The organism is Pseudomonas sp. GW821-FHT09C09, assembly GCF_059418105.1.
Genome location: NZ_JBWKPF010000005.1, coordinates 533,483 through 647,404, shown reverse-complemented (window position 1 = coordinate 647,404; position 113,922 = coordinate 533,483). Strand labels below are relative to the sequence as shown.

General features: G+C 60.7%; 104 protein-coding genes, 2 tRNA genes, 1 other RNA gene, 1 pseudogene and 1 riboswitch (1 of these 109 running past the window's edge). Of the genes and pseudogenes, 57 read left to right on the top strand and 51 right to left on the bottom strand.

Annotated features, from left to right (window positions below):
• Positions 1-2: 2 nt before the first annotated feature.
• Complete coding sequence (gene ggt / locus AC07NR_RS19555) at positions 3-1,835, bottom strand: gamma-glutamyltransferase (RefSeq protein WP_495079195.1); 1,833 nt, start codon at positions 1,833-1,835, stop codon at positions 3-5.
• Between the two features lie 155 nt (positions 1,836-1,990).
• Between ggt and AC07NR_RS19550 the strand changes: the two genes are divergently transcribed.
• On the top strand, positions 1,991-3,097 hold the full coding sequence (locus tag AC07NR_RS19550; RefSeq protein ID WP_495079194.1) for a DUF2817 domain-containing protein: 1,107 nt from the start codon (positions 1,991-1,993) through the stop codon (positions 3,095-3,097).
• 77 nt (positions 3,098-3,174) lie between these two features.
• On the opposite strand, the gene AC07NR_RS19545 is transcribed toward AC07NR_RS19550, so the two are convergent.
• The 8 genes from AC07NR_RS19545 to AC07NR_RS19510 form a co-directional block, all read right to left on the bottom strand.
• Positions 3,175-3,426, bottom strand: a complete 252-nt coding sequence (locus AC07NR_RS19545) for a bacteriocin immunity protein (RefSeq protein WP_248739390.1) — start codon at positions 3,424-3,426, stop codon at positions 3,175-3,177.
• A complete protein-coding gene (locus AC07NR_RS19540) occupies positions 3,423-4,679 on the bottom strand; it encodes an S-type pyocin domain-containing protein (RefSeq protein ID WP_495079193.1) in 1,257 nt (418 codons plus the stop codon). Before AC07NR_RS19540 ends, AC07NR_RS19545 begins: the two co-directional genes overlap by 4 nt.
• Positions 4,680-4,903: 224 nt before the next feature.
• Positions 4,904-4,980, bottom strand: a tRNA-Met gene (locus AC07NR_RS19535).
• Between the two features lie 86 nt (positions 4,981-5,066).
• The gene (locus tag AC07NR_RS19530; protein WP_495079192.1) at positions 5,067-6,521 is read right to left on the bottom strand and encodes an amidase; all 1,455 of its coding nucleotides are present in this window, start codon (positions 6,519-6,521) and stop codon (positions 5,067-5,069) included.
• 61 nt (positions 6,522-6,582) lie between these two features.
• Positions 6,583-7,629: an ABC transporter substrate-binding protein gene (locus AC07NR_RS19525; protein WP_495079191.1), complete on the bottom strand. Its 1,047-nt coding sequence runs from the start codon at positions 7,627-7,629 to the stop codon at positions 6,583-6,585.
• Between the two features lie 27 nt (positions 7,630-7,656).
• Positions 7,657-8,463: an ABC transporter permease gene (locus tag AC07NR_RS19520; protein WP_085709283.1), complete on the bottom strand. Its 807-nt coding sequence runs from the start codon at positions 8,461-8,463 to the stop codon at positions 7,657-7,659.
• Positions 8,463-9,383 (bottom strand): ABC transporter permease, encoded by a 921-nt coding sequence (locus AC07NR_RS19515; protein ID WP_495079190.1) that lies wholly within the window; start codon positions 9,381-9,383, stop codon positions 8,463-8,465. The genes AC07NR_RS19520 and AC07NR_RS19515 overlap by 1 nt, the downstream gene beginning before the upstream one ends.
• 15 nt (positions 9,384-9,398) lie before the next feature.
• Positions 9,399-10,517: an ABC transporter ATP-binding protein gene (locus tag AC07NR_RS19510; RefSeq protein ID WP_495079189.1), complete on the bottom strand. Its 1,119-nt coding sequence runs from the start codon at positions 10,515-10,517 to the stop codon at positions 9,399-9,401.
• A gap of 226 nt (positions 10,518-10,743) precedes the next feature.
• On the opposite strand from AC07NR_RS19510, the gene AC07NR_RS19505 reads away from it, so the two are divergent.
• On the top strand, positions 10,744-11,646 hold the full coding sequence (locus AC07NR_RS19505; RefSeq protein ID WP_119426473.1) for a LysR substrate-binding domain-containing protein: 903 nt from the start codon (positions 10,744-10,746) through the stop codon (positions 11,644-11,646).
• On the opposite strand, the gene AC07NR_RS19500 is transcribed toward AC07NR_RS19505, so the two are convergent.
• Positions 11,639-13,696: a methyl-accepting chemotaxis protein gene (locus tag AC07NR_RS19500; protein WP_248739383.1), complete on the bottom strand. Its 2,058-nt coding sequence runs from the start codon at positions 13,694-13,696 to the stop codon at positions 11,639-11,641. The genes AC07NR_RS19505 and AC07NR_RS19500 overlap by 8 nt on opposite strands.
• A 333-nt stretch (positions 13,697-14,029) precedes the next feature.
• Between AC07NR_RS19500 and AC07NR_RS19495 the strand changes: the two genes are divergently transcribed.
• Positions 14,030-15,247: an MFS transporter gene (locus tag AC07NR_RS19495; RefSeq protein ID WP_248739382.1), complete on the top strand. Its 1,218-nt coding sequence runs from the start codon at positions 14,030-14,032 to the stop codon at positions 15,245-15,247.
• A gap of 62 nt (positions 15,248-15,309) precedes the next feature.
• On the opposite strand, the gene ychF is transcribed toward AC07NR_RS19495, so the two are convergent.
• The 8 genes from ychF to AC07NR_RS19455 all read right to left on the bottom strand — a co-directional run bounded on the left by ychF (position 15,310) and on the right by AC07NR_RS19455 (position 22,226).
• Positions 15,310-16,410, bottom strand: a complete 1,101-nt coding sequence (ychF, locus tag AC07NR_RS19490; protein ID WP_085709288.1) for a redox-regulated ATPase YchF — start codon at positions 16,408-16,410, stop codon at positions 15,310-15,312.
• A gap of 22 nt (positions 16,411-16,432) precedes the next feature.
• Positions 16,433-17,017, bottom strand: coding sequence for an aminoacyl-tRNA hydrolase (pth, locus tag AC07NR_RS19485; RefSeq protein WP_007951726.1), 585 nt, complete (start codon positions 17,015-17,017; stop codon positions 16,433-16,435).
• A gap of 170 nt (positions 17,018-17,187) precedes the next feature.
• On the bottom strand, positions 17,188-17,787 hold the full coding sequence (locus AC07NR_RS19480) for a 50S ribosomal protein L25/general stress protein Ctc (protein ID WP_085709289.1): 600 nt from the start codon (positions 17,785-17,787) through the stop codon (positions 17,188-17,190).
• A 140-nt stretch (positions 17,788-17,927) separates the two neighbouring features.
• Positions 17,928-18,869, bottom strand: a complete 942-nt coding sequence (locus tag AC07NR_RS19475) for a ribose-phosphate pyrophosphokinase (RefSeq protein ID WP_003171603.1) — start codon at positions 18,867-18,869, stop codon at positions 17,928-17,930.
• Positions 18,870-18,914: 45 nt separating this feature from the next.
• Positions 18,915-18,989 (bottom strand) — tRNA-Gln (locus tag AC07NR_RS19470).
• Between the two features lie 37 nt (positions 18,990-19,026).
• The gene (gene ispE, locus AC07NR_RS19465; protein ID WP_114885505.1) at positions 19,027-19,878 is read right to left on the bottom strand and encodes a 4-(cytidine 5'-diphospho)-2-C-methyl-D-erythritol kinase; all 852 of its coding nucleotides are present in this window, start codon (positions 19,876-19,878) and stop codon (positions 19,027-19,029) included.
• 2 nt (positions 19,879-19,880) lie between these two features.
• On the bottom strand, positions 19,881-20,498 hold the full coding sequence (lolB, locus tag AC07NR_RS19460) for a lipoprotein insertase outer membrane protein LolB (RefSeq protein WP_096822732.1): 618 nt from the start codon (positions 20,496-20,498) through the stop codon (positions 19,881-19,883).
• A 3-nt stretch (positions 20,499-20,501) separates the two neighbouring features.
• Positions 20,502-22,226: a tetratricopeptide repeat protein gene (locus AC07NR_RS19455; protein WP_248739380.1), complete on the bottom strand. Its 1,725-nt coding sequence runs from the start codon at positions 22,224-22,226 to the stop codon at positions 20,502-20,504.
• Positions 22,227-22,408: 182 nt separating this feature from the next.
• On the opposite strand from AC07NR_RS19455, the gene hemA reads away from it, so the two are divergent.
• The 6 genes from hemA to AC07NR_RS19425 all read left to right on the top strand — a co-directional run bounded on the left by hemA (position 22,409) and on the right by AC07NR_RS19425 (position 27,767).
• On the top strand, positions 22,409-23,695 hold the full coding sequence (hemA, locus tag AC07NR_RS19450) for a glutamyl-tRNA reductase (protein ID WP_085700892.1): 1,287 nt from the start codon (positions 22,409-22,411) through the stop codon (positions 23,693-23,695).
• On the top strand, positions 23,692-24,774 hold the full coding sequence (gene prfA / locus AC07NR_RS19445; RefSeq protein WP_114885501.1) for a peptide chain release factor 1: 1,083 nt from the start codon (positions 23,692-23,694) through the stop codon (positions 24,772-24,774). The genes hemA and prfA overlap by 4 nt, the downstream gene beginning before the upstream one ends.
• Positions 24,775-25,605 carry a peptide chain release factor N(5)-glutamine methyltransferase gene (prmC, locus tag AC07NR_RS19440; protein ID WP_495079188.1) on the top strand — a complete coding sequence of 277 codons (831 nt, stop codon included), beginning with the start codon at positions 24,775-24,777 and terminating at the stop codon, positions 25,603-25,605.
• Entirely contained in the window at positions 25,599-26,354 is a 756-nt protein-coding gene (locus AC07NR_RS19435; RefSeq protein ID WP_114885500.1) for a molybdopterin-synthase adenylyltransferase MoeB, read from the top strand. Before prmC ends, AC07NR_RS19435 begins: the two co-directional genes overlap by 7 nt.
• A complete protein-coding gene (gene murI, locus AC07NR_RS19430; RefSeq protein WP_495079215.1) occupies positions 26,347-27,138 on the top strand; it encodes a glutamate racemase in 792 nt (263 codons plus the stop codon). Before AC07NR_RS19435 ends, murI begins: the two co-directional genes overlap by 8 nt.
• A gap of 110 nt (positions 27,139-27,248) precedes the next feature.
• A complete protein-coding gene (locus AC07NR_RS19425; protein WP_134828084.1) occupies positions 27,249-27,767 on the top strand; it encodes an acyloxyacyl hydrolase in 519 nt (172 codons plus the stop codon).
• Between the two features lie 41 nt (positions 27,768-27,808).
• On the opposite strand, the gene AC07NR_RS19420 is transcribed toward AC07NR_RS19425, so the two are convergent.
• From AC07NR_RS19420 to AC07NR_RS19365, 12 genes are all read right to left on the bottom strand, one after another.
• Positions 27,809-28,117, bottom strand: a complete 309-nt coding sequence (locus AC07NR_RS19420; RefSeq protein WP_134828083.1) for a YkgJ family cysteine cluster protein — start codon at positions 28,115-28,117, stop codon at positions 27,809-27,811.
• A 52-nt stretch (positions 28,118-28,169) separates the two neighbouring features.
• Positions 28,170-28,661, bottom strand: a complete 492-nt coding sequence (locus AC07NR_RS19415) for a DUF2878 domain-containing protein (protein ID WP_495079187.1) — start codon at positions 28,659-28,661, stop codon at positions 28,170-28,172.
• Positions 28,654-29,928: a class I SAM-dependent methyltransferase gene (locus tag AC07NR_RS19410; protein ID WP_495079186.1), complete on the bottom strand. Its 1,275-nt coding sequence runs from the start codon at positions 29,926-29,928 to the stop codon at positions 28,654-28,656. Before AC07NR_RS19410 ends, AC07NR_RS19415 begins: the two co-directional genes overlap by 8 nt.
• On the bottom strand, positions 29,915-30,730 hold the full coding sequence (locus AC07NR_RS19405; protein WP_495079185.1) for a DUF1365 domain-containing protein: 816 nt from the start codon (positions 30,728-30,730) through the stop codon (positions 29,915-29,917). Before AC07NR_RS19405 ends, AC07NR_RS19410 begins: the two co-directional genes overlap by 14 nt.
• Positions 30,727-31,974: an NAD(P)/FAD-dependent oxidoreductase gene (locus AC07NR_RS19400; protein WP_495079184.1), complete on the bottom strand. Its 1,248-nt coding sequence runs from the start codon at positions 31,972-31,974 to the stop codon at positions 30,727-30,729. Before AC07NR_RS19400 ends, AC07NR_RS19405 begins: the two co-directional genes overlap by 4 nt.
• Positions 31,971-32,753, bottom strand: a complete 783-nt coding sequence (locus tag AC07NR_RS19395) for an SDR family NAD(P)-dependent oxidoreductase (RefSeq protein WP_495079183.1) — start codon at positions 32,751-32,753, stop codon at positions 31,971-31,973. Before AC07NR_RS19395 ends, AC07NR_RS19400 begins: the two co-directional genes overlap by 4 nt.
• Positions 32,750-33,172: a nuclear transport factor 2 family protein gene (locus AC07NR_RS19390; RefSeq protein ID WP_248739371.1), complete on the bottom strand. Its 423-nt coding sequence runs from the start codon at positions 33,170-33,172 to the stop codon at positions 32,750-32,752. The genes AC07NR_RS19395 and AC07NR_RS19390 overlap by 4 nt, the downstream gene beginning before the upstream one ends.
• Positions 33,165-34,610, bottom strand: coding sequence for a deoxyribodipyrimidine photo-lyase (gene phrB / locus AC07NR_RS19385; protein WP_495079182.1), 1,446 nt, complete (start codon positions 34,608-34,610; stop codon positions 33,165-33,167). The genes AC07NR_RS19390 and phrB overlap by 8 nt, the downstream gene beginning before the upstream one ends.
• A gap of 20 nt (positions 34,611-34,630) precedes the next feature.
• Positions 34,631-35,572 carry a MerR family transcriptional regulator gene (locus AC07NR_RS19380; protein WP_305833610.1) on the bottom strand — a complete coding sequence of 314 codons (942 nt, stop codon included), beginning with the start codon at positions 35,570-35,572 and terminating at the stop codon, positions 34,631-34,633.
• Positions 35,572-36,525, bottom strand: coding sequence for a YbgA family protein (locus tag AC07NR_RS19375; RefSeq protein WP_495079181.1), 954 nt, complete (start codon positions 36,523-36,525; stop codon positions 35,572-35,574). Before AC07NR_RS19375 ends, AC07NR_RS19380 begins: the two co-directional genes overlap by 1 nt.
• 111 nt (positions 36,526-36,636) lie before the next feature.
• Positions 36,637-36,852 carry a TIGR02450 family Trp-rich protein gene (locus tag AC07NR_RS19370; RefSeq protein WP_495079180.1) on the bottom strand — a complete coding sequence of 72 codons (216 nt, stop codon included), beginning with the start codon at positions 36,850-36,852 and terminating at the stop codon, positions 36,637-36,639.
• Positions 36,849-37,835, bottom strand: a complete 987-nt coding sequence (locus AC07NR_RS19365) for an NAD(P)/FAD-dependent oxidoreductase (protein WP_248739366.1) — start codon at positions 37,833-37,835, stop codon at positions 36,849-36,851. The genes AC07NR_RS19370 and AC07NR_RS19365 overlap by 4 nt, the downstream gene beginning before the upstream one ends.
• Before the next feature lie 197 nt (positions 37,836-38,032).
• Here AC07NR_RS19365 and AC07NR_RS19360 point away from each other — a divergent pair, with 197 nt between their 5' ends.
• The gene (locus AC07NR_RS19360; protein ID WP_305833608.1) at positions 38,033-38,935 is read left to right on the top strand and encodes a TIGR01777 family oxidoreductase; all 903 of its coding nucleotides are present in this window, start codon (positions 38,033-38,035) and stop codon (positions 38,933-38,935) included.
• Positions 38,936-38,948: 13 nt separating this feature from the next.
• Positions 38,949-39,971 carry a ferrochelatase gene (gene hemH / locus AC07NR_RS19355; protein WP_495079179.1) on the top strand — a complete coding sequence of 341 codons (1,023 nt, stop codon included), beginning with the start codon at positions 38,949-38,951 and terminating at the stop codon, positions 39,969-39,971.
• Between the two features lie 97 nt (positions 39,972-40,068).
• On the opposite strand, the gene AC07NR_RS19350 is transcribed toward hemH, so the two are convergent.
• Both AC07NR_RS19350 and upp read right to left on the bottom strand, forming a co-directional pair.
• A complete protein-coding gene (locus AC07NR_RS19350) occupies positions 40,069-41,343 on the bottom strand; it encodes a uracil-xanthine permease family protein (RefSeq protein ID WP_495079178.1) in 1,275 nt (424 codons plus the stop codon).
• A 2-nt stretch (positions 41,344-41,345) separates the two neighbouring features.
• The gene (upp, locus tag AC07NR_RS19345) at positions 41,346-41,984 is read right to left on the bottom strand and encodes a uracil phosphoribosyltransferase (RefSeq protein WP_007951682.1); all 639 of its coding nucleotides are present in this window, start codon (positions 41,982-41,984) and stop codon (positions 41,346-41,348) included.
• A 165-nt stretch (positions 41,985-42,149) separates the two neighbouring features.
• Between upp and AC07NR_RS19340 the strand changes: the two genes are divergently transcribed.
• From AC07NR_RS19340 to AC07NR_RS19330, 3 genes are all read left to right on the top strand, one after another.
• Positions 42,150-42,707 (top strand): hypoxanthine-guanine phosphoribosyltransferase, encoded by a 558-nt coding sequence (locus tag AC07NR_RS19340; protein WP_085709312.1) that lies wholly within the window; start codon positions 42,150-42,152, stop codon positions 42,705-42,707.
• Between the two features lie 86 nt (positions 42,708-42,793).
• Complete coding sequence (locus AC07NR_RS19335) at positions 42,794-43,273, top strand: hypothetical protein (protein ID WP_495079177.1); 480 nt, start codon at positions 42,794-42,796, stop codon at positions 43,271-43,273.
• Between the two features lie 63 nt (positions 43,274-43,336).
• The gene (locus tag AC07NR_RS19330; RefSeq protein ID WP_007951679.1) at positions 43,337-43,624 is read left to right on the top strand and encodes a PA4642 family protein; all 288 of its coding nucleotides are present in this window, start codon (positions 43,337-43,339) and stop codon (positions 43,622-43,624) included.
• A gap of 74 nt (positions 43,625-43,698) precedes the next feature.
• Here AC07NR_RS19330 and mqo read toward each other — a convergent pair whose 3' ends face one another.
• Together mqo and AC07NR_RS19320 are read right to left on the bottom strand one after the other, a co-directional pair.
• Positions 43,699-45,207: a malate dehydrogenase (quinone) gene (gene mqo, locus AC07NR_RS19325; protein WP_495079176.1), complete on the bottom strand. Its 1,509-nt coding sequence runs from the start codon at positions 45,205-45,207 to the stop codon at positions 43,699-43,701.
• 700 nt (positions 45,208-45,907) lie between these two features.
• Entirely contained in the window at positions 45,908-46,141 is a 234-nt protein-coding gene (locus tag AC07NR_RS19320; protein ID WP_039766297.1) for a hypothetical protein, read from the bottom strand.
• Positions 46,142-46,332: 191 nt separating this feature from the next.
• On the opposite strand from AC07NR_RS19320, the gene AC07NR_RS19315 reads away from it, so the two are divergent.
• Positions 46,333-46,917 carry a YajG family lipoprotein gene (locus tag AC07NR_RS19315; RefSeq protein WP_114885471.1) on the top strand — a complete coding sequence of 195 codons (585 nt, stop codon included), beginning with the start codon at positions 46,333-46,335 and terminating at the stop codon, positions 46,915-46,917.
• Positions 46,918-46,976: 59 nt separating this feature from the next.
• Here AC07NR_RS19315 and AC07NR_RS19310 read toward each other — a convergent pair whose 3' ends face one another.
• A complete protein-coding gene (locus tag AC07NR_RS19310) occupies positions 46,977-47,183 on the bottom strand; it encodes a hypothetical protein (RefSeq protein WP_039766399.1) in 207 nt (68 codons plus the stop codon).
• 193 nt (positions 47,184-47,376) lie between these two features.
• On the opposite strand from AC07NR_RS19310, the gene AC07NR_RS19305 reads away from it, so the two are divergent.
• Positions 47,377-47,649: a hypothetical protein gene (locus AC07NR_RS19305; protein ID WP_114885469.1), complete on the top strand. Its 273-nt coding sequence runs from the start codon at positions 47,377-47,379 to the stop codon at positions 47,647-47,649.
• A gap of 49 nt (positions 47,650-47,698) precedes the next feature.
• Here the strand turns inward: AC07NR_RS19305 and AC07NR_RS19300 are convergent, their stop codons facing one another.
• On the bottom strand, positions 47,699-48,862 hold the full coding sequence (locus AC07NR_RS19300; RefSeq protein WP_178083434.1) for a 1-acyl-sn-glycerol-3-phosphate acyltransferase: 1,164 nt from the start codon (positions 48,860-48,862) through the stop codon (positions 47,699-47,701).
• Positions 48,863-49,004: 142 nt separating this feature from the next.
• Here AC07NR_RS19300 and AC07NR_RS19295 point away from each other — a divergent pair, with 142 nt between their 5' ends.
• Genes AC07NR_RS19295 through AC07NR_RS19285 form a run of 3 tightly spaced genes read left to right on the top strand, consistent with a single transcriptional unit; the run spans position 49,005 to position 50,117 of the window.
• The gene (locus AC07NR_RS19295; RefSeq protein WP_085709318.1) at positions 49,005-49,187 is read left to right on the top strand and encodes a CPXCG motif-containing cysteine-rich protein; all 183 of its coding nucleotides are present in this window, start codon (positions 49,005-49,007) and stop codon (positions 49,185-49,187) included.
• A 9-nt stretch (positions 49,188-49,196) separates the two neighbouring features.
• Entirely contained in the window at positions 49,197-49,457 is a 261-nt protein-coding gene (locus AC07NR_RS19290; RefSeq protein WP_085709319.1) for a putative signal transducing protein, read from the top strand.
• 36 nt (positions 49,458-49,493) lie between these two features.
• Positions 49,494-50,117, top strand: coding sequence for an SOS response-associated peptidase (locus AC07NR_RS19285; RefSeq protein ID WP_495079175.1), 624 nt, complete (start codon positions 49,494-49,496; stop codon positions 50,115-50,117).
• 4 nt (positions 50,118-50,121) lie between these two features.
• On the opposite strand, the gene AC07NR_RS19280 is transcribed toward AC07NR_RS19285, so the two are convergent.
• On the bottom strand, positions 50,122-50,865 hold the full coding sequence (locus AC07NR_RS19280; protein WP_371320924.1) for a methyl-accepting chemotaxis protein: 744 nt from the start codon (positions 50,863-50,865) through the stop codon (positions 50,122-50,124).
• 111 nt (positions 50,866-50,976) lie between these two features.
• A pseudogene (locus AC07NR_RS19275) lies at positions 50,977-51,174 on the bottom strand (HAMP domain-containing protein); the annotation flags it as partial.
• 1,352 nt (positions 51,175-52,526) lie between these two features.
• On the opposite strand from AC07NR_RS19275, the gene AC07NR_RS19270 reads away from it, so the two are divergent.
• The gene (locus AC07NR_RS19270; RefSeq protein ID WP_096822780.1) at positions 52,527-53,345 is read left to right on the top strand and encodes a M48 family metallopeptidase; all 819 of its coding nucleotides are present in this window, start codon (positions 52,527-52,529) and stop codon (positions 53,343-53,345) included.
• A 44-nt stretch (positions 53,346-53,389) separates the two neighbouring features.
• Here the strand turns inward: AC07NR_RS19270 and AC07NR_RS19265 are convergent, their stop codons facing one another.
• The 3 genes from AC07NR_RS19265 to AC07NR_RS19255 form a co-directional block, all read right to left on the bottom strand.
• Positions 53,390-53,974, bottom strand: coding sequence for a TMEM165/GDT1 family protein (locus AC07NR_RS19265; RefSeq protein WP_085709323.1), 585 nt, complete (start codon positions 53,972-53,974; stop codon positions 53,390-53,392).
• A gap of 87 nt (positions 53,975-54,061) precedes the next feature.
• Positions 54,062-54,186, bottom strand: a riboswitch (yybP-ykoY riboswitch).
• A gap of 39 nt (positions 54,187-54,225) precedes the next feature.
• Positions 54,226-55,224 carry a methyltransferase gene (locus tag AC07NR_RS19260; RefSeq protein WP_085709324.1) on the bottom strand — a complete coding sequence of 333 codons (999 nt, stop codon included), beginning with the start codon at positions 55,222-55,224 and terminating at the stop codon, positions 54,226-54,228.
• A 33-nt stretch (positions 55,225-55,257) separates the two neighbouring features.
• Positions 55,258-56,223 (bottom strand): 2-hydroxyacid dehydrogenase, encoded by a 966-nt coding sequence (locus AC07NR_RS19255; RefSeq protein ID WP_495079174.1) that lies wholly within the window; start codon positions 56,221-56,223, stop codon positions 55,258-55,260.
• 91 nt (positions 56,224-56,314) lie between these two features.
• On the opposite strand from AC07NR_RS19255, the gene AC07NR_RS19250 reads away from it, so the two are divergent.
• Positions 56,315-56,944 (top strand): LysE family translocator, encoded by a 630-nt coding sequence (locus tag AC07NR_RS19250; RefSeq protein WP_495079173.1) that lies wholly within the window; start codon positions 56,315-56,317, stop codon positions 56,942-56,944.
• Here AC07NR_RS19250 and AC07NR_RS19245 read toward each other — a convergent pair.
• On the bottom strand, positions 56,928-57,701 hold the full coding sequence (locus AC07NR_RS19245; protein WP_114885451.1) for an AraC family transcriptional regulator: 774 nt from the start codon (positions 57,699-57,701) through the stop codon (positions 56,928-56,930). The two genes, AC07NR_RS19250 and AC07NR_RS19245, sit on opposite strands and share 17 nt — an antisense overlap.
• Before the next feature lie 96 nt (positions 57,702-57,797).
• On the opposite strand from AC07NR_RS19245, the gene AC07NR_RS19240 reads away from it, so the two are divergent.
• From AC07NR_RS19240 to AC07NR_RS19220, 5 genes are all read left to right on the top strand, one after another.
• Complete coding sequence (locus tag AC07NR_RS19240) at positions 57,798-58,982, top strand: MFS transporter (RefSeq protein WP_495079172.1); 1,185 nt, start codon at positions 57,798-57,800, stop codon at positions 58,980-58,982.
• 147 nt (positions 58,983-59,129) lie between these two features.
• On the top strand, positions 59,130-60,812 hold the full coding sequence (locus tag AC07NR_RS19235; RefSeq protein ID WP_305833601.1) for a fatty acid--CoA ligase: 1,683 nt from the start codon (positions 59,130-59,132) through the stop codon (positions 60,810-60,812).
• 319 nt (positions 60,813-61,131) lie between these two features.
• Complete coding sequence (locus tag AC07NR_RS19230; RefSeq protein WP_119426442.1) at positions 61,132-63,021, top strand: DUF1302 domain-containing protein; 1,890 nt, start codon at positions 61,132-61,134, stop codon at positions 63,019-63,021.
• Positions 63,022-63,049: 28 nt separating this feature from the next.
• Entirely contained in the window at positions 63,050-64,414 is a 1,365-nt protein-coding gene (locus tag AC07NR_RS19225) for a DUF1329 domain-containing protein (RefSeq protein WP_085709331.1), read from the top strand.
• A 169-nt stretch (positions 64,415-64,583) separates the two neighbouring features.
• The gene (locus AC07NR_RS19220; RefSeq protein ID WP_248739355.1) at positions 64,584-67,319 is read left to right on the top strand and encodes a winged helix-turn-helix domain-containing protein; all 2,736 of its coding nucleotides are present in this window, start codon (positions 64,584-64,586) and stop codon (positions 67,317-67,319) included.
• 105 nt (positions 67,320-67,424) lie between these two features.
• Here the strand turns inward: AC07NR_RS19220 and AC07NR_RS19215 are convergent, their stop codons facing one another.
• Positions 67,425-75,890, bottom strand: a complete 8,466-nt coding sequence (locus tag AC07NR_RS19215; protein WP_495079171.1) for a M10 family metallopeptidase C-terminal domain-containing protein — start codon at positions 75,888-75,890, stop codon at positions 67,425-67,427.
• 338 nt (positions 75,891-76,228) lie between these two features.
• Here AC07NR_RS19215 and AC07NR_RS19210 point away from each other — a divergent pair, with 338 nt between their 5' ends.
• Positions 76,229-76,873, top strand: a complete 645-nt coding sequence (locus tag AC07NR_RS19210) for an MBL fold metallo-hydrolase (RefSeq protein WP_495079170.1) — start codon at positions 76,229-76,231, stop codon at positions 76,871-76,873.
• Between the two features lie 117 nt (positions 76,874-76,990).
• Entirely contained in the window at positions 76,991-77,728 is a 738-nt protein-coding gene (locus tag AC07NR_RS19205) for a YiaD family glycine zipper/OmpA-like lipoprotein (RefSeq protein ID WP_085709335.1), read from the top strand.
• A gap of 67 nt (positions 77,729-77,795) precedes the next feature.
• Here the strand turns inward: AC07NR_RS19205 and AC07NR_RS19200 are convergent, their stop codons facing one another.
• Entirely contained in the window at positions 77,796-78,230 is a 435-nt protein-coding gene (locus AC07NR_RS19200) for a Z-ring associated ZapG family protein (RefSeq protein ID WP_085709336.1), read from the bottom strand.
• Positions 78,231-78,374: 144 nt separating this feature from the next.
• Here AC07NR_RS19200 and AC07NR_RS19195 point away from each other — a divergent pair, with 144 nt between their 5' ends.
• The 3 genes from AC07NR_RS19195 (at position 78,375) to zapE (ending at position 81,569) form a co-directional block, all read left to right on the top strand.
• Positions 78,375-79,004: an alpha/beta hydrolase gene (locus tag AC07NR_RS19195; protein ID WP_495079214.1), complete on the top strand. Its 630-nt coding sequence runs from the start codon at positions 78,375-78,377 to the stop codon at positions 79,002-79,004.
• A gap of 24 nt (positions 79,005-79,028) precedes the next feature.
• Positions 79,029-80,384, top strand: a complete 1,356-nt coding sequence (locus AC07NR_RS19190) for a tryptophan--tRNA ligase (protein WP_495079169.1) — start codon at positions 79,029-79,031, stop codon at positions 80,382-80,384.
• Positions 80,385-80,474: 90 nt separating this feature from the next.
• Complete coding sequence (gene zapE, locus AC07NR_RS19185) at positions 80,475-81,569, top strand: cell division protein ZapE (protein WP_045121816.1); 1,095 nt, start codon at positions 80,475-80,477, stop codon at positions 81,567-81,569.
• A gap of 62 nt (positions 81,570-81,631) precedes the next feature.
• Here the strand turns inward: zapE and AC07NR_RS19180 are convergent, their stop codons facing one another.
• A complete protein-coding gene (locus AC07NR_RS19180) occupies positions 81,632-82,528 on the bottom strand; it encodes a GlxA family transcriptional regulator (protein ID WP_170931599.1) in 897 nt (298 codons plus the stop codon).
• A 245-nt stretch (positions 82,529-82,773) separates the two neighbouring features.
• Here AC07NR_RS19180 and AC07NR_RS19175 point away from each other — a divergent pair, with 245 nt between their 5' ends.
• Positions 82,774-83,910: an acyl-CoA dehydrogenase family protein gene (locus AC07NR_RS19175; RefSeq protein WP_423204272.1), complete on the top strand. Its 1,137-nt coding sequence runs from the start codon at positions 82,774-82,776 to the stop codon at positions 83,908-83,910.
• A 49-nt stretch (positions 83,911-83,959) separates the two neighbouring features.
• On the opposite strand, the gene AC07NR_RS19170 is transcribed toward AC07NR_RS19175, so the two are convergent.
• Positions 83,960-85,000, bottom strand: coding sequence for an NADP(H)-dependent aldo-keto reductase (locus AC07NR_RS19170; protein ID WP_423204271.1), 1,041 nt, complete (start codon positions 84,998-85,000; stop codon positions 83,960-83,962).
• A gap of 244 nt (positions 85,001-85,244) precedes the next feature.
• On the opposite strand from AC07NR_RS19170, the gene rplM reads away from it, so the two are divergent.
• The 7 genes from rplM (at position 85,245) to AC07NR_RS19135 (ending at position 90,132) form a co-directional block, all read left to right on the top strand.
• Positions 85,245-85,673 carry a 50S ribosomal protein L13 gene (gene rplM, locus AC07NR_RS19165; protein WP_007928449.1) on the top strand — a complete coding sequence of 143 codons (429 nt, stop codon included), beginning with the start codon at positions 85,245-85,247 and terminating at the stop codon, positions 85,671-85,673.
• A gap of 14 nt (positions 85,674-85,687) precedes the next feature.
• Positions 85,688-86,080, top strand: a complete 393-nt coding sequence (rpsI, locus tag AC07NR_RS19160) for a 30S ribosomal protein S9 (protein ID WP_007961615.1) — start codon at positions 85,688-85,690, stop codon at positions 86,078-86,080.
• A gap of 269 nt (positions 86,081-86,349) precedes the next feature.
• Positions 86,350-86,943, top strand: a complete 594-nt coding sequence (gene petA, locus AC07NR_RS19155; protein WP_003228055.1) for a ubiquinol-cytochrome c reductase iron-sulfur subunit — start codon at positions 86,350-86,352, stop codon at positions 86,941-86,943.
• The gene (locus AC07NR_RS19150; protein ID WP_085709341.1) at positions 86,943-88,154 is read left to right on the top strand and encodes a cytochrome b; all 1,212 of its coding nucleotides are present in this window, start codon (positions 86,943-86,945) and stop codon (positions 88,152-88,154) included. Before petA ends, AC07NR_RS19150 begins: the two co-directional genes overlap by 1 nt.
• A complete protein-coding gene (locus AC07NR_RS19145; protein ID WP_064383969.1) occupies positions 88,154-88,936 on the top strand; it encodes a cytochrome c1 in 783 nt (260 codons plus the stop codon). The genes AC07NR_RS19150 and AC07NR_RS19145 overlap by 1 nt, the downstream gene beginning before the upstream one ends.
• Before the next feature lie 148 nt (positions 88,937-89,084).
• On the top strand, positions 89,085-89,702 hold the full coding sequence (locus AC07NR_RS19140) for a glutathione S-transferase N-terminal domain-containing protein (protein ID WP_085709342.1): 618 nt from the start codon (positions 89,085-89,087) through the stop codon (positions 89,700-89,702).
• A 16-nt stretch (positions 89,703-89,718) separates the two neighbouring features.
• Positions 89,719-90,132, top strand: coding sequence for a ClpXP protease specificity-enhancing factor (locus AC07NR_RS19135; protein WP_065261496.1), 414 nt, complete (start codon positions 89,719-89,721; stop codon positions 90,130-90,132).
• A gap of 98 nt (positions 90,133-90,230) precedes the next feature.
• Here AC07NR_RS19135 and AC07NR_RS19130 read toward each other — a convergent pair whose 3' ends face one another.
• From AC07NR_RS19130 to AC07NR_RS19115, 4 genes are all read right to left on the bottom strand, one after another.
• The gene (locus AC07NR_RS19130; protein WP_134828052.1) at positions 90,231-90,809 is read right to left on the bottom strand and encodes a BON domain-containing protein; all 579 of its coding nucleotides are present in this window, start codon (positions 90,807-90,809) and stop codon (positions 90,231-90,233) included.
• Positions 90,806-91,399, bottom strand: a complete 594-nt coding sequence (locus AC07NR_RS19125) for a phosphoheptose isomerase (protein WP_007928463.1) — start codon at positions 91,397-91,399, stop codon at positions 90,806-90,808. The genes AC07NR_RS19130 and AC07NR_RS19125 overlap by 4 nt, the downstream gene beginning before the upstream one ends.
• A 102-nt stretch (positions 91,400-91,501) precedes the next feature.
• Complete coding sequence (locus AC07NR_RS19120) at positions 91,502-91,864, bottom strand: YraN family protein (RefSeq protein WP_007956783.1); 363 nt, start codon at positions 91,862-91,864, stop codon at positions 91,502-91,504.
• On the bottom strand, positions 91,864-93,675 hold the full coding sequence (locus AC07NR_RS19115; protein ID WP_248739350.1) for a penicillin-binding protein activator: 1,812 nt from the start codon (positions 93,673-93,675) through the stop codon (positions 91,864-91,866). The genes AC07NR_RS19120 and AC07NR_RS19115 overlap by 1 nt, the downstream gene beginning before the upstream one ends.
• A gap of 177 nt (positions 93,676-93,852) precedes the next feature.
• Here AC07NR_RS19115 and rsmI point away from each other — a divergent pair, with 177 nt between their 5' ends.
• From rsmI to lpxC, 18 genes are all read left to right on the top strand, one after another.
• On the top strand, positions 93,853-94,758 hold the full coding sequence (rsmI, locus tag AC07NR_RS19110) for a 16S rRNA (cytidine(1402)-2'-O)-methyltransferase (protein ID WP_248739349.1): 906 nt from the start codon (positions 93,853-93,855) through the stop codon (positions 94,756-94,758).
• A gap of 73 nt (positions 94,759-94,831) precedes the next feature.
• An RNA gene (gene rnpB / locus AC07NR_RS19105) (RNase P RNA component class A) lies at positions 94,832-95,185 on the top strand.
• Positions 95,186-95,588: 403 nt separating this feature from the next.
• Positions 95,589-96,044, top strand: coding sequence for a division/cell wall cluster transcriptional repressor MraZ (mraZ, locus tag AC07NR_RS19100; protein ID WP_003205355.1), 456 nt, complete (start codon positions 95,589-95,591; stop codon positions 96,042-96,044).
• A complete protein-coding gene (gene rsmH, locus AC07NR_RS19095) occupies positions 96,041-96,988 on the top strand; it encodes a 16S rRNA (cytosine(1402)-N(4))-methyltransferase RsmH (protein WP_371320918.1) in 948 nt (315 codons plus the stop codon). Before mraZ ends, rsmH begins: the two co-directional genes overlap by 4 nt.
• Positions 96,985-97,278 (top strand): cell division protein FtsL, encoded by a 294-nt coding sequence (ftsL, locus tag AC07NR_RS19090; protein ID WP_007956777.1) that lies wholly within the window; start codon positions 96,985-96,987, stop codon positions 97,276-97,278. Before rsmH ends, ftsL begins: the two co-directional genes overlap by 4 nt.
• On the top strand, positions 97,278-99,017 hold the full coding sequence (locus AC07NR_RS19085) for a peptidoglycan D,D-transpeptidase FtsI family protein (protein ID WP_170931600.1): 1,740 nt from the start codon (positions 97,278-97,280) through the stop codon (positions 99,015-99,017). Before ftsL ends, AC07NR_RS19085 begins: the two co-directional genes overlap by 1 nt.
• Positions 99,017-100,480 (top strand): UDP-N-acetylmuramoyl-L-alanyl-D-glutamate--2,6-diaminopimelate ligase, encoded by a 1,464-nt coding sequence (locus AC07NR_RS19080; protein ID WP_305833593.1) that lies wholly within the window; start codon positions 99,017-99,019, stop codon positions 100,478-100,480. Before AC07NR_RS19085 ends, AC07NR_RS19080 begins: the two co-directional genes overlap by 1 nt.
• Positions 100,473-101,840, top strand: coding sequence for a UDP-N-acetylmuramoyl-tripeptide--D-alanyl-D-alanine ligase (locus AC07NR_RS19075; protein ID WP_495079168.1), 1,368 nt, complete (start codon positions 100,473-100,475; stop codon positions 101,838-101,840). Before AC07NR_RS19080 ends, AC07NR_RS19075 begins: the two co-directional genes overlap by 8 nt.
• A complete protein-coding gene (gene mraY / locus AC07NR_RS19070; RefSeq protein WP_015096766.1) occupies positions 101,840-102,922 on the top strand; it encodes a phospho-N-acetylmuramoyl-pentapeptide-transferase in 1,083 nt (360 codons plus the stop codon). The genes AC07NR_RS19075 and mraY overlap by 1 nt, the downstream gene beginning before the upstream one ends.
• Positions 102,923-102,927: 5 nt before the next feature.
• Positions 102,928-104,274 carry a UDP-N-acetylmuramoyl-L-alanine--D-glutamate ligase gene (gene murD / locus AC07NR_RS19065; protein WP_114885424.1) on the top strand — a complete coding sequence of 449 codons (1,347 nt, stop codon included), beginning with the start codon at positions 102,928-102,930 and terminating at the stop codon, positions 104,272-104,274.
• Positions 104,271-105,488 carry a putative lipid II flippase FtsW gene (gene ftsW / locus AC07NR_RS19060; RefSeq protein WP_085709351.1) on the top strand — a complete coding sequence of 406 codons (1,218 nt, stop codon included), beginning with the start codon at positions 104,271-104,273 and terminating at the stop codon, positions 105,486-105,488. The genes murD and ftsW overlap by 4 nt, the downstream gene beginning before the upstream one ends.
• Positions 105,478-106,548 carry an undecaprenyldiphospho-muramoylpentapeptide beta-N-acetylglucosaminyltransferase gene (gene murG / locus AC07NR_RS19055; protein WP_085709352.1) on the top strand — a complete coding sequence of 357 codons (1,071 nt, stop codon included), beginning with the start codon at positions 105,478-105,480 and terminating at the stop codon, positions 106,546-106,548. The genes ftsW and murG overlap by 11 nt, the downstream gene beginning before the upstream one ends.
• The gene (gene murC / locus AC07NR_RS19050; protein WP_085709353.1) at positions 106,541-108,001 is read left to right on the top strand and encodes a UDP-N-acetylmuramate--L-alanine ligase; all 1,461 of its coding nucleotides are present in this window, start codon (positions 106,541-106,543) and stop codon (positions 107,999-108,001) included. The genes murG and murC overlap by 8 nt, the downstream gene beginning before the upstream one ends.
• The gene (locus AC07NR_RS19045) at positions 107,998-108,972 is read left to right on the top strand and encodes a D-alanine--D-alanine ligase (protein WP_248739345.1); all 975 of its coding nucleotides are present in this window, start codon (positions 107,998-108,000) and stop codon (positions 108,970-108,972) included. The genes murC and AC07NR_RS19045 overlap by 4 nt, the downstream gene beginning before the upstream one ends.
• 4 nt (positions 108,973-108,976) lie before the next feature.
• On the top strand, positions 108,977-109,843 hold the full coding sequence (locus AC07NR_RS19040; protein WP_248742697.1) for a cell division protein FtsQ/DivIB: 867 nt from the start codon (positions 108,977-108,979) through the stop codon (positions 109,841-109,843).
• 15 nt (positions 109,844-109,858) lie between these two features.
• Complete coding sequence (gene ftsA / locus AC07NR_RS19035; protein WP_065261511.1) at positions 109,859-111,118, top strand: cell division protein FtsA; 1,260 nt, start codon at positions 109,859-109,861, stop codon at positions 111,116-111,118.
• Between the two features lie 67 nt (positions 111,119-111,185).
• Positions 111,186-112,382 carry a cell division protein FtsZ gene (ftsZ, locus tag AC07NR_RS19030; protein WP_085709356.1) on the top strand — a complete coding sequence of 399 codons (1,197 nt, stop codon included), beginning with the start codon at positions 111,186-111,188 and terminating at the stop codon, positions 112,380-112,382.
• A gap of 112 nt (positions 112,383-112,494) precedes the next feature.
• Positions 112,495-113,406 carry a UDP-3-O-acyl-N-acetylglucosamine deacetylase gene (gene lpxC, locus AC07NR_RS19025; protein WP_065261513.1) on the top strand — a complete coding sequence of 304 codons (912 nt, stop codon included), beginning with the start codon at positions 112,495-112,497 and terminating at the stop codon, positions 113,404-113,406.
• Between the two features lie 61 nt (positions 113,407-113,467).
• On the opposite strand, the gene AC07NR_RS19020 is transcribed toward lpxC, so the two are convergent.
• Positions 113,468-113,922: the 3' portion of a sensor domain-containing diguanylate cyclase gene (locus tag AC07NR_RS19020; protein WP_495079167.1), read on the bottom strand. It continues 1,054 nt past the right edge of the window; the window shows 455 of its 1,509 coding nt (coding positions 1,055-1,509); its start codon lies beyond the right edge, outside the window — the gene reads right to left on this strand; its stop codon occupies positions 113,468-113,470.

Sequence of the window (113,922 nt, the reverse complement as noted above, 5' to 3'; positions counted from 1 at the left end):
TTTCAGTCCCCCAACGCTACCCCTTCACGCCGAGGATCCGCCCCACCGGCCAGCGTTGATTTCCCCTGCGTATCCTTGATCCGCACGATGGTCTGGGTGCCGCTGGTCATGTCGATTTCGCTCACAGCGTGGCCCTTGTCCTTGAGTGCCTGGATCAGAGCCGGGGTGAACTGACCCTGTTCCAGCTCCGTCGGCCCGTTGCGGCTGCCAAAGTTGGGCAGGCTGATGGCGCTTTGCGGGTCGAGGTTCCAGTCGAGCAGGCCGACAGTGGTTTTGGCCACGTATTCGATGATCTGCGAGCCGCCCGGAGAGCCGACGGTGGCGACGAACTCACCGCTGTTGCGATCGAAGATCAGGGTCGGTGCCATCGATGAGCGCGGGCGTTTGCCGGGCTCGACGCGGTTGGCGACTTTCTGTCCGTTTTCTTCGGGGATGAACGAGAAATCGGTCATCTGGTTGTTGAGCAAGAAGCCCTGAACCATCAGGTGCGAGCCGAATGCCGCTTCGATGGTGGTGGTCATCGACACCGCGCCACCGAAGTCATCCACCGCCACTACTTGCGAAGTGGAGATGCGCAGCGGTGAGCGATCCGGTGCGTAGGCAACCTGCACCCCCGGTGGTGTGCCCGGTTTGGCGCTGCCCATGCTGCGATCGCCGATCAGGCTGGCGCGGCTGGCCAGATAACCCGGGTCGACCAGGCCCTTGACCGGTACCGGCACGAAGTCGGTATCGGCCACGTATTGCGCGCGGTCGGCGTAGGCCAGGCGTTCGGCCTCGGCGATCAGGTGCACGGCTTGTGGCGCCGGTTCGAGGCCGGCCGGTTTATCGGTCTTCACGGGTTTGAGCGGTGTCAGGGACAGGCGTGGGTCGCGGGTTTCCAGCGCCTGCAAGGTGCCGAGAATCTGCGCCACTGCAACCCCGCCCGATGACGGCGGCGGCATCCCGCAAACCTGCCAGCGCTTGTAGTCGGTGCACAGTGGTGCGCGTTCCCTGGCCTGATAGTGCTGAAGGTCGTTCAACGACAGGCTGCCGGGGTTGGCGTGACCCTGGACCTTGGCCACGATCTCTTCGGCGATCGGGCCTTTGTAGAGTGCATCTGCACCTTCGGTGGCGATGCGCTTGAGCACGGCGGCCAACGCCGGGTTTTGCAGGCGCGTGCCGATGGCTTTGACGCTGCCGTCGCTGTTGAGGAAATACCTGGCCATGTCTGGTGAGCGGCGCACTACAGGGTCAGATTCCAGCAGCGAATGCAGGCGAGGTGAGATCGCAAAGCCCTGTTCCGCCAGTTTGATTGCCGGTTCGAACAACGTCGCCCACGGCAAGCGACCATGCTGTTTGTGCGCCAGTTCCAGCGCCCGCATCACGCCCGGTGTGCCGACGGAGCGTCCACCGATCTGCGCCTGCGGGAACGGCATCGGTTTTCCATCAGCCTGGAGGAACAGCTTTTCGGTGGCACCCGCCGGCGCGGTTTCGCGGCCGTCATAGGTACGCACCTGCTTGCCATCCCACAGCACGATCATCGCGCCGCCGCCGATCCCGGAGGATTGCGGTTCGACCAGGGTCAGCACGGCTTGCATCGCAATGGCTGCATCGATGGCCGACCCACCTTTGCGCAACATCTCGCGACCGGCCTCGGCAGCCAGCGGATTCGCAGCAGCGGCCATATGTTTATCGGCGTGACTGGCTTGCAAGCCTGTGCGGTAACCGGAGGCGGCTTCCGGCGCCAGCGGCAGGTTCGAGGAGGGTGGTGCATTGCAGGCGGCGAGGGTGATGGCGCTGACGATCAACGTCAGGGCCGGCAGGCGAAAGCGTTTCAGGGGCTGGGCTGGAAACACGCGGGGCTCTCCGTCCTTGGGATAAAAGTCTGATGGACTGTATCGGCCGACCGTGCAGGACGCAAACCGTCGGTATGTTTGTCCTTCATGCCTTGGCGAATTTTCTGTAGGGTCATGGGCAAACGTGAAGCCAGAACAATCAACAAGAGGCCACCATGCACAGCGAGTTTCCGACCCACTCCAGCTACCGCCATCAGCGCGACCAGTTTCTTGCCGCCGCCACGACGGCCGGAGCGACGCTTACCTCCTACGCCCATCCGCGTTGCGGGCCGTTTGGCGAGCCGTTGAGCACCGATGTGGCGGTGCTGGGGGATCCGCAAGCCAAACGGCGTCTGGTGGCGCTCAGCGGCACCCACGGGGTGGAGGGCTATTACGGTTCGGAATGTCAGATCGACTGGCTGACGCATTTCACGGCGGGTTCGCTGCCGAAGGACGTCGCGGTGGTGATGGTTCACCTGATCAACCCGTGGGGCACGGCGTGGTTGCGGCGGGTCAACGAAGACAACATTGACCTCAACCGCAATCATCTGGATTTCAACCAGCCCCTGCCGGACAACCAGGCCTACGCCACGCTGCACGAAATCTACGCCTGCGCCGATTTGAAAGGCCCCGAGCGCCAGCGCGCCGATGCCTTGCTCGACGCCCAAATCGCCGAGCACGGCTGGCCGGCGGTGATGTCGATTGTCGAGGGCGGTCAGCACAGCCATCCCGACGGACTGTTTTTCGGAGGCTTTGCCCCGAGCTGGTCGAATCGCACGCTGCATCAGATCATCGAGAACCATCTGGCAGGTGCCGAAACCGTGATGTGTTTCGACCTGCACACCGGCGCCGGCGAGTACGGTCATCCGATGCTGCTGACGATCACTCAGGCACCGTATCCGGCGCTGGCCCGGGCGCAATCGATCTATGGCCCGTGGCTCTACACCTTGCACACGGGTGCCGAGACCTTGAGCGAAACCGGTGTCGCGGCAACGGCTACCGGTTACACCTCGCAGGCATTGCTCAATGCGCTGCCGAAAGTGCAGTTGATGCCGTTCGTGATCGAGTGCGGGACTTACCCGGGGCCGGACGTACATCGTTATCTGCGCGACGATCACTGGCTGCATCTGCACGGTGATCCGCTGGATGTGACGGGGCGGGCGATCAAGTTGAATCTGCTGGAGCAGTTCTATCCGGCGGATCCGGACTGGCGGGCGATGGTCGGTTTACGCACGCGGCAGATCTGGGCGAAGGGACTGGCGGCGTTAGTGGGCGAAGCATAAACACACGGCTTGCCTTTCGGTAAGCCGTTTTGACTGCTTGGTGATGCGCAGCGATTTTGACTATGGATACCGGAGGGTCACTGCTTGAATCCTGGCAGTCCGTTGGCAGCGCGCCACTTTTTCACCGTTTCTGTGATGCCTTCAGCGGTGCATTGCGCGCCATCCTCTGGCCAGTAGATCAAGTCAGATCCTGCCGGGTGCTCACTGAGACGTTCAAACTCAAAAAGTAGAGGATCAAGTATTTCATCAGGACTTGTATTGGCCGCCAGCACGGAGTTCAGAAACTCAAGGAACTGGGCTTCCGTGTAGTCAGAAATGGTTTTTTTCATGGCTGTCCACTTCGGTGGTTTTCAATATGATTTTTTGGAGTGTTCACTCGTAAGTTGTCTATGTCGTATACCGCACCGTCATTGGCAATATGCTCCACGTGATGTAACTCATAAGATGTTCTATCTCCGGCCCTGTCTTGCCTGCGAACCTTTGGCGACAAACCATCGCGCATTCGCTCAATGTTGCCTTGTACGAATTGTCCCGCCAGATCGGGATCATTGGCTACTTCCTCCCAAAACGCCTCCCTGAATTTGTCAAAGCTGGAAAACTCTTGCCCTCTAAGGCGATCCGCAATCCGCGTCGGAATCGGCGCTCCAATCCCTTCCCCCGCTCCCGCCAGCCATACACCGGCAACATCCTCCCCAACCCCCGTCACCATCCCCGGCATCAACCTGGCCGGTTTCGAAAACACCACATACAACGACTTCAGCCCGGTCTCTGCCGGAAACACCAGAATGCAGTCTTCGGCGGTGATGTCTTCGCCGGGCAGGATTTCTATCTGGCTGTCGGTGTTCGCGGCGATCGGGTGGACGAGGATCGTGCTCAGTGGTTCGCCGTGCTCCGGAAAAACCAGCGGCGGCATCGCTCCCAGCGGCCCGCGTTGCGGCGTCCACAGAATGGTGATGCCGTTGAGTTTGGCCTCCATGGCGGTCTTGTCGCTGTTCCACCGGACTTTTACGGTACGCACCGAGTCGTCGCCCGAGGCTCCGGTGTGGATGCCGTAAACCTGCATGACGCCTTCGGCATCGCGCCGGAACTGGAAGCGCACTCGAGTGGTTGCGCGAGACAAGGTGCGTAGCTGATCGTCGGTGTAGAGCGTGCCGTCGCCCATTCGGGTCGGTAGCATCCCGAGGATGAACACACTGGCCGGGCCGCCGGCGCCTCGTATTGCCCAGTTGAGGCGTTGCTGCAGGATGCCACCGCCAGCCATGCGCCCCAGGGCCAGATCGGCGCCGATGGCCTTGGCTGCGGCGGTACTGGCAGCGGGAAAACGCATGGCGCCCGCGACCATGACCTTGCCGAAACTTGAGACGGGTTCGGGGACTGTGCCGGCCTCCGTTCGGCACCAGTTATCCGGTGTGCAGGATTTGGCAAATACCAGATCGTCGCGGGGCTTTGGGGTGGGCCATTCGTCTGTCCGGATATAAACGGGTTCTGGTGGCGGGGGTGGAATCCATCCGCTCCATATAGCGTTCTCGCTCGGGCGTTTTCGACGCCACTCATCGTCGAAAAGGAATTTGTTCAGGTCCATGACCACTCCCTGTCTGTCCTGGAATCGAGACTGGGGAGCGTGTCGGTCAATCGGGATGGCGATCAAATCGACTGGCGCAGATGCAGGTGCCTGGACGAACGAAAAATCCTCTTCGTACGCCTTTCGCACCCGGTTCCTACAGATTCATACCGGTCCAGTGGGGAGGGCACTTTTCTCGAGGCATAAAAAAACGGCCTACCTTTCGGTAAGCCGTTTTTAGTACTTGGTGGCTACACAGGGACTTGAACCCCGGACCCCAGCATTATGAATGCTATGCTCTAACCAACTGAGCTATGTAGCCAAGTGGCGCGCATTATTCCCCTGAAATGGAAAAGCGTCAAGCGTAAATTTCAAAATTTTTTCTACGCTTTCAACCGTTTATCAAAATCAGGCATTCAACAGTGGCGAAGGGCAGCGCTGGAACCAGCGACTGGCCTGCTCATACGCGTGCGCCAGTTGCAGAACGGCGAAGTCTGCCTGATGCCGGCCGATGATCTGCAGCCCCATCGGCAACCCCCGGGCATTGAAGCCGGCCTGGACGTTCGCCACCGGGCAACCGGATAACGTGCCGGGAATCACCACCTCCATCCAGCGATGATAAGTGTCCATGTTCACGCCCTCGATCGCGGTCGGCCACGGCTGCGACTTGTCGAACGGAAAGACCTGCGCGCTGGGCAGCAGCAGATAGTCGTACTGCTCAAACAAGCGTGAGATCGCCCGATACCAGTCGCTGCGCACCACCGAGGCGGCGAACACTTCGCTGGCCGAGAGCTTCAGACCGTTTTCCACTTCCCAGCAGGCTTCCGGTTTCAGCAGCGCTCGTTTCTGCGGATCGGCGTAAGCCGCGCCCAGGGAGCCGGCGACCATCCAGTGGCGCAAGGTGCGCCAGCTGCTCCACAGCTTTTCCGGGGCAAATTCCGGACGCACCGGCTCGATATGGCAACCCAGGCTTTCAAAGTCGGCAAAAGTCTTTTCGCACAACGCGAGGATGCCGTTCTCCATGGGCAGGTACCCGTTGAAGTCGCCGAGCCAGCCGATCCGGGTGCCGGTGAAGTCGCGCTCCAGCGGTGCGGTAAAGACCTCTCCGGATTCACGGATCGATAGCGGTGCCCGGGCATCGCCGCCGGCCTGCACCGACAGCAGCATCGCGGCATCGCGCACACTGCGCGCCATGGGCCCTTCATAGCCGAGTTGATCGAAGAACAGATCGGCACTGTCGTCGAACGGTACGCGTCCCTGAGACGGGCGGAAGCCGAAGATGTTGTTGAACGCTGCCGGGTTGCGCAGCGAGCCCATCATGTCGCTGCCATCGGCCACCGGCACCAGATGCATCGCCAGCGCCGCCGCCGCGCCGCCACTGCTGCCGCCCGCGGTTTTGCTCGGGTCAAAGGCGCAGCCGGTGGCCCCGAACAACGGATTGTAGCTCTGCGACCCGAGGCCGAACTCCGGGGTGTTGGTTTTGCCGATGATGATCGCGCCGGCAGCCTTGATCCGCTCGACCATGATGCCGTCACGCTCGGGAATGAAATTCTTGAATAGCGGTGAGCCCAACGTGGTGCGGATGCCGCAGGTCAGCGACAGATCCTTGATGGCGTGGGGCAGGCCGTGCATCCAGCCCCGGTATTGGCCCCGGCTCAGTTCGGCGTCCCGTGTGTCGGCCTGGGCCAGCAGATCTTCCGGCGCCTGCAGACTGATCAGTGCGTTGACTGACGGGTTGAACCGTTCGATGTGGACAAGATAGGTCTGCATCACTTCGCGGCAGGAAATCTGGCGCAGGCGGATGCGTTCGGCGAGCTCGATGGCCGGCAACTGGACCAGTTCGCTGATGTTATTGGAGTTCATGACGACGGCGCCCTTCAGACGGCTGGAAAAACGCCCCGGCCTCGTGCCGGGGCGGTAGAAATCAACGCATCAGGTTGGTCCACAGACGATCGGCCAGACGGATCGCGCCTTCACCGCAGGTCTTGCTGAACACCACGTGGGTGCCCTCGGGAATATGCAGTTCCGGTGCATCCTTGAGGTTCGCATCGAGGAACGGTTCGACGCCTTTGATCGGGCTCTGATGCTTGAGGAAGTTCTGGGTCATCGCCGAGTTTTCCGGCTGGCTGAGAAACGCGATGAACGCCTTGGCATTTGCCGGGTTTTTGCTGCCGGCGGGGATGACCATGTTGTCGACCCAGGCCAGCACCCCTTCTTTCGGGTACAGGTATTTCAGGCTCGGTTTCATCTCGCGGGCGCGCATGGACGAACCGCCCCAGAACATCGACATGTCGATTTCGCCCGAGGCGAGGTTCTCGCGGATCGAGCCGGCCTTGGAGCTGTAGGTTTTGACGAATGGCTTCTGCGCCTTGAGCAGCGTGAGGATTTGCTGCATCTGTTTCGGGTCCTCGCTGCACAGCGGAATGTTCAGGTACAGGCTGGCCATGTCGACCATGTCGCTGACCGAATCGAACATGTTGATCCGCCCCTGCAACTCGGCCGGCGGCTCATAAAGCACCTTGTAACTGTCGGCCGGGCCTTTGTAGCGGCCACTGTCGAGCACCACGCTGGTGGTGCCCCAGATGAACGGCACCGAATAGGCGCCTTCCGGGTCCCAGCTCGGTTTTTTCAGGTTGTCGACCACACTGGCGTAGTACGGCTCCTTGACCGGATCGAAGCGCTCCAGCAGGTTTTCCTTGATCAGGATCGGAATGAACTGGTGCGAGGGAATCGCCACGTCGTAACCGGCGCCGCCCTGTTTCAGTTTGGCCAGCAGCGTCTCGTTGGAGTCGTAGGAGTCGACGGTGACTTCGATGCCGGTCTGCTTCTGGAATTTGGCGAGAATTTCCGGTGAAAAGTAACCGCTCCAGCTCACCACGTTGAGTTTTTCGGCGGCCTGAACACTCCCGGCCATGACCAGCGGCACAGTCAGAAGCAACGAAGTACCGACGCTTTTTTTCCACTTGCTCATGCTATTTCCCCACGGTTCTTGGAAGGTTCAGGCGTTCTTTTTGCCCAGCAGGTAAGAGAGGCTGACAAACAGCACCGAGACGCCCAGGATCAGGGTCGACACGGCGTTGACGTCGGGTGTCACGCCCATGCGCAACAGGCCGAAGATGAAGATCGGCAGGGTCGTGGTGCCGGCCTGGGAAACCATCATCGAGATCACGAAGTTATCCAGCGAGACGATGAAGGCCAGCATCAGCCCGGAGAAGATCCCCGGCATCAGCAACGGCAGGGTGACCTTGCGGAAGGTCCGCCATGGCCCGGCATACAGGTCGGCCGAGGCTTGTTCCAGCGACAGGTCCATGTCGTTCAGCCGGGCCCGGATCGGCAGGTAGGCAAACGGAATGCAGAACACCGTATGGGCGATGATCAGATTGCCGTAGCCGAGCGACAGGCCGATGGTGGAGAACAGGGCGAGCGTGGCGACGCCGACGACGATTTCCGGCAGCACCAGCGGCAGCATGATCGCGCCCATCGACAGTTGCAGGCCCTTGAACTTCGCACCCCGCGAGGTGCCGAGGGCCGCGAGGGTGGCAATTGCCGTGGCGACCATGCTGGCGCACACCGCAATCAGCAGACTGTTGCCGGCCGCCTGGCGCAGCGCCTGATTGGCGAACGCGGCGCGATACCAGTCGAGGCTGAACCCGGTCCATACCGTGGCCGACTGGTTGGCGTTGAACGAGAACACCACCAGCACCACGATCGGCGCGTAGAGGTAAAGGTAGAACAGGAAACTGAAACCGCCGAATCCGGGGAAATCCTGGACGCCCAGTCCCTTGCGTTTGAACAGACCGATCATCACGCACCTCCTTTGGCGATGCGCTGACGTTCGGCGCGCAAGGCATAGACCGTCAGCACCAGCATCACCGCTGCCATCAGCACCAGCGACAACGCCGCGCCGAACGGCCAGTTACGGGCGTCGCTGAACTGACGGAAGATCAGGTTGCCGAGCATCATCCGCGTGCCGCCGCCGAGCAGTTCCGGGGCGATCATTGCGCCCAGGCACGGCACGAAGGTGAGAATGGCGCCGGCGAGAATTCCCGGTCTGGCGATCGGCAGCACCACTTTGCGCAAGGTGCGCAGGCGTCCGGCATACAGGTCCTGAGCGGCCTCGAGCAGACGGATATCCATCTTTTCCAGCGTGGCGTAGATCGGCAGAACTACGAAGGGCGCATAGGTATAAACCAGCCCCAGCAGCACGGCGCCATCGGTGTACAGCAACTGCAGCGGCTCATGGATGACGCCCAGGCCGATCAGACTGTTGTTGATCACCCCGGTGTTACGCAGCAGCAGAATCCACGCATAAGTGCGGATCAGCAGGTTGGCCCAGAACGGCACGGTGATCAGGAAGATCAACAGACCGCGCCGATGCGCCGGCTGCATGGCCAGCCACACCGCCACCGGAAAACCGATCAGCAGCGTGATGACGGTGGTCAGGCCGGCAATCCCGACCGAGCGCAGGGCGATGATCAGGTAGGAGTCGGCGAAGGCCAGGCTGTCGTCCATTTGCCGTTCGAACAGCAGGGAGGTGTAGGCGTCGCTGCTGAACACCTTGTTGACCCCGCCGTAGGGGTTGGCCTCCATCAGCGAATAACCGATGACGATCAGGATCGGCACCACCAGAAACAGGGCGATGGCGATCAGCGCCGGGCTGACACCGAGAAAGCTCTGGAACGCCCGTCGGCGTTCAAGCGTGTTGGTTATCGGTAAGGCGTGCATGGCAACTCCTCGGACTCAATCGTGCAGGACGCTGGCGCTTCCCCGGTCGAACAGCAGACCGGCCTGACTGCCCACGGCAAAACGCAGGCTCTGATCGACGCAGTTGGGTGTGCGCACGGTGAGGCGCGAACCGTCGCCGAGGCTGACCTGGTATTGCAGGTCGGTGCCCAGATAAATCTGCGCTTCGACCCGACACGGCAACGCCGCCTCAGTGTTGGCAGGCACCAGGTGCAGGCGCTCGGGGCGCACCGACAGCGTCACGCTGGTACCCGGTTGCACGTCGTTGCACGGTTGCGCCGGCAGCGGATGTCCGGCCGGCCCGGCGAACCACGCCATGTCGTCCTCGACGCGAGTGACGCTGGCCTGAATGAAGTTGGTTTCGCCGATGAAGTCGGCCACGAAGCGATTGCGCGGTCGTTCGTAGATATCCTCCGGGCGGCCGACTTGCTGCACTTCGCCTTCGGACAGCACGGCGATGCGGTCGGACATGGTCAGCGCTTCTTCCTGGTCGTGGGTGACGAAGATGAAGGTGATGCCGGTCCTGGCCTGGATGGTTTTCAGCTCTTCGCGCATGGCCTGGCGCAGCTTGAGATCAAGTGCCGACAGCGGCTCGTCGAGTAACAGGACTTTAGGATGCGGTGCCAGAGCGCGGGCGAGGGCGACGCGCTGCTGCTGGCCACCGGAGAGTTGCGCCGGTTTGCGATGGGCGAAGCGCTCCATCTGCACCAGGGCAAGCATCTCGCGGACGCGCTCGGCGATCTGTGCCTTGTTCAGGACCTTGCCCATCGGGTGCGATTCAAGGCCGAAGGCCAGGTTTTCGGCGATGGTCATGTGCGGGAACAGGGCGTAGTGCTGGAACACCGTGTTGACCGGGCGCTGAAACGGCGGGCGCTCGGCGATGTTTTCGCCGTAGAGCAGGATCTCGCCCTGGGTCGGAAATTCGAACCCGGCAATCATCCGCAGCAGCGTGGTCTTGCCGCAGCCGGAGGGCCCGAGAAGGGTGAAGAATTCGTTGTCGCGGATATCCAGATCGATATTTTTCAACGCCACCGGACCGGTGGACGGATCGCCGTAGACCTTGCGCACCGAGCGGATCGACACCGCCAGCGTTTGCAGCGAATGCAGGGCATTCATGCGTTACCTCCGATTCCCCCATCGCCTGCGATTGCGCTGTTGGTCAGCGAATCTGTCGGGCCATGGATATTATTTTTCTGGGCAGGATCGAGATTGCGTACGGGGTGAAACCAGCTGTTTTGTTGTTCTGCTGTGGCTCGATTATCGGCGAGGGGTTGCGCGGGGCGAAACTTCAATTTAAACATGGCAGGTGTTAGTTAATTTAATACCGACAGGTGCCAGGAACATGCCCGACCAGCGTTTGCCGCCACTCAATGCAGTGCGTGCGTTCGATGCCGCTGCCCGCCTGGGCAGCTATGTCGAGGCGTCGAAAGCCTTGCACGTGACTCAGCCGGCGATTGGCCGGCATGTGAAGCTGCTGGAGGACTGGCTGGGCATTCAGCTGTTCGAACGCACGTCACGCGGCGTCAATCTGACGCCGGCCGGTGAGAAGTACCACCGCAAGATCGCGACCGCCCTGCAGTTGATCATCGAGGCGGGCAAGGAGGCACGCCCCAAAGAGGCCGAGCGCTGGCTGCGGATCATGGTGGTGCCGGGTTTTGCCAAGCGCTGGCTGATGCCGCGCATCGAGGCCATGCGTCACCTGCGCCCGGGGTTGAAGTTTGCCATCGAACCGAACTCGACCTTCACCGAAGTGGATGGCAAAAGCGCCGATCTCGGCATCGTCTATGGCCTCGACGGGCAGTACGCGGACTCCCGTGAAGCGTTGATCTGCCCCCGTGTGTTTCCGATCTGCACCCCGCAATACCTGGCAAGCATCGAGCCGCTCGGCGGCCCGGCCGATCTGGTCCGGCACGAGTTGATCCACGTCGATGACGGCGAGTGGTGGAACCTGTGGTTCGCCGCCCATGACCTCGATATTCACCTCAATTCCGACATGCTCTACGTCAACAACGATCACGCGTTATCGGTGGCCGAGAGCGGGCAGGGCATCGCGTTGGCCAATGAGGTGCTGGTCCGCGAAGAGCTCAGGTCCGGCAAACTGGTGCGCGCGGTGGATGCTCAGGTGAAGCTGGAAAGCTATCGGGTGCTGACGCCGTCCGCCGAGCTGTCGGCGGATGCGGCGTGGTTCATTCAATGGCTCAAGTCCGAACTGGAAAAGGACTTCCCCGAAGCGTTGATCAACTGAGCCGGAAGCGCGCGGTGTTGTCGCTCAAGGCCTTGCTGCCCTGGCTCAAGGTGTCTGCCGCCAGGTTGACTGCCCGTGCGCCGTCGAGCAGGCGAACCGCTGCCTGATCGACCTGCTGGATATTGCCGCTGACCTCATCGGCGGTGCTCGCCTGTTCTTCCACCGCCGTGGCGATCTGGGCGAGGGTGTCGGTGACACTCTGCACGGCGCTGGCAATTTCCCCCAGACGTTCTCCGAGCCCGGTGACGGCTTCGGCATCCGATTGCGCCTGGCCGCAGGCCGCCTCCATCAGGCTAACCGCTTCATTGACCGTGTTGCGCAGACTGTCGACCGTACCGGCAATCTGCGCGGTGGACGATTGCGTACGCTGCGAGAGGCTGCGCACCTCGTCGGCCACCACGGCAAAACCGCGACCCTGTTCACCGGCGCGAGCGGCTTCGATGGCGGCGTTCAGCGCCAGCAGATTGGTCTGCTCGGCGACGCCGCGAATGGTGTCGACCACCAGTTGAATCTGCTGCCCTTGCTCGCTGACCCGGCCCAGCGCTGCCGCCGTTTCGTTCAGGCGCTGATTGAGCTGTTGAATGCTCGCCGTGGTGCGTTGACTGTCGCGGCTGCTGTCGGTGGCGATGCGCCGGGTCTGCTGGGCGCTGCCGGAGGCCTGTTCGCAGCTCTGCGCCACACCCTGGGACGTGGCCGCCAGTTGCGTGGCGGCGGCAGCGATTTGGCTGATCTGCAATTGCTGGGCTTCGACTTCGCTGAGGGCGCCGCTGGAGTGATCGTTGAGGCTGCGCACCGCGTGGCTCAGTTGTGAAGTCTCGTGATCGACACCCAGCAAACTGGTGCGCAATTGCACCACGGCCACGTTGAGCGCGGTGCTGATCGAGGCCAGTTCATCGCGACCCACGACAGGCACCTGCAGGCTCAGATTACCGTCGCGCAACGCTTCGGCGAGTACCGTGATGCCGCTGGCGCTGCGACGGATCGAGGCTTGCAGGCAGACGAACAGGTACAGCGCCGCGAGCAACAGGCAACCGAACACCGCCGCGACCACGATGAACTGACGGATCGCCGAACCGTGGTAATCGTCCAGTCGCTGATCCAGTGCCACCAGTGATTGCTGACGCAGCGTGGCGAGATTGCCGAGCAGGGCATCGAGGCTGCGTTCGAAGTCTTCCGGTTTGAGATTGATGCTGCCGCCGAACACGCCGTCATCCAGCACCTTCAAACCGGCATCCAGCTGTTTGAGGCTGTCGTGATACTGCCCGGCCCAGCCTTGCAGATCGTTCGGCAGCCGCGCTTCCAGAAGGCTCGCTGTTTTAACAAGCTGCTCCCGGGCATCACCGATGCGGCTGCGCAGGTCCCGCAATTGAAGGCGACTTTGCAGGGTGAATTGACCGGAAACCACAGACGCCTGGCCCACGGCTGCAAGTCGGCCGACCCGTTCGATCAGGTCCGGTGCATGTTGAGTGGAAATCTGCGTCAGCAGATAGGTTTCCAGCCACGGCGCGAGGATCAGCCGATTGTCCATCGCAATCTGCTCACGCAATGCTTGCAGGGCGCTGAGGGCGTTGGTGAAACGATCGTAACCGTCCGGCCACCAGCCGACGCCGGCCAGGCTCTTGGAGTCCAGACCGCCGAGGGCGGTTTGCAGGGCCTGGAAGCGGGCCAGGGTTTCACCTTCTGCAGCTTCGGTTTGCAAGGCATTGCCCAGATCCACTGTAGCCTGAGCGACGGCAGGCTGGACGGCATCGAATGCAGCCATGGCCGCGAGGGTGGCGGGCGTCGGTTGGCGGTTGGTTTCCGTGGCACGCCAGCGAGCTGCGCGGTCGCGTTGAGCGGCTAGCAGGTTGTCGAGCGCATCGAGGGCGAGCAACTGCCGCACGCCGGCACGTTCGCCGGAAATCAGGTTGAGCTTGACGCGATAGTCCTGGCCGATCATCAACAGGCTGCCGGCCAACGGCAGGATGAACAGCAGAAACAACAACTGGAATTTACGCGCGAAGCCAAACCGCCCCAGCAATTTGATCCCCGGTAACAAGAAAGCCTGCATGCCCCATGACTCCTCTGGACACCACGCACCATCGGCGTGCGCCGCGCTCTTTGCGAGCGCGATCCGTGCCCTGCTAAAAGGCTTCGAAAGTCCACTCTCGCCCGCTCTGTAGGCAGACTCTGTAGCAGAACTTCCCATTCTCGATCCCCTTTGTAAGGGGGCCGCGTTCAAGCGAAGAAGCAAGGCAAGAATCAGACCATGGCTTTGCGCTATCACTTTTACTGCGATGAATGAATAGTTCGTTAGCTGGCTAAGGGGATGGCGCTGGCGCACCGAAAAATGGCACATTGATGCACCTGCCTGCGTGCACCCATCTGCTGTACGGAAACTCCCATGGCTATCAGCAACGTTCAGACCGCCGCTGCGTCGGCGTCCGCTCCTCCCCAAAGCAGTCCACTGGTGATGCGCATCATCGGCGCGGTGGCGCTGGCGCATTTGATCAACGACCTGATCCAGTCAGTGCTGCCGTCGATCTATCCGATGCTCAAGGCCAACTACGGCTTGAGCTTCACTCAGGTCGGCCTGATTACCCTGACCTTCCAATTGACCGCGTCGCTGTTGCAGCCGTGGGTCGGTTATCACACTGACCGGCATCCGAAACCGTGGCTGTTGCCGGCCGGTTCCGTGTGTACGCTGATCGGTATTGTGATGATGTCGATGGTCGGCAGTTTCCCGCTGATTCTGCTGGCGGCGGCGCTGATCGGTATCGGCTCCTCGACCTTTCACCCCGAAGCTTCTCGTATCGCACGGTTGGCCTCCGGCGGGCGTTTCGGTCTGGCGCAATCGACCTTCCAGGTCGGTGGTAACGCCGGTTCGGCATTCGGCCCGTTACTGGCGGCAGCGATCATCATTCCCTTCGGACAGGGCAACGTGGCGTGGTTCGGGCTGTTCGCAGTGTTTGCGCTGTTCGTGCTGTACCGCATCAGTCGCTGGTACGCCCATCACCTGAACCTGTTCAAGCTCAAGGCCGGCCAGGCTGCCACTCATGGACTGTCGAAGGGCAGGGTGGTCAGTGCATTGGTGGTGCTCGGGTTGCTGGTGTTCTCCAAGTATTTCTACATGGCCAGCCTGACCAGTTACTTCACGTTCTACCTGATCGAAAAGTTCGACCTGTCGGTGGCCAGTTCGCAACTGCATCTGTTTCTGTTCCTCGGCGCGGTGGCGGCGGGCACATTCTTCGGTGGGCCAATTGGTGACAAGATCGGCCGTAAGGCTGTGATCTGGTTTTCGATTCTTGGCGTTGCGCCATTCACGCTGCTCATGCCCCATGTTGATCTGTTCTGGACCACTGTCCTGAGCGTGGTGATCGGCTTCATTCTGGCGTCGGCGTTCTCGGCCATCGTGGTGTACGCGCAGGAGCTGGTGCCGGGCAATGTCGGGATGATTGCCGGGGTGTTCTTCGGGCTGATGTTCGGCTTTGGCGGGATTGGCGCGGCGTTGCTCGGGCATCTGGCGGACATTCACGGCATCGAGTACGTGTACTTCCTGTGCTCGTTCCTGCCGTTGTTCGGGGTGCTGGCGATTTTCCTGCCGAGAACCAAAAAGGCCTGACGGGCTGAATTTCAGGCACAAAAAAGCCGCGTATCGAACGCGGCTTTTTTTGGGTGCAGCTTTTACACGTTGAAGCGGAAGTGCATCACGTCGCCATCTTTAACGATGTAATCCTTGCCTTCCAGACGCCATTTACCGGCTTCCTTGGTGCCCGCTTCGCCCTTGTACTGGATGAAGTCGTTGTAGGCGATCACTTCGGCGCGGATGAAGCCTTTCTCGAAGTCGGTGTGGATCACGCCGGCGGCTTGTGGTGCGGTGGCACCGACGCGGACGGTCCAGGCGCGGACTTCTTCGACACCGGCGGTGAAGTAGGTCTGCAGGTGCAGCATTTCGTAGCCGGCGCGGATCACGCGGTTCAGGCCAGGCTCTTCCAGGCCCAGGGCCTCGAGGAACATGTCTTTCTCTTCACCGTCGTCCAGCTCGGCGATTTCCGCTTCGATCTTGTTGCAGACCGGAACGACCATGGCGCCTTCTTCTTCGGCGATGGCCTTGACCACGTCCAGGTGCGGGTTGTTCTCGAAACCGTCTTCAGCGACGTTGGCGATGTACATGACCGGCTTGGTGGTCAGCAGGTGGAAGCCCTTGATGATTGCCTTCTCGTCGGCGCTCATGTTCTTCATCAGGCTGCGCGCAGGCTTGCCTTCGGTGAAGTGCGGGATCAATTGTTCCAGCAGGGCCTTCTGGGCCACTGCGTCCTTGTCACCGCCCTTGGCGTTGCGCGCGACTTTCTGCAGTTGCTTCTCGCAGCTGTCGAGGTCGGCGAAGATCAGTTCCAGGTCGATGATTTCGATGTCGCGCTTCGGGTCGACACTGTTGGAAACGTGGATCACGTTTTCGTCTTCGAAGCAGCGCACGACGTGAGCGATCGCGTCGGTTTCGCGGATGTTGGCCAGGAACTTGTTGCCCAGGCCTTCACCTTTCGACGCGCCAGCCACCAGGCCTGCGATGTCGACGAATTCCATGGTGGTCGGCAGTATGCGCTTCGGATTGACGATTTCCGCCAGAGCGTTCAGGCGTGGATCCGGCATCGGCACGATGCCACTGTTCGGCTCGATGGTGCAGAAGGGGAAGTTCTCGGCCGCGATCCCGGATTTGGTCAGGGCGTTGAACAGGGTGGACTTGCCGACGTTAGGCAGGCCGACGATGCCGCAATTGAATCCCATGGTGTTTCCCCTCGGATTAGAGTCAGGCCTTCTGGCTGTGCAGGTTTTTCATCGCGCGGTTCCATTCACCGGCGAGGATATCCGGCAGCACGCCGAGGGCAAAGTCGATGCTGGCATCGAGTTTTTCCTGTTCGGCGCGTGGCGCACGACCCAGGACGAAATTTGAAACCATACTGGCGACGCCCGGGTGGCCGATGCCAAGCCGCAGGCGGTGGAACGTATTCTGATTGCCCAATTGCGCAATGATGTCGCGCAACCCGTTATGACCGCCATGGCCGCCGCCAACCTTGAGCTTGGCGACGCCCGGAGGCAGATCGAGTTCGTCGTGCGCCACCAGAATTTCTTCGGGCTTGATGCGGAAGAAACCGGCGAGTGCCGCCACGGCCTGGCCGCTGCGGTTCATGTAGGTGGTGGGAATCAGCAGACGAACGTCCTGACCCTGATGCGAAAAACGCCCGGTCAGGCCGAAATACTTGCGATCGGCCACGAGATTCACGTTCTGTGCGTGGGCGATGCGCTCAACAAAAAGGGCCCCTGCGTTATGCCGGGTCTGTTCGTATTCAGCGCCTGGATTTCCCAGGCCAACGATCAGTTTGATGGCAGTCACGATAGGGGCCCTTCCTTGGAGTGGTGGATAACATCGCCGCGATCGGGGAAGGCGGCGAAAGTGGACGAAAAATGCTCATTTACCATGGATGTAAACTCCGCGTTCCCGCCCGCTTTCTCGCTACGTTCCAGTCCGCGATGTTACCTGTTCACTCCGGCTTTACAGAGTGATTACTCTGCAGCGCCTTCGGCAGCTTCTGGAGCAACACGTGGAGCGTGGACGTTGGCAACAGCCTTGTCATCGCCGTGTGCCAGAGCAACGAACTCAACACCTTTAGGAGCTTTCAGGTCCGACAGGTGAATGATGGTGCCGATTTCGGCTTTGGCCAGGTCGACTTCGATGAACTCAGGCAGGTCTTTGGCTTCGCAGGAAACTTCGATTTCTGCAACAACGTGCGAGATCTCGCCGCCTTTCTTGACCGGAGCTTCTTCGTTGATGAAGTGCACTGGAACAACAGCAGTCAGTTTCTTGCCGGCAACAACGCGTACGAAGTCGGCGTGCATGATGAACTGCTTGGCCGGGTGACGCTGCATGGCTTTAACAACCACGTCTTGCTTGACGCCGCCGATGTTCAGTTGGATGACGTGGCTGAAAGCAGCCTCGTCTTCGAACAGCTTGGCTACTTCTTTAGCCAGCATCATGATGGACTCAGGAGCCTTGTCACCACCGTAGACAACGGCAGGAACCTGGCTGGCGAGACGACGCAGGCGGCGGCTCGCACCTTTCCCCAGGTCGGTACGCGCTTCGGCGTTCAGGATGAAATCAGTCATTTTGTATCTCCAAAATAGCCATGTCCGGGCGACGTCTGCGACCGACGTCAAAGCGGCATGGGCAAAAAAGCCCCGCCCCAACATGAGTGTTGGGGCGGGGCGCTTTTCGTCAACGAGACATTTCGAGAAGGGCAGGGCCCTTAGCGGAACATCGCGCTGATCGATTCTTCATTGCTGATGCGGCGAACCGCTTCGGCAACAACCGGTGCGATATCCAGTTGACGGATACGTGCACAGGCTTGTGCTGCTGCGGACAGCGGGATGGTGTTAGTGACCACCAGCTCGTCCAGCACGGAATTTTCGATATTCTCGATGGCCCGACCCGACAGCACAGGGTGTGTGCAGTAGGCAAAGACCTTGGCTGCGCCATGCTCTTTCAGGGCCTTGGCCGCGTGGCACAGGGTGCCGGCGGTATCGACCATGTCATCGACCAGGATGCAGGTACGCCCTTCGACATCACCGATGATATGCATCACTTCAGAGTGATTGGCTTTCTCACGGCGTTTGTCGATGATCCCGAGATCCACGCCCAGCGACTTGGCAACGGCACGTGCACGCACGACGCCACCAATGTCCGGGGACACGATCATCAGGTTCTCGAAGCGCTGATCTTCGATGTCATCCACCAGAACCGGGGAGCCGTAGATGTTATCTACCGGAATATCGAAGAAACCCTGAATCTGGTCAGCATGCAGATCAACCGTGAGAACACGGTCGATGCCGACTACGGTAAGCATGTCAGCAACGACTTTCGCGCTGATAGCCACACGTGCGGAACGCGGACGGCGATCCTGACGGGCATAACCAAAATAAGGAATAACAGCAGTGATACGAGTAGCCGAGGAGCGGCGGAAGGCGTCAGCCATCACTACCAGTTCCATCAGGTTATCGTTGGTCGGAGCGCAAGTCGGCTGAATAATGAAAACGTCTTTACCGCGAACGTTTTCATTGATCTCGGCTGTAATTTCGCCGTCGGAGAATTTACCGACAGAGATGTCACCGAGAGGGATATGCAGCTGACGTACGACACGCCGAGCCAGATCGGGGTTAGCGTTCCCCGTAAAGACCATCATCTTGGACACGCGCAGTACCTAGAGGCTGAGGGTAACCTGGATGAGTATAGAAAATGGCAGGGGCGGCTGGATTCGAACCAACGCATGGCAGGATCAAAACCTGCTGCCTTACCGCTTGGCGACGCCCCTGTATCTGTTGCTTGCAAGTGCCGGGCACTTGGTTCCTTTAGAGCAGACTTTGCAGCTTGCGATGCAACATCGAAACGTTGCTTCCTTTTGCTACAAACCCTGTAAGGGTCTCTGTCAGAAGGGCCGAGACTTTATCAGCTTCAGCTTTGCTTGGGAAGCCCCCAAACACACAACTTCCAGTTCCGGTGAGTTTTGCTTCGGTAAAATTACCTAACAAATTCAATGCGTTACGTACTTCTGGATAACGCCTTGCTACCACCGGCAAGCAGTCATTTCGACTGTTTCCCTCGGGAACGGGGCGCACTTTAATGGGCGGCGTGTTACGTGTCAACAATGGATCTGAAAAAATTTCTGCCGTACTAACAGAGACTTGCGGTACGAGCACGACATACCACGGTTCGGCGGGCTCGACCGGGGTCAGTTTCTCGCCGACACCTTCGGCGAAAGCCGCGTGGCCACGGACGAACACCGGCACGTCGGCGCCCAGGCTCAGACCCAGTGTTGCCAGCCGATCTTCATCCCAGCCCAACTGCCAAAGATGATTGAGTCCGAGCAGGGTGGTCGCCGCATTCGAGCTGCCACCGCCGATGCCGCCGCCCATCGGCAGGATCTTGTCGATCCAGATGTCGATGCCGAGGGCGCAACCGGATTGCTCTTGCAGTTTTTTCGCCGCACGCACGATCAGGTTGCTGTCGTGGGGCACGCCGTCGAATTCGGTGTGCAGGCGAATCACGCCATCGTCACGGACGGCGAAGGTGATTTCGTCGCCGTAGTCGAGGAACTGAAAAATCGTCTGCAACTCGTGATAGCCGTCTTCACGACGACCGAGAATGTGCAGCATCAGATTGAGTTTGGCGGGCGAAGGCAGCGTCAGGCGTGGAGCGGTCATGCTTATTGCCCTAATTTACGCGGTTGCCAGGTCTTGATGACCAGCGTCACGTCCAGGTCGGTGCCGTGCAGTTTGATCCGCTCGGGGAGCCAGTAACCATTCTGTTCGGCATAACCGAGGTATTCGACCTGCCAGCCATCCTGTTCCAGGTTGGCCAGGCGACTGTCGCCATCGAGGGTCAGGCGACTCTTGCTGGCCGGAGCCGGCAGGCCGCGAACCCACCATGCCAGGTTCGAGACGGGCAGTTTCCAGCCGAGTTGTTCTTCCAGCAGGACTTCCGGGGATTGCGCGTCATAGCGGCCCTGATTGGCGACCTCCAGCGAAACCTTGCCCGGACGACCGGTCAGTCGTGCAGCGCCACGGCCCAGCGGGCCGGACAGGCGGATGTCGTAATAATCCTGACGTTGCAGCCAGAACAGCGTGCCGCTGCCCGAGTCTTTCGGGGCGCGGATGCCGATCTTGCCGTCAATCTGCCAGCCATCGAGGCCGGTCAGTTGCTGTTTGTTCGCGGCCCATTGTGCCGGGCTGCCATGGCCTTCGACGGATTCGCGGGCGCCAAAACCCGCGCAACCGGCGAGCAGGGCGATGAAGCTGAAAACGATGACGTGGCGCAAAAACATGGGTTAAAGAGTCTCGGATCCGGTCAGGCGCTTGATGGTGCTGCGCAGAATGGTGCTGTCGGGCTGATCCTTGAGGAACTTGCCCCAGATTTGTTTGGCTTCGCGCTGGTTACCCTTGGTCCACAGGACTTCGCCCAGGTGAGCGGCGACTTCGTGATCGGGGAAGCGCTCCAGCGCCTGACGCAGATACTTCTCGGCGTCATCCAGATTGCCCATGCGGAAATTCACCCAGCCGAGGCTGTCGAGTACCGCCGGATCTTCCGGGTTGATCTGGTGCGCCTGCTCGATCAGCGCCTTGGCTTCGGCGTAGCGGGTGGTGCGGTCGGACAGGGTGTAGCCGAGGGCGTTGAGCGCCATGGCATTGTCCGGGTCGCGCTTGATGATCAGGCGCAGGTCTTTTTCCATCTGCGCCAGGTCATTGCGTTTTTCCGCCTGCATGGCCCGGGTGTAGAGCAGATTCAGATCGTCCGGGTATTGCAGCAACGCCTGCTGCAGGGTTTTCCAGGCCTTGTCGCCCTGATTGTTGGCGGACAGGGTCTCGGCCTCGATCAGGTACAGCTGGATCGCGTAATCCGGTTGCGCATCACGTTCAGCGGCCAGTTTGCTCTGGGCTTCGGCGGTCTTGCCGTTGTTCATCAGAATGTCGGCCTGACGCAGTTGCGCCGGCAGATAGTCGTTGCCCGGCCCGACCTGGGCGTACTCGATCAGTGCGCCTTGCGGGTCGTTGCGCTCTTCGGCGATGCGGCCCAGGTTCAGATGCGCGGAATCGACATGGCTTTCCCGGGCGATCAGGTCTTCCAGGTAACCCTTGGCCTCGTCCCAGGCCTTGGCTTCCAGGCACACCAGCGCCAGCGAATAACGCAATTCGTCGTCTTCCGGATATTGCTGGACCAGCGTGGAGAACTCGACCTTGGCGTCGTCCATCCGGTCCTGTTCCACCAGCATCCGTGCGTAAGTCAGGCGCAGGCGCTTGTCGTCCGGGTACTTCTTGATGTTCTTCTGCAGCAGGGGCAGGGCTTCGTCGCCACGGTTCAGCCCTTGCAGCAGGCGGGCACGCAGCAGGATCGGGGCGATTTCGCCGTCGTCCGGCGGATTGTCTTCAAGCAGGGTCAGCGCACCTTTGGTGTCGCCGTCCTGCTGCATCAGCAGGGCCTTGCCGAAAATCAGCTGATTGTTGTGCGGGTGGCGCTGCAGCAGACGGTCGAAACTCTTCATCAGACCGTTGCGGGTTTCCTGATCGGTGTCGGCGGCCGACAGCGCGAGGAAGTCGAAATGGGTGTCGCCCTTGCCCTGCAGGACTTTCTCCATGTAGACCATCGAGTCGTCATAACGCCCGGCGCGTGCCAGTTGCACGGCGGCGGCGCGTTGCGCCTCGAGGTCATCCGGGGCGTTTTTCGCCCAGATCAGTGCGGTATCCAGCGCCGGTTGATCCGCGCCCAGGTACTCGGCGATACGGAACGCCCGCTCGGAAACACCCGGATCCTGGGTGTTGATGGCCTGGGTCACGTAGTTGTCCAGGGCAATGTCGAAGCGATTGCGCTGGCCAGCGAGTTCGGCGCTCAGCAGGCTGAACACCGTTTCCTGGCTGAACGAGCTGTAAACCTTGGGCTTTTCAGGGGCTGGCGTGGTGTCTTCGACCGATGAGGCGCCATCGTGCGAAACGGGGGCCAAGGCCTGGCAGCCGCTGAGGAAGACAAAAGCTAGAAGCAACGCGGAAGATCTATTCATATAGGAAGAGGACGACTAACCTGCGGTCGGATCATCATGACACAAGCCTTCGGCCAAACATAACCGAGTCTCGATTGTGGCCATTATAGGGGCCGACAATTGGGACAATAGTCAGCGGTAGTTGTTCTGAATCTGACGAAGTAGGACAATTGCCGGCTTCACGTCACCATCAGCGACCTTGAATGGCCTTCCTTGCACTCGGTATCAACCACAAGACTGCTTCAGTAGACGTCCGCGAGCGCGTGGCCTTTACCCCTGAGCAGCTGGTGGAGGCCTTGCAGCAGCTCTGCCGACTCACCGACAGCCGCGAAGCTGCGATCCTTTCCACCTGCAATCGCAGTGAACTGTATATAGAACAGGATCAGCTTTCGGCCGATATCGTGCTGCGCTGGCTGGCCGACTATCACCATTTAAGCCTCGATGAGCTGCGCGCGAGTGCTTATGTGCATGAAGATGATGCGGCAGTTCGTCACATGATGCGCGTCGCCTCCGGGCTCGACTCGCTGGTGCTGGGCGAACCGCAGATCCTCGGCCAGATGAAATCGGCCTACGCCGTGGCCCGCGAGGCCGGCACCATCGGGCCGCTGCTCGGGCGCTTGTTCCAGGCAACGTTCAACGCCGCCAAGCAAGTGCGCACCGATACTGCCATTGGCGAAAACCCGGTGTCCGTGGCGTTTGCCGCGGTCAGCCTGGCCAAACAGATTTTCAGTGACCTGCAACGCAGCCAGGCCCTCCTGATCGGCGCCGGCGAGACCATCACCCTGGTCGCCCGCCATCTGCATGATCTGGGGGTCAAGCGTATCGTGGTGGCCAACCGCACGCTGGAACGCGCCAGCCTGCTGGCGGAACAGTTCGGCGCCCACGCGGTATTGCTGTCGGACATTCCGGCGGAACTGGTGCGCAGCGACATCGTCATCAGCTCCACCGCCAGTCAGTTGCCGATCCTCGGCAAGGGCGCCGTTGAAAGCGCCCTGAAGCTGCGCAAGCACAAGCCGATCTTCATGGTCGACATCGCCGTTCCCCGGGATATCGAACCGGAAGTCGGCGAACTCGACGACGTTTACCTCTATAGCGTCGACGATCTGCACGAAGTGGTCGCCGAAAACCTCAAGAGCCGTCAGGGCGCAGCGCAAGCCGCCGAAGAGATGGTCTCGGTCGGCGCCGACGATTTCATGGTGCGCCTGCGCGAGCTGGCTGCGGTCGACGTGCTCAAGGCCTATCGTCAACAGAGCGAACGCCTGCGCGACGAAGAACTGCAAAAGGCCCTGCGCCTGCTGGCCAATGGCGGCAACGCCGAAGACGTGCTGGGCCAGCTGGCCCGTGGCCTGACCAATAAACTCCTGCACGCCCCGAGCGTGCAGTTGAAAAAGCTTTCTGCCGAAGGCCGCCTCGATGCGCTGGCCATGGCCCAGGAACTCTTTGCCCTCGAGGGCTCACCGGATAGCTTTTCGGATAAAAAACCGCAATGAAAGCGTCACTGCTCAATAAGCTGGACATCCTCCAGGACCGTTTCGAGGAACTGACGGCGCTGCTCGGCGACGCCGAAGTCATTTCCGACCAGACCAAATTCCGCGCCTATTCCAAGGAATACGCCGAAGTCGAGCCGGTCGTCGAAGCCTATAAACAGCTGCTCAAGGCCCAGGCCGATCTGGAAGGCGCCCAGGCGCTGCTCAAGGACGGCGACCCGGACATGCGGGAAATGGCCGTGGAAGAAGTCCGCGAAACCAAAGAGCAACTCATCGAGCTGGAAGCCACCTTGCAGCGCATGCTGCTGCCCAAGGATCCCAACGACGGGCGCAACGTGTTCCTCGAAATCCGCGCCGGCACCGGTGGCGACGAGGCGGCGATCTTCTCCGGCGACCTGTTCCGCATGTACTCGCGCTATGCCGAGAAACGCGGCTGGCGGGTGGAAATCCTCTCGGAGAACGAAGGCGAGCACGGCGGCTATAAAGAAGTCATCGCCCGGGTCGAAGGCGACAATGTCTACGGTAAGCTGAAATTCGAGTCCGGCGCGCACCGCGTACAACGCGTGCCGGCCACCGAATCCCAGGGCCGCATCCACACCTCGGCCTGCACCGTGGCCGTGTTGCCGGAGCCCGACGAGCAGGAAGCGATCGAGATCAACCCGGCGGACTTGCGCGTCGACACCTACCGTTCCTCCGGGGCCGGTGGTCAGCACGTCAACAAGACCGACTCGGCGATCCGTATCACCCACTTGCCGACCGGCATCGTGGTCGAGTGCCAGGAAGAACGTTCCCAGCACAAGAACCGTGCACGGGCGATGGCCTGGCTGTCGGCCAAGCTCAACGATCAGCAGACCACCGCAGCGGCCAACGCCATCGCCAGCGAGCGTAAATTGCTGGTGGGTTCCGGCGACCGCTCCGAGCGTATCCGCACTTACAACTTTGCCCAGGGACGGGTCACCGACCACCGCGTCAACCTCACCCTGTACTCCCTCGACGAAATCCTCGCCGGTGGCGTCGAAGCGGTGATCGAGCCGTTGCTGGCCGAATACCAGGCCGACCAACTCGCAGCGATAGGTGAATAAATGACCATCATCGCCAGCCTGTTGCGTGCCGCCGAACTGCCGGACTCGCCCACCGCACGCCTGGATGCCGAACTGCTCCTCGCTGCGGCGCTGGGCAAGTCCCGCAGTTTTCTCCACACCTGGCCCGAGCGCATCGTGCCGAGCGAAGCCGTGCTGGTCTTCACCGAATACCTGCAACGCCGCCGCAGCGGTGAGCCGGTGGCCTACATTCTCGGCCAGCAGGGTTTCTGGAAGCTGGATCTGGAAGTCGCGCCGCATACGCTGATTCCGCGCCCGGACACCGAACTGCTGGTGGAAGCCGCACTGGAATTGCTGCCGGCGACCCCGGCCAAGGTTCTAGACCTTGGCACCGGCAGTGGGGCGATTGCGCTCGCTCTGGCTAGCGAGCGTCCTGCGTGGAGTGTCACCGCCGTGGATCGCGTGCTGGAAGCCGTGGCCCTGGCCGAGCGCAACCGTCAGCGTCTGCACCTGAACAACGCCACGGTGCTCAGCAGTCACTGGTTCAGTGCCCTTGAAGGCAAGCGATTCCAGCTGATCATCAGCAACCCGCCATATATTCGCGCCGCCGATCCGCACCTGGTCGAAGGCGATGTGCGTTTCGAGCCGGAAAGCGCCTTGGTGGCCGGCATCGACGGGCTCGACGATCTACGACTGATCATCGCCCAAGCGCCGGCGCATCTGGAGGCCGGTGGCTGGCTGATGCTCGAACACGGCTATGATCAAGCCGAGGCCGTGCGCGATCTGTTGCTGACGCAAGGTTTCGAAGAAGTCCACAGCCGCACCGATCTGGGCGGCCATCAACGGATCAGCCTGGGGCGCTTGTCGTGCTGAATGATCAGGAATTGTTGCGCTACAGTCGGCAGATCCTCCTGCAACACATCGACATCGATGGCCAGTTGAAGCTCAAGGACAGCCGCGTGCTGATCGTCGGCCTCGGCGGTCTCGGCGCTCCGGTTGCCTTGTATCTGGCGGCGGCGGGCGTCGGCGAGCTGCATCTGGCGGATTTCGACACGGTCGACCTGACCAACCTGCAACGCCAGATCATCCACGACACCGACAGCGTCGGCATGACCAAGGTCGACTCGGCGCTCAAGCGCCTGAGCGCGATCAATCCTGAAATCCGACTGGTGCCCCATCGTCAGGCACTGGACGAGGATTCCCTTGCCGCCGCCGTTGCAGCGGTGGATCTGGTGCTCGACTGCTCTGACAACTTCTCCACCCGCGAAGCGGTCAACGCCGCGTGTGTGGCGGCGCGCAAACCGCTGGTCAGCGGCGCGGCCATCCGTCTCGAAGGACAACTGTCGGTATTCGACCCGCGTCGCGCCGAGAGCCCTTGCTATCACTGCCTGTACGGTCACGGCAGCGAAGCCGAACTGACCTGCAGTGAAGCCGGCGTGGTCGGCCCGCTGGTCGGGCTGGTCGGCAGCCTGCAAGCGCTGGAAGCCTTGAAGCTGCTGGCGGGTTTCGGCGAGCCGCTGGTGGGGCGCCTGCTGTTGATCGATGCACTGGGCTCGCGATTCCGTGAGCTGCGGGTCAAGCGTGATCCAGGATGCAGCGTCTGTGGTTCGCACCATGCGTGAAGCGCCGATTGCCGTATTCGATTCCGGCGTCGGTGGCCTGTCGGTGCTGGCGGAAATCCAGCATCTGCTGCCCAATGAGTCGCTGCTGTACCTGGGCGATTGCGGGCATATTCCTTACGGCGAGAAAACCCCGGAGTTCATCCGCCAGCGTTGCAACGTGATGGCCGGTTTTTTCCGCGAGCAGGGCGCCAAGGCGTTGGTGATCGCCTGCAACACCGCGACCGTGGCCGGCGTTGCCGATCTGCGGCGTGATTTCCCCGACTGGCCGATTGTCGGCATGGAGCCCGCGGTCAAGCCGGCTGCTGCGGCGACACGCAGCGGCGTGGTCGGCGTCCTCGCGACCACTGGCACCTTGCAGAGCGCGAAGTTCGCGGCTTTGCTCGACCGTTTTGCCACCGATATCCGGGTCATCACCCAGCCGTGCCCGGGGCTGGTGGAGCTGATCGAAAGCGGCGACCTGCACAGCGCCGAGTTGCGCGAGCTGCTTCTCCGCTATGTCGAACCGCTGCTGGGCGCGGGTTGCGACACGATCATTCTTGGCTGCACCCACTATCCGTTCCTCAAGCCGCTGCTCAAGACGATGCTCCCAGACGACATCAGTCTGATCGACACCGGCGCCGCAGTGGCCCGGCAACTTCAGCGCCTGCTGGCCGAGCGCGATCTGCTTGCCGAGGGGCCGAGCCGCTGCGCGAAATTCTGGACCAGCGCCGATCCGCAATCCTTGAAAAACATCCTGCCGCTGCTGGGACAAACGCCCGGCGATGTGCAAAGCTTCGCGATGTAAAAAAGTTGTGTCATAACTGAAAAATCAGCTGAACTTCTGTTCAAGCGCCGATTTCTATAAGCGTCAAGCACACTAAAAACCATACGACCGTTAGGAAAAGGATGTTTCAAGTGAAGCGACTATTCTGCTTGGCCGCGATTGCGGCCGCACTGATGGGGCAAAGTTTTACTGCACAGGCCGCTGGCGTGGAATTCGGGGTTGGAGCCACCAGCGATTCAACGATGACCTATCGCCTGGGGATGAATTTCGACTGGGACAAGAGCTGGCTGCAAAGCGATGTCGGTCGTCTGACCGGTTACTGGAGCGGCGCCTACACCTACTGGGAAGGCGACAAGGGCTCCAGCAACAACAGCCTGTCGTTCTCGCCGGTGTTCGTTTACGAGTTTTCCGGTGAGTCGATCAAACCCTATGTCGAGGCCGGCATCGGCGCCGCGGTGTTCTCCAACACCGACTACGAAGGCAACAAGATCGGCCAGGCCTTCCAGTTCGAAGACCGCATCGGTTTCGGTCTGCGCTTCCATGGCGGGCACGAGGTGGGGATCCGTGCGACCCACTATTCCAACGCCGGCATGTCGAGCAACAACGACGGGGTAGAAAGCTACTCGCTGCACTACACGATGCCGTTGTAACACCCATGAAAAAAGGAGCGCCTGGCGCTCCTTTTTTGTATTCAACGGTACGCCGTGGCAATCCCCAGGCGTTCCTCGATGCATTCCGGCGCGCCCATTTCGAATTCGCGGCAGATCAGCGGGCGTTTTTCGTAGATGGTGCACATCATCGTGTCGCGATCCAGCGCCGCGCACCAGCCGTCGTCCAGACGCAACATGACTTCCCCACCCCATTCATCGGTATCGATATAACGCTCGGGTACGCCAGTGTCGGTGATCAGCATGACTTCGAGCTGACAGCAGCAGGCCGCGCAGGTCGAGCAGGTGACGGCGGGTTCGTCGTCGATTGGCTGAAGGGGAATGGTTTTCATGGGCGCAGTGTACGGCAGTGACCCGCACGCGTGTGAAAGCCCTGACGGACGATTACTGCACCAGGCGCCGCGACAAGAGGTGCAATAACGGAAACAGCAACGCCCACAACAGGCCGATGCCGATCAAGGTCGGTAACTCGCCGTAGGGAAACTGCACCCCGGCCAGTCGTCCACCGGCGCAGTACGACAACGCGCCACCCACGGCCCCGAGCGCACTTGCCAGCCACCATGGCCGGGCGCTCCATTGCAGGCAATGGCGCAATGTCGTGGCCAGCAGTGCCCACAACAACATCAGCCACAACGGAATCAGCGGCGACAGGTCCTTGAACTCGAAGACCCCGAGACCGCGCAGGCCGCTGTCCACGGCGGTGCCCAGAATCACCACGCTGAGAATCAGTCGGCCCTCAGCCGCCCAACTGCTGATCCAGCGCAGATGAATCACCAATACCGCCAGCGCCACCAGCAGCCACAGGCTGTTGCCGCCGAGCACGCAGGCCAGCCAGCCGATCTGGAACAGAACCGCGTTGGCGATCCGCTCAAGCATCGAAGCGTCCGAGCAGCGGTGCCGGCATCGCCGCCGGTTTGGCCAACAGCAATTGCGCGGTGCCGATGGTGCGTTCGAGGAAGCCGCCCTCGCAGTAGCACAGATAAAACTCCCACAGCCGCAGGAAATAATCGTCGTAGCCCAATTCGCTCAGGCGGCCGTGGGCATGGCGAAAATTCTCGTGCCACAGGCGCAGGGTCCGGGCGTAGTGCAGGCCGAAGTCTTCCATGTGCAGCAAATTCATATCGGTATCGCGGCTGACGATTTCGAGCATCTTCTGCACACAGGGCAGGGCGCCGCCGGGGAAGATGTAACGCTGGATGAAATCCACGCCGCGTTTCGCCTGCTCGTAGCGTTGATCCCGGATGGTGATCGCTTGCAGCAGCATCAGGCCGTTGCTCTTGAGCAGGTGCGCGCATTGCTTGAAATAGGTCGGCAGGAAGCGATGACCGACCGCCTCGATCATCTCGATCGACACCAGTTTGTCGTACTGGCCGGTGAGGTCGCGGTAGTCCTTGAGCAGCAGCGTCACCCGGTCCTGCAGGCCGAGGCTTTCGATGCGCCGGGCGGTGAACGCGTATTGCTCTTTGGACAGGGTGGTCGTGGTGACTTTGCAGCCATAGTGCTGCGCGGCATACAGCGCCATGCTGCCCCAGCCGGTGCCGATCTCCAGCAAGTGATCACCAGGTTCGAGTGCGAGTTTCTGGCAGATCCGTTCCAGTTTGTTCAGTTGCGCCTGTTCCAGACTGTCGTCGGGGCTGAGGAACTGCGCCGCCGAATACATCATGGTGGGGTCGAGAAACTGCTCGAACAGATCGTTGCCGAGGTCGTAGTGCGCGGCGATGTTTTTCTGCGAGCCCTTGCGTGTGTTGCGGTTGAGCCAGTGCAGCCCGCGCACCAGCGGCCGGCCGATTTTTGCCAGTCCGCCTTCCATGCTATCGAGCACCTCAAGGTTGCTGACGAAGACCCGCACCACGGCCGTCAGATCAGGTGAACTCCAGTAACCATGAATAAAGGCTTCACCGGCACCGATCGACCCGTTACCCGCAACCATGCCCCACACCGCCGAATCGAGGACATGAATCTCGCCCAGCAACGCACTGCCCGGTGTGCCGAAGACCTGGCGTTCGCCGTCCTCGATCACTACCAGTTGCCCGTGCTTGAGTTGTGCGAGCTGACGCAGGACACCGCGACGCAGCAGCGAGCCGGTGATGCCGTGGGTACTGAACGGGATGGCGGCTCTGGCCGAAACGCTAGAGGATTTCATGGCGGTGCTCCTCGGGAGACGCAGTGGCGGTTCGAAAGCTGTCGTCAGCCGTCCGATGGGCAAACAGCGGGGTGCGCTTGAGCAGCAGACGCAGGGCCTGCCAATAGATCGCGAGGGCGGTTTTCGCGGTCATCCACGGAAAGCGCCACAGATGTCGGTGCAGGTTGTGTCGATCAAGAGGTTCGCGTTTCAGGTTGAGCGTGGCGTCGAACAGTTTGCGTTCGCCCTGCCAGTCGGCCATGTGCACACCCAGGGCTTGCGCGGCGGGACTGAAGCTCATGCGGTATTCCAGGTCCGGCGGCAGGAACGGCGACACGTGAAACGCCTTGGCCACGGCAAAGTGCTGGTGGAAGTCGCGCACGCTGGTCGGTGCCCGCGCCGGCAGCACATAGTGATAACGCTCGCGCCACGGCGTGTTGCTGACTTCGCAGAGAATCGCTGCCAGTTGCCCGTCGGCTTCGTGGCAATAAAAGAAACTCACCGGGTTGAACGCCAGGCCCCAACTGCGGGGCTGGGTCAGCAGGCAGATCGAACCCTGTGGCTCATGACCGAGGGCCGCGCCGACCTGCAGGCGCACGGCATCGATCAGTCGCACACCGCGACCGGTGAACGTCTTGAGGTAGTCGGTCTCGCGAAACGAGAACGGTGCAAAGCGGCTCGCACCGGACAGTGGCGAGAGGTTCAGCACAGCGTCCTGTTCGGCCAGGTCGAGATACAGAAGTCCGATCCGGTAGCGGAACTCATGCCGACGCGGGGCGAAGCGCCGGTGGGCGATCCAGCCACTGTAGAGAGCGCTGTTCACAGGCTTTCTCCGAACGCGGCGGCGACGCGTAAAGCGCTGACCACGCCGTCTTCATGAAAACCGTTGGCCCAGTAGGCGCCGCAATAATGGGTGTGTTGCGCACCGTCGAGTTCGGCCCAGCGCTGTTGGGCCGCCACTGCCGCGAGGCTGAATTGCGGATGGGCGTAGGTGAAACGGGCAAGCACTTTGGACGGGCTGATCCCGGCGCTTTGATTGAGGCTGACGCAGAACGTGGTGTCGCTCTGGATGCCTTGCAGGATATTCATGTCGTAGGTCACGGCCGCCTGAGTATGTCCCGCACCGCCGAGGCGATAGTTCCAACTGGCCCAGGCCCGCCTGCGGGTCGGCAGCAGCCGGGTGTCGGTGTGCAGCACCACTTCGTTGTCAGCGTAGGGCAGGGCGCCGAGAATCTCCCGTTCGGCACGGCTCGGATTGGCCAGCAGTTGCAATGCCTGATCGCTGTGGCAGGCCAGCACGACTTTGTCGAAGTGTTCGATGCCGACGGGACTGTGGATAACCACGCCGTGTTCGTTGCGTTCGATCCGGTTTACCGGGCAGTTCACGCGGATCCGCTCTTTGAATGACGCGGTCAACGGTGCGAGGTAGGCACTGGAGCCACCCTCGATCACTCGCCATTGCGGACGATTGCTGACCGACAACAAGCCGTGGTTCTCGAAAAAACGCACAAAGAACTGCAGCGGAAAATTCAGCATCTCGGCCATCGGCATCGACCAGATCGCCGCGCCCATCGGCACGATGTAATGCAGGATGAAACGCTCGCCGTAGCCGCCGGCCTTGAGGTAATCGTCCAGTGTGGTGTCGCTGGCGATCCGCTGTTCGGCGAGGTCGCGCCGGGCTTCCTTGTTGAAGCGCAGGATGTCCCGCAGCATGCCCCAGAACCCCGGCGACAACAGATTGCTGCGCTGAGCGAAGAGGCTGTCGAGGTTGTTGCCGTTGTATTCCAGGCCGGTATCGGGGTCGGTCACCGAAAAACTCATTTCGGTGGCTTTGCTGCTCACACCCAATTGGCCGAGCAGGCGTATGAAGTTCGGGTAGGTCCAGTCGTTGAACACGATGAACCCGGTGTCCACGGCATATTCGCGACCCTCCACCGTGACTTGTACGGTGTGGGTATGGCCGCCGACCCAATCGCCGGCCTCGAACACCGTGACGTCATGTCGGCGACCGAGCAGGTAGGCGCAGGTCAGGCCTGCGATCCCGCTGCCGACAATGGCGATGTTCACGTCGGATCCCGCAAGGGTGGTGTACTGCGCACCATGCGCTTGCCGATCGCCAGTTGTACTTGTGCGGGCATTTTCGACAGCGGCCAGAGCGCCGCCATGAACAGTGCCGGAAAGGCAATCTCCAGTGGCCGGTCCTTGAGCCTGCCGAAAATGTGGCTCGCGGCTTTTTCCGCAGGCCAGCTCAATGGCATCGGGAAGTCGTTTTTGGCGGTCAGTGGCGTTTCGACAAAGCCCGGGCTGATGATGGTGACTTCAATGCCTTCGTCCGCCAGATCGATGCGCAATGACTCGAACAGATAACGCAGCCCGGCTTTCGACGCACCGTACGCTTCGGCCCGGGGAAGCGGCACGTAGGTGACGGAGCTGGCCATGCCCACCAGATGCGGCGCAGTTCCTTTGCGCAGCAGAGGCAGGGCGGCTTCGATGCAATAGCTGCTGGCGAGCAGGTTGGTGCGTACCACGTGTTCGACGATCGTAGCGTCGAACTGTTTTGCATCGACGTATTCGCAGGTGCCGGCGTTGAGGATCACGCTGTCCAGCGTCCCCCAGTCCAGCGCGATCTGTTCACCGATTTCCCGTACGGTCTGGCTATTGGTGAGATCCCCGGCCACGACCAGTACCTGGCCCGGGTAGCGTTGCGACAGCTCTTTGAGCGGTGCGACCTGGCGGGAACTGACCGCCAGGTGCGCACCGCTTTTCAGAATCTCTTCCGCCAGTGCTGCACCGATGCCACTGCTGGCACCGGTCAGCCAATAACGGCGTGGCGTTGAACGGCTCATCCCAGTCTCCTTTTCAGCCAGGCGATTACCCGGCCCAATATGGGTAAATGTTCGTAAAGCAGCGCCCCGGCGTCGAAGTAATCCCGGTGGCGATAAACCTTGTCACGCCAGAGCAGGTGCGAACAGCCCGTGACGCGAATCAGTCGTCCGCCGGCCAGGCGCGGGTGGCGGTAGCTCATGACCCAGCGCAGGTAGCCTTCGCAGTCGCCGATCTGGTCGAAGCCATGGAAGTCGAACCGCAACTCGCTGACGTTGGCGTACAGCTCGCTAAAGTAGGCGCGCAATTGCGTCAGTCCCTGTACTTCGTGCAGTGGATCGGTGAAATGAATGTCCTCGCTGTAGAGCGCGTCCAGGCTGTGCAGGTTGTCCTTGTTCAACTGCGCGAACTGGCGGGCGAAACGGCGCAGGAATTCACTCATGGCCTTCTCCGACAGACGCACGGGAGGGCAGGTTCTTGAACGCGGTCAGTGCCCGTTCCCGTGAAGTGCTCAGGTTGACGATCGGCGGCGGATAGTCCGCCACGCCGAACAGCCCGCCGGCACTCGCCGGGTTGTGCACTTCTTTCTTGTTCAGCCCGGCCAGTTCAGGCAGCCAGTGCTTGATGAACAGGCCTTCGCTGTCGAATTTTTCCGACTGGCTGATCGGGTTGAAAATCCGGAAATACGGCGCCGCATCGGTGCCGGTCGATGCGCTCCACTGCCAGCCGCCGTTGTTGGCCGCCAGATCGCCGTCGATCAGGTGGCGCATGAAAAAACGCTCGCCTTCGCGCCAGTCGATCAGCAGGTTCTTGGTCAGGAACATCGCCACGACCATGCGCAGGCGATTGTGCATCCAGCCGGTTTCGAGCAATTGGCGCATGGCTGCGTCGATGATCGGCAGGCCGGTGCGTGCTTCCTGCCAGGCCGCCAGTTCCTGCGGTGCATCGCGCCAGGCCAGGGCTTCGGTTTCCGGGCGGAACGCGCGATGCCGGGACACGCGTGGGTAGCCGACCAGAATGTGTTTGTAGAACTCGCGCCACAGCAGTTCGTTGATCCAGGTAACGGCGCCGACCTTGCCGCTTTCGAATTCGCCCTGATTGCTTTGCAGCGCGGCATGCAGGCACTGGCGCGGCGAGATCACCCCCGCAGCGAGATAGGCCGAGAGCTGGCTGGTGCCGGGTTTGGCCGGGAAGTCGCGCTCGCTTTTGTAATAGTCGATCTGCACGTCGGCGAAGGTGTCGAGACGGCGTCGGGCTTCGGCTTCGCCGGCGGGCCACAGGTTGCGCAACGCTTGGCCGGGTGTCGGGAAACCTTCGATGGAGTCGGGTACCGGATCGCTGGCGATGTTCAGCGAGTCCTGTGCGGACGGCACCTTTATCAAGGCCGGCATCGAGCGATGCAGGCGTTCGTAGCAGACTTTGCGGAACTGGCTGAAGACCTGAAAGTAGGTGCCGGTTTTGGTCAGTACGCTGCCGGGCTTGAACAACAACTGATCGAGATAGCTGTGAAACGCGATCCCTTCGGCCTGCAATGCCCGGGCAACGGCCGCATCGCGGCGGCTTTCGTGGACGCCGTATTCCTCATTGACGTGAACGGCTTCGACCTTTAACTGCCGACAGAGCTCAAGCAACACCGCCGGGGCCTTATCCCAGTGCGGGGCGCTGCGGATCAGCAGCGGGATGTTCAGCTCGCCGAGACTCTTGCTCAATTCCCGCAGGTTGCGCAGCCAGAAATCGATCTTGCACGGTGCGTCGTCATGTTCCTGCCATTGTTCGGGGCTCGACAAGTACACGGCCACAGTCGGGCCACGCTCGGCGGCGGCCGTCAGGGCGGTGTTGTCATGTTGGCGCAGGTCGCTGCGCAGCCAGATCAATTGCATGGTGTTCTCTGCACGAATCATTAAATCAATCCACGCTGAAGGAGTGCCCGATGCGCCGACAAGGGATCTTCGGCCAGGTACAGATCAGCGATCTCGGAAGTTCTTACGGACAACTCGGCGTGGTGGATGCACACCGTTGGTCCGGCAATCATTTTCGGGCAACTGATGCCATTCAACAGTTTCGGCAACTGCGCAAGATTCATGGCCTTGCTGGAATACAGCAGTACGCCACGGGCTTGCAGGTGATCGACTGCCAGTGCCAGCTCCCCGGCCGGCAACGGCCAGTCGAACACCTGCACCGGGCAATCGGCACTGCTGATCAGCCAGGCGCAGAGCCACAGATGTGGCTCCAGCAGTAAATCCGATTGGTTGACCAGCAGCAGCGGTGCTGTGCGCAACTGACGGTTGTTATGGTAGATGCGTGCGCCGAATTTGCTACGCAGCCAGGCGTGAAAGAACACCCGTTCCATCTGCGCGCCGAACTGGCCTTGCCAGCGTTGCTCGAGGTCCGCCAGCAACGGCATCAGCAATTGCTCGCACAGGGTTCGTGGCGGGTACAGCGCCATCGCCTGGTTGACGCTGTCGTCGAGGCTGCGCTCGTTCAATTGCGTGACCGCCAGCAGTGCGGCCTGGTGCAAGGGCTGCCATTCGTTTTCCAGGGGCTCGTTGACGGTTTGCGGTGTGTCGAGCAGCGGTTTGACCTGACTGACCGCCACGCCACGGTTGAGCCAGGTGAGGATGTGCTGGATACGCTGTACATGCTCGGCCGAATACAGGCGATGCCCCTTGGGCGTACGTTGCGGCACGATCAATCCGTAACGGCGCTCCCAGGCACGCAGGGTGATCGCATTGACGCCGGTCTGGCGCGCAACCTCGCGAATCGGCAGCCAGCCTTCGTCGAGGGCTTTCTTGAAGTCGGCGCCGAGGTCTTCGCGGGCGCTGGTGTCGGGTGTGTCGTTCATCAAATGGCGTTTCGCAGGCTGAGGTTTTCCGGGTGCGGTTGCAGGTAAACCTGTTGCGCGATGTAAGGATCGGGGTGTTGGCGAAAGTGATGCTTGAGCAGTGTCAGCGGCACCACCAGCGGCACGATGCCGTGACGGTACTGGCCGATGACGTGCTGCATCTCCTGTTTGTCTTCTGCGCTGATGGCCCGTTTCAGGTAACCGCTGATGTGCTGCAACACGTTGCTGTGGGTGCGACGTGTGGCGCAGGTGGTCAGCGCCGCCATCAACTGGCTGAAGTAGCGCGGGCCGAGCTCCACGGGTTCGGTCTGCCCCATGTTGCCCAGCAGATTGCCCAGCGCCTTGTATTGCACCGGGTTGTGGGCCATCAGCAGGTATTTGTAGCGCGAGTGGAAGTCGGTCAGGGCTCGGCGGCTCAGGCCTTGCCGGAGCACTTGCTGCCAGTCGCTGTAGGCGAATACCCGGGTGATGAAGTTTTCCCGCAGGACCGGATCGTTCAGGCGCCCGGCTTCTTCGACCGGCAGGTCCGGGTGCCGGGCGCAGAAGGCCTGGGCATAGATCCCGCGCCCGCTGCCGATCGGTGCACCGTTGGCGTGATAGACCTTGACCCGTTCCAGCCCGCAGGACGGCGACTGTTGCATGAAGATATAGCCGCAGATGTCGTCGAGCTCGGCGGCCATTTTCTCGCCATAGGCGGACAGCGCATCGGTGACGTCGGTTTCGCGGTGAACCGTCCCGAGGGCCTGAGGATGATCCGGATCGCCCACCAGCCGGATCGGCTCGCGGGGGATGCCCAGGCCAATCGCGACTTCCGGACACACCGGGACAAAATCGAAATATTCAGTGAGTGTGTGGGTGCACAGCCGTGATGCCTTGTGTCCGCCGTTGTAGCGCACTTCGGCTCCCATCAGGCAGGCGCTGATGGCGATCTTGGGTGGGGACTGTTCGGACATGACGGCACCTCGAATCTGAATTTGTACAGAATATTTATTCTGTACAACATTCCTTCAGCATAGATTCAAAGGTGTACAAGTCAAATTATTTGTACAAGATTTTGGCGGAAACTAGCGCCAGCCCATTTTCCACTGCGCATCGTCTTGCAAAACATGCCAGTCCAGTTGCGTGGTGCGCCTGGTCAGCACTGCCTGCATTTCGATCTCCAGCACCGTGCCGTCCTCGTCGCGGAACAGTTCGGTCACCAGAAAATGCTTTTCACGGTTTTGCGGCAGGGCTGCTGTCCATTTCGACAGCAGCAGTTTTTGCGGATTGATGCGGTTCACTGCAGGTGTTCGTGCAGGCGGCGTGCAGCTTCCTGGCCACTGAGCCACGCGCCTTCGACCCGGCCCGACAGGCACCAGTCGCCGCACGCATACAGACCCAGGTCGGCATCCGCCAGTGTGCCCCACTCATGGCTGGTGGCCGGGCGGGCGTAGAGCCAGCGGTGGGCGAGGCTGAAAGTTGGTGCGGGCATGGCGCTGTGCAGCAACTCGGCAAAGGCGCCGTGCAACTGCTCGATCACGGCTTCCTTGGAGAGGTCGATGTGCTGTCGGCTCCAGGCGCTGGTAGCGTGCAGGACCCAGGTGTCGAGGGTGTTGTCGCGTCCCGGCTTGCTGCGATTGCGGGCCAGCCAGTCGAGAGGACTGTCCTGTACGAAGCAGCCTTCGATGGGGGTATCCAGCGGCGTGTCGAAGGCGAGGGCGACGGCCCAGGTCGGGTCCATCTTCACACCGGCAGCGGCCCCGGCCAGTTTCGGCGCAGCGGCCAGCAATGCGGTGGCTTGAGGCGCCGGGGTGGCGATCACCACATGGCTGAAGGGGCCGTGAGTGAAACCTTCGGCGTCTTGCAGATGCCAGTGCTCTTCACCGCGATAGACCTCGGTGATCCGGCAGGCGAAATGCACTTCCAGACCATCGAGCAAGCCACGGGTGATGGCGCTCATGCGCGGCGAGCCGACCCAGCGGGTCTGCTCGTCCGGCGACAGGTTCAGTTGTCCGCCGTGATAGGTGTAGAGCTGCGGCGCCCACTCGGCGACCCAGCCGTTGCTTTGCCAGCGCTGGACTTCGGTGACGAAGCGCCGGTCGCGGGCCGTGAAATATTGCGCGCCCATGTCCAGCGAGCCGGCGTCACTGCGCTTGCTCGACATGCGCCCGCCGCTGCCGCGGCTTTTATCGAACAACTGGACGGTGTGCCCGGCCTCGGTCAGGGCCTGGGCGGCGGAGAGTCCGGCGATGCCGGTGCCAATGATTGCGATAGGTACAGTCATAGGGGCCTCGTTTACCTTTCTGTACAGACTACGCCGTGGATGAAACCTGTACAATTTTGTTTTCTGGTATAACTTCCAGCGTTTTCGTTCTGACAGCTTGGCCTATTGTTAAACAATAGAGCCTGTCCGATAGAAAAGATCCCTGCTTATAAAAATAGACTAGTGATCGAAGTAAAACGCCACGCGAGGAAGATGTCATGCACATATTGCTGACCGGCGGTACTGGATTGATCGGACGTCAGCTCTGCCGGCACTGGTCGGGTCAGGGCCACCGGTTGACCGTGTGGAGTCGTCGTGCGGAAAAGGTCGCGAAAATCTGCGGCGCCCAAGTGCGTGGCATCGCGCGTCTGGAAGACCTTGGCGATGAACCGGTCGATGTGATCGTCAACCTTGCCGGCGCGCCGATTGCCGACCGGCCGTGGACCCATCGGCGCAAGGCGTTGCTGTGGAGCAGCCGGATCACGCTCACCGAGACGTTGCTGGCGTGGCTGGAACATCGCGGGCAGAAACCTTCACTACTGATCTCGGGCTCGGCCGTGGGCTGGTACGGAGACGGCGGCGAGCGTGAGTTGACCGAAGAGTCGCCACCGGTGGTCGACGATTTCGCCAGCCAGCTGTGCATTGCCTGGGAGGAAACCGCGCAACGCGCCGAAGCGATGGACATCCGCGTAGTGCTGGTTCGGACCGGGCTGGTGCTGTCGGCCGAGGGCGGTTTTTTGTCGCGCCTGTTGCTGCCGTTCAAACTCGGGCTGGGCGGGCCTTTGGGCAATGGCCGGCAGTGGATGCCTTGGATTCATATCGACGATCAAATCGCCCTGATTGATTTTCTTCTGCACCGCGATCAGGCGAGTGGTCCTTATAATGCGTGCGCGCCGACCCCGGTGCGCAATCGCGAATTCGCAAAGACGCTGGGCAGCGTGCTGCACCGCCCGGCGTTCATGCCGATGCCGGCTCTGGCCCTGAAGGTCGGGCTCGGCGAGATGTCATTGCTGTTGCTGGGTGGTCAACGGGCCACGCCGGCACGCTTGCTGGAAGCCGGATTCAAGTTCCGGTTCACGGATTTACGCGCGGCCCTGGACGATCTTTCCAGCCGCCTCTGAAATAGGACGTTGCATGACCGATCACGCCTTGCTTCTGGTCAACCTGGGTTCGCCGGCTTCCACTTCGGTGGCCGACGTGCGCAGCTACCTCAATCAATTTCTGATGGACCCGTACGTGATTGACCTGCCGTGGCCGGTGCGGCGTCTGCTGGTGTCGCTGATCCTGATCAAGCGTCCCGAGCAGTCGGCCCACGCCTACGCCTCGATCTGGTGGGATGAAGGCTCGCCGCTGGTGGTGCTCAGCCGTCGACTGCAACAGCAGATGAAGGCGCAGTGGACCCACGGCCCGGTGGAACTGGCCATGCGTTACGGCGAGCCGTCCATTGAGACAGGCCTGCTGAAGCTGGTGGCGGCGGGACACAAACGCATCACCCTCGCACCGCTTTATCCACAGTTCGCCGACAGCACCACGACCACGGTGATCGAAGAAGCCAAGCGGGTGGTGCGCGAGAAGAAACTCGACGTACAACTGTCGGTGTTGCAGCCGTTCTACGATCAACCGGAATACCTCGATGCCCTGGTGGCGAGTGCCCGACCGCACTTGCAGCAGGATTACGATCACCTGTTGCTGAGCTTCCACGGTTTGCCGGAACGGCACCTGACCAAACTCAATCCGGGGCACAGTTTCGAGGGCGGCGGCGATTGCTGCGCCGGTGCGCCGCCGGAGGTGGTTGCTACGTGTTATCGCGGCCAGTGCCTGCGCACAGCAGCCGAGTTTGCCAAACGCATGGGTATCCCGGACGGCAAATGGTCGGTGTCGTTTCAGTCGCGGCTGGGCCGGGCGAAATGGATCGAGCCCTACACCGAAGCACGGCTGGATGAGTTGGCCAAGAGCGGCGTGAAGAAGATTCTGGTGATGTGCCCGGCGTTCGTTGCCGACTGCATCGAGACCCTGGAAGAGATCGGCGATCGCGGCAAGGAACAGTTCCGCGAGGCGGGAGGGGAGGAGTTGGTGCTGGTGCCGTGCCTGAACGATGACCCGCAATGGGCGAAGGCATTGGCGACGTTGTGTGAGCGGGCGCCGTTGGCTCTCTAAAAGCATCGCCAGCAGGCTGGCTCCCACAGGAAAATGCATTCCAATGTGGGAGCCAGCTTGCTGGCGATAGCGGTCTTTCAGGCGATGAAGCTACAGCTTAGATCAGCGGCTCATCCGCCTTCTTGTGTTTCCAGCTGTCGTTGCCCGGCAGAATCAGGTTCAGCGCAATCGCCACCACCGCGCACAGCGCGATGCCTTTGAGGCCGAAGTCATCCGGACCTGTGCCGGTGCCGACCAGCACACCGCCGATCCCGAACACCAGGGTCACCGAAACGATCACCAGATTGCGCGCCTCGCCCAGATCGATATTGTGGCGGATCAGGGTGTTCATCCCCACCGCTGCGATCGAACCGAACAGCAGGCACAGAATCCCGCCCATCACCGGCACCGGAATACTTTGCAGCAGGGCGCCGAACTTGCCGATGAACGCCAGGCTGATGGCGAAGATCGCCGCCCAGGTCATGATTTTCGGGTTGTAGTTCTTGGTCAGCATCACCGCGCCAGTGACTTCGGCGTAGGTGGTGTTGGGCGGGCCGCCGAACAGACCGGCTGCCGTGGTGGCGATACCGTCACCCAGCAGGGTGCGATGCAAGCCCGGCTTCTTCAGGTAGTCACGACCGGTCACGCTGCCGACCGCAATCACGCCGCCGATGTGCTCGATGGCCGGGGCCAGCGCCACCGGGACGATGAACAGGATCGCCTGCCAGTTGAACTCCGGCGCAGTGAAATGAGGCAGTGCAAACCAAGGGGCTGCGGCGATCTTCGCGGTGTCGACGACACCGAAATAGAACGACATGGCGAAACCCACCAGCACGCCGGAGATGATCGGCACCAGACGGAAAATGCCTTTGCCGAACACCGCCACGATCAACGTGGTCAGCAGCGCCGGCATCGAGATCATCATTGCGGTCTGGTAATGGATCAGCTCCGAACCGTCACCGGCCTTGCCCATCGCCATGTTCGCGGCAATCGGCGCCATGGCCAGGCCAATGGAGATGATCACCGGACCAATCACCACCGGCGGCAGCAGACGGTCGATGAACCCGGTGCCTTTGATCTTCACGGCCAGGCCGAGGAAGGTGTAGACGAAACCGGCCGCCATCACGCCGCCCATGGTCGCGGCGAGGCCGAACTGGCCCTTGGCGAGGATGATCGGAGTGATGAAGGCAAAGCTCGACGCGAGGAACACCGGCACCTGACGCCCGGTGACGATCTGGAACAGAATCGTCCCAAGACCTGCGGTGAACAGTGCCACGTTCGGGTCAAGGCCCGTGATCAGCGGCATCAGCACCAGGGCGCCGAAAGCCACGAACAGCATCTGCGCGCCGGACAGCACCGTGCGCCAGAGCGGATCGTTGAACTCATCCTGCATGGTCAAGCGTCCTTCTGCTTGGTGCCGAAGATCTTGTCACCGGCATCGCCAAGCCCAGGAATGATGTAACCGTGCTCGTTGAGTTTCTGATCGATGGACGCGGTGTAGATGATCACGTCCGGGTGAGCTTTCTCGACAGCGGCAATGCCTTCAGGCGCGGCAACCAGCACCATCGCACGGATGTCCTTGCAACCGGCCTTCTTCAGCAGGTCGATGGTCGCGACCATGGAACTGCCGGTAGCCAGCATCGGGTCAATGATCATCGCCAGGCGTTCGTCGATTTCCGGAACCAGTTTTTCCAAATAGGTGTGGGCCTGCAGGGTTTCTTCGTTACGGGCAACGCCGACGGCGCTGACTTTCGCGCCCGGGATCAGGCTCAGCACGCCTTCGAGCATGCCGATGCCGGCACGCAGGATCGGCACGACGGTAATCTTCTTGCCGGCGATTTTCTCGACCGACACCGTGCCGCACCAACCTTCGATATCGTAGGTTTCCAGCGGCAGGTCTTTGGTAGCTTCATAGGTCAACAGGGCACCGACTTCCTGAGCGAGCTCGCGGAAATTCTTGGTGCTGATGTCTGCACGGCGCATAAGGCCAAGTTTGTGACGGATCAGCGGATGGCGGATCTCTTGGATGGACATGGGGAAAGGCTCCGGCGGCGGGCAAAAAAACCGGCCTAGATTAATCTATCCGAGGGTGATGTCCTATAGGACATACAGTACGTTAGTCCACAAATGCTTGATTCGGCCGTGCGGGATGCGTACCTTTGCCCGCTTTTCCGAAACAGACCCCCCTTGGAGAGCGCCATGTCCGCTGATCTCGAGCATATCCGTCAAATCATGCGAGAGGCTGACTGCCTGTACACCGAAGCTGAAGTCGAGGCTGCCATTGCCCGCGTCGGTGCACAAATCAACGAACAACTGGCCGAGAGCAACCCGGTGGTGTTCTGTGTGATGAACGGCGGGCTGATTTTCTCCGGCAAGCTGCTGACCCATCTGCAGTTCCCGCTGGAAGCTTCCTACCTGCACGCCACCCGCTATCGCAACGAAACCAGCGGCGGCGACCTGTTCTGGAAAGCCAAGCCGGAAGTCTCGTTCATCGACCGCGACGTGCTGATCATCGACGACATCCTCGACGAAGGTCACACCCTGGGCGCGATCATCGACTTCTGCAAACACGCCGGTGCCCGTGCCGTACACACCGCCGTGCTGATCGACAAGGACCACGACCGCAAGGCCCGTCCTGACCTGAAAGCCGATTTCGTCGGCCTGCCGTGCGTCGACCGTTACATCTTCGGTTACGGCATGGACTACAAAGGCTACTGGCGCAACGCCAACGGGATCTTCGCCGTCAAAGGCATGTAAGAACCCCTGAAAGATCGCAGCCCCGGCTGCGATCTTTTGCTTTTAAAGGCTGCTAAAGTGCTCGGCCCCGCCCTCCGGAGCCTGTCATGAGCCTCTTGATCCGCAGCTGCGCCGCCCTGTTGCTGACCCTCAGCCTGCCCCTGGCCGCCGCGCCGATGCACAGTCAGTTTCTGCCGCCCGACGACCTCACCCTGCGCGATGCCGAACCCGAACAGCAGCAACTGTTGCAGGTCACCGACTATTCCGTGGTGGTCGGCGCCCAGCGTCAGTCCAACCAGCAGCCGATCCCGGTCACTTCGCCATTGATGATCCGCCTCAAGGGCAAGTCCCTGAACAAGGGCGCGACGATCAGTCAGGTGCTGGTCAGCTTCGATGGCGAAAGCAAAAGCCTGAAAAAACCGGTGTACGACGACCAGCGCAAGACCCTGACCCTGTTTTATCCGCTGGCCCAATACCGGGTGATCATCGATCTGCTGCGCAATGACACCGTGTATGTGCAATTCCTCAGCTACGCCAACGGCCACATCTGGGCCGATCTGCACACCGGCAGCACGCGTGCGCGTTGAGCCTCGTGCCCGGGCGGGGGTAAACTGCCCGCCCCGTGAAATGTCTGCGAGCTGGAGTCGGCAATGCGTAAAGATAAGAAGCAAGTGATTGGTGACGAGATCGGCGATGAGCAGATCAAGCTGTTCCTCGATTTTGAGCCGGTCGACGCCACTTCGCCGTCGCTGCACAAACTGGTCAAGGCTTACCGTGGCCTGCGCATCGACGATTTCGAGCGTTTCCTGACGTTCTTCGTTGCAGCCGGTTATGACGTGGACGGCAAGGACGAGCATGGCAAGACCTTCGTCGACCAGATCCGCGATCAACGCAACGCCCCGGAATACATCGAGCTGATCGAGAAAGCGCGCGGCTGATAGCCGAAGTTTTCCACAGGCATAAAAAAACGCCCCGCACTCACTGAGTGCGGGGCGTTTTTCATGGAGCCGAATCAGGCGTAGCTTTCGGTCTCGTTGCTGGCTTCAACCAGTTCCAGCGCGACGTTGTTGTGCGCATTGATCTTGCGATACAGCGCAGCGTCGGTTTCCAGGACCTTTTCACGGGCCGGGAAGATTTCCGCCAGTTTGGCAGCCCACTCACCCTTGGCCTTGGCCGGGAAGCACTTCTCGATCAGTTCCAGCATGATCGAAACGGTAACTGAAGCACCTGGCGAAGCGCCGAGCAGGGCGGCGAGGGAGCCGTCCTTCGCAGCGACGAGTTCGGTACCGAACTGCAGGATGCCGCCTTTTTTCGGGTCTTTCTTGATGATCTGCACCCGTTGGCCGGCCACTTCCAGGCGCCAGTCTTCGGCTTTCGCCTCCGGATAGAAACGACGCAGGGATTCCAGGCGCTGTTCCATCGACTGCATCACTTCGCTGACCAGATACTTGGTCAGGTCCATGTTGTTCTTGGCCACGGCCAGCATCGGGCCGATGTTGCCGGCGCGAACCGACAGCGGCAGGTCCATGAAGGAGCCGTGCTTGAGGAACTTGGTGGTGAAGCCGGCGTATGGCCCGAACAGCAGGGACTTCTTGCCATCGACCACACGGGTGTCCAGGTGCGGCACGGACATCGGTGGCGAACCCACGGCGGCCTGGCTGTAAACCTTGGCCTGGTGATGCTTGACCACTTCCGGGTTGTCGCAACGCAGCCACTGGCCGCTGATCGGGAAGCCGCCGAAGCCTTTGCTCTCTTCGATGCCCGAGGCCTGCAGCAGAGGCAGGGCCGCGCCACCGGCGCCGAGGAACACGAATTTGGCGTCGACTTCACGGCTGCTGCCGCTGTTGACGTCCTTGATGCTGACGGTCCAGCCGTTGGCGTTACGCTTGAGGCCGGTCACGCGCTTGCAGTATTTGACCTGGGCGTCCGGGGCGCTGGTCAGGTGCTTGAGCAACTGATTGGTCAACGCGCCGAAGTTGACGTCGGTACCGTTCATCACGCGGGTGGCGGCGAGTATCTGGTCCTTTGGACGACCCGGCATCATCAATGGCATCCACTCGGCCATCTTCGCCTTGTCTTCGGTGTATTCCATGTCGGCGAAGGCGTGATGCTTGTGCAGCGTGTTGAAGCGTTCCTTGAGGAACGAAACGCCTTTTTCACCCTCGACGTAGCTCAGGTGCGGCACCGGGCTGATGAAGGACTTGCACGAGCCGAACGTGCCTTTCTTGGTCAGGTACGACCAGAACTGCTTCGACACCTCGAACTGGGTGTTGATGTGTACGGCTTTCTTGATGTCGACGGTGCCGTCGGCATTCTGCGGCGTGTAGTTCAGCTCGCAGAGGCCGGCGTGGCCGGTACCGGCGTTGTTCCACGGGTTGGAACTTTCCGCGGCACCGGAATCCATCAGTTCGACGACTTCCAGCTTGATCGCCGGGTCGAGTTCCTTGAGCAGCACTGCAAGGGTGGCACTCATGATGCCGGCCCCAACCAGAACTACGTCGACTGCTTCGTTATGCGCCATTTAACGCGTCTCCAAAATCTGCAGCACCAAATTGTCGGCACGGCTGCCAGGTGTCCGGGGCAGGTCAGTTACGCCCCAGGTACCCATGGCCAGGTTTGCCATGTCCGAATCTTCGCAATTTTTCGCAACTTCGACGGATGCGTGCGGCCTGGCTTCAAGAGTCACATGAACTCATTTCAGCACGTGGCTGGCAATTCGACTTATGGTCGAGACATCCGTTTGTGCAACCAAATCCGTAGCGGACAGGCTTCAGGCTCCGGTATTCGAGGCGTACCCGTTCCTGTGTCGTTGGGCTGTTTCAGACGCTAATGGTGCATGTTCAGACGCAAAACTATTCATTTGCTCGCCACACTCTTGTGAAGTTGTGAAAACCCGTTTTTTTCACGCTCTTTTGAAGACGTGAACCTCAAAAAGGGCTGTCCCGGCTGGCACCGTGCCCGGAGGGGCAAACAACTCAGTGACCGAGCGTCATGACAGCTCTGCAGATTCGCGAAAAGCGGGGATTTGCCAGAGAAACAGCAAGCACGCCAGCTTCACTCGATCTGTGTGGGCGGCTCTCTGTGGGCGATTTGGATGCCAATGCAAGCGCATTGACGCTGTTGCGGGGCCCGATCAGGAGACGTCCTTATAATCGGGGGGAGATTGTATCGAAGAAATGCGGGGAATTGGTCGAGTTTAATGACTTTTATTAGGCATCCGGTCAGATGCTCAACATCGCCTGGGCACGTGCGCGAGGGCGCTGCTGTTCGACCCGGGCGCTGGCAGGCAGAGGCTGGTGCAACCAGTTGAGGCGGATTTCCTCGATTTCGACCCAGCCGTCACCCATTGGCTGCAGGCTGCATTGCTTGAAAGCCTGGCAATGGCCGTTGCGGTCGAGCAGGGCGAAGCTGCGATGCAGCGGGCGTGGAGCGAACAACGAGATCAGATAGCGCATGGTGTGTGTTCCTTCTGGAGATCTGTGACGAAGATTGTCAAAAGACCGTGAAGCGAACATGTATGGGGGGTGAACAATCTGTGACAGGAACCGCGTGCAGCGGGGTTTGTCTGAGATTTCAGTGCTGGTGACCCGCAGTGGCCCACCGCTATACTGCGGGCCTGTCTGTGCCTGATTCTGGAGAGAAGAGCATGTTGCAACGCCTGTTGTTCGGTTTGATCACTGTGACCAGTTTGACCCTGGTTGGCTGCGCCCACAGCCCGCAACAACTGAGCCCGGAACCGAAGCTGACCACTCAGCTGGCACCGGTCGGCCATGGCCAGCCTGTCGTGGTTCGAGTTGTCGACGGTCGTCCGTCGCCAACCCTGGGCACCCGCGGTGGCCTGTACCCGGAAACCAGCGCCATCACCGTCCAGCGCGAGCAGATCGTGCCGAAGTTGCAGGCCCAGGCCGAAGCGGCCGTGCGTCTGCTGGGCTTCACCCCGTCCAACGGGGCGATGAATGCTCCGCAACTGACCGTGACCCTGACTGAACTGAAATACCAGTCGCCGAAAGAAGGCATGTACGTGACCGAAGCCACCATCGGCGCGACCTTCCGTTCCGACGTGCAGAGCGGCAACCGTCGCTACAGCGGCCGTTACGGTGCCTCGCTGGACCAGCGTTTCGGCATGGCGCCGAACCAGGAAACCAATACCAAACTGGTCAGCGACGTACTGAGCGACGCGCTGACCCGTGTGTTCAAGGATCCGTCCATCGGCCAGATCCTCGCTGAATAAAGCGTTCGCCAGATGTGAAAAAAAGCCCGGGGCCAGCGATGGTCCCGGGCTTTTTTCATTCAGGCGGCTTGCGAGTAGAAGTCGAGGACGCTGACGCCGGTCAGCAGATCGGTCTCGGGCAAGTCCGCATGCTGGTGCCCGCCGAGGGCGCAATACACCAGCCAGTGACGGTCCTGAACATTGAAGGCCAGGCTGCCGACGAGGGTCTGTTGTTCGTCGGACGGGGAGATGAGGTACAGGCGATCCTGGTTTTCAGCGTGAAGCATGTCGCATTCCGTTTACGTTTCGAGGCGCGCAGGGTGGCCGAAACAAATGACGATGCCGTGACACAGGACAGCCATCGGTCGATTGATGGGTAATTTGTCGCAAAGGGTAGGGCACCGGGGGAGGGTTTCGGTAGAATCCGCGCCGCGGTCGTCGGTCTGGCGTTCGCCATTCCGGTTTAGATTGAGGTCTGTGATGCACTTGATGACGCTGTTTACCGCCCATCCCGCCAAACTGATCAACCTGCTGGCCCTGCTGTTGGCCTTCCCGGGCAGTTGGCTGCTGCACGCGACCCGTCGGCGTGAGCAACGGGCGATGGCCAGTATCGCGGCCCAGCGCCAGAGCCAGCCGGATCAGGAGCCGGTGCTGGACTGGGCGACCCTGCGCATGAACCGGTTTTTCTATCGTTTCGGTTTCGCCTGTCTGGGACTGGCGTTGCTGATTTCCTGGATCAGTACCCGCTACTGAACGAAAAACGGCGCCCGAAGGCGCCGTTTTTGTATCCGCTCGACACCGCTTACAGCGGCAAGCCAGCCTTGACCCGGTACTGATTGCGCACCGGCGTCGCATATTGCAGCACCAGATACGGACGATGCTCCTCAGGGCAGGCGTCCAGACGGCTTTGCCATTCTTCCTGGGCCTTGGCCAGTTCCTCGGCACCGAACACGTCGGCAGCCTTCGGCACGTTCAACTGCGGATCGGCATCCGCCCACTGCGCGTACGCCAGGTAATGCACCGGGAACAACCGGTAGCCGCCGAGAATCTGCTTGTCCATCTCGACCGCCAGTTGCTTGGTGTCTTCGAACAGCTCGGTGATCGGCGCGGCAAAATTCACGTGCACCCGGCCCTTGTAGCCGGTGATGCCCTTGGCGATGCTCACGTCGTCCTCGCCCGGCGCCTTGCTGTAGGTGCCGGTGGTGGCGCGGATGTACAGCTCGCGGGCCTTGGCCTGGTCGCACGGGTCGTATTCGTAGCTGATCGACACCGGGGTCAGGTTCAGCGACTGGATGACCTCGCCGAACGGCTCGTCCTTGCGGCTCATGTGGAACATCTTGAGGATCGCCGACTCGGTACGATCGTCGCCATCCTTCGCGCGGCCTTCAGCCTGAGCGATCCAGATCGAAGCGCAGTCGTTGCGGATCGAGTGGTTGATGTAGGCCGACAGCAACTGGTACGCGGCCATTTTCTCGCGGCGTCCGGTGATCGAACGGTGCACGATGAAGCTCTTGTTCAGGCGCATCAGGTCGCTGACGAACGGCTTTTGCAGCAGGTTGTCGCCAATCGCGATGCGCGGTGTCGGCAGGCCGGCGTGGTACACCGCGTAGTTGACGAAGGCCGGGTCCATCACGATGTCGCGGTGGTTGGCGATGAACAGATAAGCGCTGCCGGACTTGAATTGCTCGACACCGGTGTAGGTCACGCCGTCGGTGGCGCGCTCGATGGTGTGGTCGACGTAGAACTCGACCTTGTCCTGCAACGTCGCCACCGATGTCACGTCGGCGAACTCACGACGCAGCCGATGGGCTATAAGTGGTTTGAGCATCCAGCCGAAGGCACCGGCGAAACGCGGGAAGCGGAAGTGGGTGAGGATATCTAGAAACGCCTTGTCGCCGAGCAGTCTTGCCAGTACCGCAGGTACTTCGCTGTCGTCGTAAGGTCGGATGGCATCGAATTCGCCCATCATGCTCTCTTGTTGGAAACGGCTAGGGTAAGTAAAGGTTTTGATCGAAAACCAACGGGGCACGGTCTGAAAAAGTAGCCAGACAAAATTAGCCCTGCAAATAGACCGGCGATTATACGCACAAGTCACCCGGGAGACCGCGATGCTGGAAAGCGCACTGTATGAATGTCCGTACTGTGGGGAGGAAGTCGAGACGACAGTGGATCTGTCGGCGGGTGATCAGACTTATATCGAAGACTGTCAGGTGTGTTGCCGGCCGATCACCTTTGTGTTGCAGGTCGATGGCCAGGACTGGTTTCTGGAAGTGTTCAGCGAAAACGAGTGAGGTGCGCCCATGCAGCGAATCTACGAGCCGGAAAACCTGATGGAGGGCGAAATGCTCAAGGGCATGCTCGCCAGCGAAGGCATCGAGGCGCATCTGGTCGGGCGCGATTTGCTCGGTGGCACGGGCGAGTTGCCGATCTTCGGCCTCCTGGGGCTTTCGGTCGAGAACGATCAGGCCGAATACGCCCGCGAACTGATCAGCGCGTACAATGCCGCGCTGCCGCTGCCCGGCGATGAACCGGAGAGCTTCCCCGGTACGCTGGTCTGTTAGGCTGGCGTTCGTTTTATTCTTGAGTCGTGCTGCCCCATGTGTGGACGTTATGCCCTGTTTCGCTGGAACCGCGACTTCGCGGCGCTGCCAGGTTTTCCCGCCGATCAGCAGGCGCAGTGGAACATTTCCCCCAACGATTCGGTGTTGATGCTGCGTGCCGAGCCTGACGGCCAGCGCACCCTGGCCCGCGCCCGCTGGGGCCTGACGCCGCCATGGCTGACCGATCTGTCGCGCACCCCGGCCCACGCCCGGGCCGAAACCGTCGCCGAACAACCGATGTTTCGCGAAGCCCTTCGCCTGCGCCGTTGCCTGCTGCCGGCCAACGGTTTCTACGAATGGCGCGGTAATGTGCGCAAGCAGCCGTACTGGCTGACGCCGGGGGAAGGTTCTTCGCTGTTTTTTGCGGCGATCTGGGAGGCGTATCCGGTGCAGGAGCAGGTCTGGCTCAGTACCGCGGTGATTACGCAACCGGCGGCCAGTCAGCGCCGGCCGTTGATTCTCGACGAGGCGGGGCAGGCGGCATGGCTCAATCCCGAGACGCCGCTGCATGTCCTGCAAGGCCTGCTCGCCAGCGAACCCGCCGCCTTGCGCGAGCGGGTGCTGGCGAACCTGGTCAATGATCCGAAACTCAACGGGCCGGAGTGTTTGACCCCGGCGTGATCGGTCAGACCTTGAACTGATTGATCAACCGCCGCTGTTGCTCCGCCAGTTTGGTCAGGTCTGCACTCGCCGAACTCGACTCATCCGCACCACCCGCCACCTCATTCGCCACCTGACCGATGTTGATCACGTTGCGGTTGATGTCGTCGGCCACCGCGCTCTGTTCCTCGGCGGCGCTGGCGATCTGGGTGTTCATGTCGTTGATCACCGACACGGCCTGGGTGATGGTCTCCAGCGCTTCGGCCGCCTTGGCCGCGTGCTGCACACTTTCGTCGGTGCGGTTCTGGCTGTCTTCCATGACCCGCACCACATCGCGGGTGCCCTGTTGCAGTTGCTGGATCATGCTCTGGATTTCTTCGGTGGCCTTCTGGGTCTTCTGCGCCAGGTTGCGCACCTCGTCGGCCACCACGGCAAACCCGCGACCCTGCTCGCCGGCACGGGCCGCTTCGATGGCGGCGTTGAGGGCCAGCAGGTTGGTCTGTTCGGCGATCCCGCGAATGGCGATGAGGATGGCAGTGATGTTTTCGCTGTCCTTGGCCAGTGTCTGCACCACGTCCACCGCTTTGCCGATTTCCACGGCCAGCACGCCGATCGAATTCGACGTGTCGCGCACGATCTGCATGCCCTGGCTGGCGGCCTGATCGGCATGGCTGGCGGCTTGTGCGGCCTGGGTCGCGTTGCGCGCCACGTCCTGCGCGGTGGCAGTCATTTCCTGCACGGCCGTGGCGACCTGATCAATCTCGGCCATCTGCTTCTGAATGCCGATATTGGTACGGATCGCGATGTCGGCCGTGTGTTCCGAAGAGTCGCTGACACTCTGCACCGACGACACCACCTGCGTGATCATCGCCTGCAGTTTGGCGAGGAAGGTATTGAAGCCTTTGGCGATTGAACCGAGTTCGTCTTTGCGGTCACTGCTCAAGCGACGGGTCAGGTCGCCTTCGCCCTGGGCAATGTCATCGAGCATGGTCACCATTTGCTTCAGCGGTCGGGCGATGCCGTGGCCCACCAGCCAGATCACCAGCAGGCCGAGGCCGGCAATGATCAGGCCGACCATGGCCATGCCGAAAGTGTCGGATTTGCGCTGGGCGTCGAGGTCGCCTTGCAGTTTTTGCAGATCGGCCATCACCGCATTCAGTGGCAGTTGCAGCATCAGGGTCCAGCGTGCGTCGGTCTGGCCGATGCCGAACTGCAGGTACAGCTCGATCCGGCCCGCCTCTTTATTGACGGAATAGGTCACTTCGCCGCGCTTGAGATTGGCCATGTTGGCAATCTGCTGGGCGTCGAGAATGTCGCTGACCTTCTCGCCGAATTTGCTCGGGTCCTTGGTGTAGGCGACGATCCGGCCGTTGCCGCCAATCAGGGCCATTTGCCCGGCGCCGCCGTAGAGTTTCTGGTTCGCGCCCAGAAGCATTTCCTGGATGAAGTTCACCGACAGGTCGGCACCGACGATGCCCTGGAAGGCGCCGTTGAGCATGATCGGTTCAATGAACGAGGCGAGCATGACGATCTTGTCGCCGACCTTGTAAGGCGCCGGATCGATCACGCAGGATTTTTTGGTTTCCTTCGAGCACAGGTAGTACTCGCTGGCGCGCACGCCGGTGGACAGGACTTTCTGGTCGTCGACGTCTACCAGTTTGTCCAGGCCCAGAGTGCCGTCGTCATTGCGGAACCACCACGGGAGGAAGCGTCCGTTGGCGGCGTCGATGCCGACCACGCTGGTGCCGATGTAGGCCGCGTCGTTGTGGTCCAGTGCGTTCTTTTCCCAGCCGATGTAGGTGCCGAGAATCTTCGGGTTCTTTTCGACGTTTTCCTTGATCAGGCTGATCAGCTGCTCGCGGCTGACGGTCAGTCGTGGCTGGCCATCGGCGCCGGGCGTGCCGAGCAGGGCGTTGACCCGCACCAGCCCGCCGGCAATCAGCAGCGGCGCTTCCAGCTCGCGCTGGATCTGGCTGACCTGGGTCTGCGCCAGGGAAGTCAGGCGTTGTTCAATGACTTGTTCGAACTGGTCCTGGGTCCGCTGCTGGACCATCTCTTGGGTGCGGGCGCCGGAGAACAGCGCATACAGCACCAGCGCAGCCACCACGCTGAGAACGATGGCGCCGGCCAGGGCCGCCACGGAAAACTGGATCGACTTGAATTTCATGGAAGCTCCGCACGCAAGAGGACGTCTGCGCTGCTGTATCGGCAGCCACTATTGCGCCATGAGGCGAAGAGCGCGCAATTGAAGGCGGATGTCGCAAATGGATCAGTGCGCGACGCAGTTGCAGAGGGCTTGTCGGTGGATGTGAATTTTTTCCTACAGGGCCGGCGGACTACTTCTGAAAGTGGGTGCAGCACGTCCGTTGTATCTGGCGTCGATACAATTACCCGCCTAGGATACGCGGCATGTTTTCAGGGAGCTTTTGAATGAACAAGACATTGGTTGTAAGTGCACTGAGCGCGGCGCTGTTGCTGGCCGGTTGTCAGTCGGTCAACACCACCAGCGGCGGTGCCGTGGGCGTGGAGCGCAAGCAGTACATGTTCAGCATGCTGTCCTCGCAAGAGGTCGACCAGATGTATGCCCAGTCCTATCAGAAGACCGTTGGCGAGGCGTCCAGCAAAGGTGTGTTGGACAAGACCAGCAACGAAGCCAAGCGGGTTCAGGCGATTGCCAACCGCTTGATCGCCCAGGCGCCGAACTTCCGTCCGGATGCCGCGCAATGGCAGTGGGAAGTGAACCTGATCAAGAGTGACGAGCTCAACGCCAACTGTGGTCCTGGCGGCAAGATCATTTTTTACACCGGGCTGATCGACAGCCTGAAACTGACCGACGATGAAATCGCCGCGGTCATGGGCCATGAAATCGCCCACGCCCTGCGTGAGCACGGTCGTGAAGCGATGTCCAAGGCCTATGGCATCGAAATGGCCAAGCAGGGCGCTGGCGCGTTGCTCGGTCTGGGTCAGGATAGCCTGGCGCTGGCCGATACCGTGGCCAACTACGGCATGACGCTGCCCAACAGCCGCGCCAACGAGAACGAAGCCGACCTGATCGGCCTGGAACTGGCGGCTCGCGCCGGTTACAACCCGAACGCCGCGATCACTCTGTGGAACAAGATGAGCAAGGCGTCCGAAGGTGCACCGCCGGAGTTCATGAGCACTCACCCGGCATCCTCCAGCCGGATTGCCTCGCTGCAGGCGGCAATTCCGAAGGTCATGCCGCTCTACGAAAAAGCGCCAAAGTCCTGAAGCAATGATCGCTCCCGCACTGAGTGTGGGAGCGATCTGCCGGATCAGACCCAGCCGCTGCTCTGCATTGCCTTGTACACCGCGACGATCGCCAGAATCATGAACGCCGAGGCGGCCAGGCGACGGATCAGGGTCAGCGGCAGTTTCTCCGCCGCAAAATTACCCGCCAGAACCACCGGCACGTTGGCAATCAGCATGCCCGCCGTGGTGCCGATGATCACCAGCCATAGCTCAGGGTATTGCGCGGCCAGCATCACGGTGGCGATCTGGGTCTTGTCACCGATTTCCGCCAGGAAGAACGCGATCAGCGTAGTCAGGAACGGCCCGAACTTGCGGGCGGTGCTGGCTTCATCGTCGTCCATCTTGTCCGGCACCAGCGTCCACAGGGCGGTGGCGGTGAAGCTTGCGGCGAGAATCCAGTGCAGGACCGCATCGGAGAAGAAGCTGCCGAACCAGGCGCCTACCGCACCGGCTGCGGCGTGGTTGGCCAGGGTCGCCGCGACGATACCGGCAATGATCGGCCAGGGTTTGCGAAAGCGAGCGGCGAGAATCAGCGCGAGCAGTTGCGTCTTGTCGCCGATTTCGGCCAAGGCAACGATTGCGGTGGGAACGAGTAACGAGTCCAGCATCAGGATTTCCTAAGGGGCGGGTCGACACGGCTATGACACGTACAGCCTTCCCGCCCCGGGTAAGGTGTGCGTGTCATAGGTCTTGTCAAACCCTGCGATCCGTCTGCTGCGGACGCTTGGGTCGCATACGCCATGATCTGAGGATCAAGTATGTTGACGTATGCCGGACGAGCATGGCGCTCGTGGGAGACTACTCCCCTAGGACGGAGCGGATTCTGCCTAGGCGCAATCCATTCGGCAAGTGCTAATTTTCAGCCGCGCTTGGCCCGGTAAATCCGGAAACCATTGCCTTCGGCCTTGATCGCACACACGCCCAGATGCTCTTCGATCAGCGGTTGATACTTCAGGAAGCTGTTTGCCACCAGGCGCAGTTCGCCGCCGTTTTTCAGATGTTTGGCCGCTTTTCGCAGCAAGTTCTCGGTCGCGAAATAATCGGTGTGAACGCCGACATGGAACGGCGGATTGCTCAGAATTGCGTTCAGGCCCATCGGCGCGGCATCGATGCCGTCACCGGTCAACACTTCGGCTTCCAGACCGTTGGCGGCCAAAGTCAGGCGACTGCTGGCGGCCGCGAAGGCATCAACGTCGAGTAGAGTGACCTGGTTGTGCGGGTAGCGACGTTTGACCGCTGCGCCAAGCACGCCGGCACCGCAACCGAAGTCCAGCAGGTGACCGCTCGGCAGTTTGTCCAGATGCTCCAGCAGCAGGGCGCTGCCGCGATCCAGTCGGCCATGGCTGAATACGCCCGGCAGGCTGATGACTTTCAGCGGGCCTTCGGCCAGCGGCAGTTCGTAAGTCTGGGCCAGACTTTCCAGGGATTTGGCTTCTGGAGCGTTGGCCACCGTCACTTGCCAGAGTTGGCAATGACGCGCGCTGTCGAGCTTGCGTGGCTTGCCGAACGGGTTGAGCTGCTTGGATGCACCCTCGATGCCGCTGCGCTTTTCCCCGACCAGAAACACTTCGCGCCCGGCCAGACGCGAGGCCACGGCATTGAGGATGTAGTCGGTCAGGTCCTTGGACTTGGGCAGGAACACCACCGCGCTGTCGAACTCGCGCTCCGGCACATTCACGCCGAAATGGCTGCGACCTTCGAAGCGGGCATCGAGCGCCGCCTGATCGCCGGCATGCCAGCACCAGCCGAAGGCATTGGGCAGGCGCCCGAGCAGGTCGTCGGCGGGCAGACCGGCCAGCAACAGCGAACCCTGGAATAACTCGACCTGACGAAGCAGTACTTCACTGCGCGGATCCATAACTGCTCCTGTGAAAAAAAGTGCCGCAGTTTATCAACTGACGACCCGCAGCGCCTTACCGCTGTAGAACGCCTGGGTGTTTTCCACCAGTTGGCCGACGATTCGCTGCCGCGCTTCGCGACTGCCCCAGGCGTTGTGCGGGGTGACGATCAGGCGCGGGATGTCGGCGGCCAGCAGCGGATTGCCGTGGGTTGGCGGTTCGACGCTCAACACATCGGTGGCCGCGCCACCCAGATGACCGTTGCGCAAGGCATCGGCCAGAGCCTGTTCGTCGATCAGTCCGCCACGGGCGGTGTTGACCACGAAAGCCCCGGGTTTCATCGACGCCAGCTCGCGGGCACCGATGAAGTGCCGGGTGTGTTCATTGAGCGGACAGTGCAGGGTGAGGGCGTCGATCTGTGGCAGCAGTTCATCCAGCGGCAGACGGTCCGGACGGGCAGGGCGTCCCGGAATCTGTCCAAGTAACACGCGCATGCCAAAGACTTCGGCCAGGCGAGCAACCGCGCCGCCGAGTTCACCATGCCCGAGCAGGCCGAGGGTTTTGCCTTCCAGCTCGACGATCGGGTAATCCAGCAGGCAGAACTGTTTCGCTTGCTGCCAGCGGCCTTCGCCGACGGCTTTTTGATAATCGGCCAGACGCGTGGCGAGGTTGAGCAACAGCATGATCGTGTGCTGCGCCACCGACGGCGTGCCGTAACCCTGACAGTTGCACACGGTGATGCCGTGGGCGCGGGCGGCGGCCAGATCGACGTTGTTGGTGCCGGTGGCAGTGATCAGGATCAGTTTCAGTTGTGGATTGGCGGCCATGGCGGCGGCATCGATCAGGATCTTGTTGCTGATGGCCACGGTCGCGTCTTGCAGGCGTTCGGCAACCTGCGCAGGCAGTGTCTGTGCGAATAGTTGCAGGTCGCTGAAGCAGGCGCGCAACGGCTCGAGGTCAAGGTCACCGAGGTCCAGGGAAGGGTGATCGAGGAATACGGCGCGGTGGGCGTTCGTCATCAACTGTACCTGTTGTGCTTTGAAGGGAAGGCGTAATCTGCCGAGCCTAACAGATGAAACAAAACGTTACGCCTGGCCGAAAGGAGCCCCCATGTACTGGACCGAGTTCTTGACCGTTGCACTGATCCACCTGCTGGCCGTCGCCAGCCCCGGCCCGGACTTTGCCGTGGTGGTGCGCGAGAGCGTGACCCACGGGCGTCGCGCCGGCACCTGGACGGCATTGGGCGTGGGCACGGCGATTTTCCTGCACGTCGGTTATTCGCTGCTGGGCATCGGCCTGATCGTTTCGCAATCGATCGTGTTGTTCAACGCTTTGAAATGGGCCGCCGCCGCTTACCTGCTGTACATTGGCTACAAGGCCCTGCGCGCGCAACCGGCCAAGACCGTGTCCGACGATCTGCACAAAGAGGCCGGCGAACGCACCGCCCGTGGTGCATTCACTTCAGGCTTCGTGACCAATGGTTTGAACCCGAAGGCCACGCTGTTCTTCCTGTCGCTGTTCACCGTGGTGATCAACCCGCATACGCCGCTGGCGGTGCAGGCCGGTTACGGGATTTACCTGGCCGCCGCCACCGCCACCTGGTTTTGCCTGGTGGCGATGCTGTTCAGCCAGCAGCGCGTGCGTGCCGGTTTCGCCCGCATGGGCCATTGGTTCGACCGCACCATGGGGGCGGTGCTGATCGCAATCGGCGTGAAGCTCGCATTCACCGAGATGCATTGATCGAGCGGAGCTGATTCAGGGCGTTGAGGTACTCCCGGGGATTGTCCCCGAGCAAACGGCGAAACATCGCGCTGAACGCCCGCGCGCTGCCGTAACCCAGATCCCGCGCCACGCTCTGCACGCTGTCCCCGGCGAGCAGGCGGGGCAGGGCTTCCATCAGGCGCAGTTGCTGGCGCCAGGCATTGAAATTCATCTGCAGTTGTTGCTGGAACAGCCGCGCCAGTGTGCGTGAGCTGGCACCGACCTGCTGTGCCCAGTCTTCCAGAGTGTTGGGGTGATCGGGCTCGCGCAGCAGCGCCAGGCAAATGTTTTGCAGGCGTCGGTCGCTCGGCATCGGGATGTGCAGCGGCAAGTTTTCGAGACCGGCCAGTTCCTCCAGCATCAACTGCTGGATCAGTGGATTGTCGGCGTGGGGCGGACCCTGCACCGCGCGCAGGATCAGTTCGCGCAGCAATGGCGTCACCGCCAGCACGCAACAGTGTTGCAGGCTGGCCGGCGACAGTTCGGGCGCGATGAACAATGAACGCATCTGCACATCGCCGGACATGAAGATCTCATGCCCGATCTCCGGTGGTATCCACACCGCGCGAGTCGGAGGAATCACCCACGCACCTTGCGCCGTGACCACCCGCATGACGCCGCTCACCGCATACAACAACTGCGCCTCGCGGTGCAGGTGCAATGGCTGGTGCGCGCCGTCCAGGTAATCCCGGGGATAGGCGCTCACCGGGCCGTGTTCAAAATGACTGATCAACATGTCCGGTTCGCTGACTTGTATGGCAGGAATGCGCTTTTTCGCCAACTTAGCATAAGCGCTCACCCTCATCTGTTCACAACAAGAAAGCGTGCCGCGATGAATCAATCCAGAAATGTCATTCGCTACATCAACGCAGCCCATGTGATCGATCACATGTTCATGCTGATTTTTCCCGCCGCAGTGCTCGGCATGACCCAGGCCTTCGCCCTCGACTATGCCGCGCTGATCGGCCTGTCGCTGGGTGGCTTCATCGCGTTCGGCGCGTGTTCGCTACCGGCCGGTTGGTTGGGCGATCACTGGAGCCGGCGGCAGATGATGCTGGTGTTTTTCTTCGGTATCGGTGCCTCGGCGATTTTCACTGGCCTCAGTAACAGCCCGACGATGTTGGTCATCGGCCTGACCCTGATCGGCATTTTTGCCGCGATCTATCACCCGGTCGGCACGGCGATGCTGGTGGCCTATGCGCAAAATCGTGGCCGCGAAATCGGCATCAACGGCATGTGGGGCAATCTTGGCGTGGCGTTCTCGGCACTGATTACCGGGCTGTTGGTGGCGCAGTTCGGCTGGCGTTCGGCATTCCTGATACCGGGTGCCGTGGCCATCGTGCTGGGGATCGGTTTTGCCTTGCAGGTGCGTGAGGAGCCGATCCCCAAGCGCCCGCACACCGCGCTCAAGGGCGCCAGTGGTCAGCGCATTTCGATGGTCATGGTATTCGGCGTGCTGGCCTTGGCCACGGCCACCGGCGGCGTGGTGTTCAACGCCACCACCATGACCTATCCGAAACTGTTCCAGGAGCGCCTGCATGACCTGTTTGCCTCGCCGCAGACCCTTGGTGTGGTGGTGAGCCTGGCGTACGCGTTCGGTGCAGTGGCGCAGTTGAGCATCGGGCAATTGCTGCACCGGGTCAGTCTGAAATGGCCTTTTGTGGTGCTGACGCTGTTTCAGGCACCGCTGCTTTATGCCATGGCTTACGTCGATGGCTGGGCGGTGATCGCGTTCGGCGCGGCGTTCATGTTCGTGGTGTTCGGTCAGGTGACGGTGAACGATTCGATGGTCGCCAACTTCGTTGCGCCGCAATGGCAGTCCCGGGTGTTTGCCTTGCGTTACTGTTTATCGTTCGGTGCCAGTGCGACGGCGATTCCGCTGATTTCCTATGTCGAACCGCGCCATGGTTTTGTGGGGCTTTACCTGATTCTGGCCGGATTTAGCGCATTGACGTTCCTGGCGGCAGTGGTTTTCCCACGTACGCCTTCCGAAGCGGCTGTAGGGCAAACGGCCTGACCGGTGACGAAATCCGGCAAATGCTGGCGCAAAGCTAGCATTTGTACGGCTCTGCAAATCATTCCTTTGGCTGATTTGGCTGGCGTATAAGGGTTCTAGAGTACAAAACTCCAACGCCAACACCGTGCAGTCAGAAAAGGGATTCTTATGTTGCAGACTCGCGTTATTCCGCCCGCCGAAGGGGCCTACCAGTATCCATTGCTGATTAAACGGCTGCTGATGTCGGGCGCCCGTTACGAGAAAACCCGCGAGATCATCTACCGTGACCAGTTGCGCTACAGCTATCCGACGCTGATCGAGCGCGTCGCGCGACTGGCCAACGTACTGACGGCAGCCGGCGTAAAGGCCGGCGATACCGTGGCGGTGATGGACTGGGACAGCCATCGCTACCTCGAATGCATGTTTGCCATTCCGATGATCGGCGCAGTGATTCACACCATCAACGTGCGCCTGTCGCCGGAACAGATCCTCTACACCATGAACCACGCCGAGGACCGCTTCGTGCTGGTCAATAGCGAGTTCGTCGGGCTGTACCAGGCCATCACGCCGCACCTGACCACGGTGGAGAAAACCCTGCTGCTGACCGATCTGCCGGAAAAAACCGCGGATCTGCCGAATCTGGTCGGCGAGTACGAACAACTGCTGGCGGCCGCAAGCCCGCAGTACGACTTCCAGGACTTCGACGAAAACTCGGTCGCCACCACCTTCTACACCACGGGCACCACCGGCAATCCGAAAGGTGTCTATTTCACCCATCGGCAACTGGTGCTGCACACCATGGGCGTGTCGACCATCATGGGCGCCATCGACAGCGTGCGGCTGCTGGGCACCAACGACGTGTACATGCCGATCACCCCGATGTTCCACGTGCATGCCTGGGGCCTGCCGTATGTGGCGACCATGCTCGGGCTCAAGCAGGTTTATCCGGGGCGTTACGACCCGGAGTTCCTCGTCGAGTTGTGGCGCAAGGAGAAGGTCACGTTCTCCCATTGCGTACCGACCATCCTGCAGATGGTGCTCAACGCCAAGGGCGCGCAGGGCACCGATTTCGGAGGCTGGAAAATCGTCATCGGCGGCAGTGCGCTCAATCGCACGCTGTATGAAACGGCCAAGAGCAAAGGCATTCAACTGACGGCGGCCTATGGCATGTCGGAAACCGGGCCGCTTGTCTCCTGTGCGCACCTCAACGACGAGTTGATGGCGGGCACCGAAGACGAGCGCACCACCTACCGGATCAAGGCTGGCGTGCCGGGACCATTGGTCGAAGCGGCCATCGTCGATGGCGACGGCAACTTCCTGCCGGCCGATGGCGAAACCCAAGGCGAACTGGTGCTGCGCGCACCGTGGCTGACCGAAGGTTATTTCAACGAACCGCAGAAGGGCGCCGAGCTGTGGGCCGGTGGCTGGCTGCACACCGGGGACGTCGCTACGCTCGACAGCATGGGCGTGATCGACATCCGCGACCGCATCAAGGACGTGATCAAGACCGGTGGCGAATGGATTTCCTCGCTGGACCTCGAAGACCTGATCAGCCGTCACGTTGCGGTACGTGAGGTAGCAGTGGTGGGCATCGCCGATCCGCAGTGGGGCGAGCGCCCGTTTGCCCTGCTGGTGATCCGCGAAGGGCACGCCATCGGGGCCCGCGAGCTCAAGGAACACCTCAAGCCGTTCGTGGAACTGGGGCACCTGAGCAAGTGGGCAATCCCGAGCCAGATCGCGCTTGTTACTGAAATTCCCAAGACCAGTGTCGGCAAACTCGACAAGAAGCGCATCCGCCTCGACATCACCGAATGGCAGGCCAACAACAGCACCTTCCTCTCGACACTTTGAGTGTCCTCTGGCGCGCCGAAAACGGCGCGCCAGCCCCACCAAGCAAGCGCTTGGCTTGTGAAATCGGAAAAATCAGCCATCCTTGCCGGGCCGACATGTGTCGGACTGGCGAAAGGACTGTTCCAGAGTGGCCGGCAGCTGCAAATCACACTTTAGAGGGATCAAGCAGTACCACCTGCTGGCTATAGTCCGCTCAAGGATTTTTAAGAACGGGGCAATGCAACATTGAAGCGATTTCGGGAGGCTCCTGGCGCCCGGTCCTTCAGGCGTTTTTAAAAGTACTCACTGCCATAACAATAATGCACATGGAGTAGCGTCGATGACCTCAGTAAACCAGTTCTGGCGCCGGGCGAAACTGCCTCTGGCGGTCAGTCTTGCCTCCACGCTCGCCGGGCCCGCATTCGGCGTCAGCTTCAACGTCGGTGAAATCGAAGGCCAGTTCGACTCCTCGCTCTCCCTGGGCATGAGTGTGTCGACCCAGCAGCCGAACAAGGATCTTATTGGTGTCAACAACGGCGGCCGGGGCCTGTCCCAGACCTCCGACGACGGTCACTTGAACTTCAAGAGCGGGCAAGCGTTCTCGAAGATCTTCAAGGGCATCCATGACCTCGAACTGAAATACGGCGACACCGGTGTCTTCGTCCGGGGCAAGTACTGGTACGACTTCGCGTTGCAGAACCAGGACCTGGAATACAAGGACGTCAGCAACCACAACCGTGACGTGGCAGCCCGCTCTTCGGGCGGCCAGATCCTCGATGCGTTCATCTACCACAACTACGCGATTGCCGATGAGCCGGGTTCGGTGCGTCTGGGCAAGCAGGTGGTGAACTGGGGTGAAAGTACCTTCATCGGTGGCGGCATCAACTCGATCAACCCGATCGACGTTTCCGCATTTCGCCGTCCGGGCGCCGAGATCAAGGAAGGCCTGATCCCGGTCAACATGTTCTATCTGTCCCAGAGCATCACCGAAAACCTGTCGGCCGAAGGTTTCTACCAGATCGACTGGCAGAAGACCGTGACCGACAACTGCGGCACCTTCTTCTCCCAGCCTGACATCGTCACCACCGGTTGCGACGACAACCTGCGGGTGCTGAACAAGCGCTCGACCATTCCAGGTGTTGCCCTCGGCCCGCTGGCGGCTGCCGGTGTCGATGTCAACGAAGAAGGCGTGCTGGTGCGTCGCTCCCCGAACCGCAATGCGCGGGACAGCGGGCAGTGGGGCGTGTCCGCCAAGTACATGTTCGATCCGCTGGCCACCGAGTTCGGTGCCTACTTCATGAACTACCACAGCCGTGCGCCGATCTTCAGCGCGACCGGTGCGCCACAGTCGATCTATAACGGCGTCAAGGCGCTTCCAGGCCCGTTCCAGGCATTGGGCCCTCTGGTGGTGGCGGGTAACTCCGAGTACTTCATCGAGTATCCGGAGGACATTCGCCTCTACGGTCTGAGCTTCTCCACCACCCTGCCTACCGGTACGGCTTGGAGCGGTGAGGTCAGCTACCGGCCGAATGCGCCGGTGCAACTGAACTCCACCGACATCCTGTTCGCCGGTGTGCGTCCGTTGGGCGGCGCGCTGACCAACGCCTCGATCCTCAATGGCGTTCCGGGCCAGGACCTGCACGGTTACAACCGCAAGGAAATCACCCAACTGCAGACCACCCTGACGCACTTCTTCGATCAGGTGATGGGCGCCAACCGCCTGACCCTGGTGGGTGAAGTCGGCGTGACCCACGTCGGCGGTCTGGAAAGCAAGTCCGAGGCCCGTTACGGCCGCGATCCGGTCTTCGGTCCGGGTGAACTGCCGTCCACTGGCGGCCTGAACACCTGCTCGCAGATCCTCAACACCTCGACCATCAACGGTGCCGGCCCTGGCGCATCGACCAGCAACCGCTCCAGCAATTGCGACAACAACGGCTTCACCACCGCCACTTCCTGGGGCTATCGCGCTCGTGCCATCTGGGATTACAGCGACGTGTTCGCCGGCGTGAACCTGAAGCCGAACGTGGCCTGGTCCCACGACGTCAAGGGTTACTCCCCGGGCCCTGGCGGCAACTTCGAGGAAGGCCGCAAGGCCATCAGCCTCGGGCTGGATGCCGAATACCAGAACACCTACACCGCAAGCCTGGCCTACACCAACTTCTTTGGTGGCGAATACAGCACGGTGGATGATCGCGACTTCGTTGCCCTCAGTGTTGGCGTGAACTTCTAAGCGCAGTTTTTTCAGGACGAACAAACCTATGAAAATAACAAAGAATCTGTTCCACGCCGGTGTTCTGGGGCTTTCGCTGCTGGCGACCAGCGTGATGGCGGCAGTCCCTGCCGCCGAGGCCGACAAACTGGGCAAGAGCCTGACCCCGATGGGCGCCGAGATGGCGGGCAACGCCGACGGTTCGATCCCGGCCTGGAAACCACTGGCGAAAAATGCCGGCACCGTCGACAGCAAAGGCTTCCTGTCCGATCCGTACGGCAGTGAGAAACCGTTGTTCACCATCACCGCGCAGAACGTTGACCAGTACAAGGACAAACTTGCACCGGGCCAGTACGCGATGTTCAAGCGTTACCCGGATACCTTCAAAATGCCGGTCTACCCGTCCCATCGCGGTGCCACCGTGCCGGATGACGTGTTCGCCGCGATCAAGAAAAACGCCACGACCACCACGCTGGTAGCGGGCGGCAACGGCCTGGAAAACTTCCAGACCGCCATCCCGTTCCCGATCCCGAAAGACGGTCTGGAAGTCATCTGGAACCACATCACCCGCTATCGCGGTGGCAGCGTGACCCGTCTGGTGACCCAGGCGACGCCACAGACCAACGGCTCGTTCAGCCTGGTGTATTTCCAGGACCAGTTCGTGTTCCGCGACAAGATGAAGGATTACGATCCGGCCAACCCGGGCAACGTGCTGTTCTACTTCAAGCAGAAAGTGACCGCGCCGGCTCGCCTGGCAGGTACCGTGCTGCTGGTGCACGAGACCCTCGACCAGGTGAAGGAGCCGCGCAAGGCCTGGGTCTATGCGACCGGTCAGCGCCGAGTGCGTCAGGCACCACAAGTGTCCTATGACGGTCCGGGTACTGCGGCGGACGGTCTGCGTACCTCCGACAACCTCGACATGTACAACGGCGCACCGGATCGTTATGACTGGAAGCTGGAAGGCAAGAAAGAGATGTACATTGCCAACAACAGCTACAAGATCGATTCGCCGACGCTGAAGTACACCGACATCATCAAGGCCGGCCACATCAATCAGGACCTGACCCGTTACGAGCTGCGTCGCGTCTGGCACGTGGTGGCTACCCTGAAGCCGGGCCAGCGCCACATCTACGCCAAACGTGACTTCTTCATCGATGAAGATACCTGGCAGGCAGCGGTCATCGACCACTACGACGGTCGCGGTCAGCTGTGGCGCGTCGCCGAGGCCCATGCCGAGGACTACTACGACAAGCAAGTGCCGTGGTACGCGCTGGAAACCCTGTACGACCTGCAATCGGGTCGTTACCTGGCACTGGGCATGAAGAACGAAGAGAAACAGGCGTATGACTTCGGCTTCTCTGCCACCAAGAGCGAATTCCAGCCAGGCAACCTGGGCCAGGACGGTATCCGCTAAGCTGTAACCCGAGGCCGCATCCTCGAAAAAACGCCCCGACTGGTTCGGGGCTTTTTTTTGCGTGGTGATTTTGTAGCCATTTGTAGCAACAACTTCATATGCACGCCATTTAAGGCTAGTCTGCGGACATCTGCTACGCCGCCAACAGCCATTCGAACAAGAGCCGGCCATGACTGATCTGTCCCCACTTCCGGGTCCTGCAAGCGTTGCCGTCGCGGCACTGGACGGGCGTTTTTTTCGCCCACCCTTGCCTGACGGATACGTATTGCGGCCACGCCTTTGCGAGCGACTGCAAGCCGGGCTCGGTGGACGTCTGTTGCTGGTCTGCGCCCCGGCCGGGTTTGGCAAGAGTTCGCTGGCCGTGGAGTTCTGTCAAAGTCTGCCGGCGCATTGGCAAAGTCTGTGGCTGGGACTGAGCGCCCGGGACAGCGATCCGGGGCGCTTTCTCGAGCGTTTGCTCGAAGGTCTGCAGGACTACTTCCCGCAACTGGGCAGCCGTGCACTCGGCCTGTTGAAAATGCGCCAGCGCCATCAGCCGTTCGCTTTCGAGGAGTGGCTCGACGGACTGCTCGATGAGCTGGCATTGCAACTGAAGCCCGCTTCACCCCTGTTGCTGGTACTGGACGATTACCACCTCGCCCAAGGGCCGGTGCTCGACCGTTGTCTGCAATTTTTCCTCAATCATTTGCCCGATGGCTTGCTGGTGATGGTGACCAGCCGCCAGCGGCCGGACTGGCATCTCGCCCGCTTGCGTCTGTCGCGACAATTGCTCGAGCTGCATGAACAGGATTTACGTCTGACTCACGACGAAGCCCTGGCCCTGCTTGATCGCCACAGCAGCTCGCTGCGCGGCGAAGCCCTCGAGAACCTGATTCATCGTAGTGAGGGCTGGGTCGCCGGACTGCGCTTCTGGTTGCTGGCCGCTGCCGAGGCAGGCAGTGATATGGCGTTGCCTCAAGCACTGAATGGCGGGGAAGGGCTGATCCGCGATTACCTGCTGGAAGAGGTCATCGACTGCCTGCCGGCCGAGGTGCAAGCGTTTCTCTACGACACCGCGCCGCAGGAACGTTTTTGCAGCGAGCTGTGCGATGCGGTGCGCGAATCCCACGACAGTGCAGAAATTCTGCGCTTCCTGCTGGCCCATCAGGTGTTTCTGGTGCCGCTGGACGAGCATGGGCACTGGTATCGCTACCATCATCTGTTTTCCGATCTGTTGCGCAGTCGGCCAATCGCTCGGGCGGTGGTTCCTGTCGCGACGCTGCACCTGCGCGCCTGCCGCTGGTTCAATGCTCAAGGCTTGCTGGACGAAGCCGTGGAACAGGCGCTGCGCGCAGGGCATCTGGATGTGGCGGCGAATCTGGTGCAGAACCTGTCCGAGGAGCAGTTGCTCGCCGAGCAGAACGTCGGCATGTTGCTGCGCTGGAAAATGGACTTGCCCGACAGCCTGCTGATCAGCACGCCGCGCCTGATCGTGTTGTACAGCTGGGCGCTGGGGCTGGCATGCCAGCTCGATGCGGCCGAGGAGCTTGCCAGTCACCTGAGCCGGTTTCTGCCGGCGCCATCGGCCACCGCACAGAAATCCATGCTCGCCCAGTGGCTGGCGCTCAAGGGCATCATCGCCCGAGGCCGGGGCCATCGCGAGCAGACCATCGAATATTGCAGCGAAGCACTCGAGAGCCTGCCGGCCAAGCGTTATGGCCAGCGCCTGATGTGTTTGTCGACCTTGTCCAACCTGGCGATTGCCGATGGCGATCTGTGGCGCGCACGAGGCTTGAACCGAGAATCCCTGGAGCTGGCGCAGCGGGTCGGCAACCCGCTGTTCGAAGCGTTGGCCCATTACGACCGCGCCCGGGTGTTGCAGGCACGTGGGGAAATTGTGCGTTCGCTCGATGAAGTGCAACAGGGCCTGGAGCGCCTGCGTGGATTATCGGCCCAGCGCTTGTACGCCGTGCGTGCGCGGCTGACGCTGTACGAGGGATTTCTGTTGGCCATGCGCTTGCAGCCCGAAGCGGCGCGCCAGCGATTACAGGCGGGTTTGAGCGAAGCTCGGGCCTGTCGCGATATCAGCGTGTTGATCGGCCATTGCGTCATCGCCCGACTTGACGGCAGCAGCGGCGACTACGCAAGGGCCTTTGCCGAGCTGGCCGAAGCCGAGCGTCTGATGCACATCTGGGACGTTCCGCCGATCTACTACCTGGCGATGATTACCCTGGTCAAATGTGAACTGTGGCTGGCGCAGGGGCGCATTGACCTGGCAGAGGCCTGGCTGGGGAGGCTGGGTCAGACTTATACCGGCGAGCGTGCCGCAGCTCCGCCGGAGTTTCACCCGCAATTGCCATTGCATGTCGAATTGCAGCAGGCGTTGCTGGACGTCATTCAGGGGCAACCCATGCTCGCCGAAGGGCGGCTGAATGTATTGCTGGAAAACGGCCAGCAAACCGGGCGTCAGCTGTTGAGCGTGATGGCATTGACGCAAAAAGTGGCGTTGCTGCTGGCGAGCAGTCGTGAACCTGAAGCCCGAAAAGCATTGGCTCAGGCGATTGAAGCGGCCAGCGGCGGGGTGCTGCAACCCTTTGATGCCCTGGTCAAACAACATGCCGAGTGGTTGCGCGGGCAGCTGTTGTTGACGTTGCCGGGCTTCGTCAGCCAGCAATTGCTGGAGCATTTCCCTCTCGTGGCATCGCGCAACGTTCAAGAGCTCCCGACGGCGGAGCAACTGAGCAGCCGGGAACTGGCAGTCTTGCGGTTGATCGCCCAAGGCTGTTCGAATCAGGAAATCAGCGAGCAACTGTTCATTTCGCTGCATACCGTGAAAACCCATGCGAGCCATATCAACAGCAAGCTGGGGGTGGAGCGGCGCACGCAGGCAGTGGCGCGGGCCAAGGAACTGGGCGTGTTGTGTTAGCGGATATTCAATGGTCACGGCCAATAAAAAACGCCCCGATACGATCGGGGCGTTTTTTTATCCGGCCTGTGAGACAGGCCGGATTGCAGCTTTACGGTAAAACCATCATGCCACCAGATCGTTGGCGCTGAATGTATTGACCCCCACCAACTGGATTTCGAAGTCTGCCGTGGCGTTGCCGCTGACGTTGCCCGACAGAATGTGATCGACGAATCGCAGTTGCCCGGCTCCAGTGAATTCACCTGCGCCAATGAAGGTGAAGCCATTGAGGCCTGCCGCCAACAGATTGGCATCGAAGTGGCTCAGATCGATCTTGTCACCCTGCAGGCTGCTGAAGTCGCTGATGACATCACGATTGGCTCCGATCCCCATTTCGTTGACGGCGCTGAAAACAAAGGTGTCCGCGCCTGCGCCGCCGATGAGCGTGTCAGCGCCGGCGCCTCCATTCAGAACGTTGTTGGCGCTGTTGCCGGTCAGCGTGTTGTTCAGGCTGTTGCCGGTGATGTTGAACGCACCGCTGCCCAACAGCGAGACGTTCTCGACGTTCTGCAGATTGCTCAGGCTCAGGTCAATCAGGTTGGTCAGCGGTGTGGCCGAGTAAACGACATTCAGGGTGTCGTTACCCTCGTTGGCGTTTTCCTGCACCAGTGCCAGTTCACCGGCCTGATCGAGGAAGTAGGCATCGTTGCCTTTACCGCCGATCAGGGTATCGAGGCCGGCGCCGCCATTGAGCTGGTTGTCGCCGTCGTTGCCGATGATGACGTTGTTCAGGGCGTTGCCGATGCCATAGATGTTGGCATTGCCGGTCAGCGTGAGGTTTTCCAGGTTGGCGCCAAGGATGTAGTCCACCGACGCTTTAACAGTGTCGATCTCGCTGGCCAGGGTGCTGGTTTCTCTGACCACGTCGCCGACGTTGTCGACGATGTAGGTATCGTTGCCGAGCCCGCCCACCATCAGGTCAGCGCCAGCGCCACCGTCGAGAATGTTGTCGCCGTCGTTGCCGTTGATGGCGTTGCCCAGTGCGTTGCCGGTGCCATTGAGGTTGGCGGTGCCGGTCAGGGTGAGAATTTCCACGTTGGCGCCGAGGGTGTAGTCGATCGAGGCGCGCACGGTGTCGACCTCATTGGCCAGTGTGCTGGTTTCAATGACCACGTCGCCGACGTTGTCGACGATGTAGGTGTCGTTGCCGGCACCGCCAATCATCAGGTCAGCCCCTGCACCGCCATCGAGGATGTTGTCGGAGGCGTTGCCGGTCAGGGTGTTGTTCAGGCCGTTGCCGGTGATGTTGAACGCACCGCTGCCCAGCACCGTGAGGTTTTCGATGTTCTGCAGATTGCTCAGGCTCAGATCGATCAGGCTGTTTTGCGCTGTCGCGGCATACACGACATTGAGGGTGTCGTTGCCTTCGCCGGCATTCTCCTGCACCAGCGCCAGTTCACCGGCCTGATCGAGGAAGTAGCTGTCGTTGCCTTTGCCGCCGATCAGGGTGTCGAGACCGGCACCGCCATTGAGCTGGTTGTCGCCGTCGTTACCGATGATGACGTTGTTCAGGGCGTTGCCGATGCCATAGGTATTGGCGTTGCCGGTCAGCGTGAGGTTTTCCAGGTTGGCGCCAAGGATGTAGTCCACCGACGCTTTTACGGTGTCGATCTCGCTGGCCAGGGTGCTGGTTTCGCTGACCACGTCGCCGACGTTGTCGACGATGTAGGTATCGTTGCCAGCACCGCCAATCAACAGGTCAGCCCCTGCACCACCATCGAGGATGTTGTCGGAGGCGTTGCCGGTCAGGGTGTTGTTCAGGCTGTTGCCGGTAATGTTGAACGCACCAGCGCCCAGCAGCGAGACGTTCTCGATGTTCTGCAGATTGCTCAGGGTCAGGTCGACGAGTCGGGTCTGAGCCGTGGCGGCATAAACGAGACTCAGGGTATCGATGCCTTCGTTGGCGTTCTCCTGCACCAGCGCCAGTTCACCGGCCTGATCGAGGTAGTAGGTATCGTTGCCTTTGCCGCCGATCAGGGTGTCGAGACCGGCACCGCCATTGAGTTGGTTGTCGCCGTCGTTGCCGATGATGACGTTGTTCAGGGCGTTGCCGATGCCGTAGATATTGGCATTGCCGGTCAGCGTGAGGTTTTCCAGGTTGTCGCCAAGGATGTAGTCCACCGACGCTTTTACCGTGTCGATCTCGCTGGCCAGGGTGCTGGTTTCTCTGACCACGTCGCCGACGTTGTCGACGATGTAGGTATCGTTGCCAAGCCCGCCCACCATCAGGTCGGCGCCGGCGCCACCATCGAGAATGTTGTCGCCGTCGTTACCGTTGATGGCGTTGCCCAGTGCGTTGCCGGTGCCATTGAGGTTGGCGGTGCCGGTCAGGGTGAGAATTTCCACGTTGGCGCCGAGGGTGTAGTCGATCGACGCTTTTACGGTGTCGATCTCATTGGCCAGGGTACTGGTTTCGCTGACCACGTCGCCGATGTTGTCGACGATGTAGGTGTCGTTGCCGGCACCGCCAATCATCAGGTCAGCCCCTGCACCGCCATCGAGAATGTTGTCGGAGGCGTTGCCGGTCAGGGTGTTGTTCAGGCCGTTGCCGGTGATGTTGAACGCACCGCTGCCCAGCACCGCGAGATTTTCGATGTTCTGCAGATTGCTCAGACTCAGATCGATGAGGCTGTTTTGCGCCGTGGCGGCATACACGACATTGAGTGTGTCGTTACCTTCGCCGGCATTTTCCTGCACCAGCGCCAGTTCACCGGCCTGATCGAGGAAGTAGCTGTCGTTGCCTTTGCCGCCGATTAAAGTGTCGAGCCCGGCGCCGCCATTGAGCTGGTTGTCGCCGTCGTTACCGGTGATGACGTTGTTCAGGGCGTTGCCGATACCGTAGGTATTGGCGTTACCGGTCAGTATCAGGTTTTCCAGGTTGGCACTGAGGATGTAGTCCACCGACGCTTTGACGGTGTCGATCTCGCTGGCCAGGGTGCTGGTTTCCCGGATGACATCGCCGACGTTGTCGACGATGTAGGTATCGTTGCCGAGCCCGCCCACCATCAGGTCAGCGCCCACACCGCCATCGAGCACGTTGTCGGCAGCGTTACCGGTCAACAGGTTGTTAAGGCTGTTGCCGGTCACGTTGAATGCACCGCTGCCGAGCAGCGAGACGTTTTCGATGTTCTGCAGATTGCTCAGTGTCAGGTCGATCAGGCTTGTCTGCGCGGTGGCGTTATAAACGATATTGAGCGTGTCGCTGCCTTCATTGGCATTTTCTTGCACCAGCGCCAGTTCGCCTGCCTGATCGAGAACGTAGGTGTCGTTACCTTTACCGCCGATCAAGGTATCAAGGCCGGCACCGCCATCGAGTACGTTGTCGTCAGCATTGCCGGTCAGCGTGTTGTTCAGGCTGTTGCCGGTCACGTTGAACGCACCGCTGCCCAGCACCGTGAGGTTTTCGATGTTCTGCAGATTGCTCAGGCTCAGATCGATCAGGCTGTTTTGTGCCGTGGCCGCATACACGACATTCAGGGTGTCGTTGCCTTCGCCGGCATTCTCCTGCACCAGCGCCAGTTCACCGGCCTGATCGAGGAAGTAGTTGTCGTTGCCTTTGCCGCCGATCAGGGTGTCGAGGCCGGCACCGCCATTGAGCTGGTTGTCGCCGTCGTTACCGATGATGACGTTGTTCAGGGCGTTGCCGATGCCGTAGGTATTGGCATTGCCGGTCAGCGTGAGGTTTTCCAGGTTGGCGCCAAGGACGTAATCGATCGACGCTTTTACGGTGTCGATCTCGCTGGCCAGGGTGCTGGTTTCGCTGACCACGTCGCCGACGTTGTCGACCACGTAGGTGTCGTTACCGGCACCGCCGATCAGCAGGTCAGCCCCCGCACCGCCATCGAGAATGTTGTCCGAGGCGTTGCCGGTCAGGGTGTTGTTCAGGCTGTTACCGGTAATGTTGAAGGCACCAGCGCCCAGCAGCGAGACGTTCTCGATGTTCTGCAGATTGCTCAGGCTCAGATCGACAAGTCGGGTCTGAGCCGTAGCGGCATAAACCAGATTCAGGGTGTCGGTGCCTTCGTTGGCGTTCTCCTGCACCAGCGCCAGTTCACCGGCCTGATCGAGGTAGTAGGTATCGTTGCCTTTGCCGCCGATCAGGGTGTCGAGGCCGGCGCCGCCATTGAGCTGGTTGTCGCCGTCGTTGCCGATGATGACGTTGTTCAGGGCGTTGCCGATGCCGTAGGTATTGGCATTACCGGTCAGCGTGAGGTTTTCCAGGTTGTCGCCGAGGATGTAGTCGATCGAGGCTTTGACGGTGTCGATCTCGCTGGCCAGGGTGCTGGTTTCTCTGACCACGTCGCCGACGTTGTCGACGATGTAGGTATCGTTGCCGAGACCGCCCACCATCAGGTCGGCGCCGGCGCCGCCGTCGAGAATGTTGTCGCCGGAGTTACCGTTGATGGCGTTGCCCAGCGCATTGCCGGTGCCATTGAGGTTGGCGTTGCCGGTCAGGGTGAGAATTTCCACGTTGGCGCCGAGGGTGTAGTCGATCGACGCTTTTACGGTGTCGATCTCATTGGCCAGGGTGCTGGTTTCGCTGACCACGTCGCCGACGTTGTCGACGATGTAGGTATCGTTGCCGAGCCCGCCCACCAACAGGTCAGCACCGGCACCACCATCGAGGATGTTGTCGGAGGCGTTGCCGGTCAGGGTGTTGTTCAAACCGTTGCCGGTCACGTTGAACGCACCGCTGCCCAGAACCGTGAGGTTTTCGATGTTCTGCAGATTGCTCAGGCTCAAGTCGACCAGGTTGTTTTGCGCCGTCGCGGCATAAGTGACATTGAGGGTGTCGTTGCCTTCGCCGGCATTTTCCTGCACCAGCGCCAGTTCACCGGCCTGATCGAGGAAGTAGCTGTCGTTGCCTTTGCCGCCGATGAGGGTATCGAGCCCGGCGCCGCCATTGAGCTGGTTGTCGCCGTCGTTACCGATGATGACGTTGTTCAGGGCGTTGCCGATGCCATAGATATTGGCGTTGCCAGTCAGCGTGAGGTTTTCCAGGTTGGCGCCAAGGATGTAGTCCACCGACGCTTTTACCGTGTCGATCTCGCTGGCCAGGGTGCTGGTTTCTCTGACCACGTCGCCGACGTTGTCGACGATGTAGGTATCGTTGCCAAGCCCGCCCACCATCAGGTCGGCGCCGGCGCCACCGTCGAGAATGTTGTCACCGGCGTTGCCGTTGATCGCGTTGTCCAGCGCATTGCCGGTGCCGTTGAGGTTGGCAGTGCCGGTCAGGGTGAGAATTTCCACGTTGGCGCCGAGGGTGTAGTCGATCGACGCTTTTACGGTGTCGATCTCGCTGGCCAAAGTGCTGGTTTCGCTTACCACGTCGCCGATGTTGTCGACCACGTAGGTGTCGTTGCCGGCACCGCCGATCAGCAGGTCAGCCCCTGCACCGCCATCGAGAACGTTGTCGGAGGCGTTGCCGGTCAGGGTGTTGTTCAGGCCGTTGCCGGTCACGTTGAACGCACCGCTGCCCAGCACCGTGAGGTTTTCGATGTTCTGCAGATTGCTCAGGCCCAGGTCGATCAGGCTGTTTTGTGCCGTGGCGGCATACACGACATTGAGCGTGTCGTTGCCTTCGCCGGCATTTTCCTGCACCAGCGCCAGTTCACCGGCCTGATCGAGGAAGTAGGTATCGTTGCCTTTGCCGCCGATCAGGGTGTCGAGACCGGCACCGCCATTGAGCTGGTTGTCGCCGTCGTTACCGGTGATGACGTTGTTCTGGGTATTGCCGATGCCATAGATATTGGCGTTGCCGGTCAGTATCAGATTTTCCAGGTTGGCGCTGAGGATGAAGTCCACCGAGGCTTTTACGGTGTCGATCTCGCTGGCCAGGGTGCTGGTTTCGCTGACCACGTCGCCGACGTTGTCGACGATGTAGGTATCGTTGCCGAGCCCGCCTGCCATCAGGTCGGCACCCGTGCCGCCGTCGAGGACGTTGTTGCCGTCGTTACCGGTGATGACGTTGTTCAGCGCATTGCCGGTGCCGTTGAGGTTGGCTGTTCCGGTGAGGGTCAGGTTTTCCAGATTGGCGCCGAGGGTGTAGTCGATCGAAGCTCGAACGGTGTCGATCTCGGTGGCGAGGGTGCTGGTTTCGTTGATCACATCGCCCACGTTGTCGACCACGTAGGTATCGTTGCCGGCACCGCCGGTCATGATGTCGGCACCCGCACCGCCATCCAGGACGTTGTTGCCGCTGTTGCCGGTCAGTACGTTGACCAGGTCGTTGCCTGTCAGGTCGATGGATGCAGAGCCCAGCAGCACACCGTCTTCCACAAAGTTGGAGAGGGTGTAGGTGACCGTTGTGCGTACTTCGTCATGACCATTGCCATTGAATTCCATCACTCGGTCGTTGATGTCGTCGATGATGTAGACGTCATCACCCGCGCCGCCCCAGAGCCAGTCGGCACCGGATCCGCCATCGAGAATGTTGTTGCCGCTGTTGCCATTGATCCGGTTGTCACTGAAGTTGCCGGTGCCGTTAAGGTTGGCCGTGCCGGTAAGCGTCAGGGTTTCGATGTAGTTGCCAAGGGTGTAGGTGACGGAGGAATAGACCAGGTCATGGTCGTAGGACCAGTCCTCGATGATCACATCGTTGGTGTTGTCGACATAATAGGTGTCGCTGCCCGCGCCGCCGAGCATGGTGTCGGCGCCAACGCCGCCATCGATGATGTTATTGCCCGAGTTACCCGTCAGGACGTTGTTGTACTCGTTACCTGTAAGGCTGAGCGAGGCTGTGCCCAGCAGCTCGCCGTCTTCGATATTGGCCCCGAGCGTGTAGCTGACGCTCGTGCGTACCAGGTCGCGACCTTCGTTGGCGAGTTCGACGACCGTATCGTCGAGGCGATCGATCACGTAAGTATCGTCGCCTGTTCCTCCCACCAGCGTGTCGGCCCCCGCGCCGCCGTCCAGAACATCGTTGCCGGCACCGCCCTGCAGATTGTTGGCGGAGTCGTTGCCGCTCAACACGTTGTTCAGGTTGTTGCCAATGAGGTTGAACGCGCCCTTGCCCAGCACCTGAACGTTCTCGAAGTTCACCAGGTTGTTCTGGTTCAGGTCGATGACATTGGTCTGTGCGTTGGCGTCATAGCTGATGTGCAGAGTGTCGTTGCCTTCGTTGGCCTTTTCCTGAACCAGGGCCAGTTCATCAGCTTGGTCGAGACTGTAGTCGTCGTTGCCCTTGCCGCCGATCAGGGTGTCGACACCTGCACCACCATCGAGCTGGTTATTGCCGTCGTTGCCGGTGATCACGTTGTTCTGCGTGTTGCCGGTGCCGTTGATGTTGGCACTGCCGGTCAGCGTGAGGTTCTCCAGGTTGGCGCCAAGGGTATAGGTCACCGACGCCAGCACGTTGTCGATCTCGGTGGCGAGGGTGCTGGATTCGACAATCACGTCGCCGACGTTGTCGACGATGTAGGTGTCGTTACCGGCACCGCCAATCAAGAGGTCCGTACCCTCGCGGCCGTCGAGAATGTTATTGCCGGCATTGCCGGCGATCACGTTATTCGACGCGTTGCCGTAAGCGTTGAGGTTGGCGTTGGTCAGCAGTGTCAGGTTTTCTACGTTTGGACTGCCGAACAGGTCATAGGTGACCGTTGAAAACACCGAGTCGATTTCGGTGGGTGACGTACCGGTTTCGACGACCACGTCACCTTTGTTATCGACGTAGTAGGTATCGTTACCTGCTCCGCCCACCATGTAGTCGGCGCCTTCACGACCATCCAGGACGTTGTCCAGGGCGTTGCCTCGAATCTGGTCGTTGAACGTCGAGCCGATGGCGTTTTCGATTTTGGAACCATAGGCAATGGCCAGGCCACTGTTGAAAAAGTTGTTCGTGTTGTAGAAGAAGCCAACGCCGATCGAACTGAATGCACCTTCATTCAGATCAAGGCTGACCGAAGACATCTGATTGCTGGCATCGATCGTGTCGTTGCCACCGGAATCCCAGATCGTCTCGAAAATTTTGTCGTACTGCTTCCAGCTGTAGACGGTATCGCCGGCCTGCCACTGGGTATTGGCGCCGTAGAGTGCCTGGATCGCGAGGATGTCCAGAAGCATCGGCGTCGTTGGCTGGTAGGAATAGTTGTTGTTGTAACTCATGACGGTGAAACGGACATCGTCCAGCGACGGGTCGAGAATCGTCGAGTTCAATGAGTTGGGGGAGAACGGGTGCTTCAACCCAATGGCATGACCGATTTCATGAATGTAGGTCAGATAGTCGTAAGAGCCATTGATCGGGAATTCGTTGGCGGGATCACCAATCCAGACGTCGCCACCCTTGGGTGTGTTGGATGGGGTATAGGCCCAGGCCGCCGCCTGGTCTTTCATCAACGCATAACCGCCAAAACGCAAATCGCCGACATTGGAAATGTCGTCAGTGGTTTTGGTAAACGTGATATTGGCAACCGAGCTCCAGGAGGCTAGCGCCCTGATGATTCCGCCTTGCTGCGACGTCGACAGTTCATACATGGCGTTGTATTCATTGTCGGCACTGTAGTTGGTCGCGAAGTAGGAGGTGCTGGCGGACATGAAGCTGTAGGTCAGATTGGTGGACCCGCCCAGTGGCCAATTGGATCCCGCCCAATAGGATCCGGACAATAGGCTGTCAACAGGTTTGACGCCGGTCAGCGAGGAATAAAAACTAAGCGTGGAACCAGTTGGGGTAGGCATTTTATTTCCTGAGAATGATGAGGCCCTTCCTGAATGCGGCCGCTACAAAAATGTCGATTTTGCATCAGAACGGATACGTTTGGCATCATATGGCCATTACTTTTTAACGTTATTCGTCAGATATCCGATTGGCTAACTGTATCGGCCGTTGAAGTAGACTTTGCAGCCTGCTTTTTCAGCGCTTATCAGGATTGATCATGACCTCTGTCCCCCCGGCACTTATCCGCGAAACCTTTCCCGTCGGCCCGCTTCAGTGCAACTGCACCATCATCGGTGATCCGATCACAAAAAAAGCCATCGTCGTCGATCCGGGTGGCAATCCTGACCTGATCATGGCGCGCCTCGAAGCCCATGGCCTGCAAGTCGTGAGCATCATCCACACCCACGCGCACCTCGATCACTTCCTTGCCTCCGGCCAGATGAAAGAGAAAACCGGTGCGACCCTGCATCTGCACAAGGAAGACCAGTTCCTGTGGGACAACCTGGAGATGCAATGTCAGATGTTCGGCGTGCCTTACACCCCGGTGCCATCGCCGGATCGCTGGCTGAGCGACGAGGAAGAACTGGCCTGCGGTTGCGGCGTGGCGCTGCACACGCCGGGGCATACACCCGGTTCCATGAGCTTTTGGTTTTCCGAGGCTAAGCTGTTGATTGCCGGCGACACGTTGTTCCGGCGCGGAGTAGGGCGCACGGATTTGTGGGGCGGCGATCAGGCGACCATCGTGCGATCGATCAAGCAGCGGCTGTACACACTGGACGAAGACGCGACCGTTGTGGCCGGACATGGCCCGGATACGCGTCTGGGCGATGAAATGCGGGAAAATCCGTTCGTGCGCGCCTAAACATTTTGTCACGAGTGCCCGGCGGAATTTTTGTGCATTGTCATGATCCAACGCCCGCAAAGGTCCATTGCCAAACGGCCGTTGCACCACAGAATGCAAAAAAAGTAGGAGCTCTCCATGTTCACCACGCGTCGTTTGATTATTGTCGCTACTGCCGTAGCCGTACTGTCCGGCTGCGCCTCGCCCAACCCGTATGACAATCAGGGTCAGGCCGACGGTGGCTCCCAGGGCATGAGCAAAACCGCCAAGTACGGCGGCCTCGGTGCACTGGCCGGTGCGCTGGCCGGTGCTGCCATCGATCACAACAACCGCGGCAAGGGCGCTTTGATCGGCGCTGCCGTCGTCGGTGCTTCCGCTGCCGGTTACGGCTATTACGCCGACCAGCAAGAGAAGAAACTGCGCGCCAGCATGGCCAACACCGGTGTCGAGGTGCAGCGTCAGGGTGACCAGATCAAGCTGATCATGCCGGGCAATATCACCTTCGCCACCGATTCGGCGAATATCGCGCCAAGCTTCTATCAACCGCTGAACAACCTGGCGGGCTCGCTCAGGGAATTCAACCAGAACCAGATCGAAATCGTCGGTTACACCGACAGCACCGGCAGCCGCCAGCACAACATGGACCTGTCCCAGCGTCGTGCGCAGAGCGTCGCAACCTACCTGACCTCGCAAGGCGTCAGCGGTGCCAACCTGTCGGCCCGTGGTGCCGGCCCGGATAATCCTGTTGCCAGCAACGGTGACGTCAATGGCCGGGCGCAGAACCGCCGCGTTGAAGTCAACCTGAAGGCGATTCCGGGCCAGCAGTACGGTGGTCAGCAGCAACAGCAGCCGGGTACGGTTCAGCAGTACCCGTAACCGTCAGGTACAAAAAAGCCCCCGGACAAGTGATTGTCCGGGGGCTTTTTGTTGGTGCGAAGACTGATTACTTCTTCAGACCGTAATGCTCATCCAGCATGCCAGGCGAGTTCGGGGTCTTCGGCGCGTAGTCACGCGGCGGCTCCTGGCTGTGCGGTGGCGTCAGGCGCTCCCGTGGAGCCTGAACCGCTTCGGAGTGCAGAGAGGCCAGCAGACGCTGACGGGTCTGTTCGTCCAGGGCCAGACGATTGGCGCCCTCGGCGAGATGGTCCTGCACTTCCTGATAGCTCTGGGTCAGCTTCTTGACCAGATTGGCGGTGCTGTTGAAGTGGGTCACCACTTCATTCTGATAACTGTCGAAACGTTCCTGAATGTCGTCCAGTTGACGCTGTGTGCGGCTGGGCGCGGCATTCGGCGCAACGCGTGCGATCAGGAAACCAATGGCGACACCCACAACCAGGGCAAGAGTCGGTAACAACCAAACTAAGAGCGAGTGTTCCACGAGTCCTTCCTCTATAAACGGCTTTGCTTTACGTTAACGGCTCGAACCTGCGCTGTATACCGCGATTCACTCGCAATAGATTGGCACAGACAATTTGCTAGACGAGTCGACCCGATTCGAGGTCACGGAGTTCCTTCCTTGCTGATGCGTGAAACCCCTGTAGTGATTGATGGCCCGGTGGGTCAACTTGAATCCTTGTACCTGGACAACGAACAGCCACGCGGCATCGCGCTGATCTGCCATCCCAACCCGGTGCAGGGCGGCACCATGCTCAACAAGGTCGTCTCGACCCTGCAGCGCACCGCGCGCGACGCGGGCCTGATTACCCTGCGTTTCAACTATCGCGGCGTCGGGGCCAGTGAAGGTTCCCATGACATGGGCAGCGGTGAAGTCGATGATGCCCAGGCTGCCGCCGCGTGGCTTCGGAAAAAACACCCGGATCTGCCGCTGACCCTGTTCGGTTTCTCCTTCGGTGGATTTGTTGCAGCAAGTCTCGGCGGTCGTCTTGAAGCACAAGGCGTGGCGCTCAAGCACTTGTTCATGGTCGCGCCTGCGGTCATGCGCCTGGGCGATCAGGATCAGTTGCCGCAGCAGGGCGAGCTGACCGTGATCCAGCCGGAAACCGACGAGGTGATCGATCCGCAGTTGGTCTACGAATGGTCCGACAAACTCCAGCGCCCCCATGAGCTGCTGAAAGTGGCAGAATGCGGACACTTTTTTCATGGCAAGCTGACCGATCTCAAGGATCTGATCCTGCCGCGTCTCTCGAATTGATTGCAGTCTGACAAGCGATTACCCATGACGAACCGTACCCGCATCCTCACCGGCATCACCACCACCGGCACCCCGCACCTGGGCAACTACGCCGGTGCCATTCGCCCGGCGATCGTCGCCAGCCGTGACACGAACGCCGATTCGTTCTACTTCCTGGCCGACTATCACGCACTGATCAAGTGCGATGACCCGCTGCGCATCCAGCGCTCGCGTCTGGAAATCGCCGCGACCTGGCTGGCCGGTGGCCTGGATGTGGATCGCGTGACCTTCTATCGCCAGTCCGACATCCCGGAAATCCCCGAGCTGACCTGGCTGCTGACGTGTGTCGCCGCCAAGGGCCTGCTCAACCGCGCCCATGCCTACAAGGCTTCGGTGGACAAGAACGTCGAGACCGGCGAAGACCCGGATGCCGGCATCACCATGGGCCTGTACAGCTACCCGGTGCTGATGGCGGCGGACATCCTGATGTTCAACGCGCACAAGGTGCCGGTCGGTCGCGACCAGATCCAGCACGTGGAAATGGCCCGCGACATCGGCCAGCGCTTCAACCACCTGTTCGGCCAGGGCAAGGAGTTCTTCACCATGCCCGAAGCGCTGATCGAAGAAAGCGTGGCCACGTTGCCGGGCCTGGACGGTCGCAAGATGTCCAAGAGCTACGACAACACCATCCCGCTGTTCACCAGTGCCAAGGACATGAAGGACGCGATCTCGCGGATCGTTACCGACTCCCGCGCGCCGGGCGAAGCAAAAGATCCGGACAATTCGCACCTGTTCACCCTGTTCCAGGCGTTCGCCACGCCGGCGCAGGCTGATGAATTCCGCAGCGAGCTGCTGGGCGGTCTGGGTTGGGGTGAAGCGAAGAACCGTCTGTTCCAGTTGCTCGACAACGAGCTGGGCGAGTCCCGCGAGCGTTACCACCAGTTGATCGAACGTCCGGCGGATCTGGAAGACATCCTGCAACACGGCGCGAAAAAGGCCCGTGCGGTGGCGACGCCGTTCCTCAACGAACTGCGTGAAGCGGTCGGCCTGCGCTCCTTCGTCAATCAGGTTCAGGTGGCCGCGACCACCAAGAAGAAAGCCGCGAAAGCTGCACGTTTCGTCAGCTTCCGTGAAGACGACGGCAGCTTCCGTTTCCGTCTGCTGGCGGCTGACGGCGAGCAATTGCTGCTGTCGCGCAACTTTGCCGACGGCAAGACCGCCGGCCAGGTGACCAAGCAACTGCAATCGGGTCAGGCGCTGGATGTGCGCAGCGAAGACCTGAGCTTCAGCGTCTGGCTGGAAGGCCAGTGTGTCGGTGACAGCCCGGCGTTCGCCGACGCTGCTGCGCGGGACGCGGCCATTGAGGCCTTGCGGATCGCTCTGACACCGGTTCAGGAATAATCAACGGGCCGGCCCGACCAAGGGCCGATTGCCATTCCCACGGGCCATCGCTACAGTGACGGCCCGTTTTTGTTGCCTTGCTAACGAATTATGACGCCCCTAGAACGATATCAAGCTGATCTGAAACGCCCGGACTTCTTTCATGACGCGGCGCAGGAAACTGCCGTGCGTCATCTGCAACGCCTGTACGACGATCTGATCGCGGCGGAGCAGAACAAGCCGGGTTTGCTGGGCAAGCTGTTTGGCAAAAAGGATCAGACGCCGGTCAAGGGCCTGTATTTCTGGGGCGGCGTGGGTCGCGGCAAGACTTACCTGGTGGACACCTTCTTCGAAGCGCTGCCATTCAAGGAAAAGACCCGTACCCACTTCCACCGTTTCATGAAGCGCGTGCACGAAGAGATGAAGACCCTCGGCGGCGAGAAAAACCCGCTGACCATCATCGCCAAGCGTTTTGCGACTGAATCGCGGGTCATCTGCTTCGATGAATTCTTCGTTTCCGACATCACCGACGCCATGATTCTTGGCACGCTGATGGAAGAGCTGTTCAAGAACGGCGTGACCCTGGTCGCCACATCGAACATCGTGCCGGACGGCTTGTACAAAGATGGCCTGCAACGCGCACGCTTCCTGCCGGCCATCGCACTGATCAAGCAGAACACCGAAATCGTCAACGTCGACAGCGGCGTCGACTATCGTCTGCGTCACCTCGAACAAGCGGAGCTGTTCCACTTCCCGCTCGATGAAGCCGCTCACGAAAGCCTGCGCAAGAGCTTCCGTGCGCTGACGCCTGAATGCACGGCTGCCGTGGAAAACGATGTGCTGATCATCGAGAATCGCGAAATCCGCGCCCTGCGTACTTGCGATGATGTGGCGTGGTTCGACTTCCGCGAACTGTGCGACGGCCCGCGTAGCCAGAACGACTACATCGAGCTGGGCAAGATCTTCCACGCCGTGTTGCTCAGTGGCGTAGAGCAGATGAGCGTCGCTACCGATGACATCGCCCGGCGCTTCATCAACATGGTCGACGAGTTCTACGACCGTAACGTCAAGCTGATCATTTCTGCTGAAGTCGAGTTGAAAGACCTCTACACCGGCGGGCGTCTGACGTTCGAATTCCAGCGGACCCTCAGCCGTCTGCTGGAGATGCAATCCCACGAATTCCTGTCCCGGGCGCACAAGCCTTAAGCGGATTCGGCAAACAAAAAGGGCCTGCAGATGCAGGCCCTTTTTTGTGTCTGGTCGAATCGTCAGGCAGCTTGCTGGAACTGCTGTCGGTACTGGTTCGGCGACAGTTCGGTGTGCTGGCGGAACAGGCGTGCGAAGAAGCTCGCATCGTCGTAGCCGACTTCGTAGCTGATGGTCTTGATGCTCTTGCGGCTGCCGGAGAGCAGGCCCTTGGCGGTCTCGATGCGCAGCCGTTGCAGATAGTGCAGCGGCTTGTCGCCGGTGGCGGTCTGGAAGCGGCGCATGAAGTTGCGAATGCTCATGCCGTGTTCGCGGGCCACGTCTTCGAAGCGGAACTTGTCGGCGAAATGCTCTTCGAGCCAGTGCTGGATCTGCAGGATGATCACGTCCTGGTGCAGCTTCTGCCCGCCGAAACCGATGCGGCCCGGTGAGTAGCTGCGCTGCACTTCATAAAGAATGTCGCGGGCCACGGCTTGCGCCACATTGGCACCGCAGAAACGCTCGATCAGATAGATATAGAGGTCGCAGGCCGAGGTGGTTCCGCCGGCGCAGTACAGGTTGTCGGCGTCGGTCAGGTGCTTGTCCTGATTGAGATAGACCTTGGGGAAGCGCTCGGCGAAGGCGTTGAAGAAGCGCCAGTAGGTGGTCGCTTCCTTACCGTTGAGCAGGCCGGCCTCGGCCAGCCAGAACACCCCGGTGGCCTCGCCGCAGAGCACGGCGCCACGGGCGTGCTGTTCACGCAGCCACGGCAGCACCTGTGGATAACGTTGGCACAGCGTGTCGAAGTCATCCCAGAAGGCCGGGAGGATGATGACGTCGGCGTTTTCCAGACCGCCGTCCACCGGCATGACCACGTCACTGAAACTGTTCACCGGTTTGCCGTCGGGGCTGACCAGGCGGGTTTCGAACGCCGGAGTCAGGCCGTGGCCCAGTTGTTTGCCGTAACGCAGGCTGGCCAGATGGAAGAAATCCTTGGCTTGCATGAGGGTGGAAGCGAAAACCCGGTCGATCGCCAGGATGCTGACGCGCCGCAAGGGCGTGGAGACTTGCTTGGACATAATTCAACTTTTGTTTTTATAAGGGAAAGTGGTCACCAGACGGCTGGATCGTCTTATTTTTTGTCGGATGTGTCCAGTGTCCTGTATTGGGTGTGCGGCTTAGTCTCTGAAAGTCTGATCCCTCCAACAAGAACGAAAGGTGACGCATGATTCCCAGAACCCTGTTCAGCTCCGAGCACGAATTGTTCCGCGACAGCGTGCGGACTTTCCTTGAGAAAGAGGCGGTGCCGTTCCACGGGCAATGGGAAAAACAAGGCTACATCGACCGTAAACTGTGGAACAAGGCAGGGGAGGCGGGGATGCTCTGCTCGCATCTGCCGGAGGAATACGGCGGGCTGGGGGCGGACTTTCTTTACAGCGCCGTGGTGATCGAGGAAGTGGGGCGATTGGGCCTGACCGGCATCGGTTTCTCGCTGCATTCGGACATCGTTGCGCCGTACATCCTGCATTACGGCAGCGAGGCGCTGAAGCAGAAATACCTGCCGAAACTGGTCTCCGGCGAAATGGTCAGCGCCATCGCCATGACCGAGCCGGGCGCCGGTTCCGACCTGCAAGGTGTCAAGACCACGGCGGTGCTGGATGGCGACGAATATGTGATCAACGGCTCGAAGACCTTCATCACCAACGGTTTTCTGGCTGATCTGGTGATCGTTGTGGCCAAGACCGATCCGAAGGCGGGTGCGAAGGGCACCAGTCTGTTCCTGGTGGAGGCGAACACGCCGGGCTTCGACAAGGGCAAGCGCCTGGAGAAGGTCGGAATGAAGGCTCAGGACACGTCGGAATTGTTCTTCCAGGACGTGCGAGTGCCAAAGGAAAACCTGTTGGGTCAGGCCGGGGCCGGGTTTGCCTATCTGATGCAGGAATTGCCGCAGGAGCGTCTGACCGTGGCCATTGGCGGGCTGGCCTCGGCCGAGGCGGCGCTGCAATGGACGCTGGAGTACACCCGTGACCGCAAGGCGTTCGGCAAGGCAATCGCCGACTTCCAGAACACCCGCTTCAAGCTGGCGGAGATGGCCACCGAGATTCAGATCGGCAGGGTGTTCGTCGATCGCTGCCTGGAGCTGCACCTGCAAGGCAAGCTCGACGTGCCGACCGCCGCGATGGCCAAGTACTGGGGCACCGACCTGCAATGCAAGGTGCTCGACGAGTGCGTGCAGTTGCATGGCGGCTACGGCTTCATGTGGGAGTACCCGGTGGCCCGGGCATGGGCGGATGCGCGGGTGCAGCGGATCTATGCCGGCACCAATGAAATCATGAAAGAGATTATTGCGCGGTCGCTATGACCCGGGCGCTCCCACGCTTGTGCGTGGGAGCGCGGCTTTTAGTGCCGGATCAAGGAGCCGGGTTCGGATGATCCTTGTGAATCGCTTCAATTCCTTCAAGCACTTCGTCTGAAAGATTCAGATAGAAACTGGCAATGTTGCTGTCCAGTTGCTCCAGCGTCGTCGCCCCGATGATGTTGCTGGTGACGAACGGTTGCTGGTTGACGAAGGCCAGCGCCATCTGCGCCGGATCCAGGCCATGTTCCCGGGCGAGCGCCACGTAACGGCTGCACGCCGCTTCCGATTGCGCGTTGAAGTAGCGGCTGAAGCGGCTGTAGAGGCTCAGACGACCTTTTGGTGGACGGGCGCCACCTTCGTACTTGCCCGACAGGAAACCGAATGCCAGCGGCGAATAGGCGAGCAGGCCGCACTGTTCGCGAATGGCGATCTCCGCCAAACCGACTTCGAAGCTACGGTTGAGCAGGTTGTACGGGTTCTGGATCGATACCGCGCGCGGCCAGCCACGGGCTTCGGCCAGGGCCAGAAAACGCATGGTGCCCCACGGGGTTTCGTTGGACAGACCGATGTGGCGGATCTTGCCGGCCTTCACTTGCTCATCGAGCGCTTCGAGGGTGTCTTCGAGCGGAGTGAGGTTGGCTTCGATCTTGTGTTTGTAGCCCAGCTGTCCGAAAAAGTTGGTGCTGCGCTCCGGCCAGTGCAGTTGATACAGGTCGATGTAGTCGGTCTGCAGGCGCTTGAGGCTGGCGTCCACGGCTTCGGTGATGTGCTGGCGGTTGTGGCGCAGGTTTTTGTCGCGGATGTAATCGATGGTGTTGCCGGGGCCGGCGATCTTGCTGGCGAGGATCCAGTCGGCGCGGTCGCCGCGGTTCTTGAAATAATTGCCGATGTAGCGCTCGGTGGTGGCGTAGGTTTCGGCTTTCGGCGGCACCGGGTACATCTCGGCGGTGTCGATGAAATTGATCCCGGCGCCCTTGGCCCGCTCGATCTGGGCGAAGGCTTCAGCTTCAGTGTTTTGCTCGCCCCAGGTCATGGTGCCGAGGCAGATTGCACTCACGTTCAGGTCGGTACGGCCTAGCTGGCGATAGTCCATCGGGTGCTCCTTGGGCAAAACAAGCATAAAAGCAGGTTGAAATTTTTTTCGCAATCTGCATAATTGCCGACCTCTTTCTGCAGTGGAAGTGATGCCCCGCCGCCGAAGAATCTTGCCGTTGAACGGACGCGCCGACCCGAGCCCCCGAAAGCGTCTGTATCCGGCTGCCTTTGACTTGTCAAAGTACGCACTATTCAGTAAGATCCGCCGTCTTATTTACAGGCGGCCCCTGAGGCTATAAAGAATGAAAACTTTTACTGCTAAACCGGAAACAGTAAAGCGCGACTGGTTTGTCGTCGACGCTGCTGGTCAGACCCTGGGTCGTCTGGCCACCGAAATCGCGAGCCGTCTGCGTGGCAAGCACAAGCCTGAGTACACTCCTCACGTTGACACCGGCGACTACATCGTCGTGATCAACGCCGAGCAAGTTCGTGTAACCGGTGCTAAAACCACTGACAAAATGTACTACTCCCACTCCGGTTTCCCGGGCGGTATCAAGTCGATCAACTTTGAAAAACTGATCGCCAAGGCCCCTGAGCGCGTGATCGAGACCGCGGTTAAAGGCATGCTGCCTAAAAACCCGCTGGGTCGCGACATGTACCGTAAGCTGAAAGTCTATGCGGGCGCTGCACACCCTCATACTGCTCAGCAGCCCCAAGAACTGAAGATTTAACGGAATAGTTCATTATGTCGGCGACTCAAAATTACGGCACTGGCCGTCGCAAGACCGCAACCGCACGCGTTTTCCTGCGTCCGGGTACTGGTAACATCTCCATCAACAACCGTTCGCTGGATTCGTTCTTCGGCCGCGAAACTGCCCGCATGGTAGTTCGTCAGCCGCTGGAACTGACCGAGACTGTCGAGAAATTCGACATCTACGTCACCGTGATCGGCGGTGGTGTAAGTGGTCAGGCTGGCGCAATCCGCCACGGTATCACTCGCGCTCTGATGGACTACGACGAAACCCTGCGTAGCGCTCTGCGCAAAGCTGGCTTCGTTACCCGCGACGCCCGTGAAGTTGAACGTAAGAAAGTTGGTCTGCGTAAAGCGCGTAAGCGTCCGCAGTACTCGAAGCGTTAATTCCGCTTCCACGTTCAAAAAGAACGCCCGATTCCTCACGGAACCGGGCGTTTTTTTATGCGTGCGATTTCTCGAATAATTGCGCTGTGACAACTTGCCACATTCGTAGACCCCCTATACTACAAGGCTTGAGGGCCAGCCCTCCGGGTAATTACCTTGTCAGAATTGGGGGTTTTCATTACCATTCGGCAAAATTTTTATAAGTACATTGTTTCATATTTAGTAGATGCCTGATTTAACAGGCCACAAAGCTGATGGGAGAGGACTGAATGAGCAATGACGGCGTGAATGCAGGCCGGCGTCGCTTCTTGGTAGCGGCCACATCCGTGGTGGGTGCTGCAGGAGCGGTGGGGGCTGCGGTCCCGTTCGTGGGGTCATGGTTTCCCAGTGCCAAGGCGAAGGCTGCCGGCGCACCGGTGAAAGTGAATGTCAGCAAGATCGAGCCCGGACAGCAGATGATTGCTGAATGGCGCGGCCAGCCGGTATTCATTGTTCGCCGTACTGCGGAAATCCTGGGGAATCTCAAGAAGATCGAGGGCCAGCTCTCCGATCCGACCTCCAAAAACTCCACGCAACCCACCTATGTCGACCCTGAAGTGCGTTCGATCAAGCCGGAAATCCTGCTGCTGATCGGGATCTGCACTCACCTGGGTTGCTCACCGACCTTCCGTCCCGAAGTGGCACCCGCGGATCTGGGCAAAGACTGGGTAGGCGGCTATTTCTGCCCTTGCCACGGTTCCCACTACGATCTGGCTGGCCGCGTCTACAAGTCGCAACCTGCGCCTTTGAACCTGCCAGTACCCCCGCATTCCTATGAGACCGATGACCTGATTGTCATTGGCGTCGATACGGAGAAAGCGTGATGAGCAAGTTCATGGATTGGGTTGATGCGCGCTTCCCCGCCACCAAAATGTGGGAAGACCATCTCAGCAAGTATTACGCACCAAAAAACTTCAACTTCTTCTACTTCTTCGGCTCGCTGGCACTGCTCGTTCTGGTCAACCAGATCGTCACCGGTGTCTGGCTGACCATGAGCTACACCCCGTCGGCTGAAGAGGCGTTTGCCTCCGTCGAATACATCATGCGCGACGTCGAGTACGGCTCGATCCTGCGTTTGCTCCACTCCACCGGCGCTTCGGCGTTCTTCATCGTGGTCTATCTGCACATGTTCCGTGGCCTGCTCTACGGTTCGTACCAGAAACCCCGCGAGCTGGTGTGGGTGTTCGGCATGCTGATCTACCTGGCGCTGATGGCTGAAGCCTTCATGGGTTATCTGCTGCCATGGGGCCAGATGTCCTACTGGGGCGCCCAGGTGATCATCTCGCTGTTCGGCGCGATCCCGGTTATCGGTAACGACCTGACCCAGTGGATTCGTGGTGACTACCTGATTTCCGGGATCACCCTGAACCGCTTCTTCGCCCTGCACGTGGTGGCCTTGCCGATCGTGATTCTCGGTCTGGTGGTGCTGCACATTCTGGCGTTGCACGAAGTGGGTTCGAACAACCCGGACGGCGTGGACATCAAGAAGCACAAGGACGAAAACGGTGTTCCGCTGGATGGCATCGCTTTCCACCCGTACTACACCGTGAAGGACATCGTCGGCGTCGTGGTGTTCCTGTTTATCTTCTGCTTCATTGTGTTCTTCTTCCCGGAAATGGGCGGCTACTTCCTCGAAAAACCAAACTTCGAGCAAGCCAACCCGTTCAAGACGCCAGAGCACATTGCACCGGTCTGGTACTTCACACCGTTCTACGCAATCTTGCGTGCGATCCCGGACAAACTCATGGGCGTTATCGCCATGGGGGCCTCGATTGCCTTGCTGTTCGTGCTGCCATGGCTTGATCGTAGCCCGGTCAAATCGATGCGCTACAAAGGCTGGATGAGCAAAATCTGGCTGGTGGTGTTCTGCATTTCCTTCGTGATTCTCGGCATTCTGGGGGTTCTGGCCCCGACGCCGGAGCGCACGCTGGTGTCGCAGGTCTGCACCTTCCTGTACTTCGCCTACTTCATTCTGATGCCGTTCTACACCAGGCTCGAGAAGACCAAACCGGTTCCGGAAAGGGTGACTGGCTGATGAAAAAGTTATTTTTTGCTCTGATTTTTGCTGCTCTGCCTGTGCTGTCCTTTGCTGCGGAACACGGTGGTCCGGAACTGGAAAAAGTCGACATCGACGTTTCCGACAAGGCTGCCCTGCAGGATGGTGCGCGTACCTTCGCCAACTATTGCATGGGTTGCCACAGCGCCAAGTTCCAGCGTTACGAGCGTGTTGCCGATGACCTCGGTGTTCCGCACGAAATGATGCTGGAGAAGCTGGTGTTCACCGGTGCCAAGATCGGCGATCACATGAACATCGGCATGCAGCCGGCCGACGCCAAGACCTGGTTCGGTGCGGCGCCGCCGGACCTGACCCTGGTGGCGCGTGTTCGTGGTACCGACTGGCTTTATGGTTATCTGCGTTCGTTCTATGAAGATCCGGCGCGTCCATGGGGCGTGAACAACAAGGTCTTCCCGAACGTCGGCATGCCTAACGTGCTGGTCGGCCTGCAAGGTCGCCAGGTCGTGGGTTGCAAGCAGGTGCAGATCGTCGAGGACGGCAAGAAGCAATATGACCCGCTGACCGGTACGCCTCTGACTCATGAGGCCTGTGATCAGCTGACCATCGTGCCGAAAACCGGAACCCTGAACGAAGAGCAGTTCGATGAGAAGGTCAAGAATCTGGTAACCTTCCTGGCTTACTCGGCTAACCCGGTTAAGCTGCAACATCAGCGCATCGGTACTTACGTCTTGCTGTACCTGGCGTTCTTCTTTGTGTTCGCCTACCTGCTCAAGCGTGAATACTGGAAAGACGTGCACTGATAACGCTTCAAGCAATTGCTGTTAATCGCGCGCGCCCAAGGGCGCCTCTGAAAACGCAAAGCCTGGTCAGCCAGGTTTTGCGGGAGGCGCCCTCTGGGCGCGCGCGTTTTTCCGGCTCCGACTATTTCAACAAGCGAGGAGGATCGCCATGGGCGTGACCAATCGGTTGGCCTGTTACTCCGACCCCGCCGACCACTATTCCCACCGAGTGCGCATCGTGCTTGCAGAGAAGGGTGTCAGCGCCGAAATCATTTTTGTGGAGGCTGGTCGTCAGCCGCCTAAACTGATTGAAGTGAACCCTTACGGCAGTCTCCCGACGCTGGTCGATCGTGACCTGGCGTTGTGGGAGTCGACCGTGGTGATGGAGTATCTGGATGAGCGTTACCCGCATCCGCCATTGATGCCTGTGTACCCGGTGGCGCGTGCCAACAGTCGTCTGTTGATGCACCGCATCCAGCGTGACTGGTGTGGTCTGGTGGATCTGATTCTGGATTCACGCACCAAGGAGGCTGCGCGTGTCGTGGCGCGCAAGGAATTGCGTGAAAGCCTGACGGGCGTGTCGCCGCTGTTCGCCGACAAGCCGTTTTTCCTCAGTGAGGAACAAAGTCTGGTGGATTGCTGCCTATTGCCAATACTCTGGCGTTTGCCGATTCTGGGTATAGAACTGCCGCGGCCGGCCAAGCCGCTGCTTGATTATATGGAGCGTCAATTTGCGCGTGAGGCTTTCCAGGCGAGTCTGTCTGGTGTCGAACGCGACATGCGCTAAGGCTTAAGGAGCCGCTATGAACTCCAGTCGACCTTATCTGGTCCGCGCGCTCTACGAGTGGATTGTGGATAACGATTGCACCCCGCACATGCTGGTCAATTCCGAGTACCCGGCAGTGCAGGTACCACAAGGCTTTGCCAGTGACGGGCAGATTGTCCTGAATATTTCACCGAGTGCCGTGCGTCATTTGCACATGGACAACGACGTGGTGACCTTCGAAGGTCGCTTCGGTGGTGTTCCGCACAGCCTGTACGTGCCGATTGCTGCGATTCTGGGTATCTACGCCCGGGAGAACGGTCAGGGCATGGTGTTCGATCTGGAGTCGCCGATGGATGACGAAGACGAGATCGAGCAGGATGATGATATTCCGCCACCGGACAGCGAGCCGCCGCGCCCAAGCGGCCGGCCAAGTCTGAAAGTGGTGAAGTAATAAAAAAGGCGATCCAACCGGATCGCCTTTTTTGTGCCCGTGGGAGCGAGCCTGCTCGCGATAGCGCTTTCGTAAGCGCCACCGAGGGCAGATCGTTCTCAGTCGATGTACTCGAACAGTTTCACGATCTTCTGCACGCCGGACACGCCCTGGACCAGATTGGTGGCCTGGGCCGCTTCCTGCTTGGTCAGCAGGCCGAGCAGATAGACGATGCCGTTCTCGGTCACGACTTTGATGCGCGAGCCGGGAATGCTGGCGTCGGTCAGCATCTGGGTCTTGATCTTGGTCGTCAGCCAGGAGTCGTTCTGGCGGGCAAGGAAGCTCGAAGGGGCGATCACTTGCAGCTCGTTGTGCACCTTCTTCACGCGTTGCACATTGGCGGCAGCCTGCTCGGCCTTGGCCTTCAGGTCTTCGCGCGGAGTCTGGCCGGCCAGCAGCACGACGCCGTTGAAGCTGGTGACGACGATGTGCGAGTCATTGTCCAGGCCCGGATCGGCCTTGGCCACGTTGACGCCGACTTTGGTTTCGATCAATGAATCGTCGATCTTGCTGCCGAAGGTGCGGGTGCCGCGATCGTCTTCGATCGGTGCTTCGCGGCTGGCATTCACCACGGAGGTGCAGCCAGTAATGCCGAGGCACAGGGTCAAGGCCAGAAGGCCAAGGCGATTAGGGGTCATTCTTCACTCCCGAACAGTTGGCTGTCGATCAGATCGCAAAGGCAATGGATCGCCAGCAAGTGGACTTCCTGAATACGTGCGGTGACATTGGCCGGTACGCGAATCTCGACGTCCTCGGGCAGCAGCAGCGACGCCATGCCGCCGCCATCGCGTCCGGTCAAAGCTACGACAATCATTTCGCGATCATGTGCGGCCTGGATCGCCTGAATGATGTTCGCCGAGTTACCGCTGGTCGAAATCGCCAGCAACACATCGCCTGGCTGGCCGAGTGCACGGATCTGCTTGGAGAACACTTCGTTGTAGCTGTAGTCGTTGGCGATCGAGGTGATGGTCGAGCTGTCGGTGGTCAGGGCGATGGCCGGCAGGCTCGGACGCTCGCGCTCGAAGCGGTTGAGCAGTTCCGAGGAAAAGTGCTGGGCATCGCCGGCCGAACCGCCGTTGCCGCACGAGAGCATTTTTCCTTCGTTGAGCAGGGCGTTGACCATTACCTGGCTGGCTTGCTCGATGTGCGGTGCAAGTACGTCCATCGCCTGTTGCTTGGTGTCGATACTGGCCTGAAAAAGCTGGCGAATTCGGGATTGCATGTCCATCTGTGTGACCTTAATTAGCGCGGCTGTCCGGCACGTGAATGTGCAGCCCGCAAAGCAAAGAGCAAAAGTGTTGAGTGAAAATGTCCAGGTCGGCGCAGGCGCTCAACTGTCGAACGCATTCTGCAACCAGTTCAGCTGACCCTGGTGGCTGTCGATGGCCACCACGTCGAAGCGGCAGGGGGAATTGGCCCAACGCGACTCGCGCTGAAGAAAATACTGTGCGGCGAAAATCAGTTTTTGCCGTTTGCGCCCGTCGATACTGTCGAGCGCTCCACCCCATTGAGTGTTCTTTCGGTAACGTACTTCGACGAATACTACTGTATCGCCATCAAGCATGACCAGATCAAGCTCGCCGCGTTTACATAACCAGTTCTGCGCCAGCAGGCGCAGACCCTGGTGTTGCAGATGCTCGAGCGCCTGGCGCTCGGCATCCTTGCCGCTTTGCAGGTGTGACCTGTCGGGCATCAGCGCGGGGTGTCCGGCAGACGCTGGATCTGGCCGCTGACAAACTGGGCCCATGGCAGCTGACGTACGACGCGTTGGCTCTGGGTCATGCCCAGGCTGCCCGACAGACCGTCGATGCGGCTGTCCGGCAGGGTCTTGAGCTGGCTCAGGCGTGGTGCCAGGCGGTAGGCGTCAACACCCATCGCGTACAGACGGCCGAGGCTGCCGGCGGCTTGTGGCCACTGAGCAGTGACCTGTTTGCGCAGTGGGTCGTTGGCATCCAGCAGCCACGGGGTTTCGCAGAAGCGTACGCCGTTCATGTCGTTGTACTGGTTCACGTCGCCGCTTGCGCTGAATACGTGGGAGGTCGCGTAGACCGGCACGTCACCGGCGTACTGGAAGTTCAGGGTCGGCTTGATCTGCTGCGCCTGTTGCGGGGTCGCAGCGAGGAAGATGAACTCAATGTCCTGGCGACGCGAAGGCTGGGCGGCGACGTTGGTGCCGGCTGCATTCTGCAGGCTCTTGGCGCGGGCTTCGCTCTGACGCAGCTGGAACATGTCGGCAATCTGCTGGGCGAGTTGCACGGGCTGATCGACGCGCTCGGTGGCGACGATGCTGCCACCGTTGGCTTGCCAGTCCTGGCTGAATGCGCGCAGGACGCGGTCACCCCATTCGCCTTTCGGCACCATGATCGCGGCACGGTGCAGGCCGTCGGCACGGGCGCGTCGAGAAACTTCGCGGGCTTCGTCTTCAGCGGCGAGGCCGAACTGGAACAGTTGCGCCGGGCCCTGGTCGCCTTCGCTGTAGTTCAGCGCGAGAGTGGTGATCGGCAGTTGCGGGCGGGTGCTCAGCTGTTTGACCAGTGGTTTTTCCAGCGGCCCGACAACCAGTTGCACGCCGTCGGCCTGGGCCTTGCGGTAGAACTCGTCCATGCTGGTCAGGTGCGAGCTGTCGTAGAACACGATGGCCGGTGGTTTCTGACCGGCTTGCTGGGCCTGGTAGTGCGCGGCCATGAAACCGTCACGCAGGGCCTTGCCGACCGAGGCCAGCTGGCCGTCCTGTGGCAGCAGCAGAGCGATTTTGCTCAGAGGCTGGCTGGCCAGTTCCTTGAGTTTGGTCAGAGGCAGCGGCAGGTTGATCGCGGCCGGGTGTTTCGGGTGCTGCGAGCGCCAGTCGTCGATGGCAGCCTGTTGCTGCTCCAGGGTGCCGGCGGTTTTCACGGCCAGGGCCAGGCTCATCCAGCCTGCGAGGTCGTCGGTCCCGTTGGGTTGCAGCTGATCGGTCGGCAGCGAGGCAATCAGGGTCCAGATCGCTTCGTGGTTCTTGCTGGCGGCTTCGCCTTCCAGCATCGGCGCGATGAAGATGCGCTCGCGAGCGGCAGCCAGTGTCTGGCCGTCGGCTTCAAGGGCGCGGGCGTGAACGGTGCCTGCGCGAACCTGCAGCGGAATCGACATTTCGCTCAGGCGCTGCAGGCTTGGATGGTTCAAGGCTGCCAGCGCGGCTTTCGGCTGGTTGCGGGTCATTGCCAACTCGGCAGACAAGGTGCTGGCGAATGCCTGCTGGCCTGGCTGGAGTTGTTCCATTGGCACTTGTTGCAGGATCTGCGCGGACTGTCCGGCGTTACCTTGGCGGTAAGCCATGTCCGCTGCACTCAGGCGCAGCAACGCAGCTTTGTCCGGCGATTTGGCCTGGGCAGCCTGTTCGAGCAGTTGCTCGATGGTGGCATCCGGGGTCCGTGGAAGTTCGCCAAGGCTGGAGGAAGGGGAGCTGGCGCAGGCCGCCAACAGGGCAGCGAGGCAGAGGGCAGTGAACAGCCGCAGGCAAGCGATCATGTAAGTGTTCCTGATACTCGATCAAATTAGCGTCGAATTGTACCCAAGCGCTGGCCGGGGCGCGATGTTACTGGTGTGAAACCGTCAATTTAGCTGATGTAAATGTTGCGCGACCGCACAATGGTGCGACAAACCGTGTCTGCCGCGAGCGCATCGCCGGGCGCGTGACGCGCTACAATGGCGGCTTTTACCGATCATGAGGTGTGCGCTTTGACTGCTCCAGGTGCTTTGAATTCCGCTGCGGGCTCGCTTTATGTGGTGGCGACGCCCATCGGCAACCTGGATGACATCAGCGCCCGGGCGTTGAAAATCCTGCGTGAAGTGGCGCTGATCGCCGCCGAAGACACGCGCCATTCCCAGCGTCTGATGCAACACTTCGGCATCACTACGCCGCTGGCGGCCTGTCATGAACACAACGAGCGTGATGAGGGCAGTCGTTTCATCACTCGCCTGCTGGCTGGCGACAACGTCGCGCTGATTTCCGATGCCGGTACGCCGCTGATTTCCGATCCGGGTTATCACCTGGTGCGCCAGGCGCGTGCCGCCGGGATCAATGTGGTGCCGGTGCCGGGTGCCTGTGCGTTGATCGCGGCATTGTCGGCGGCCGGTCTGCCATCCGACCGTTTCATCTTCGAAGGTTTTCTGCCGGCCAAGGCTGTTGGGCGCAAGGCGCGTCTGGAAGCCATCAAGGAAGAGCCGCGCACGCTGATTTTCTACGAGGCGCCGCATCGTATTCTCGAATGTCTGCAAGATATGGAAGCCGTGTTCGGCGCTGATCGTCCGGCATTGCTCGCCCGTGAAATCACCAAGACCTTTGAAACCCTCAAGGGCCTGCCACTGGCCGAGTTGCGGGCATTCGTCGAGGCGGACAGCAATCAGCAGCGTGGTGAATGCGTTGTTGTAGTGGCTGGCTGGACTGCGCCGGAATCCGAAGATGCCGTCAGCAGCGAGGCGATGCGCATCCTCAATCTGTTGCTCGAAGAGATGCCGCTCAAACGTGCTGCAGCTTTGGCAGCGCAAATCACCGGTGAGCGCAAAAACGTGCTGTATCAGGTGGCGCTGGATCAGCAAAAAGGCGCGTAACCCGTCGCGCAGACCGGTTTGCGGGCTATTAGCGCTTGTTCTTCGGGCGCTCTGCCGTTAACCTGCGCGGCGGAGAGTCGATCGGACAGTCGCTGCCCTCTATGAAAATTAGGGGGGGGAGGAAAGTCCGGGCTCCATAGGGCGAAGTGCCAGGTAATGCCTGGGAGGCGTGAGCCTACGGAAAGTGCCACAGAAAATAACCGCCTAAGCGCTTCGGCGCCGGTAAGGGTGAAAAGGTGCGGTAAGAGCGCACCGCACGTCTGGCAACAGTTCGTGGCTAGGTAAACCCCACTTGGAGCAAGACCAAATAGGGTCCCAAGGCGTGGCCCGCGCTGGGACCGGGTAGGTTGCTAAAGATGTCCAGTGATGGCCATCGTAGACGAATGACTGTTCAAGACAGAACCCGGCTTACAGATCGACTCTCCACCTTTTTCTTTTCCCTGCTTGAATTAAAGGCGACAGGGCTGTTTATTATCAGCAGGCCTGCTCTGGAAGTCCGGCAGCGGCAACCGCAGTAATAGCCATTTCCCACCTTGCTTCAATCAACAGCAGAAGCGCTTTTGTAATACCGAAAAAATCTTACTCTTAACAAATTACTTTAACTTTCGAGCGCAGCTATCAGTGCTGTCTCAAGTTATTGGATAAAAGCATCCGCCAGATTCTCGTTGCTCCTCCTTTTATGCTCCTAAATCTCCGTTCTGTAAGGGTTTTCCTTTGATCCGCGCCTTGACGGTGTGGTGGGCGCATTCCTATAGTGTGCGCAAGTGGCGGAAAGTGGCATGAAGTGGGTTTTTTGAGCTCAAAACGATAAAAATTGGAGAAACGCAGACGTGTTTCGCGGAGCTAACGCTATCAGTCTCGACGCAAAGGGCCGTCTCGCCATGCCGAGCCGGTACCGTGACGAGCTCGTTTCGCGTAGTTCCGGCCAGTTGATCGTGACCATTGATGCCGTTGATCCGTGCCTGTGTGTCTACCCGCTCGATGAGTGGGAAATTATTGAAACCAAGTTGCGCGCGCTTCCTTCGCTCCGCGAAGAGAACCGTCGTCTGCAACGTTTATTGATTGGTAACGCTGTCGACCTCGAACTCGACGGCAGTGGTCGTTTTCTGGTGCCGCCGCGCCTGCGCGAATACGCAAAGCTGGACAAGCGCGCGATGCTGGTCGGTCAACTGAACAAGTTCCAACTGTGGGACGAAGATGCCTGGAACGCGGTTTCTGCCGCTGACCTGGCTGCCATACAACAACCGGGCGCCATGCCTGATGAACTGCGTGATCTGATCCTGTGACTATTGATAGCGGCTTTAACCACATCACCGTACTGCTTGACGAAGCCGTCGAGGCTCTCGCCGTACGTCCTGATGGCTGCTATCTGGACGGCACGTTCGGGCGCGGCGGGCACAGCCGGTTGATCCTCAGCAAGCTCGGGCCTGATGGCCGGCTCATCGGATTCGACAAAGATCCACAAGCGATTGCCACCGGGCAAACGCTAGCGGCCGAAGACGGCCGCTTTGTCGTTGTGCAGCGCAGCTTTGCCGAGCTGGGTTCGGTGGTTGCCGAGCGCGGTCTGGACGGCAAGGTCAGCGGCATTCTGCTCGACCTCGGCGTGTCTTCGCCGCAGCTCGATGATGCCGAGCGCGGTTTCAGTTTCCTCAACGACGGTCCGCTGGACATGCGCATGGACCCGTCCCGTGGCATCAGCGCAGCCGAATTCGTCAACACCGCGCCGGTGGAAGAAATCGCCCGGGTGTTCAAGGAATACGGTGAAGAGCGTTTCTCCGGTCGCATGGCCCGTGCCGTGGCCGAGCGCCGTGACGTCACCCCGTTCGAGCGCACCGCCGATCTGGCTGAAGTGCTGAAAGTCGCCAACCCGGCGTGGGAAAAGGGCAAGAACCCGGCAACCCGTGCATTCCAGGGCCTGCGCATTCACGTCAATAACGAGCTGGGCGATCTGGAAGCGGGCCTCGAAGCCGCTTTGGAATCCCTGGAAATCGGCGGCCGTCTGGTCGTGATCAGCTTCCACTCGCTGGAAGACCGCATCGTTAAACTGTTCATGCGCAAGCTGGTGAAAGGCGAAGCCGACAACCTGCCGCGCAACCTGCCGGTTCGCCACGTTGCGTTCGAACCGAAAATCAAGATCCATGGCAAAGCGCAGACGGCCTCCGACGCCGAACTCAAAGCCAACCCACGTTCCCGTAGCGCCGTCATGCGCGTCGCGGAGAAGCTGCGGTGAGCAAGCTTTTCGCCAAGCCACTGCCTGGCGGCAGCTTTTTCATGCTGCTGCTGTTCATCGGCGTGCTCGTGTCGGCCATCGGCGTGTCCTATAGCGCCCACTGGAACCGGCAGTTGCTCAATACCCTTTATAACGAACTCAGCGTGCGCGACAAGGCGCAGGCCGAGTGGGGGCGCCTGATCCTCGAGCAAAGCACCTGGACCGCCCACAGCCGGATCGAAGTGCTGGCCACCGAACAACTGAAGATGCACATCCCGGGCGCAGCTGACGTGAAGATGGTGGCGCCATGATGAAACTCGAAGGGGCTCTGTTCCCGTGGCGCTTCCGTCTGGTCGTCGGTCTGCTCGGCGTGATGGTGGCCGCGATCTGCTGGCGCATCATCGACCTGCAGGTTATCGACCGTGACTTCCTCAAGGGGCAGGGCGATGCGCGCAGCGTTCGTCACATTCCGATCCCGGCACACCGTGGCCTGATCACTGACCGCAATGGCGAGCCTCTGGCCGTGAGTACCCCAGTGACCACCCTGTGGGCCAACGCCAAGGAAATGCAGCTGGCCAAGGAAAAGTGGCCGGCACTCGCCGCTGCCCTGGGCCAGGATCCGAAAGCCCTGGCCGAACGTCTTGAGGCCCAGGCCAACAAAGAATTCATTTATCTGGTGCGCGGGCTGACCCCCGAGCAGGGCCAGGCTGTGCTCGACCTGAAAGTGCCGGGCGTCTACGGCATCGAAGAATTCCGCCGGTTCTATCCGGCCGGTGAAGTCACCGCGCACATGGTCGGATTCACCGACATCGATGACCACGGTCGTGAAGGTGTCGAACTGGCCTACGACGAGTGGCTGGCCGGCGTACCCGGCAAGCGGCAGGTCATCAAGGATCGGCGCGGTCGGCTGATCAAGGATGTCCAGGTCACCAAGAACGCCAAGGCCGGCAAGCCCTTGGCGTTGTCCATTGACCTGCGTCTGCAATACCTGGCCAACCGCGAGCTGCGCAACGCGATCATCGAGAACGGCGCCAAGGCCGGCAGTCTGGTGATCATGGACGTGAAGACCGGCGAGATCCTCGCCATGGTCAACCAGCCGACCTACAACCCGAACAACCGTCGCAACCTGCAACCGGCGATGATGCGTAACCGCGCGATGATCGACGTGTTCGAGCCGGGTTCGACCATGAAAGCGATCTCGATGAGCGCCGCGATCGAAACCGGGCGCTGGAAACCGAGCGACACCGTCGAGGTGTATCCGGGCTCCCTGCAGATCGGCAAGTACACCATCAAGGACGTGTCGAAGACCGAAGGTCCGGTACTCGATCTGACCGGGATTCTGATCAATTCCAGTAACGTCGGCATGAGTAAGGTCGCGTTCGATATCGGCGGCGAAACCATTTTCCGTCTCGCACAGAAAGTCGGTCTCGGCCAGGACACCGGCCTCGGTTTCCCGGGCGAACGTGTCGGCAACCTGCCGAACTACCGCGAGTGGCGCAAGGCTGAAACCGCAACGCTGTCCTACGGCTACGGTGTTTCGGTGACCGCAATCCAGCTGGTGCACGCATTCTCGGCACTGGCCAACAACGGTCGTCTCGCACCGCTGACCCTGATCAAAACCGACAAGGCGCCGCAGACCACCCAAGTGCTGCCGGAAGCCGTGGCGAAAACCATGCAGGGCATGTTGCAACAGGTAATCGAAGCCCCGCGCGGCGTATTCCGTGCGCAGGTTCCCGCCTATCACGTGGCCGGCAAGTCGGGTACGGCGCGCAAGACCTCGGTGGGCACCAAGGGTTATGCCGAAAACTCCTATCGCTCGCTGTTCGCCGGTTTCGGCCCGATGAGCGATCCGCGTTATGCCATCGTCGTGGTGATCGATGAACCGACCAAGGCCGGTTACTTCGGTGGTCTGGTTTCGGCGCCGGTGTTCAGCCGTGTGATGTCCGGCACCCTGCGTCTGATGAACGTTACCCCGGACAACCTGCCGAACACCCAGCAGGCCAATGCCACCCCGGCTGTTCCGCTGAAAGCCAATGGAGGGCGCGGCTGATGTCTCTTAGTCTGAACAAGATTTTCCCCCACGCCGGCCACGATCTGTTGATCCGTGAACTGGCACTCGACAGCCGCAACGTACGCGCGGGCGACCTGTTCCTCGCGGTGCCGGGCGGCAAGTTCGACGGTCGTGCGCACATTGCCGATGCACTGGCTCGTGGCGCCGCGGCGGTTGCTTACGAAGTGGAAGGCGCCACCGTGCTGCCGATCACTGACGTGCCGCTGATTCCGGTCAAAGGCCTGGCGGCGCAGTTGTCGGATATCGCCGGTCGTTTTTACGGTGAGCCGAGTCATCACCTGAATCTGGTGGGCGTGACCGGTACCAACGGCAAGACCAGCGTGACCCAATTGGTCGCACAGGCCCTGGATCTGCTCGGCCAGCATTGCGGCATCGTCGGCACCCTGGGTTCCGGTTTCCACGGTTCGCTGCAAAGTGGCCTGCACACCACGCCGAATCCAATTGCCATGCAAGCGACCCTGGGCGACCTGAAAAAGGCTGGCGCCAAAGCTGTGGCCATGGAAGTTTCGTCCCACGGCCTGGATCAGGGCCGGGTCACTGCACTGGCGTTCGACGTCGCGGTGATGACCAACCTGTCCCGCGATCACCTCGATTACCACGGCACCATGGAAGCCTACGCCGAAGCGAAGGCCAAGCTGTTCGCCTGGAATGACTTGAAGTGCCGCGTGGTCAATCTGGATGACGATTTCGGCCGGCAACTGGCCGCGGAAAAACGTGAGTCGCGCCTGATCACTTACAGCCTGCTCGACAGCAGCGCCTATCTGTATGTCCGCGAAGCACAGTTCGATGACCATGGCGTGCGCGCCACGCTGGTCACGCCGCAGGGCGAACATCATCTGCGCAGCACATTGCTGGGCCGTTTCAACCTGAGCAACGTACTGGCTGCCGTCGGTGCCTTGCTCGGTCTGGACTACGCCCTCGACGAAATTCTCAAAGTGCTGCCGAAGCTCGAAGGCCCGGCCGGACGCATGCAGCGTCTCGGCGGCGGCACCCAGCCGCTGGTGGTGGTCGATTACGCCCACACGCCGGATGCGCTGGAAAAAGTTCTGACTGCGTTGCGTCCACACGTCAAAGGCCAGTTGTTGTGCCTGTTCGGTTGTGGCGGTGATCGCGATCGCGGCAAGCGTCCGCTGATGGCCGAAGTGGTCGAGCGTCTGGCCGATCGTGTGCTGGTGACCGATGACAATCCGCGCACCGAAGACCCGTCGGTGATTTTTGATGACATTCGCACCGGTTTCACGGCTGTGGATAACGTGACGTTCGTAGCCGGACGTGGCCAGGCCATCGCACAACTGATCGCCAGCGCCTCGGCGGATGACGTGGTGGTCCTGGCCGGCAAGGGTCACGAGGACTATCAGGAAATCAACGGCGAGCGCCACGCGTTTTCCGATCTGGTCGAGGCGGATCACGCCCTGACCGCGTGGGAGGTGGCCCATGCTTAAGGCCCTGAAACTCAGCGAACTGACCAACGCACTCGACGCGCGTTTGATCAGCGCGGACGCCAGCTTCGACGGCGTGAGCATCGACAGCCGTGCCATCAAGGCCGGCCAACTGTTTATCGCCCTGACCGGTCCGCGTTTCGACGGTCATGACTATCTGAATGAAGTCGCCACCAAAGGTGCCGTTGCTGCATTGGTCGAGCGCGAAGTCGCCGACAGCACGCTGCCGCAATTGCTGGTCAAGGACACCCGCCAGGCCCTCGGTCAACTGGGTGCACTGAACCGTGCTGCGTTCACCAAACCGGTCGCGGCCGTGACCGGCTCCAGCGGCAAGACCACGGTCAAGGAAATGCTCGCGAGCATCCTGCGCACGCGCGGCTCGGTGCACGCGACCCGTGGCAACCTGAACAACGATCTCGGCGTGCCTCTGACCCTGCTCGAACTCGCCCCGGAACACAGCGCGGCGGTAATCGAACTGGGTGCCTCGCGTCTGGGTGAAATCGCCTACACCGTCGGGCTGACCAAGCCGCACGTGGCGATTCTCAACAACGCCGGCACCGCTCACGTTGGCGAGTTCGGCGGGCCGGAGAAAATCGTCGAAGCCAAGGGCGAAATCATCGAAGGGCTGGCGGCCGATGGCATTGCCGTGCTGAATCTCGATGACAAGGCGTTCGGTATCTGGAAGACCCGCGCTGCCGGTCGCAAGGTGCTGACCTTCGCCCTGAGCAACACGCAAGCGGATTTCCACGCCAGCGACCTGGCCACCGATGCCCGTGGCTGCCCGGCGTTCAACCTGCACAGTCCTGAAGGTGTGGAACGGGTTCAGCTGAACCTGCTCGGCACCCATAACGTCGCCAATGCCCTGGCCGCCGCCGCTGCCGCTCACGCCCTGGGCGTGTCGCTGTTCGGCATCGCCACCGGGCTTGGCGCGGTACAACCGGTCAAGGGTCGCACCGTCGCGCAACTGGCGAAAAACGGCATGCGCGTGATCGATGACACTTACAACGCGAACCCCACCTCCATGTGCGCGGCCGTTGATATACTCGCCGGCTTTTCCGGCCGCACCGTCCTGGTGCTCGGGGATATCGGCGAGTTGGGCGACTGGGCGGAGCAGGGGCACCGCGACGTGGGCGAATACGCCCGGGGCAAGGTTTCCGCGCTTTACGCCGTCGGGCCGAACATGGTCCACGCCGTGAACGCATTCGGCCAAGAGGCGCATCACTTCGGCACACAGGCCGAACTGATCCAGGCCCTCGGCGCCGAGCAGGACAAAAACACCACCATTTTGATCAAGGGTTCGCGCAGCGCAGCGATGGAAAACATCGTTGCGGCCCTGTGCGGGTCCAGTCTGGAGAAACATTAATGCTGCTGCTGCTAGCGGAGTATCTGCAACAGTTCTACAAAGGCTTCGCGGTCTTCCAGTACCTGACCCTGCGCGGGATCCTCGGTGTGCTGACCGCGCTGGTCCTGTCGCTGTGCTATGGCCCGTGGATGATCCGCACCCTGCAGAACCGTCAGATCGGCCAATCGGTTCGTAACGATGGCCCGCAATCGCACCTGTCCAAATCCGGTACGCCGACCATGGGTGGCGCGCTGATTCTGTCTTCGATCGGCGTCAGCACGTTGCTGTGGGCTGACCTGAGCAACCGTTACGTGTGGGTCGTGCTGCTGGTGACCCTGCTGTTCGGCGCCATCGGCTGGGTCGACGACTACCGCAAGGTGATCGAGAAGAACTCCCGTGGTCTGCCGAGCCGCTGGAAATATTTCTGGCAGTCGGTGTTCGGCCTCGGCGCGGCGATCTTCCTTTATATGACTGCCGCCACACCGGTGGAAACCACCCTGATCCTGCCGATGCTCAAGGACTACAGCATTCCGCTGGGCGCCGGCTTCATCGTGCTGACCTACTTCGTGATCGTCGGCTCGAGCAACGCAGTCAACCTGACCGACGGCCTCGACGGTCTGGCGATCATGCCGACGGTGATGGTCGGTGGTGGCCTGGGCATCTTCTGCTATCTGTCGGGTAACGTGAAATTCGCCGAATACCTGTTGATCCCGTACGTACCGGGCGCGGGCGAGCTGATCGTGTTCTGCGGCGCACTGATCGGTGCCGGCCTGGGCTTCCTGTGGTTCAACACCTACCCGGCGCAAGTCTTCATGGGTGACGTCGGCGCACTGGCGCTGGGCGCAGCCCTGGGCACCATCGCGGTCATCGTCCGTCAGGAAATCGTCCTGTTCATCATGGGCGGCGTGTTCGTGATGGAAACCCTGTCAGTCGTCATTCAGGTGGCTTCCTTTAAGCTGACCGGTCGCCGTGTGTTCCGCATGGCACCGATACACCACCACTTTGAACTCAAGGGTTGGCCCGAGCCGCGCGTGATCGTCCGTTTCTGGATCATCACCGTGATTCTCGTGCTGATCGGCCTTGCCACCCTGAAGCTGAGGTAGAACGAGTGTCTCTGATCGCTTCTGACCACTTCCGCATCGTTGTCGGCCTCGGCAAGAGCGGCATGTCCCTGGTTCGCTTCCTGGCGAACCGGGGCGTGGCGTTTGCGGTGGCCGATACGCGGGAAAATCCACCGGAACTGGCCACGCTCCAGCGTGACTATCCGCACGTGGAAGTGCGTTGTGGCGAGCTGGACGTCGAGTTCCTGTGCCGTGCCGACGAGCTCTACGTGAGCCCCGGCCTGGCGCTGGCGACCCCGGCCCTGCAAGCCGCCGCGGCCCGTGGCGTGAAGCTGTCCGGCGACATCGAGCTGTTCGCGCGTAACGCGAAGGCGCCGATCGTGGCCATCAGCGGTTCCAACGCGAAAAGCACCGTCACCACCCTGGTCGGCGAGATGGCGGCTGCGGCCGGCAAGCGCGTGGCCGTGGGCGGCAACCTCGGTACGCCGGCGCTGGACCTGCTCAGCGATGACGTCGAGCTGTACGTGATGGAGCTGTCGAGCTTCCAGCTGGAAACCACCGATCAACTGAACGCCGAAGTGGCGACCGTGCTCAACATCAGCGAAGACCACATGGATCGTTACAGCGGTCTGCCGGCCTATCACCTGGCCAAGCACCGGATCTTCCGTGGAGCGAAGCAGTTCGTGGTCAACCGTCAGGATGCGCTGACCCGGCCGCTGATGGGCGAGGGCCAGCCATGCTGGACCTTCGGCCTGACCAAACCCGATTTCAAGGCGTTCGGCCTGCGCGAAGAGAATGGCGAGAAATACCTGGCCTTCGAATTCCAGAACCTGATGCCGGTGCGTGAACTGAAGATTCGCGGCGCCCACAACCAGTCCAACGCCCTGGCGGCGCTGGCGCTCGGGCATGCGGTCGGTCTGCCGTTCGACGCCATGCTCGCGGCCCTGCGCAACTTTGCCGGCCTCGAACATCGCTGCCAGTGGGTGCGTGACCTGGACGGCGTCGGTTACTACAACGATTCCAAAGCCACCAACGTCGGCGCCGCACTGGCAGCCATTGAAGGCCTGGGCGCGGACATCAGCGGCAAGGTCGTGCTGATCGCCGGCGGCGACGGCAAGGGTGCCGAGTTCAAGGACCTGCGTGACCCGGCGGCGGCCCATTGCCGTGCCGTGATCCTGATGGGCCGCGACTCCGACAAGATCGGCGAAGCCATCGGCGATGCCGTGCCGCTGATCCGCGCCACCACACTGATCGACGCCGTCGAAAAATGCCGCGCCGCCGCCCAGCCGGGTGACGTGGTGCTGCTGTCGCCGGCCTGCGCCAGTTTCGACATGTTCAAGAATTACGAAGACCGTGGTCACCAGTTCGTCCGCGCCGTGGAGGATCTGGCATGAGCCTGCGAAACATCATCAAGCCGTATCCGTCGCCGATCATCACCGGGCGCGGGATCGACCTCGATTTCCCGATGCTCGCCGGTTGCCTGGCGCTGCTCGGCCTGGGCCTGATCATGATTGCTTCGGCATCCACCGAGGTGGGTGCAGTGCAGTCGGGCAGCGCTCTCTATTACATGACCCGTCACCTGATCTACGTGGTGCTGGGCCTGGGCGCGTGCATCGTCACCATGATGATTCCGATCGCCACCTGGCAACGCCTGGGCTGGATGATGCTGATCGGTGCGTTCGGTCTGCTGGTGATGGTGATCGTCCCGGGGATCGGCCGTGAGGTTAACGGTTCGATGCGCTGGATCGGCTTCAGCTTCTTCAACGTGCAACCGTCCGAGATCGCCAAGGTGTTCGTGGTGATTTACCTCGCCGGTTATCTGGTGCGTCGCCAGAAGGAAGTGCGCGAGAGCTGGATGGGCTTCTTCAAGCCGTTCATCGTGCTGCTGCCGATGGCGGGTCTGTTGCTGATGGAGCCGGACTTCGGTGCCACCGTCGTGATGATGGGTGCAGCAGCGGCGATGCTGTTCCTGGGCGGGGTCGGACTGTTCCGGTTCTCGCTGATGGTGGTGCTGGCGGTGGCGGCGGTGGTGTTGCTGATCCAGATGCAGCCGTACCGGATGGCGCGTCTGACCAACTTCGCCGACCCGTGGGCCGACCAGTTCGGCGCGGGCTATCAATTGTCCCAGGCCTTGATCGCCTTCGGTCGCGGCGAGTGGCTGGGCGTTGGTCTGGGCAACAGCGTGCAGAAGCAGTTCTACCTGCCGGAGGCCCACACCGACTTCGTGTTCTCGGTACTGGCCGAAGAGCTGGGCGCTGTCGGCTCGCTGTGCACCGTGGCGCTGTTCGTGTTCGTGTGTATTCGCGGCATGTACATCGGTCTGTGGGCCGAGAAAGCCAAACAGTTTTTTGCCGCTTATGTTGCCTACGGGCTGTCGTTCCTGTGGATCGGTCAGTTCCTGATCAACATCGGCGTGAACGTCGGCCTGCTGCCGACCAAGGGCCTGACCTTGCCGTTCCTCAGTTATGGCGGCAGTTCCCTGGTGATCTGCTGCGCCTGCCTTGGTTTGTTGCTGAGGATCGAGTGGGAGAGCCGGACCCACCTGGGCAGTGAAGAGATGGAATTCCATGAGAGCGACTTCGCCGAGGAGCCGAACCATGGGCGCTAACGTATTGATCATGGCCGGCGGTACCGGCGGCCACGTGTTCCCGGCACTGTCCTGTGCCCGTGAGTTCCAGGCGCGGGGCTACACCGTGCACTGGCTCGGCACGCCACGGGGGATCGAGAACGATCTGGTGCCGGCCGCCGGCCTTGAACTGCATCGCATCAACGCCACCGGCCTGCGCGGCAAGGGCAAGCTGTCGCTGCTCAAGGCGCCGTTCATGCTGCTGAAGTCGGTGTGGCAGGCGCGGGCGATCATTCGCCGCCTGCGTCCGGTGTGCGTGGTCGGATTCGGTGGTTATGTGACCGGCCCTGGTGGCATTGCCGCCAAACTGGCCGGCGTGCCAGTGATCGTTCACGAGCAGAACGCCGTGGCCGGCACCGCCAATCGGTTGCTGGTGCCGTTCGCCGCCCGGGTGTGTGAAGCGTTCCCCGACACCTTTACCCTGTCGGACAGCCGCCGTACCACCGGCAACCCGGTGCGCAGCGAGCTGTTCCTCGAAACACCGCGTGCGGCACTGGCCGGACGCAAGGCGCGTTTGCTGATCCTGGGCGGAAGCCTGGGCGCAGAACCGTTGAACAAGTTGCTGCCTGAAGCCCTGTCGCAAGTCGCTGCCGATTTGCGCCCGGAAGTGTTTCATCAGGCCGGCAAAAATCACGATGAAGTGACTGCAGAGCGCTACCGCGCCGCCGGCGTGGACGCGCAGGTGCAGCCCTTCATCAAGGACATGGCTCAGGCCTATGGCTGGGCTGACATCGTGGTGTGCCGCGCAGGTGCACTGACCGTCAGCGAGCTGGCCGCCGCCGGTCTGCCGTCGATGCTGGTGCCCTTGCCCCATGCGATCGACGATCACCAGACCCGCAACGCCGATTATCTGGCCCGCGAAGGCGCTGCCTTCCTGATGCCGCAAAGAACGACTGGTGCCGCGGATCTTGCCGCGCGCCTGACAGAGGTCTTGATGCAACCGCAACGACTCGAAGAAATGGCCCGAGCGGCCCGCCGTCTGGCAAAACCCGAAGCCACCCGCAGCGTGGTCGATACCTGTCTGGAGGTGGCCCATGGTTGAGAATCAGAAAGCCATGCCACAACCGGAAATGCGCCGCATCCGTCGCATCCACTTCGTCGGGATCGGCGGCGTGGGCATGTGCGGTATCGCTGAAGTGCTGCTGAACCTGGGTTACGCCGTGTCCGGCTCCGACCTCAAGGCTTCGCCGGTCACCGAGCGTCTGGAATCGTTCGGTGCACAGATCTTCATCGGCCACCGTGCCGAGAACGCCGCTGCCGCCGACGTGCTGGTGGTGTCGAGTGCCGTGAACACTTCCAACCCGGAAGTCGCGACTGCGCTGGAACGCCGTATTCCGGTGGTGCCGCGTGCCGAGATGCTCGCCGAGCTGATGCGCTACCGCCACGGCATTGCCGTCGCCGGTACTCACGGCAAGACCACCACCACCAGCCTGATCGCTTCGGTGTTCGCCGCCGGTGGCCTGGACCCGACGTTCGTCATCGGTGGCCGTCTGAATGCTGCGGGCACCAATGCCCAGCTCGGCACCAGCCGTTACCTGATCGCCGAGGCCGACGAGAGCGACGCCAGCTTCCTGCACCTGCAACCGCTGGTGGCCGTGGTGACCAACATCGACGCCGACCACATGGCGACCTACGACGGTGACTTCAACAAACTGAAGAAAACCTTCGTCGAGTTCCTGCACAACCTGCCGTTCTACGGTCTGGCGGTGATGTGTCTGGACGATCCGGTGGTGCGTGAAATCCTGCCGCTGGTGAAGCGTCCGACCGTTACCTACGGCTTCAGCGAAGACGCCGACGTGCGCGCCATCAATGTGCGCCAGCAGGGCATGCAGACCTTCTTCACCGTGCTGCGCCCTGATCGCGAGCCGCTGGACGTGTCCGTGAACATGCCGGGCAACCACAACGTGCTCAATTCCCTGGCGACCATCTGCATCGCTACCGACGAGGGCGTCAGCGATGAAGCCATCGTCCAGGGTCTTTCCGGATTCCAGGGTGTCGGCCGACGCTTCCAGGTCTATGGCGAACTGCCGGTGGACGGCGGCAACGTGATGCTGGTCGACGACTACGGTCACCACCCGACCGAAGTCGCGGCCGTGATCAAGGCTGTACGCGGTGGCTGGCCTGAGCGCCGTCTGGTGATGGTCTACCAGCCGCACCGCTACAGCCGCACCCGTGACCTGTACGACGACTTCGTCAATGTACTGGCCGACGCCAACGTGCTGCTGCTGATGGAAGTCTATCCGGCCGGCGAAGAGCCGATCCCGGGGGCCGACAGCCGCAAGCTGTGCAACAGCATCCGCCAGCGCGGTCAATTGGACCCGATCTACATCGAGCGCGGTGTCGATCTGGCGCCGCTGGTCAAGCCGCTGCTGCGTGCCGGCGACATTCTGCTGTGCCAGGGCGCCGGTGATATCGGCGGTCTCGCACCGAAACTGTTGAAAAGCGAGTTGTTCGCTGGTGCCGTGGCTGCACCGGTCGAGGGGAAGTTGAAATGACTGCTGCCTACGCCAACCTGTTCTCCACTATTGCCCCGAAAGACTTCGGCCGTGTCGCCGTGCTGTTCGGTGGCCTGAGTGCCGAACGTGAAGTCTCGCTGAAGTCTGGCAACGCCGTGCTTTCTGCGCTGCAAAGCGCCGGTGTGGACGCGTTCGGGATCGACGTCGGTGCGGACATTCTGCAGCGCCTGCTGAGCGAGAAGATCGATCGTGCGTTCATCATCCTCCACGGTCGTGGCGGTGAAGACGGCAGCATGCAGGGCCTGCTCGAAGTGGCCGGCATTCCCTACACCGGCAGCGGCATCCTGGCTTCGGCACTGGCGATGGACAAGCTGCGTACCAAGCAGGTCTGGCACACGCTGGGGATTCCGACGCCGCGTCACGCCGTGCTGCGCAGCGAGGCCGATTGTATTTCGGCAGCGACGGAACTGGGCTTCCCTTTGATCGTCAAACCGGCGCATGAAGGTTCAAGTATCGGGATGGCCAAAGTGAGTTCTGCGTCCGAGTTGATCGACGCATGGAAAGCGGCCAGTACCTACGATTCGCAAGTGTTGGTCGAGCAATGGATCCACGGTCCGGAGTTCACCATCGCCACCCTGCGTGACCAGGTGTTGCCTCCTATCGCCCTGGGTACGCCACACACGTTCTACGACTACGACGCCAAGTACATCGCCAACGATACCCAGTATCGGATTCCGTGCGGGCTCGATGCCGCCAAGGAAAAAGAACTCATGGACCTCACGGCGCAAGCCTGCGAGGCGCTGGGTATCGCCGGTTGGGGCCGGGCGGACGTAATGCAGGACGCTGACGGCAAATTCTGGTTCCTGGAAGTCAACACGGCTCCCGGCATGACCGACCACAGCCTGGTACCGATGGCGGCGAAAGCGGCCGGTCTGGATTTCCAGCAACTGGTCCTGGCCATCCTGGCCGCCAGTGTCGATGCCGATGGCCATAAAGAGGCGCGAGGTTAAGACCATGCAAGGCGCACAGCTCAGACATCAGCCACCCGCTCCCGGCCGCAAGCCGGTGCCGCGGGGTGCCAGCCGAATGGTGGCCAAAGAGCCGATGTCCGCGCGCCTGCCGAAAGCCAATTTCGGCTTTCTGAAAAGCCTGTTCTGGCCCGTGCTGCTGGTGGTGCTCGGGTTCGGTACCTACGAAGGTGCGCAGCGTTTGCTGCCGTATGCCGACCGGCCGATCACCAAAATCGCCGTGCAGGGTGACCTGAGCTACATCAGCCAGCAGGCGGTGCAGCAGCGAATCGCCCCGTACGTGGCGTCGAGCTTCTTCACCATCGACCTGGCCAGCATGCGCTCGGAACTGGAGCAGATGCCGTGGATCGCTCACGCCGAAGTGCGTCGCGTGTGGCCGGACCAGGTGGTGATCCGCCTCGAAGAGCAACTGCCCGTGGCCCGTTGGGGCGACGAGTCGCTGCTCAACAACCAGGGCCAGGCGTTCACGCCCAAGGAACTGGCGAACTACGAACACCTGCCACAGCTGTTCGGTCCACAGCGGGCCCAGCAGCAAGTGATGCAGCAATACCAGGTACTGAGCCAGATGCTCCGGCCGTTGGGCTTCTCGATCGCGCGCCTGGAACTGCGTGAACGTGGCAGCTGGTTTCTGACCACCGGTGCCGGCAGTTCCGGCCCCGGCATCGAGTTGCTGCTGGGACGCGGCAACCTGGTGGAAAAGATGCGCCGCTTCATTGCCATCTACGACAAGACGCTTAAAGACCAGATTACGAACATTGCGCGTATCGATCTGCGCTACGCCAACGGCCTCGCTGTTGGCTGGCGGGAACCAGTAGCGCCGACGACAGCCCAACCCGCTGTCGCAAAGAATTAAGAAGAGGCAGGACCCATGGCAAACGTGCAAAGCGGCAAAATGATCGTCGGTCTCGATATCGGCACCTCCAAGGTGGTGGCGCTGGTCGGCGAGGTTGCGGACGACGGCACGCTCGATATCGTCGGGATCGGTACCCATCCGTCCCGCGGCCTGAAGAAAGGCGTGGTGGTGAACATCGAGTCCACCGTGCAATCGATCCAGCGCGCGATCGAAGAAGCCCAGTTGATGGCGGGCTGCCGCATTCACTCGGCGTTCGTCGGCGTGGCGGGCAATCACATCCGCAGCCTGAACTCCCACGGCATCGTGGCGATCCGCGACCGCGAAGTCAGCTCGGCTGACCTGGAGCGCGTACTCGACGCCGCTCAGGCGGTAGCGATCCCGGCTGACCAGCGCGTGCTGCACACCTTGCCGCAGGACTACGTGATCGATAACCAGGAAGGCGTGCGCGAGCCGCTGGGCATGTCCGGCGTGCGTCTGGAAGCCAAGGTCCACGTGGTCACCTGCGCCGTCAACGCCGCACAGAACATTGAAAAATGTGTGCGTCGCTGCGGTCTGGAAATCGACGACATCATTCTCGAGCAACTGGCGTCGGCCTATTCGGTCCTGACCGACGACGAAAAAGAACTGGGCGTGTGCCTGGTCGACATCGGCGGCGGCACCACCGACATCGCGATCTTCACCGAAGGCGCGATCCGTCACACGGCCGTGATCCCGATTGCCGGCGATCAGGTGACCAACGATATCGCCATGGCGTTGCGCACCCCGACCCAGTACGCCGAAGAGATCAAGATCCGCTACGCCTGCGCCCTGGCCAAACTGGCCGGTGCCGGCGAGACCATCAAGGTGCCGAGCGTCGGCGATCGTCCGCCCCGCGAGCTGTCCCGTCAGGCCCTGGCCGAAGTGGTCGAGCCGCGTTACGACGAACTGTTCACCCTGATCCAGGCCGAACTGCGTCGCAGCGGCTACGAAGACCTGATCCCGGCCGGCATCGTGCTGACCGGCGGTACGTCGAAGATGGAAGGCGCCACCGAACTGGCCGAGGAAATCTTTCACATGCCGGTACGCCTCGGTGTGCCGCACGGCGTGAAGGGCCTGGACGACGTGGTGCGCAACCCGATCTATTCCACTGGCGTGGGCTTGTTGATGTACGGCCTGCAGAAGCAGTCCGACGGGATCTCGTTCTCGGGCATCGGCAGCCGCGACAGCTACAGCAACGATGAGCCGCAGGCGCCGTTGCTGGACCGTTTGAAGAAGTGGGTTCAAGGCAACTTCTAAAGCTTTACCGCAACACCGCAACAAAATGCAGTAGGCGAAAAAACTAGAGAATGTAAGGAGAGGGAAAATGTTCGAACTCGTAGACAACATCCCCGCAAGCCCGGTAATCAAAGTTATCGGTGTTGGCGGTGGCGGCGGCAACGCTGTCAACCACATGGTCAAGAGCAACATCGAAGGCGTCGAGTTCATCTGCGCCAACACCGATGCTCAGGCGCTGAAAAACATCGGCGCGCGTACCATCCTGCAACTGGGCACCGGCGTGACCAAAGGCCTGGGCGCCGGCGCCAACCCGGAGGTCGGCCGTCAGGCTGCGCTGGAAGATCGCGAGCGCATCGCTGAAGTGCTGGCCGGCACCAACATGGTGTTCATCACCACCGGCATGGGTGGCGGTACCGGTACCGGTGCAGCGCCGATCATCGCCGAAGTGGCCAAGGAAATGGGCATCCTGACCGTTGCGGTCGTGACCCGTCCGTTCCCGTTCGAAGGCCGCAAGCGTATGCAGATCGCCGACGAAGGCATCCGCATGCTCTCCGAAAGCGTCGACTCGCTGATCACCATTCCCAACGAAAAGTTGCTGACCATCCTCGGTAAAGACGCAAGCCTGCTGTCGGCTTTCGCCAAGGCTGACGATGTACTGGCCGGTGCCGTTCGCGGTATCTCCGACATCATCAAGCGTCCGGGCATGATCAACGTCGACTTCGCCGACGTACGCACCGTGATGAGCGAAATGGGCATGGCGATGATGGGCACTGGCTGCGCCAGCGGTCCGAACCGTGCACGTGAAGCCACCGAAGCGGCCATCCGCAACCCGCTGCTGGAAGACGTGAACCTGCAAGGCGCACGCGGCATCCTGGTGAACATCACCGCCGGTCCTGACCTGTCCCTGGGTGAGTACTCCGACGTGGGTTCGATCATCGAAGCCTTCGCTTCCGAGCACGCAATGGTCAAGGTCGGTACTGTTATCGATCCGGACATGCGCGACGAGCTGCACGTGACTGTGGTTGCCACCGGTCTGGGCGCGAAAATCGAGAAGCCTGTGAAGGTCATCGACAACACCGTTCACACCACCATGGCTTCCGCTCCGGTGCAACAACAGGCTCCTGCGCGTCAGGAACAACCTGCTGTGAACTACCGTGACCTGGACCGTCCGACCGTCATGCGCAACCAGGCTCAGGCCGGTGCTGCGACTGCCGCGAAGATGAATCCGCAAGATGACCTGGACTACCTGGACATCCCGGCTTTCCTGCGTCGTCAGGCTGATTGATGGAATGTATCAGGGCTATGAAGGTGATTGGTGTTCAGCAAAGGCTCGGTCTGCTATTATCGCCAGCCTTTGTTGATACCAGTTCGCAATTTGCGCTGAAGCGGCCCAAGCCATGATTAAACAACGCACACTGAAAAATATTATCCGTGCCACAGGTGTAGGCCTGCACTCCGGGGAGAAGGTCTACCTGACCCTCAAGCCTGCGCCTGTCGACACTGGCATTGTGTTTTGTCGCGCTGACCTCGACCCTGTGGTGCAGATTCCTGCCCGCGCGGAAAACGTCGGTGAAACCACTATGTCGACGACGCTGATCAACGGCGACGTCAAAGTGGACACGGTAGAGCACTTGCTCTCGGCCATGGCTGGCCTGGGCATCGATAACGCCTACGTCGAGCTCTCCGCGTCCGAAGTCCCGATCATGGACGGTAGCGCAGGACCTTTCGTATTCCTGATTCAATCGGCAGGCCTGGAAGAACAGGACGCCGCCAAGAAATTCATCCGCATCCTGCGTGAAGTGACAGTGGAAGACGGCGACAAGCGCGCCACTTTCGTCCCTTTCGACGGATTCAAGGTGAGCTTCGAGATCGATTTCGATCACCCGGTTTTCCGGGACCGCACCCAAAGTGCAAGCGTGGATTTTTCCAGCACTTCGTTCGTAAAAGAAGTCAGCCGCGCCCGTACTTTCGGTTTCATGAGTGACATCGAGTACCTGCGCAAGCACAACCTCGCACTCGGCGGCAGCGTTGAAAACGCAATCGTGGTCGATGCCGATGGCGTACTGAACGAAGACGGCCTTCGCTATGAAGACGAATTCGTGAAGCACAAGATCCTCGATGCAATTGGCGACCTGTACCTGCTGGGCAACAGCCTGATTGGTGAGTTCAAGGGCTTCAAGTCCGGCCACGCACTGAACAACCAGCTTCTGCGCAAACTGATTGAGCAGAAAGATGCCTGGGAAGTCGTGACGTTCGAAGACGCCAGCACTGCACCGATCTCTTACATGCGCCCGGTTGCGGCAGTGTAAGTAAAAAACCTCTCTAGTTTTTTGAAGGCCACCTTTGGGTGGCCTTTTTTTATGCCTGTGTTCAGGACGCCAGCACCACCCGGTTCCGGCCACCTTCCTTGGCCTGATACAGCGCCCGGTCCGCCGCGAACAACAGCTGCTCCAGACTGATTTCACTCGCCACCGTCCAGGTGCTGATACCGATGCTCACCGTCATCGGCATTTCATCGCCCTCCATCCGCGGCAATTGCTCGACGGCGGCCCGCACATGCTCGGCTATCTGCTGCGCACCAACGCTATCGGTCTCGGCCAGGATCACCGAAAACTCTTCACCGCCATAACGCGCCACCAGGTCCGCCGGGCGTCGCACATTGGCGGTAATGACCCTGGCCAGTTCACGCAGGGCCTGATCCCCGGCCTGATGGCCGTGCCGGTCGTTGAAGGCCTTGAAGTGATCGGCGTCGATCATCAGCAACGATAGAGATTTGCCCGAGCGTTGGGCGCGAAACCACTCGTGCCGCAACGACTGATCAAGCA

Bases quoted from the DNA above. Each gene is read 5' to 3' on its own strand.
- AC07NR_RS19550 (WP_495079194.1), top strand. From the start codon at position 1,991: ATGCACAGCGAGTTTCCGACCCACTCCAGCTACCGCCATCAGCGCGAC.
- AC07NR_RS19545 (WP_248739390.1), bottom strand. From the start codon at position 3,426: ATGAAAAAAACCATTTCTGACTACACGGAAGCCCAGTTCCTTGAGTTT.
- AC07NR_RS19540 (WP_495079193.1), bottom strand. From the start codon at position 4,679: ATGGACCTGAACAAATTCCTTTTCGACGATGAGTGGCGTCGAAAACGC.
- AC07NR_RS19530 (WP_495079192.1), bottom strand. From the start codon at position 6,521: ATGAACTCCAATAACATCAGCGAACTGGTCCAGTTGCCGGCCATCGAG.
- AC07NR_RS19525 (WP_495079191.1), bottom strand. From the start codon at position 7,629: ATGAGCAAGTGGAAAAAAAGCGTCGGTACTTCGTTGCTTCTGACTGTG.
- AC07NR_RS19520 (WP_085709283.1), bottom strand. From the start codon at position 8,463: ATGATCGGTCTGTTCAAACGCAAGGGACTGGGCGTCCAGGATTTCCCC.
- AC07NR_RS19515 (WP_495079190.1), bottom strand. From the start codon at position 9,383: ATGCACGCCTTACCGATAACCAACACGCTTGAACGCCGACGGGCGTTC.
- AC07NR_RS19510 (WP_495079189.1), bottom strand. From the start codon at position 10,517: ATGAATGCCCTGCATTCGCTGCAAACGCTGGCGGTGTCGATCCGCTCG.
- AC07NR_RS19505 (WP_119426473.1), top strand. From the start codon at position 10,744: ATGCCCGACCAGCGTTTGCCGCCACTCAATGCAGTGCGTGCGTTCGAT.
- AC07NR_RS19500 (WP_248739383.1), bottom strand. From the start codon at position 13,696: ATGCAGGCTTTCTTGTTACCGGGGATCAAATTGCTGGGGCGGTTTGGC.
- AC07NR_RS19495 (WP_248739382.1), top strand. From the start codon at position 14,030: ATGGCTATCAGCAACGTTCAGACCGCCGCTGCGTCGGCGTCCGCTCCT.
- ychF (WP_085709288.1), bottom strand. From the start codon at position 16,410: ATGGGATTCAATTGCGGCATCGTCGGCCTGCCTAACGTCGGCAAGTCC.
- AC07NR_RS19480 (WP_085709289.1), bottom strand. From the start codon at position 17,787: ATGACTGATTTCATCCTGAACGCCGAAGCGCGTACCGACCTGGGGAAA.
- ispE (WP_114885505.1), bottom strand. From the start codon at position 19,878: ATGACCGCTCCACGCCTGACGCTGCCTTCGCCCGCCAAACTCAATCTG.
- lolB (WP_096822732.1), bottom strand. From the start codon at position 20,498: ATGTTTTTGCGCCACGTCATCGTTTTCAGCTTCATCGCCCTGCTCGCC.
- AC07NR_RS19455 (WP_248739380.1), bottom strand. From the start codon at position 22,226: ATGAATAGATCTTCCGCGTTGCTTCTAGCTTTTGTCTTCCTCAGCGGC.
- hemA (WP_085700892.1), top strand. From the start codon at position 22,409: ATGGCCTTCCTTGCACTCGGTATCAACCACAAGACTGCTTCAGTAGAC.
- prfA (WP_114885501.1), top strand. From the start codon at position 23,692: ATGAAAGCGTCACTGCTCAATAAGCTGGACATCCTCCAGGACCGTTTC.
- prmC (WP_495079188.1), top strand. From the start codon at position 24,775: ATGACCATCATCGCCAGCCTGTTGCGTGCCGCCGAACTGCCGGACTCG.
- murI (WP_495079215.1), top strand. From the start codon at position 26,347: ATGCGTGAAGCGCCGATTGCCGTATTCGATTCCGGCGTCGGTGGCCTG.
- AC07NR_RS19420 (WP_134828083.1), bottom strand. From the start codon at position 28,117: ATGAAAACCATTCCCCTTCAGCCAATCGACGACGAACCCGCCGTCACC.
- AC07NR_RS19415 (WP_495079187.1), bottom strand. From the start codon at position 28,661: ATGCTTGAGCGGATCGCCAACGCGGTTCTGTTCCAGATCGGCTGGCTG.
- AC07NR_RS19410 (WP_495079186.1), bottom strand. From the start codon at position 29,928: ATGAAATCCTCTAGCGTTTCGGCCAGAGCCGCCATCCCGTTCAGTACC.
- AC07NR_RS19395 (WP_495079183.1), bottom strand. From the start codon at position 32,753: ATGAGCCGTTCAACGCCACGCCGTTATTGGCTGACCGGTGCCAGCAGT.
- AC07NR_RS19390 (WP_248739371.1), bottom strand. From the start codon at position 33,172: ATGAGTGAATTCCTGCGCCGTTTCGCCCGCCAGTTCGCGCAGTTGAAC.
- phrB (WP_495079182.1), bottom strand. From the start codon at position 34,610: ATGCAATTGATCTGGCTGCGCAGCGACCTGCGCCAACATGACAACACC.
- AC07NR_RS19380 (WP_305833610.1), bottom strand. From the start codon at position 35,572: ATGAACGACACACCCGACACCAGCGCCCGCGAAGACCTCGGCGCCGAC.
- AC07NR_RS19375 (WP_495079181.1), bottom strand. From the start codon at position 36,525: ATGTCCGAACAGTCCCCACCCAAGATCGCCATCAGCGCCTGCCTGATG.
- AC07NR_RS19365 (WP_248739366.1), bottom strand. From the start codon at position 37,835: ATGACTGTACCTATCGCAATCATTGGCACCGGCATCGCCGGACTCTCC.
- AC07NR_RS19360 (WP_305833608.1), top strand. From the start codon at position 38,033: ATGCACATATTGCTGACCGGCGGTACTGGATTGATCGGACGTCAGCTC.
- hemH (WP_495079179.1), top strand. From the start codon at position 38,949: ATGACCGATCACGCCTTGCTTCTGGTCAACCTGGGTTCGCCGGCTTCC.
- AC07NR_RS19350 (WP_495079178.1), bottom strand. From the start codon at position 41,343: ATGCAGGATGAGTTCAACGATCCGCTCTGGCGCACGGTGCTGTCCGGC.
- upp (WP_007951682.1), bottom strand. From the start codon at position 41,984: ATGTCCATCCAAGAGATCCGCCATCCGCTGATCCGTCACAAACTTGGC.
- AC07NR_RS19340 (WP_085709312.1), top strand. From the start codon at position 42,150: ATGTCCGCTGATCTCGAGCATATCCGTCAAATCATGCGAGAGGCTGAC.
- AC07NR_RS19335 (WP_495079177.1), top strand. From the start codon at position 42,794: ATGAGCCTCTTGATCCGCAGCTGCGCCGCCCTGTTGCTGACCCTCAGC.
- AC07NR_RS19330 (WP_007951679.1), top strand. From the start codon at position 43,337: ATGCGTAAAGATAAGAAGCAAGTGATTGGTGACGAGATCGGCGATGAG.
- mqo (WP_495079176.1), bottom strand. From the start codon at position 45,207: ATGGCGCATAACGAAGCAGTCGACGTAGTTCTGGTTGGGGCCGGCATC.
- AC07NR_RS19320 (WP_039766297.1), bottom strand. From the start codon at position 46,141: ATGCGCTATCTGATCTCGTTGTTCGCTCCACGCCCGCTGCATCGCAGC.
- AC07NR_RS19315 (WP_114885471.1), top strand. From the start codon at position 46,333: ATGTTGCAACGCCTGTTGTTCGGTTTGATCACTGTGACCAGTTTGACC.
- AC07NR_RS19310 (WP_039766399.1), bottom strand. From the start codon at position 47,183: ATGCTTCACGCTGAAAACCAGGATCGCCTGTACCTCATCTCCCCGTCC.
- AC07NR_RS19305 (WP_114885469.1), top strand. From the start codon at position 47,377: ATGCACTTGATGACGCTGTTTACCGCCCATCCCGCCAAACTGATCAAC.
- AC07NR_RS19300 (WP_178083434.1), bottom strand. From the start codon at position 48,862: ATGGGCGAATTCGATGCCATCCGACCTTACGACGACAGCGAAGTACCT.
- AC07NR_RS19295 (WP_085709318.1), top strand. From the start codon at position 49,005: ATGCTGGAAAGCGCACTGTATGAATGTCCGTACTGTGGGGAGGAAGTC.
- AC07NR_RS19290 (WP_085709319.1), top strand. From the start codon at position 49,197: ATGCAGCGAATCTACGAGCCGGAAAACCTGATGGAGGGCGAAATGCTC.
- AC07NR_RS19285 (WP_495079175.1), top strand. From the start codon at position 49,494: ATGTGTGGACGTTATGCCCTGTTTCGCTGGAACCGCGACTTCGCGGCG.
- AC07NR_RS19280 (WP_371320924.1), bottom strand. From the start codon at position 50,865: ATGGCCGAGATTGATCAGGTCGCCACGGCCGTGCAGGAAATGACTGCC.
- AC07NR_RS19270 (WP_096822780.1), top strand. From the start codon at position 52,527: ATGAACAAGACATTGGTTGTAAGTGCACTGAGCGCGGCGCTGTTGCTG.
- AC07NR_RS19265 (WP_085709323.1), bottom strand. From the start codon at position 53,974: ATGCTGGACTCGTTACTCGTTCCCACCGCAATCGTTGCCTTGGCCGAA.
- AC07NR_RS19260 (WP_085709324.1), bottom strand. From the start codon at position 55,224: ATGGATCCGCGCAGTGAAGTACTGCTTCGTCAGGTCGAGTTATTCCAG.
- AC07NR_RS19255 (WP_495079174.1), bottom strand. From the start codon at position 56,223: ATGACGAACGCCCACCGCGCCGTATTCCTCGATCACCCTTCCCTGGAC.
- AC07NR_RS19250 (WP_495079173.1), top strand. From the start codon at position 56,315: ATGTACTGGACCGAGTTCTTGACCGTTGCACTGATCCACCTGCTGGCC.
- AC07NR_RS19245 (WP_114885451.1), bottom strand. From the start codon at position 57,701: ATGTTGATCAGTCATTTTGAACACGGCCCGGTGAGCGCCTATCCCCGG.
- AC07NR_RS19240 (WP_495079172.1), top strand. From the start codon at position 57,798: ATGAATCAATCCAGAAATGTCATTCGCTACATCAACGCAGCCCATGTG.
- AC07NR_RS19235 (WP_305833601.1), top strand. From the start codon at position 59,130: ATGTTGCAGACTCGCGTTATTCCGCCCGCCGAAGGGGCCTACCAGTAT.
- AC07NR_RS19230 (WP_119426442.1), top strand. From the start codon at position 61,132: ATGACCTCAGTAAACCAGTTCTGGCGCCGGGCGAAACTGCCTCTGGCG.
- AC07NR_RS19225 (WP_085709331.1), top strand. From the start codon at position 63,050: ATGAAAATAACAAAGAATCTGTTCCACGCCGGTGTTCTGGGGCTTTCG.
- AC07NR_RS19220 (WP_248739355.1), top strand. From the start codon at position 64,584: ATGACTGATCTGTCCCCACTTCCGGGTCCTGCAAGCGTTGCCGTCGCG.
- AC07NR_RS19215 (WP_495079171.1), bottom strand. From the start codon at position 75,890: ATGTCCGCCAGCACCTCCTACTTCGCGACCAACTACAGTGCCGACAAT.
- AC07NR_RS19210 (WP_495079170.1), top strand. From the start codon at position 76,229: ATGACCTCTGTCCCCCCGGCACTTATCCGCGAAACCTTTCCCGTCGGC.
- AC07NR_RS19205 (WP_085709335.1), top strand. From the start codon at position 76,991: ATGTTCACCACGCGTCGTTTGATTATTGTCGCTACTGCCGTAGCCGTA.
- AC07NR_RS19195 (WP_495079214.1), top strand. From the start codon at position 78,375: ATGCGTGAAACCCCTGTAGTGATTGATGGCCCGGTGGGTCAACTTGAA.
- AC07NR_RS19190 (WP_495079169.1), top strand. From the start codon at position 79,029: ATGACGAACCGTACCCGCATCCTCACCGGCATCACCACCACCGGCACC.
- zapE (WP_045121816.1), top strand. From the start codon at position 80,475: ATGACGCCCCTAGAACGATATCAAGCTGATCTGAAACGCCCGGACTTC.
- AC07NR_RS19175 (WP_423204272.1), top strand. From the start codon at position 82,774: ATGATTCCCAGAACCCTGTTCAGCTCCGAGCACGAATTGTTCCGCGAC.
- AC07NR_RS19170 (WP_423204271.1), bottom strand. From the start codon at position 85,000: ATGGACTATCGCCAGCTAGGCCGTACCGACCTGAACGTGAGTGCAATC.
- rplM (WP_007928449.1), top strand. From the start codon at position 85,245: ATGAAAACTTTTACTGCTAAACCGGAAACAGTAAAGCGCGACTGGTTT.
- rpsI (WP_007961615.1), top strand. From the start codon at position 85,688: ATGTCGGCGACTCAAAATTACGGCACTGGCCGTCGCAAGACCGCAACC.
- petA (WP_003228055.1), top strand. From the start codon at position 86,350: ATGAGCAATGACGGCGTGAATGCAGGCCGGCGTCGCTTCTTGGTAGCG.
- AC07NR_RS19150 (WP_085709341.1), top strand. From the start codon at position 86,943: ATGAGCAAGTTCATGGATTGGGTTGATGCGCGCTTCCCCGCCACCAAA.
- AC07NR_RS19145 (WP_064383969.1), top strand. From the start codon at position 88,154: ATGAAAAAGTTATTTTTTGCTCTGATTTTTGCTGCTCTGCCTGTGCTG.
- AC07NR_RS19140 (WP_085709342.1), top strand. From the start codon at position 89,085: ATGGGCGTGACCAATCGGTTGGCCTGTTACTCCGACCCCGCCGACCAC.
- AC07NR_RS19135 (WP_065261496.1), top strand. From the start codon at position 89,719: ATGAACTCCAGTCGACCTTATCTGGTCCGCGCGCTCTACGAGTGGATT.
- AC07NR_RS19130 (WP_134828052.1), bottom strand. From the start codon at position 90,809: ATGACCCCTAATCGCCTTGGCCTTCTGGCCTTGACCCTGTGCCTCGGC.
- AC07NR_RS19125 (WP_007928463.1), bottom strand. From the start codon at position 91,399: ATGGACATGCAATCCCGAATTCGCCAGCTTTTTCAGGCCAGTATCGAC.
- AC07NR_RS19120 (WP_007956783.1), bottom strand. From the start codon at position 91,864: ATGCCCGACAGGTCACACCTGCAAAGCGGCAAGGATGCCGAGCGCCAG.
- AC07NR_RS19115 (WP_248739350.1), bottom strand. From the start codon at position 93,675: ATGATCGCTTGCCTGCGGCTGTTCACTGCCCTCTGCCTCGCTGCCCTG.
- rsmI (WP_248739349.1), top strand. From the start codon at position 93,853: ATGGCGGCTTTTACCGATCATGAGGTGTGCGCTTTGACTGCTCCAGGT.
- AC07NR_RS19085 (WP_170931600.1), top strand. From the start codon at position 97,278: ATGAAACTCGAAGGGGCTCTGTTCCCGTGGCGCTTCCGTCTGGTCGTC.
- AC07NR_RS19080 (WP_305833593.1), top strand. From the start codon at position 99,017: ATGTCTCTTAGTCTGAACAAGATTTTCCCCCACGCCGGCCACGATCTG.
- AC07NR_RS19075 (WP_495079168.1), top strand. From the start codon at position 100,473: ATGCTTAAGGCCCTGAAACTCAGCGAACTGACCAACGCACTCGACGCG.
- mraY (WP_015096766.1), top strand. From the start codon at position 101,840: ATGCTGCTGCTGCTAGCGGAGTATCTGCAACAGTTCTACAAAGGCTTC.
- ftsW (WP_085709351.1), top strand. From the start codon at position 104,271: ATGAGCCTGCGAAACATCATCAAGCCGTATCCGTCGCCGATCATCACC.
- murG (WP_085709352.1), top strand. From the start codon at position 105,478: ATGGGCGCTAACGTATTGATCATGGCCGGCGGTACCGGCGGCCACGTG.
- murC (WP_085709353.1), top strand. From the start codon at position 106,541: ATGGTTGAGAATCAGAAAGCCATGCCACAACCGGAAATGCGCCGCATC.
- AC07NR_RS19045 (WP_248739345.1), top strand. From the start codon at position 107,998: ATGACTGCTGCCTACGCCAACCTGTTCTCCACTATTGCCCCGAAAGAC.
- AC07NR_RS19040 (WP_248742697.1), top strand. From the start codon at position 108,977: ATGCAAGGCGCACAGCTCAGACATCAGCCACCCGCTCCCGGCCGCAAG.
- ftsA (WP_065261511.1), top strand. From the start codon at position 109,859: ATGGCAAACGTGCAAAGCGGCAAAATGATCGTCGGTCTCGATATCGGC.
- ftsZ (WP_085709356.1), top strand. From the start codon at position 111,186: ATGTTCGAACTCGTAGACAACATCCCCGCAAGCCCGGTAATCAAAGTT.
- lpxC (WP_065261513.1), top strand. From the start codon at position 112,495: ATGATTAAACAACGCACACTGAAAAATATTATCCGTGCCACAGGTGTA.